Annotated in this window: 73 protein-coding genes and 1 pseudogene; 29 read left to right on the plus strand and 45 right to left on the minus strand. The window is 61.6% G+C overall.

The features are described 5' to 3' along the window. A pseudogene (locus tag M3I56_RS25700) lies at nt 1-193 on the minus strand (IS256 family transposase); the annotation flags it as partial. Nucleotides 194-712: 519 nt separating this feature from the next. Beyond that, nucleotides 713-1,858, minus strand: a complete 1,146-nt coding sequence (locus M3I56_RS25705; protein WP_254356323.1) for a hypothetical protein — start codon at nt 1,856-1,858, stop codon at nt 713-715. Nucleotides 1,859-2,413: 555 nt separating this feature from the next. Between M3I56_RS25705 and M3I56_RS25710 the strand changes: the two genes are divergently transcribed. Next, complete coding sequence (locus tag M3I56_RS25710) at nt 2,414-3,298, plus strand: bifunctional 2-polyprenyl-6-hydroxyphenol methylase/3-demethylubiquinol 3-O-methyltransferase UbiG (protein ID WP_254356324.1); 885 nt, start codon at nt 2,414-2,416, stop codon at nt 3,296-3,298. A 708-nt stretch (nt 3,299-4,006) separates the two neighbouring features. Here M3I56_RS25710 and M3I56_RS25715 read toward each other — a convergent pair. The 11 genes from M3I56_RS25715 to rfbB all read right to left on the minus strand — a co-directional run bounded on the left by M3I56_RS25715 (nt 4,007) and on the right by rfbB (nt 18,053). Continuing rightward, nucleotides 4,007-7,189 (minus strand): glycosyltransferase, encoded by a 3,183-nt coding sequence (locus M3I56_RS25715; RefSeq protein WP_254356325.1) that lies wholly within the window; start codon nt 7,187-7,189, stop codon nt 4,007-4,009. A gap of 244 nt (nt 7,190-7,433) precedes the next feature. Beyond that, entirely contained in the window at nt 7,434-8,468 is a 1,035-nt protein-coding gene (gene gmd / locus M3I56_RS25720; protein WP_254356326.1) for a GDP-mannose 4,6-dehydratase, read from the minus strand. A gap of 124 nt (nt 8,469-8,592) precedes the next feature. Next, the gene (locus M3I56_RS25725) at nt 8,593-10,032 is read right to left on the minus strand and encodes a mannose-1-phosphate guanylyltransferase/mannose-6-phosphate isomerase (RefSeq protein ID WP_309249185.1); all 1,440 of its coding nucleotides are present in this window, start codon (nt 10,030-10,032) and stop codon (nt 8,593-8,595) included. A gap of 25 nt (nt 10,033-10,057) precedes the next feature. Next, nucleotides 10,058-11,977, minus strand: a complete 1,920-nt coding sequence (locus M3I56_RS25730; protein ID WP_254356327.1) for a glycosyltransferase family 2 protein — start codon at nt 11,975-11,977, stop codon at nt 10,058-10,060. 183 nt (nt 11,978-12,160) lie between these two features. Continuing rightward, nucleotides 12,161-12,910 carry an ABC transporter ATP-binding protein gene (locus M3I56_RS25735; protein ID WP_254356328.1) on the minus strand — a complete coding sequence of 250 codons (750 nt, stop codon included), beginning with the start codon at nt 12,908-12,910 and terminating at the stop codon, nt 12,161-12,163. A 10-nt stretch (nt 12,911-12,920) separates the two neighbouring features. Further along, complete coding sequence (locus M3I56_RS25740) at nt 12,921-13,703, minus strand: ABC transporter permease (RefSeq protein ID WP_254356329.1); 783 nt, start codon at nt 13,701-13,703, stop codon at nt 12,921-12,923. 54 nt (nt 13,704-13,757) lie between these two features. Further along, nucleotides 13,758-14,657: a glycosyltransferase family 2 protein gene (locus tag M3I56_RS25745; protein ID WP_302056995.1), complete on the minus strand. Its 900-nt coding sequence runs from the start codon at nt 14,655-14,657 to the stop codon at nt 13,758-13,760. A 1-nt stretch (nt 14,658) separates the two neighbouring features. Continuing rightward, entirely contained in the window at nt 14,659-15,543 is an 885-nt protein-coding gene (gene rfbD, locus M3I56_RS25750; RefSeq protein ID WP_375541790.1) for a dTDP-4-dehydrorhamnose reductase, read from the minus strand. Nucleotides 15,544-15,550: 7 nt separating this feature from the next. Continuing rightward, on the minus strand, nt 15,551-16,102 hold the full coding sequence (gene rfbC / locus M3I56_RS25755) for a dTDP-4-dehydrorhamnose 3,5-epimerase (RefSeq protein WP_254356332.1): 552 nt from the start codon (nt 16,100-16,102) through the stop codon (nt 15,551-15,553). Further along, nucleotides 16,087-16,980: a glucose-1-phosphate thymidylyltransferase RfbA gene (gene rfbA, locus M3I56_RS25760; protein WP_254356333.1), complete on the minus strand. Its 894-nt coding sequence runs from the start codon at nt 16,978-16,980 to the stop codon at nt 16,087-16,089. Before rfbA ends, rfbC begins: the two co-directional genes overlap by 16 nt. Before the next feature lie 11 nt (nt 16,981-16,991). Continuing rightward, the gene (gene rfbB, locus M3I56_RS25765; RefSeq protein WP_254356334.1) at nt 16,992-18,053 is read right to left on the minus strand and encodes a dTDP-glucose 4,6-dehydratase; all 1,062 of its coding nucleotides are present in this window, start codon (nt 18,051-18,053) and stop codon (nt 16,992-16,994) included. A 508-nt stretch (nt 18,054-18,561) separates the two neighbouring features. On the opposite strand from rfbB, the gene M3I56_RS25770 reads away from it, so the two are divergent. Beyond that, the gene (locus M3I56_RS25770) at nt 18,562-19,413 is read left to right on the plus strand and encodes a symmetrical bis(5'-nucleosyl)-tetraphosphatase (protein WP_254356335.1); all 852 of its coding nucleotides are present in this window, start codon (nt 18,562-18,564) and stop codon (nt 19,411-19,413) included. A 44-nt stretch (nt 19,414-19,457) separates the two neighbouring features. On the opposite strand, the gene M3I56_RS25775 is transcribed toward M3I56_RS25770, so the two are convergent. The 8 genes from M3I56_RS25775 to M3I56_RS25810 all read right to left on the minus strand — a co-directional run bounded on the left by M3I56_RS25775 (nt 19,458) and on the right by M3I56_RS25810 (nt 26,383). Beyond that, nucleotides 19,458-20,231: a 1-acyl-sn-glycerol-3-phosphate acyltransferase gene (locus tag M3I56_RS25775; RefSeq protein WP_254356336.1), complete on the minus strand. Its 774-nt coding sequence runs from the start codon at nt 20,229-20,231 to the stop codon at nt 19,458-19,460. A gap of 55 nt (nt 20,232-20,286) precedes the next feature. Continuing rightward, a complete protein-coding gene (locus tag M3I56_RS25780; RefSeq protein WP_254356337.1) occupies nt 20,287-21,585 on the minus strand; it encodes a dihydroorotase in 1,299 nt (432 codons plus the stop codon). 25 nt (nt 21,586-21,610) lie between these two features. Beyond that, on the minus strand, nt 21,611-22,630 hold the full coding sequence (locus M3I56_RS25785; RefSeq protein ID WP_254356338.1) for an aspartate carbamoyltransferase catalytic subunit: 1,020 nt from the start codon (nt 22,628-22,630) through the stop codon (nt 21,611-21,613). Nucleotides 22,631-22,719: 89 nt separating this feature from the next. Beyond that, a complete protein-coding gene (pyrR, locus tag M3I56_RS25790; protein WP_254356339.1) occupies nt 22,720-23,241 on the minus strand; it encodes a bifunctional pyr operon transcriptional regulator/uracil phosphoribosyltransferase PyrR in 522 nt (173 codons plus the stop codon). A 19-nt stretch (nt 23,242-23,260) separates the two neighbouring features. Then, nucleotides 23,261-23,695, minus strand: coding sequence for a Holliday junction resolvase RuvX (gene ruvX, locus M3I56_RS25795; protein ID WP_028202128.1), 435 nt, complete (start codon nt 23,693-23,695; stop codon nt 23,261-23,263). Then, nucleotides 23,692-24,270, minus strand: a complete 579-nt coding sequence (locus tag M3I56_RS25800; protein WP_028202127.1) for a YqgE/AlgH family protein — start codon at nt 24,268-24,270, stop codon at nt 23,692-23,694. Before M3I56_RS25800 ends, ruvX begins: the two co-directional genes overlap by 4 nt. A 234-nt stretch (nt 24,271-24,504) precedes the next feature. Further along, nucleotides 24,505-26,016: a hypothetical protein gene (locus M3I56_RS25805; RefSeq protein WP_254356340.1), complete on the minus strand. Its 1,512-nt coding sequence runs from the start codon at nt 26,014-26,016 to the stop codon at nt 24,505-24,507. Between the two features lie 196 nt (nt 26,017-26,212). Next, nucleotides 26,213-26,383 (minus strand): rubredoxin, encoded by a 171-nt coding sequence (locus tag M3I56_RS25810; RefSeq protein WP_008342674.1) that lies wholly within the window; start codon nt 26,381-26,383, stop codon nt 26,213-26,215. Between the two features lie 284 nt (nt 26,384-26,667). Between M3I56_RS25810 and M3I56_RS25815 the strand changes: the two genes are divergently transcribed. Beyond that, on the plus strand, nt 26,668-27,513 hold the full coding sequence (locus tag M3I56_RS25815; RefSeq protein ID WP_254356341.1) for a hydroxymethylpyrimidine/phosphomethylpyrimidine kinase: 846 nt from the start codon (nt 26,668-26,670) through the stop codon (nt 27,511-27,513). A 155-nt stretch (nt 27,514-27,668) separates the two neighbouring features. On the opposite strand, the gene groL is transcribed toward M3I56_RS25815, so the two are convergent. Continuing rightward, a complete protein-coding gene (gene groL, locus M3I56_RS25820; protein ID WP_254356342.1) occupies nt 27,669-29,309 on the minus strand; it encodes a chaperonin GroEL in 1,641 nt (546 codons plus the stop codon). A 44-nt stretch (nt 29,310-29,353) separates the two neighbouring features. Further along, on the minus strand, nt 29,354-29,644 hold the full coding sequence (gene groES, locus M3I56_RS25825) for a co-chaperone GroES (RefSeq protein WP_028202123.1): 291 nt from the start codon (nt 29,642-29,644) through the stop codon (nt 29,354-29,356). A gap of 892 nt (nt 29,645-30,536) precedes the next feature. Between groES and M3I56_RS25830 the strand changes: the two genes are divergently transcribed. The 7 genes from M3I56_RS25830 to M3I56_RS25860 all read left to right on the plus strand — a co-directional run bounded on the left by M3I56_RS25830 (nt 30,537) and on the right by M3I56_RS25860 (nt 39,027). After that, nucleotides 30,537-31,625 (plus strand): hypothetical protein, encoded by a 1,089-nt coding sequence (locus tag M3I56_RS25830; protein ID WP_254356343.1) that lies wholly within the window; start codon nt 30,537-30,539, stop codon nt 31,623-31,625. 58 nt (nt 31,626-31,683) lie between these two features. Continuing rightward, complete coding sequence (locus M3I56_RS25835) at nt 31,684-32,775, plus strand: TAXI family TRAP transporter solute-binding subunit (RefSeq protein ID WP_254356344.1); 1,092 nt, start codon at nt 31,684-31,686, stop codon at nt 32,773-32,775. 535 nt (nt 32,776-33,310) lie between these two features. Beyond that, nucleotides 33,311-34,630: an FAD-binding oxidoreductase gene (locus M3I56_RS25840; protein WP_254356345.1), complete on the plus strand. Its 1,320-nt coding sequence runs from the start codon at nt 33,311-33,313 to the stop codon at nt 34,628-34,630. Next, on the plus strand, nt 34,630-35,373 hold the full coding sequence (locus M3I56_RS25845; RefSeq protein WP_254356346.1) for an SDR family oxidoreductase: 744 nt from the start codon (nt 34,630-34,632) through the stop codon (nt 35,371-35,373). The genes M3I56_RS25840 and M3I56_RS25845 overlap by 1 nt, the downstream gene beginning before the upstream one ends. Beyond that, nucleotides 35,370-35,795 carry a GtrA family protein gene (locus M3I56_RS25850; protein WP_254356347.1) on the plus strand — a complete coding sequence of 142 codons (426 nt, stop codon included), beginning with the start codon at nt 35,370-35,372 and terminating at the stop codon, nt 35,793-35,795. The genes M3I56_RS25845 and M3I56_RS25850 overlap by 4 nt, the downstream gene beginning before the upstream one ends. A gap of 150 nt (nt 35,796-35,945) precedes the next feature. Continuing rightward, nucleotides 35,946-37,376, plus strand: coding sequence for a UbiA family prenyltransferase (locus M3I56_RS25855; protein WP_254356348.1), 1,431 nt, complete (start codon nt 35,946-35,948; stop codon nt 37,374-37,376). A gap of 487 nt (nt 37,377-37,863) precedes the next feature. Beyond that, nucleotides 37,864-39,027 carry a hypothetical protein gene (locus M3I56_RS25860; RefSeq protein ID WP_254356349.1) on the plus strand — a complete coding sequence of 388 codons (1,164 nt, stop codon included), beginning with the start codon at nt 37,864-37,866 and terminating at the stop codon, nt 39,025-39,027. Nucleotides 39,028-39,701: 674 nt separating this feature from the next. Here M3I56_RS25860 and M3I56_RS25865 read toward each other — a convergent pair. Further along, on the minus strand, nt 39,702-41,573 hold the full coding sequence (locus M3I56_RS25865) for an HAD-IIIC family phosphatase (RefSeq protein WP_254356350.1): 1,872 nt from the start codon (nt 41,571-41,573) through the stop codon (nt 39,702-39,704). Between the two features lie 296 nt (nt 41,574-41,869). After that, nucleotides 41,870-42,808 (minus strand): glycosyltransferase family 2 protein, encoded by a 939-nt coding sequence (locus M3I56_RS25870; protein WP_254356351.1) that lies wholly within the window; start codon nt 42,806-42,808, stop codon nt 41,870-41,872. Nucleotides 42,809-43,448: 640 nt separating this feature from the next. Between M3I56_RS25870 and M3I56_RS25875 the strand changes: the two genes are divergently transcribed. The 7 genes from M3I56_RS25875 to M3I56_RS25905 all read left to right on the plus strand — a co-directional run bounded on the left by M3I56_RS25875 (nt 43,449) and on the right by M3I56_RS25905 (nt 60,638). Beyond that, nucleotides 43,449-44,159 carry a 4'-phosphopantetheinyl transferase superfamily protein gene (locus M3I56_RS25875; RefSeq protein WP_254356352.1) on the plus strand — a complete coding sequence of 237 codons (711 nt, stop codon included), beginning with the start codon at nt 43,449-43,451 and terminating at the stop codon, nt 44,157-44,159. A gap of 367 nt (nt 44,160-44,526) precedes the next feature. Continuing rightward, nucleotides 44,527-54,456 (plus strand): non-ribosomal peptide synthetase/type I polyketide synthase, encoded by a 9,930-nt coding sequence (locus tag M3I56_RS25880; RefSeq protein ID WP_254356353.1) that lies wholly within the window; start codon nt 44,527-44,529, stop codon nt 54,454-54,456. Nucleotides 54,457-54,459: 3 nt separating this feature from the next. Further along, nucleotides 54,460-56,763 carry a condensation domain-containing protein gene (locus M3I56_RS25885; RefSeq protein ID WP_254356354.1) on the plus strand — a complete coding sequence of 768 codons (2,304 nt, stop codon included), beginning with the start codon at nt 54,460-54,462 and terminating at the stop codon, nt 56,761-56,763. A 31-nt stretch (nt 56,764-56,794) separates the two neighbouring features. Further along, nucleotides 56,795-57,940 (plus strand): SGNH/GDSL hydrolase family protein, encoded by a 1,146-nt coding sequence (locus M3I56_RS25890; protein ID WP_254356355.1) that lies wholly within the window; start codon nt 56,795-56,797, stop codon nt 57,938-57,940. Nucleotides 57,941-58,055: 115 nt separating this feature from the next. After that, nucleotides 58,056-59,042, plus strand: coding sequence for a cupin-like domain-containing protein (locus M3I56_RS25895; RefSeq protein WP_254356356.1), 987 nt, complete (start codon nt 58,056-58,058; stop codon nt 59,040-59,042). A gap of 59 nt (nt 59,043-59,101) precedes the next feature. Further along, the gene (locus tag M3I56_RS25900; RefSeq protein ID WP_302056996.1) at nt 59,102-60,184 is read left to right on the plus strand and encodes a glycosyltransferase family 2 protein; all 1,083 of its coding nucleotides are present in this window, start codon (nt 59,102-59,104) and stop codon (nt 60,182-60,184) included. After that, nucleotides 60,156-60,638 carry a GtrA family protein gene (locus tag M3I56_RS25905; protein WP_254356357.1) on the plus strand — a complete coding sequence of 161 codons (483 nt, stop codon included), beginning with the start codon at nt 60,156-60,158 and terminating at the stop codon, nt 60,636-60,638. Before M3I56_RS25900 ends, M3I56_RS25905 begins: the two co-directional genes overlap by 29 nt. 235 nt (nt 60,639-60,873) lie before the next feature. Here M3I56_RS25905 and M3I56_RS25910 read toward each other — a convergent pair whose 3' ends face one another. Next, complete coding sequence (locus M3I56_RS25910; protein ID WP_254356358.1) at nt 60,874-61,995, minus strand: acyltransferase; 1,122 nt, start codon at nt 61,993-61,995, stop codon at nt 60,874-60,876. Nucleotides 61,996-62,662: 667 nt separating this feature from the next. Here M3I56_RS25910 and M3I56_RS25915 point away from each other — a divergent pair. Beyond that, entirely contained in the window at nt 62,663-64,429 is a 1,767-nt protein-coding gene (locus tag M3I56_RS25915) for a hypothetical protein (protein WP_254356359.1), read from the plus strand. A gap of 120 nt (nt 64,430-64,549) precedes the next feature. After that, nucleotides 64,550-65,464 (plus strand): transcriptional regulator, encoded by a 915-nt coding sequence (locus tag M3I56_RS25920; protein WP_254356360.1) that lies wholly within the window; start codon nt 64,550-64,552, stop codon nt 65,462-65,464. Between the two features lie 123 nt (nt 65,465-65,587). On the opposite strand, the gene M3I56_RS25925 is transcribed toward M3I56_RS25920, so the two are convergent. From M3I56_RS25925 to M3I56_RS25975, 11 genes are all read right to left on the minus strand, one after another. Then, nucleotides 65,588-66,664 carry a glycosyltransferase gene (locus M3I56_RS25925; protein WP_254356361.1) on the minus strand — a complete coding sequence of 359 codons (1,077 nt, stop codon included), beginning with the start codon at nt 66,662-66,664 and terminating at the stop codon, nt 65,588-65,590. Nucleotides 66,665-66,697: 33 nt separating this feature from the next. Next, nucleotides 66,698-67,804, minus strand: coding sequence for a glycosyltransferase family 1 protein (locus M3I56_RS25930; protein WP_254356362.1), 1,107 nt, complete (start codon nt 67,802-67,804; stop codon nt 66,698-66,700). A 253-nt stretch (nt 67,805-68,057) separates the two neighbouring features. Beyond that, nucleotides 68,058-69,152 (minus strand): acyltransferase, encoded by a 1,095-nt coding sequence (locus M3I56_RS25935; RefSeq protein ID WP_254356363.1) that lies wholly within the window; start codon nt 69,150-69,152, stop codon nt 68,058-68,060. A 220-nt stretch (nt 69,153-69,372) separates the two neighbouring features. Next, nucleotides 69,373-70,311 (minus strand): glycosyltransferase family 2 protein, encoded by a 939-nt coding sequence (locus M3I56_RS25940; RefSeq protein ID WP_254356364.1) that lies wholly within the window; start codon nt 70,309-70,311, stop codon nt 69,373-69,375. A gap of 142 nt (nt 70,312-70,453) precedes the next feature. Further along, nucleotides 70,454-71,752: an oligosaccharide flippase family protein gene (locus M3I56_RS25945; protein ID WP_254356365.1), complete on the minus strand. Its 1,299-nt coding sequence runs from the start codon at nt 71,750-71,752 to the stop codon at nt 70,454-70,456. Then, nucleotides 71,745-73,145, minus strand: a complete 1,401-nt coding sequence (locus M3I56_RS25950; RefSeq protein WP_254356366.1) for a hypothetical protein — start codon at nt 73,143-73,145, stop codon at nt 71,745-71,747. The genes M3I56_RS25945 and M3I56_RS25950 overlap by 8 nt, the downstream gene beginning before the upstream one ends. A gap of 63 nt (nt 73,146-73,208) precedes the next feature. Beyond that, nucleotides 73,209-74,426 carry a glycosyltransferase family 4 protein gene (locus tag M3I56_RS25955; RefSeq protein ID WP_254356367.1) on the minus strand — a complete coding sequence of 406 codons (1,218 nt, stop codon included), beginning with the start codon at nt 74,424-74,426 and terminating at the stop codon, nt 73,209-73,211. Further along, complete coding sequence (locus tag M3I56_RS25960) at nt 74,414-75,541, minus strand: glycosyltransferase family 1 protein (RefSeq protein ID WP_254356368.1); 1,128 nt, start codon at nt 75,539-75,541, stop codon at nt 74,414-74,416. Before M3I56_RS25960 ends, M3I56_RS25955 begins: the two co-directional genes overlap by 13 nt. 330 nt (nt 75,542-75,871) lie before the next feature. Further along, nucleotides 75,872-78,175, minus strand: coding sequence for a GNVR domain-containing protein (locus tag M3I56_RS25965; protein ID WP_254356369.1), 2,304 nt, complete (start codon nt 78,173-78,175; stop codon nt 75,872-75,874). Nucleotides 78,176-78,182: 7 nt separating this feature from the next. After that, the gene (locus tag M3I56_RS25970; RefSeq protein WP_254356370.1) at nt 78,183-79,424 is read right to left on the minus strand and encodes a polysaccharide biosynthesis/export family protein; all 1,242 of its coding nucleotides are present in this window, start codon (nt 79,422-79,424) and stop codon (nt 78,183-78,185) included. A 130-nt stretch (nt 79,425-79,554) separates the two neighbouring features. Beyond that, the gene (locus M3I56_RS25975) at nt 79,555-80,661 is read right to left on the minus strand and encodes a sugar transferase (protein ID WP_254356371.1); all 1,107 of its coding nucleotides are present in this window, start codon (nt 80,659-80,661) and stop codon (nt 79,555-79,557) included. Between the two features lie 581 nt (nt 80,662-81,242). On the opposite strand from M3I56_RS25975, the gene M3I56_RS25980 reads away from it, so the two are divergent. From M3I56_RS25980 to M3I56_RS25990, 3 genes are all read left to right on the plus strand, one after another. Beyond that, nucleotides 81,243-82,622, plus strand: coding sequence for a calcium-binding protein (locus tag M3I56_RS25980; protein WP_254356389.1), 1,380 nt, complete (start codon nt 81,243-81,245; stop codon nt 82,620-82,622). A 128-nt stretch (nt 82,623-82,750) separates the two neighbouring features. Beyond that, a complete protein-coding gene (locus tag M3I56_RS25985) occupies nt 82,751-83,854 on the plus strand; it encodes a glycosyltransferase (protein WP_254356372.1) in 1,104 nt (367 codons plus the stop codon). 159 nt (nt 83,855-84,013) lie between these two features. After that, on the plus strand, nt 84,014-84,148 hold the full coding sequence (locus M3I56_RS25990) for an entericidin A/B family lipoprotein (protein WP_028202094.1): 135 nt from the start codon (nt 84,014-84,016) through the stop codon (nt 84,146-84,148). 35 nt (nt 84,149-84,183) lie between these two features. On the opposite strand, the gene M3I56_RS25995 is transcribed toward M3I56_RS25990, so the two are convergent. Next, on the minus strand, nt 84,184-84,876 hold the full coding sequence (locus M3I56_RS25995) for a pyridoxamine 5'-phosphate oxidase family protein (protein WP_254356373.1): 693 nt from the start codon (nt 84,874-84,876) through the stop codon (nt 84,184-84,186). Nucleotides 84,877-85,182: 306 nt separating this feature from the next. On the opposite strand from M3I56_RS25995, the gene M3I56_RS26000 reads away from it, so the two are divergent. Next, nucleotides 85,183-85,638 (plus strand): host attachment protein, encoded by a 456-nt coding sequence (locus tag M3I56_RS26000; RefSeq protein WP_254356374.1) that lies wholly within the window; start codon nt 85,183-85,185, stop codon nt 85,636-85,638. A gap of 63 nt (nt 85,639-85,701) precedes the next feature. Here M3I56_RS26000 and M3I56_RS26005 read toward each other — a convergent pair whose 3' ends face one another. Next, nucleotides 85,702-85,878 carry a DUF1427 family protein gene (locus M3I56_RS26005; protein ID WP_035512139.1) on the minus strand — a complete coding sequence of 59 codons (177 nt, stop codon included), beginning with the start codon at nt 85,876-85,878 and terminating at the stop codon, nt 85,702-85,704. 28 nt (nt 85,879-85,906) lie between these two features. Beyond that, a complete protein-coding gene (locus tag M3I56_RS26010; protein ID WP_254356375.1) occupies nt 85,907-86,875 on the minus strand; it encodes a zinc-binding alcohol dehydrogenase family protein in 969 nt (322 codons plus the stop codon). A gap of 167 nt (nt 86,876-87,042) precedes the next feature. Between M3I56_RS26010 and M3I56_RS26015 the strand changes: the two genes are divergently transcribed. After that, nucleotides 87,043-88,236: an acyltransferase gene (locus M3I56_RS26015; RefSeq protein ID WP_254356376.1), complete on the plus strand. Its 1,194-nt coding sequence runs from the start codon at nt 87,043-87,045 to the stop codon at nt 88,234-88,236. An 84-nt stretch (nt 88,237-88,320) separates the two neighbouring features. Here the strand turns inward: M3I56_RS26015 and M3I56_RS26020 are convergent, their stop codons facing one another. Beyond that, nucleotides 88,321-89,220: an MBL fold metallo-hydrolase gene (locus M3I56_RS26020; protein WP_254356377.1), complete on the minus strand. Its 900-nt coding sequence runs from the start codon at nt 89,218-89,220 to the stop codon at nt 88,321-88,323. Nucleotides 89,221-89,336: 116 nt separating this feature from the next. Between M3I56_RS26020 and M3I56_RS26025 the strand changes: the two genes are divergently transcribed. The 4 genes from M3I56_RS26025 to M3I56_RS26040 are packed head-to-tail and all read left to right on the plus strand — an operon-like array spanning nt 89,337 to nt 92,213. Further along, the gene (locus M3I56_RS26025; protein WP_254356378.1) at nt 89,337-89,672 is read left to right on the plus strand and encodes a metalloregulator ArsR/SmtB family transcription factor; all 336 of its coding nucleotides are present in this window, start codon (nt 89,337-89,339) and stop codon (nt 89,670-89,672) included. Next, nucleotides 89,669-90,103: a YeeE/YedE family protein gene (locus M3I56_RS26030; protein ID WP_254356379.1), complete on the plus strand. Its 435-nt coding sequence runs from the start codon at nt 89,669-89,671 to the stop codon at nt 90,101-90,103. The genes M3I56_RS26025 and M3I56_RS26030 overlap by 4 nt, the downstream gene beginning before the upstream one ends. 1 nt (nt 90,104) lies before the next feature. Beyond that, entirely contained in the window at nt 90,105-90,557 is a 453-nt protein-coding gene (locus M3I56_RS26035; RefSeq protein ID WP_254356380.1) for a YeeE/YedE family protein, read from the plus strand. Between the two features lie 39 nt (nt 90,558-90,596). Beyond that, nucleotides 90,597-92,213 carry a bifunctional protein tyrosine phosphatase family protein/NAD(P)/FAD-dependent oxidoreductase gene (locus M3I56_RS26040; RefSeq protein ID WP_254356381.1) on the plus strand — a complete coding sequence of 539 codons (1,617 nt, stop codon included), beginning with the start codon at nt 90,597-90,599 and terminating at the stop codon, nt 92,211-92,213. 42 nt (nt 92,214-92,255) lie between these two features. On the opposite strand, the gene M3I56_RS26045 is transcribed toward M3I56_RS26040, so the two are convergent. Beyond that, the gene (locus M3I56_RS26045) at nt 92,256-92,636 is read right to left on the minus strand and encodes a DUF5594 family protein (RefSeq protein ID WP_254356382.1); all 381 of its coding nucleotides are present in this window, start codon (nt 92,634-92,636) and stop codon (nt 92,256-92,258) included. A gap of 183 nt (nt 92,637-92,819) precedes the next feature. Continuing rightward, a complete protein-coding gene (gene rarD / locus M3I56_RS26050) occupies nt 92,820-93,707 on the minus strand; it encodes an EamA family transporter RarD (protein ID WP_254356383.1) in 888 nt (295 codons plus the stop codon). Between the two features lie 322 nt (nt 93,708-94,029). On the opposite strand from rarD, the gene M3I56_RS26055 reads away from it, so the two are divergent. Beyond that, nucleotides 94,030-94,818, plus strand: a complete 789-nt coding sequence (locus M3I56_RS26055) for a sulfite exporter TauE/SafE family protein (protein WP_254356384.1) — start codon at nt 94,030-94,032, stop codon at nt 94,816-94,818. 39 nt (nt 94,819-94,857) lie between these two features. On the opposite strand, the gene M3I56_RS26060 is transcribed toward M3I56_RS26055, so the two are convergent. Beyond that, nucleotides 94,858-95,118 carry a hypothetical protein gene (locus tag M3I56_RS26060; RefSeq protein WP_254356385.1) on the minus strand — a complete coding sequence of 87 codons (261 nt, stop codon included), beginning with the start codon at nt 95,116-95,118 and terminating at the stop codon, nt 94,858-94,860. Nucleotides 95,119-95,455: 337 nt separating this feature from the next. Beyond that, complete coding sequence (locus M3I56_RS26065) at nt 95,456-95,809, minus strand: BON domain-containing protein (RefSeq protein WP_254356386.1); 354 nt, start codon at nt 95,807-95,809, stop codon at nt 95,456-95,458. Between the last annotated feature and the right edge of the window lie 509 nt (nt 95,810-96,318).

Genomic DNA, 96,318 nt, shown 5'->3' on the forward strand with positions numbered 1-96,318 from the left:
CGGCCGGATAGCCCAGATGGTGTCCGAGTTCGGCGCCCAGCGCCCGCTCGATCAGCGCCTTCTTGAACGCCGCTGAGGCGGCATGCACCGCTTCGGCCGTCATCGGCCCCTTCACGAACTGGTCGATCAGTTCCTTCGGAATGGACGGCAACGCCGTCAGGGCCTCGGCGGACGTCTTGGGTTTGCGTGGCATACATGCTCCTTGAGCTACATGTTATGCCTTACACACAAAATTTATGACAGGCCCGTCGGACTGACGATAGATTCAACTTCTGGCACTTGCGGCGCATAGACCTTGTTCTTGTCCTTCGGCTTCTGAGGCAGGAATCGCTTCATGCGCTCAATCAACTCCTGCTGTGTCAGGCGGTCTGAGCATGCTACCTTAGCGACCTGCCGCTCCAAGGACGCGTACGTAAAGCTCCCTCATACGCTCGTACCGCTTCACGTGTGCGTACGTTTCGCTCCATAAAGTCGCCCAGAGTACTCACCGCGGCCGGATGAGCGATTCTGTCGTTGGAGCAGTCTACCAGTCAGTGCAATCGCCTTCCCCCGTGGACGGGACTGCCGCGGACCATATAGAACACCGCCAAATTCCTCGTCGTTGATGCGCACTTTGGTGCTTCCATCACGCACACGCACAAAAACGGAAGCCGTGCGAACCTACATCGGCCCAAGGAACAAACGCACATAACTCGGCCTCGACGACTAGCTGTCAATAAGAATTTGACGCATTTACAGGCCGTCTTTTATGCCCCCGCTGTCCACGCACGAACGAAAAACGAGGTGGTTGATAATGGTATTCAGCAGTAAATGGCGTAGCAAATTTTCCTCCAGCCAGATCCTCTTTGACAAAGTATGAATTAACCCCCATTAAGTCGCAACCGACAAGAACCATGCCTTTCTTCTCACCCTCGATTTCGATTCGCTTGAGGCTCGCTCCAAACCAATTAGTGCCATCCCATACCTCGTCGGGCTTATACGGGACTTCATAATCGATCGTCGGCGGGAAATGTGCATTATATTCCACACACGCGACACGCGCAGGAGTTTTAATGGCTCGGAACAAATGCGATGTATGTTGATCGACATCTACAGAAAGGAAATCAATTTGTTCGCCAAGCTTCGCCGAATCAATCAAGGATTGAATAGAGTTCGGCGTAGCCATCGCATGAATAAGCTGTAATCTTCCACTGACAATTTCTCCGTGAAAATTATTACGAATCGATTCACAATGTATCGCGTCACATTCGATCCATAACCCTTTCCAACCAAGCATGAGAAGTAGCCTAGTTGTGTTTTCAGAGCCATCTCCAACACCGATTTCCAAGAAAGTTTTATGTTGCACTCCAATTCTTGAAAAAATTTCAGAAATGGTGGCGTCTTCGTAGGTCTGAGAGAAAAGGTGAGTGGAGTATTTTGCAATGTAGCGATCGCCGAATTTTTTCATTTGCAATGCAATTAAATAATCCTCGAAGGCCACGCTTTGAAATTCCTTGGATTGCCAAGTGTGAACATGAATATTATCTAAGTATTGAGCTGTTTTTTTAAAAATAACACCTTCCTCCTCTCCCCATAGCTTGATTTGTTGAGGAACACTTTCTCGGGCGCCATCCGCGAGCCACCTTCCTGCGAAACGGAAGCCTCGACGTAGTAATTGTTTGAGCATGGTTCTCGCGCTGGTGAGAGTCAGTGGGGGGCCAAGGATGAACAATACAACAAGCCGCCGCTTCTTGTTGAGCGGCGTAGCGGTCCGCTGCTGCAATTTCGATCGCAGAGTGATGCAAGCTATTTCGCACCAGCCAGGGTTCGCGACCGCATTCAAAAAAAAACGTGCCACGCTAGTATGCGCAGCGCCCATGATGAGTTCGCAACAACACAGCGGTTACTCCGTCACGGCGCTCGATTCCCTGTTCGCAGGGAGCGCTAGTACAACTTTGAACATCGTCACAGCGCGATCCACTGCAACGCAATGACCCGACCCGCAGCAAGCGCGAACTGTGCATCTGAGCCCGTGCCGCAGCGACACCAATCGGAACGTTTCATCGCGACGCAGTAACCATAAGTAGGGCCACCTGAATTTGCATTGTTTGTGGCGACAACTGCATTGAAAATTTCCGTGCTTGGTCCTGAGTAACAAGGTGAAAATGCCGGCGCTTTCTGCTGCACCTACGTGGCAATGGATCGGCGCCGAGTGTAAATCGCCCCCAGAAATCCACTGGTCAACCCCTACTGATGCCTCCGCTCGCATTTGATGCTATTGTTGCTTGACTATTGCTTGATTTTTCCGTAGGTTTCTGCGTGATGACGTGATGTAGTTGCCATATTTCGCCGTGGGAGATGTGCACAATCGAGCTCCGATGCCCCATTTCCCGATGAAAATCCGGTGCATGCATTCCGAAAAGGACAGTTACTTATGAGCAGGACATATCAGGTTATCGAAGCGAGCAACGCCGAATCTGATTCCGAGAAACTGCTTTCATTGATGGGGGAATTGCTCAATTATTCGGATGGAATGCCGAATCAGGCGGACGTCCCAGCGGCTATTTCTGTGCATCTCCCCCATGCACATTCATTGGTCGATGGAATTGCTGCAGAGATCGGTAATGCGAAGCACGGAGCTTACTTCGATGTGTCGCGAAATCGATATGCGCATTACTTTGCTGCAGGAATGGCTTATCTGAAATCGGAATCAGTCATACTCGATATCGGCAATGCACCTGGTCACGTCGGCATCGGATTCACCATGTTGGGACACACGGTTCGCGGACTGAACCTGAATGCCAATTGGCGCAGCACCTATCCGAACCAAACGTGGTTTGAGAAGTTTAATGTTATCGAGACAGATCTCGAATCATCTGGAATCCCGGTTGAGAGTGAATCGTTCGATGCGATCTTATTTACAGAAGTGCTCGAACATGTAGGGATAAAACATCCGCTCGACATCATCAGAGAGATGCACAGAATTTTAAAGCCGGGCGGAGTCGTTATTTTTTCGACGCCGAACGTATGCAATATTTCGAATATTTATGCGTTGCTGAGGGGAAAGAACATCTTCTGGGCGCCGGAAATATTTTATGGAAGTCTTGACCGCCATAACCGTGAATATACGCCGCAAGAAGTCGAAACGCTCATGCGAAATGCATGCTTGGATCCAGTGGTGACGTGGGGTCTCAACGATTACTCGAATTGGCGCGGAGATGGCGCGGATTTTGCTCAGCGATTTATTCAGAAGTTCGGCGCCGAGCATCCGCTTTGCAGAAATACGATCGCGGGTGTATATCGCAAGAAATCTGCGTAAGTACCGCGGCGCTTCTGAAGCGGCAGCTATAGCGAATGAAGCAAGGAACATCGTCGCACAGAATAATATGAAAAGCCGCCTTCTGGCGGCTTGTTCGCTTCCAAGCCTTGCATAGATTTCTCATCACTCATCCGGTCATCGGCACACGCGGACAAGTAGAATCTGGGGCAACCGGAGTGTCCGACTGGCGACTGGCCCGCGCTATTTTGAGATGAGAACTCAAAGCTACCAGAATAGCTTACGTGGAACAGTCACATGATCTCCAAGGCGAGCTATCCAATAAGGGGATGACAAGCCTGAGTAGTCCGTCCTGAATGGGTCACTTTGACCTGCGGCTGTATCACACCTCCGATAGCGCGAGTGCGAACGCAAAATCGAGGCGCGTGAATCATACTTTGCCTGAGGCGCTCGATTCACACAGACCTTTTCGCCTTCTGGGACGCGGTTGTCTTGGCACGCCGCGCTCGCGTGGAATGTTGGAGCAAGGACTTCATCGCCTCACGCAATGATCTGGACTTCGGACTTTCTCCTCAACGGATACGTGCGCAATAATCTGTGACGACGATGACGCGAAGCAAGCGCTTGCAGGTCAATTTGACAAACGGATAAGCACGACCATTGTCTGCAGCGCTTGATTGACGAGGTCATACCAATCAAGCTTGCCCCGAAAGCGAATAGATCACTTCAACCGTCATTGCAGATGCAGCGTCAATCGTGCGAAGCGTTGGGATCACTTTTCTTTAGAAGAACTTCTAGCCGTCCCCTCATAACCATTCCGACCACTTCCGGCTTGTAGGTTCGCTCAATTCGCTCGCGCGCGGTCCGTCGACGTGCCTCGCCCTCCGAGGGGTCTTTGACCACTCGCCGCATAATATTCGCTGCCTCATCCACATCCGGTTCTGCCCAAACCTGACCGGCGGACCACGGATATTCATGCTGCTGGACGGCACGCAATTGATAAGGGACGGGATAGCCCGTTTCCTCGGTCAAGAAATCGGTCGATCCCGAAAAATCCGTACCAATAATGATCCGCTCGAATGTCATGGCCTCCGCCATCCCAAGTCCGAAGCCTTCCGCACGATGCAGGGAGACATACGCATCAGACGAGCGAATCAATCCGAGCATCTCATCGCGAGGCATGTTCCTATCAAACAGGACAATTCGCGGATCGCTCTTCATCGCTTGTTCAATAGTTGCCTTGACGTCGGGAAAATGATTGGGTGCTCCGGTCGACTTAATTACCAGGCCGACGCGCTCGTCACCACGCGGGAAAGCTTGTTGAAATGCGCGCAGCACGCCGAGCGGATTCTTTCTGAAAGGCGACGAGTAGTAATCGAAGCTGAACATGAAGTAGAACCGCCCTTCTTCCATGCCAAAGTGTGCGCGACCCGGATGGTCGCCGCCAGTGTCTTCCATAGCGGGCGGGATCACGACTATGGGGCCATCGAAGATTTGCGCGAACGCTTCCGCGATGAACGTGTTGGGTGCCCAAATTTCCTGGATGTTCGTGAGATTGGCGCGCCATTCCTCAGGTGCCCGCGGCAGTTCCCAGTACGGGCAGAGGATGTTGTACGCTCCGTCCAGCAACTTCGGATTCAGCGACTTGACAACTACGGGCATCTGGTCGCACGCGACCTCGATGAAATTGACCTTGTACCGGTGCGCCATATCGTAGCGCTGCGGCATAAACGCCTCTAGCAACCGCGTTTCGATGCCCACGCGAAACGGATAGACCGCGAACGGCAGCCCAGCCGCCTCCGCCGCCTTCAGGTTCGCGCGAAACGCCTGGCCCAACCCGAGCGCGCCCTCCGCGTATCCGATGAAGAGCACGCCGTGGCGCTTTTCGTCGCTTGCGAGTGGAACCTGCGTGGCGGCCGCCACCTGTTGCGCACTCTTGCGCTGCGCGAGACGCTGCCTGAGCCATTGCTTGCGCGTCTTTAGATAGGGCGCGAGCAGCCGACTCGACGCAACTGACGACGCGTATCGCCAGCCATACGGCTCCAAGTTTTCGGCAAAAAACGACAGCAGGAAACCGGTGCGCCGCATGCCACGCGCGACAATGCCACGCACGCGGCTCGTGGTCTGGCCCGGTGGCGTGAGACCTAACGGTTGCGGCAGCGGCATGGCGCCACCGGTGCGGCCATCGGCCGTCAGCAGGCGGCCTTCGTCCTCCGCAATGAGCGCGCGGCGCATCGCAAGACTCGCCTCGCGCCATGAGAAGCCCGTGCGCACAGTGCGCACGCCAGACTCCGCAAGCGCTTGATAGGTCACCGCGTCCATCGTGCTGGCTTCAAAAAGTCGCGAAGTCAGTTGCTCGGTCGAAGGCTCCCACCAGTTGCCGACATCGCCGAATCCCTTGTCGGAGTAGTTCGCGACGATGGGTGTGCCGTCGAGCGTCAACGCCCCCGGAATTACGAAATCAGCGGTGGCGCCGAAGTTGCCAAAGATTGCTGGCGTGCCGCAGGCCATCGATTCCGCGACGCTGAACCCGAACCCTTCTGAGCGCGACGAGCACACCGTGAAGTCGACGCTTCGATAAATCGTCGCCAGCGCCTCGTTGTCCATGCCGGTCAGGTTCTCGTAGACGGAGATGCCCTCGTCCGGATACTCGGCGACCCGGAAGTTCTTCCACACGTAGGTGCTCGCGGGCGCTCGCATCGCACTAATGAGACCGGCACCCATCAGAATTAGCCTCGCACCGGGCTGTGCGCGATGGAAAGGCGCCCATGCCTTGAGCATGACGTCGAGGCCTTTGCGATACTGATTGTGCGAGAACCACAGAAAGGTCTTCCCATCTGTGAAACGCTGCGCCGCGCCCCAAGGCTGGAAGACATCGCTTTCGACACCGAGCGGCATGTAGTGCACGCGCTTGAAACCGGCCTGCCGGTACACGTCCACGTTCCAGCGGGACGGATTGAGCACGAGCTTGTAGCGATCGCGGAACGCGAGCCACGCCTCGGGTATGCGCGTCGTTTCCCAGACCGAGTAGAGGTAGCCGAACGGCTCAGTGCCCGGATGCGAGAAGATCAGCTCGGCCGCGTCCGGATGCACGAGGCCGTACTTGCGCAGGTACGGATGAAGGTGCTTGTTGATGATGTTCCAGGAGTTCGTGGCATCGGACTTGTGGTCCTGATGGGCCACGTAGTGCCCGAGGAACTTCTGCGCGAAAAGCTTCTTGTTCTTACGCAGATAATTGAGCTTGAACTCACTCGGCTTTGTCGAGAACGTCGAGCTCGTCCAGTGTTCGATCTGGGAATTCGGCAGATATGCGCAGGTATAGCCCGCATCGCGCAGACGGAAGCCGAAATCAGCGTCCTCATGATAGAAACCGTAGTCGTCGTCGAGAAAGCCGATCTTCTCGATCGCCGACATACGAACGCCCGCCAGCGTCAGTTCGCAGAAATCCGCCTCCAATCGAAGCGGATGGCCGCACGGAGGCATGAAATCGTGCGTGAATGAAAGCGTTTCGAGATCCCAGTAGACGCGATACGCGAGCCTTCGGATACCCGCGGCCTCGTCGACCAGCATCTGTGCCGGCGCGACGATGCCGAGGTTCGGATCAGCCTGCAATTCGGCGAGCAGCTCGCGAATGACGTCGGTCGTGAACGCGATGTCGTTGTTGCCCACGAACACGAACTCGCAACCGCGTTCGGCAGCCATTCTCGCACCGATGTTGCACGCTTCGGTATACGTGTGGGCACGGCCAAGCTGCACAAACCCGACCCCGGCCTTGCGGCACACCTCTTCGGTGTGATCGGTGCTACCCTGATCGAGCACCACGACCAGTTCCGCAGGAATCCGGAGCGTCGGCAACATCCTCTCGAGCAATCGCCCTCCGTTGATCGACGGAATAGCGAGGAGAGTTTTGCTGAGGGCGGCTTCGATTTGCATGATTTCAGGTGGAAGACGTCTGGGACAGGGATAAAGCGCAGCTCGCGCGCGGTCGCTGCGGCCGCGCTACGGGCACTTGCATGACGCAAACTTGCGAGAATGTCGCCGCGCCCTCGCAAGTCACAGGGCACGGCACCGGTGCCCCTTGCGCGAGGACACTTGGAATCGGGAGGCGACGCAAGACACCGGAAACCAGGCGACCGCATTGCGCGATTGCCCGTTGCCAGGCGCTCGCTCCCGGCACTTAGAACGAGAAGCCGATCCGGTTACGCTCGATATCGGTCTTGACCATCATCGCACAAAGTTCTTCGAGCGTAGTCTTCGCGCTCCAGCCGAGTACTTCCTTTGCGTGCGATGCGTCGCCGACCAGGAGATCGACTTCCGCGGGACGATAGAACTTCGGGCTCACGCTCACGAGCGTCTTGCCGCTCGAGCTGTCCACACCGTGCTCCTTCTCACCCTCCCCGCGCCACTCGATCGCAACGTCCGCGGCACGGAACGCCATCGACACGAAATCGCGCACCGTCTCGGTCCGGCCCGTGGCGAGCACGAATGTTCCCGGGGCGTCGGCCTGCAGCATGCGGTACATGCCTTCGACGTATTCCTTGGCAAAACCCCAGTCGCGCTTCGCGTCAAGGTTGCCGAGCTCGAAACGGTCGATCTTGCCTAGTTGGATCTTCGCAACTGAGTCGGTAATCTTGCGCGTCACGAACTCCTGGCCGCGCAGCGGCGACTCATGATTGAACAGGATGCCGCTCGAACCGAATATATCGTACGACTCGCGATAGTTGACCGTGATCCAGTGCGCGTAGAGCTTTGCGACACCATACGGACTGCGCGGATAGAACGGCGTGTCTTCCTTCTGCGGAATTGCCTGGACTTTACCGAACATTTCCGAGGTCGACGCTTGGTAAAAGCGGATGCTGCGATCGACAATGCGAATCGCCTCAAGCAGGTTCAGCGCGCCGACGCCCGTAATTTCCGCAGTCGTGGCAGGCTGTTCGAACGAGACGCCCACGAAGCTTTGCGCTGCGAGGTTGAACACCTGGCATGGCTTGGCCTTTTCGAGGATGCGGATCGTGGCGCCGAGGTCCGTGAGGTCGTGCTCGACGAGATGAAGCTTCGGGTGATCGAGCACGCCCAGCTCCTGCATGCGCCAGAAGTTGACAGAGCTGGTCCGTCGATACGTACCGTAGACATCGTAGCCCTTTTCAAGAAGCAGCTGCGTTAGGTACGCGCCATCCTGGCCGGTAATCCCGGTAATCACTGCACTAGTCAACTCTGATACCTCACAATTTTGGTTCGACTGCCGATGGCGGCTCGCTCACGAGCCGCGCCTGAGTGGACATGATGACCATGTCGATAAAAACTCTGCGCATCGCCGCGCATGCCCTGCGAACACCTCAAACCGGACGCGGCGAGGCCTCCCGGCCGTACACGTCCTGCAGGCGCACGATGTCGTCCTCGCCGAGATACGAGCCAGACTGCACTTCGATTAGCTCCAGCGGCAGCTTGCCCGGATTCTCGAGACGATGCGTGACGCCAAGCGGAATGTACGTCGACTGATTCTCCGCCAACAGAATTTCCTGCTCGCCGTTCACGACGCGAGCCGTGCCCTTCACCACTATCCAGTGCTCGGCGCGGTGAAAATGCATCTGCAGCGACAGCGACGCACCCGGATTCACGACGATGCGCTTGACCTGGAAACGCTCGCCCTGATCGATACCCTCATACGAACCCCACGGCCGGATCACCTTGCGATGCGTGACCGACTCGTGGCGGCCAAGCGCGGTCAGCCGCTCGACGATCTTCTTGACGCGCTCAGACTGATCGCGATGCGCAACGAGGATTGCATCCGCCGTTTCGACGATGACGAGATCCTTCACGCCGATGGCAGCGACCATGCGGTGTTCTCCGCGAATGTAGCTGTTGGACACGTCATCGATCATCACGTCCCCGTGCAGCGAGTTACCGTCCGCATCCTTTTCCGAGATCTCCGCGAGCGCCGACCAAGAGCCGATGTCGCTCCAGTTCAGACCGCACGCGGCCACCATGACTGCGCGGTCGGTCCTCTCCATCACTGCGTAGTCGATTGAAATGTTCGGGCTTGCCTCGAACGTCTGCGCCTCGAGGCGGATGAAGTCGTCGTCGCGTTTTGCGGCGGCCGTCGAAAGGCGGACCTGCTCGAACACCTTCGGCTCGTAGCGCCCCAGCTCGTCGAGGTAGACCGACGCTTTCACCATGAACATGCCGCTGTTCCAGAAGTATCCGCCTTCGGCCAGAAAGCGCGTGGCGGTCTGCGCGTCAGGCTTCTCTGTGAATGCGCGGACGTGCCAGGCGCCTTCGCTTCCCGCGAGAGGCTCGCCACTGCGAATATAACCATAGCCCGTGTGAGGCGTCGCCGGCTCGATACCGAAAGTGACCAAATTGCCTGTTGCCGCGATGTCGCGCGCTGTCGCTGCAATTTTTGCAAACACATCTTCGGCAAGAATTACATGGTCTGACGGCAGGATCAGTAGCAATGCGTCCGGATCCCGTTCCATCGCAATCAGCGCGGCGGCAGCCACCGCAGGAGCAGTGTTGCGCCCCACCGGCTCTAACACGATCGCTGACGGTGAGACGTCCATTTTCCGTAACTGATCAGCGACAAGGAAGCGCTGCTCGTTATTGGTGATCACGATCGGTGCCGCGACGTTTTCGACACCATGCAGCCGTCGCACCGTTTGCTGTACCAGCGTATCGCTCCCCGTGAGCTTCAGGTATTGCTTTGGATAGCCGCCACGCGACATCGGCCACAGGCGCGTACCGCTGCCACCGCACAGAACTACAGGGAATACGTTCACGTTCACTCCGTTAAATGTTCTTGCTTCAAACGACCATGTGCGCGGCCGCGCCACGTGCCACGGTGTGCGGCACCAGCGGCCCCACACGAGACGGCCAGGCCAGATCAAAATCGTCGCGCATCAGCGACAGGTTCGGGCTGTAGCAAGGATCGTCAGTAAGGCGCTCACCCCAACGCTGCAGCATATAGGCGGCTTCCCGCTCCAGGCGCGTGCGGCGCACCGGGTCGTTGTCCTGTCCGCGCGTGGCGGACTCATGGTGGTACAACTCTGCGAACGGGGTCCACACGCTACGGTAGCCTGCTGCGCCCAAGCGCAGACAAAAATCGACATCGTTGTAGGCAACAGCCAGATCTTGTTCGTTCAGGCCGCGCACCTCCTGATAAACGGACTTGCGCACGACGAGGCAGGCAGCCGTCACCGCGGAAAACGCGCCAACCAGCGCCATGCGCCCGCAGTAGCCGCGCGCCGCACGTGGAAAGTGCTTCCCGATGTTGCCAGCCACGCTACCCATGCCGAGCACAAGACCGGCATGCTGAACCGTATCGCCCGCATAAAGCAGCTTCGCGCCTACTGCCCCGATGTCGGGCTGCAAGGCGAGCGCAACCATCTCCGAAAGCCAGTCCGGCGTAATGACTTCGATGTCATTGTTGACGAGCGCGACGAGCGTTCCGGCCGCCTGTGCCACCGCGCCGTTGTTCAGCGCGGAATAGTTGAACGGCCCATCGTCGCGCAGCACCCGGATACGCGCACTCTCGGCAAGGCGCTCGAGATACTGGAGGGTCTGCGGTTCGTCCGAGCCATTGTCCACCACGATGATCTCGTAGTTCGAGTATGTCGTCTTCTGCAGGATGCTGTCGATGCACTGCTGCAACAACGCTTGCGCGTTGCGGGTCGGCACGATCAGGCTGACGAGCGGCGGCTGCGCGGGCAACGCGCGACGCACGCGATAGCCATAGCCAAGATATTCGGCCTGCCAGTCGAGATCGCGGCGCGCGAAGTGCTCGTTGAGCGCCCGCTCGCCGGCAATGGCGGCATAGGGCTTCGCTTCCGCGGTCGATGCCGTGCTCGCCGCGTGCACTCGCCAGTGATAAAGCACTCGCGGAATGTGCTGAATGGCGGCAGCATCCACGCGTTCAGCGCAGCGCAACGCCAGATCATAGTCCTGCGAACCTTCATAGCCCACGCGAAAACCGCCGACTTCGTCTAGCAACGTCTTCTCGAACACGCCGAGGTGGCTGAACATGTTTTGCGAAGCAAATAGCTCAGGATTCCACGAGCACTTGAAATACGGATCACGGCGCTCGCCGGCCGAGTCGATCTTGTCCTCGTCTGAGTAGATCATGCGCGCGTCCGGATGCCGGCCGATCGTCTCGGCCACGCAGTAAAGCGCGTGTTCGGGCAAAAGGTCATCGTGGTCGAGCAGCGCCACCCACTCGCCCGTGACAAGTTCGAGCGCGCTGTTCGAAGCAGCGGAGATATGGCCGTTCGTCTCGCGGAATATCACCTTGATCCGTTCGTCCTCGTGCGCATAACGCTCAAGCAGCGGACGGATGGCGGAGTCGGTCGACACATCGTCGGCAATGCACAACTCCCAGTGCGCGTAGAGCTGCGCACGCACCGACTCAATCGCCTGCGCGAGCCATTCGGGCTTCGGGTTGTACACTGGCATGATCACGGAAATGCGCGGAGCATGCGCTAACCCTGCAACGCGTGCACGAATAGCCTCGCGCGTGGCGTCGTCGATCTGGTCGTACAGGCGAACCCATTTCGCATAGCGATCCTGACTGATGCCCCCCGGTGCGCCTGCGCGCAACCAGACAAGTTTGTCCCGCACGCCCACGAAACCCTCGCGGCGATACACGCCGCACGCCTTGCGAACGGCGGCACTGAGGCCACCGCCACCGGTAACCCGACTCACAAGCGAACGAACATCCGATAACTTCACTTTGCTCCGCACCCTGTCGCGCCATGGCGATCACCGCCATGCTAGCGCCCGCCATAACGGGCTAGACTTCATTTTAGTCGTTGCCTGCTGCCCGCGAGACAACCGCTGAGTGCCGGCGATCCGCCGCCCGCACGCGTGCACGAAAACGAACGTTTGCGCATTTGTTGCCGCCCCACACCGTGATCAGCCCGTTGCCTCTTCATATTGCGATACGACATCCTCCACCGCCCCGAACGCTCGAACACGCCCGCGCTCCATCCAGAGCGCTTTGTTGCACACCCGGCGGATCTCGCTGTTTGAGTGCATTGCGAGCACGACGATTTCTGCGCGGCTGCGCAAATCGGCTAAGCGCGCTTCCGCTTTGTGCATGAACGAGGCGTCGCCAACGCCCATGACTTCGTCGAGCAGCAGGATTTCTGCATCAACAGCCGTCGACACAGCGAACGCGAGACGAACCTTCATCCCGCTCGAATACGTCCGGATCGGCAGGTCAAGGTAGTCTCCCAGCTCGCAGAACTCGGCGATTTCCTCCTGCTTCTCGCGGATCTCGGCATCGGTCATACCTAGCAGCAGCCCGCGCAGGCGGATGTTCTGCCGACCCGTCGAGTTTTCATCCATGCCGAGGCTGATGTCGAGCAGCGGCACAACGCGGCCTTCCCCCGTGATCTCGCCCGCCGTCGGAGGATAGATACCGGCCAGCGCGCGCAGCAGCGTCGATTTGCCCGCGCCGTTGGGTCCGATCAGCCCGATGCGGTCGCCGCGCTCGAAGCGCAGGTTCACGTGCTCGAGCGCCCGCACAATCACCACGCCATCGTTGTCCTCGGCGATACGGTTGCGCCGCCCCACGCGCAACACCTGCTTCTTGAGCGAACGCCCTTGCACGTCGAAGATCGGCAAGTGGAGGCTCACGTTGTTCAGTTCGATGAATGCCATGTCTTGCTCATCAGATCCAGTAAGGAATGCGCTTCAGGTAGCGGCCAGTCAGCAGCAGCGCGATCGGCCAGCCAATTGCCGCCATGCCGATCGTGATGCCCCAGGTCAGCGGGCTCGGCATCTGCCCGATCAGGGGACCGCGCACGACTTCGAGCAGATAGGCAAGCGGATTCCATTCGACGATGAACGAGAAACGATTCAACGCATTCGGGCGGAAAATGATCGGCGTGACGTAAAACGCGACCTGGAGCAGCGCGCTGATGATCTGCGGAAGATCGCGAAAGCGCGCCGAGAGCAGGCCCGCCACCATGGCGATCCAGAGGGCGTTCAGGATGAAGATCAGTAAGGCCGGAATGAAGAGCGGCAGGATCTCCCAGTCCCTCACACCGAAGATAAGCAGCAGGCCGATGATGATCACGAAGTTGTGCGCCGTCACGATGAGATTGCGCCACACCACCTGGAACATGTAAATCAGCTTGGGCGTGGACATCTGCCGGATATACGAGGCACTGTTGATGTACGCCAGGCTGCCCTCGTTGATCGTCTGCGAGAACAACCCCCACATCACGAGGCTCGCCGCGAGGAACGGCAGATAGTCGTGCATCGGCTGGCCAAAGAGCGTCCCATACACCACGCCCAGCGACCCGATCAGCACGCCCATGCTGATGGTCAGCCAGAACGGTCCGACGCGGGAGCGCGCGTAGCGTTGGCGGATTTCGATCCAGCCAAGCAAGGTCCATAAGCGCCACGAAGCGAGGCTTTGTTTTAGATCAGCAAGTGAAAGAGTCAACATGCAAGTTATCGAAAGTAATTTGACAACGAACCGCAAAAACCGCGCAGCAACGCCTTACAGCGCTCCGGCACGGCCAATCAGCCCATGCCACAGGCCCAGTAGCGACAGCCGTACGTGCGCGAGACGCGGCCGCATGAACAGGCCATAGATCGCGAGCCGCACCGGCATCTTGACGAGTTCCGTCGATTTCCAGCTCCAGGGCACATAGCCCCGCTTGATCAACGCCGTTGCGTTGCGAAACAGATAGTAGTGGCGCACCGCGCTATGCCCGGGATAGGTCCGCCCGAAAACACGAACGGGCTCGCCACCCAGTTCGTGCGCGAGCCGCAGCCCGGGCGCACCAAGAACGGCAAATCCCTTAGCTTTCGCCCTGACACACCACTCCAGATCCACGAAATCGATAAACAACCGATCTTCCATCGGGCCAATGTCGCGCCAGACCGCCAGGTTGACGCACGAGCCAGACGTAATCAAAAAATCGACATCGACCAGTTCCATTCCGACAGGCTTAATCCGCCGCAACTTTAGCGCACCAAAGCGGACAAATGGCGCAACGCCACCCAGGCGCAGGTCTTCGTAGGCCGGTCCTATCAGCGCGACCCGCGCGTTGTGCAGGCGCTCTTCCTCCATCGTCTGCGGCAGCGCTTCGAGTAGCTGCGCGGACGGCTCGCTGTCTTGATCGAACAGCAGCGCGCTGGTACATCCCGCCGCCACAAGCCTTTCCACTCCCTGGTTCAGCGCCGTCGCGATGCCGAGGTTCGCGCCGTTCGCCACATAGTCGACGCGCTCGTCGAGGCCCAACGCGCCCGGCGTCGACACCTGCTCCGTGTTGTCGATGACCACGCACGGCCAAGCCTGCGCCAGCCGGTTCGCACGGGCAACGCAAGCCTCATCGGGGCGATAGAAGACAACCACGATGCCCGCTTGCTCACTACGGGCAGGGGTTCCGCTCAAGCTAGTCACTTAGGCACAGGCGCAACGCATCGTCCCAGGCAGGCATATACAAGCCGAAGGTTTCGCTCAGCTTGTCGAGCATCAGCCGCGAGTTGGCGGGACGCTTTGCCGGAACAGGGTAGTCGGCAGCGGGAATCGGCACGGTCTTCGGCGCACGCTCACCGAGCGCGCTAGCAAAGATCACTTCGGCAAAGCCGTGCCACGACGTCGAGCCCGACGCCGTGAAGTGATAGATGCCCGAGCGCTGCGCCCACCAGCCGGCGTTGTTCGCCGCCAGGCCTTGCGTGACGATGTGCGAGGTCGCATCGGCAATCGTTCTCGACCAGGTCGGCGCACCGATCTGGTCGGCGACAATGCGCAACTCCGGCCGTTCCGCGCCGAGCTTGAGCATGGTCAGCAGGAAGTTCTTGCCACGCCGCCCATACACCCAGCTCGTGCGCAGGATCAGGTGAGCGCAGCCACTTGCCGCGATCGCCTGCTCGCCTGCCAGCTTCGTCTTGCCGTAGACGTTCTGCGGATTGACCGCATCGGTCTCAACGTAGGGCGTGTACTTCGTTCCGTCGAACACGTAGTCGGTCGAGTAATGAATCAGCGCCGCGCCGCAGCGCTTCGCCTCCTCGGCCAGCACGCCAGGCGCCTCGGCATTGAGCCGCTGCGCCGAAGCCTCGTCGGTTTCGGCCTTGTCGACCGCCGTATAGGCTGCAGGATTGACGATGATCGAGGGCTTCGCCGCACGCACAATTTCACGCACGCGATTGAGATCCGCCAAATCCAGCGCCGCACGGTCGAGTCCCACCACGCGTCCGAGCCCTTGCAGGCTGCGCAGCAGTTCGTAGCCCACCTGCCCATTCACGCCAGTCACGAGGATCGTCGGTTGCTCGTTCATCTCTCGCTCACGCATAGACTTCAGCTTCGGACAGACGCTTGCCAGCCGCATCCTTTGCCGCCAGCATGGGTTCGAAGTCAATTGGCCAATCGATGCCGATTTCCGGATCGTTCCACACGATGCTGCGTTCGTGCTCGGGGAACCAGTAGTCTGTCGTCTTGTAGAGGAACTGAGCAGACTCCGAAAGCACCACGAAGCCGTGCGCGAAGCCCGGCGGCACCCAGAGCTGGCGATGATTCTCCGTGGTGAGCGTCACGCCCACCCACTTGCCGAAGTTCGGCGAGCTTCGGCGGATGTCCACCGCGACGTCGAACACCTCGCCCTCGACCACGCGCACGAGCTTGCCCTGCGCATGCTCGATCTGATAGTGCAGCCCGCGCAACACCCCCTTCGCGGAACGCGAATGGTTGTCCTGGACGAGCTCGACGCCCGCCTCGACATGTTCCGCGAATTCGCGTCCGTTGAAGCTTTCGTAGAAAAAGCCGCGTGCGTCACCGAACACCTTCGGCTCGATGATCTTGACTTCGGGAAGGGCTGTAGCCGTTACCGTGATGGCCATGCGACTTGATCCGTAAGAATGTTTAACAGGTACTTGCCGTAACCGTTCTTCGCGAGCGGCGCAGCGAGTTTTTGGAGTTGCTCTGCGTCAATCCAGCGACGACGATAGGCAATCTCTTCGGGGCAGGCAACGACGAGCCCCTGGCGCTTTTGCAGCGTGGCGATGAACGTTGCCGCGTCGATCAGCGAATCGTGCGTGCCGGTATCCAGCCACGCGTAGCCGCGGCCCATGATTTCGACGTTGAGCGCGCCATCATTCAGATAGTGCGAGTTGACGTCGGTGATCTCGAGTTCGCCGCGCGCCGAAGGCTTGATGTCAGCCGCGATATCGCACACGCGGTTGTCGTAGAAGTAGAGGCCGGTAACCGCGTAGTTCGAGCGCGGCTTCGCGGGTTTTTCTTCGATCGAGAGCGCACGAAAGTCTTTGTCGAACTCGACCACACCGTAACGCTCGGGGTCTTGGACGTGATATGCGAACACCGTTGCACCCGCGCCCAGATCGTTGGCGCGATCGAGTTGCTTCGCGAGATCGTGGCCGTAAAAGATGTTGTCGCCGAGAATGAGTGCCGAGGGATCATTGCCCACGAAATCGCGGCCGATAATGAACGCCTGCGCGAGACCGTCTGGCGAAGGCTGTACCGCATACTGCAGGTTCATTCCCCACTGGCTGCCGTCGCCGAGCATCGCCTCGAAGCGCGGCGTGTCCTGCGGAGTCGAGATGATGAGCACATCGCGAATGCCCGCCACCATCAGCGTCGATAGCGGGTAATAGATCATCGGCTTGTCGTACACCGGCAGCAGCTGCTTCGACACCGCGTGCGTGATCGGATAGAGCCGGGTGCCGGAGCCCCCGGCCAGAATAATGCCCTTTCGCGCCATTGCTCCCGCCCTTACGCGCGCTGCGCGTAGTTCGTTTCGACCCACTTGCGATAGTCGCCCGAGGCGACATCGTCAACCCATTCCTGGTTGTCGAGATACCAGCGCACCGTCTTCGCAAGGCCTGTTTCGAAGGTTTCGGCGGGCGTCCAGCCGAGTTCGCGCTCGAGCTTGCGCGCATCGATCGCATAGCGGCGATCGTGGCCCGGGCGGTCAGTCACATAGGTGATCTGGTCGCGATAGGAGCCCGATGCCTTCGGACGCTGCGCGTCGAGCAGGTCGCACAGCGTGTGCACGACTTCGAGATTCTTCTTCTCGTTCCAGCCGCCCACGTTGTAGGTTTCGCCTGCCTGCCCACGCGCGAGCACTTCACGAATCGCGCTGCAGTGGTCGCCCACGTAGAGCCAGTCGCGCACGTTCTGGCCGTCGCCATAGACAGGCAACGGCTTGCCGGCGAGCGCATTGGCAATCATCAGCGGAATGAGCTTCTCGGGGAACTGGTACGGTCCGTAGTTGTTCGAGCAGTTCGTTGTGAGTGTAGGCAAGCCGTACGTGTGATGATATGCACGCACGAGGTGATCGGAGCCGGCCTTGGTCGCCGAATACGGGCTGTTTGGTGCGTAAGGCGTGGTTTCGGAGAACTGCGGATCGGTAGCCGAGAGCGAACCGAAGACTTCGTCGGTGGAGACGTGCAGAAAACGGAACGCGGCCTTATCTGCCTCACTAAGGGTGTTCCAGTGCTGACGCACTGCTTCGAGCAACGTGAAGGTGCCCACGACATTGGTCTGTACAAAATCGGCCGGACCGTGAATCGAACGGTCGACGTGGCTTTCCGCCGCGAAATGAAGCACCGCGCGCGGGCTATGTTGCGCGAACAGCGCATCGAGCGCGGCACGATCACAGATATCGACGCGCGCGAAGACGTGCTTGGAATTACCTTGCAGCGATTTCAGGGTGCCAAGATTGCCAGCGTAGGTCAACTTGTCGACGTTGAGGACGGCCTCATCGGAATGACACAACCAGTCAAGCACAAAGTTGGCGCCGATAAAGCCGGCACCGCCCGTAACCAGGATCATGAAGCCCCTTTAATCGCGCGAGTTAGGAGCAATTCTGGCGAAAATACCCACGCCAGACTGCCCGAAAATACTGTGGTAGAGATGGTTTTTTTGAGAAACGGACCAGCCGATCGTCCGGCGGACTCTGGCTCTGATTTTATCCATGGAGATTATAAAGATTGCCAGCGCGAACGCCACCCCCCTAACATCTTGAAACAGCTTGACAAAATCCAGTCCCGCACCCTTCGCGAGAATTAGCAGGTTGCTGAAATACCTTCCGGGAGGGCTTCACAAAAAATTCCCGACCTCATAGGAAGTCCTGCATGCCGCTCGCGCGACTCCGGTAAGGGGTAGTCACCCCTGAAAACTGCTTCTAAGCACCCTGCAAGACGGTATTTCAGCAACCTGTTAGGGTCCGAATTCATGCTTCAATGAATATCCACCATTTATGCAGCATCACGCGGCAATCGCAGTCCTATGATACCGTCATTGCCTCGCGCCACGCCGTACACCGCCAGCCATCAACCGAATGAAAGAGCAAGCGTCTCATCCATCCCCTCTCGCTTTCGGCGACCTCCAAGGTTGCCTCTCACCATTTCGCGAACTGCTCGCCAAAGCCGCCCCTTCCCCGGACACGCCGCTCTGGTTCGCGGGCGACCTGATCAATCGCGGTCCCGCGTCGCTCGAAACGTTGCGCGAGGTGATCGAACTCGGCGAGCGCGGCGTGGCGGTGCTGGGCAATCACGACCTGCATCTGCTGTCGGTTTCGGCTGGCATCCGCAAGTCAAAGAAAGACGACACCATCGACGACATCCTGAACGCGCCCGACGCCGAAGATCTGCTGCACTGGGTGCGCCACCGCCCGATCGCGCACTACGAGAACGGCATGTTGATGGTGCATGCAGGCGTGTTGCCACAGTGGGACGTCGATCTCACGATGGAACTCGCGCACGAACTCGAAAAAGCGTTGTGCCGCGACAACTGGCGGGAGACGCTTGCCGGCCTCTATGGCAACCAGCCGAACCGCTGGTCCAGTGACCTGAAGGGTATCGAGCGGCTGCGCGTGACCTGCAGCGCGCTCACGCGCGTGCGTTTTTGCGACAGCGACGGCGTGATGGACTTCTCGACCAGCGGCGGCCTCGACTCCGCGCCGCCGGGCTTCATGCCGTGGTTCGACGTACCCGGCCGCAAAACGGCTGACACCACCGTGGTGTTCGGCCATTGGGCAGCGCTTGGCCTCACCCTGCGCAAGAACCTGGTCGGGCTCGACTCGGGCTGCGTCTGGGGCGAGCAACTCTCGGCAATCCATCTCGTCGGCGATCCGGGCGAACGCATCCTCACGCAGGTACCCTGCGAGAGTTGCCGCGCGACGAACGGCTAACGCACTAACGCACCCGTAGGCGCGCAGGCGCACGCCTTCTGGCGTCAAGTCGCCTGCGCAACTCCATGCGGAAGCGCCGCCGCCTCACCACGCATCGTCTCCAGCGCCTGCCCCACCGCCTCCTGCGCACGCGCCGCCAGCTTGCGCCGGTCATCCCCGGCTTCGATCGCCTCGCCAACATAAACGTGAGCGGTCAGCGGCCCGGACTTGAGCATCGCGTCGAGCGAATCCTTGAGCGAGAGGTCGTCGATATACGCCGGCGCCACCGACTGCCGCCCCTGTGCATCCTCATACAAAATGCACAGCGGCTGCACGGGCCTCCCAGCCGACACCGCCGCCTGGAACATGTTCGAGTGAAACGGCTTGAGCGCGAGGCCATCCGAGGTCGTGCCTTCGGGAAACACACACATCAGTTCGCCGCGCTCGAGCCGCGCCGCCAGCTCATGCATGATGCGTTTCGCATCGCTGCGCTTCTCGCGCTCGACGAACACCGTGTCGAGATTCTGCGCGAACCAGCCAATGAGGGGCCAGTTGCGGATCTCCGCCTTCGAGACGAACGGCGTGGGCCGCCACGCGTTGATCACGTAGATGTCGATCCACGAGATATGGTTGCTCACGACGAGCGCGCCCGCGTCGAGCCGAGCCGCGTCGTTGTGCACGACGAGCTGCAGGCCGCACAGCTCGAGCATCTTGAGGGACCATGCACGGTTCATGGCGTGGCGCCGTTCGGCGCTTGCGCGCGGAAAACGCAACGCGACGGTCAAGGCGCCGCGCAGCAGATGCGCGAGCAGGCGGGTCTTGCGAATGAAGAGGCTCATGTTTGACGATAGGCTGAATCGCGAGATCCTAGCAGACCTACGTGACACAAATCTGTCATGCGCTTGCAACTCGATCGAACCCCCGCTCGAAGCCAACGCGCCCCGCCACGAGCGTTGCGCGCACCACGGCGGGCAATTCGTAGCCGAGGAACGGCGTGTTGTGTCCCTGACTCTTGAGCGCGCGCGGCTCGACGCGCCAGTGCGCATGGGGATCGAACACGCACAGGTCCGCGCTCGCGCCCACGGCGAGCCGCCCCGCGTCACGCTGCATCACGGCAGCGGGCGCCGATGTCACATGGGCGAGCGCCTTCGCGAGCGGCACGCGCGCGTCCTGCGCCCATTTCACGGTCAGCGAGAGGAACAGCTCGAGGCCCGTCGCACCCGGCGTCGCTTCGGCGAAGGGCAGCAGCTTTTCGTCGTCGTCCACGGGAGTGTGCTGCGAGCAGATCGCGTCGATCGTGCCGTCGGCGAGGCCCGCGCGAATCGCCTCGCGATCGCGTTGCTGGCGTAGCGGCGGGTCGAGCCGGAACTGCGCGTCGAAATAGCCGATGTCCATGTCGATCAGATGCAGATGGTTGGCCGTCACGTCGCAGGTCACGGGCAGGCCCTCGGCCTTCGCGGCGCGCATGAGCGCCACGCCCGCCGCCGACGAAAGATGCTGCACGTGCACGCGCGCACCCGTCACGCGCATCAGTTCGAAGAGCGTATGCAGCGCGATCGTCTCCGCGCTCACCGGCACGCCGGAGAGGCCGAGGCGCGAAGCCAGCGCACCGCTCGCGGCCACGCCGCCCTTCGAGAGATACGCATCCTGCGGCCGCAACCACACGGCGTAACCATAGGTGCTCGCGTACTGCAATGCGCGCAGCAGGACCTGGGTATCGGCGATCGGCGTGTCGGCCTGCGTGAAGCCGATGCAGCCCGCCTCGGTCAGCGACACCATCTCGGTGATCACCTGCCCTTTCAGGCCCACGGTGAGCGCGCCCAGCGGATGCACATGCGCACGCGCGAGCTTGCCCGCGCGGTGCTTGAGCATTTCGACGAGACCGGCTTCGTCGAGCACGGGGTCGGTGTCCGGCGGGCACACGAGGGTCGTCACGCCGCCCGCGAGCGCCGCGTTCATCTCCGAGTCGAGCGTGGCCTTGTGCTCGTAACCCGGCTCGCGCAGGCGCGCGCTCAAGTCGACGAGACCGGGCGCGACCATGAGGCCGCGCGCATCGAGCGTGCGGTCCGCCTGGAAGCCCGCAGGCGCCGCGCCAAGCGCCGCGATCTTGCCCGCCTCGATGTACACGTCCTGCTGCTGTTCGGTCCCGGCCGCCGGATCGATCAGCGTGCCACCTTGAATATGGATGTTCATCTGGTGCCTTGTCGTTCTCGCCGCTTCAGTCGTTATTTCCGGCGACAATGCCCATCACCGCCATGCGCACCGCAATCCCAAAGCTCACCTGGTCGAGGATCACCGACTGCGGACCGTCGGCAACCTGCGAGTCGATCTCCACGCCGCGATTCATCGGCCCCGGATGCATGACGATCGCGTCGGGCGCGGCGAGCGCGAGGCGCTCAGGCGTCAAGCCCCAGCTCTTGAAATACTCCTGCGCGGAGGGCAGCAGCGCGCCGCTCATGCGCTCGTTCTGCAGGCGCAGCATGATGATGACGTCGACGCCCTTCAGGCCTTCGTCGAGGTTATGAAACACGCGTACGCCCATCTGCTCGAGACCGCCCGGCAACAGCGTACGCGGGCCGATGGCGCGTACCTCGGGCACGCCGAGCGTGGTGAGCGCGTGGATGTCCGAGCGCGCCACACGCGAATGCAGGATGTCGCCGACGATCGCCACGCGCAGGTTCGTGAAATCGCGCTTGTAGTGGCGGATTGTGTACATGTCGAGCAGGCCTTGCGTCGGGTGTGCGTGGCGGCCGTCGCCGGCGTTGATCACGTGCACGTGCGGCGCGCAGTGCTCGGCGATCAGGTACGGCGCGCCGCTCGACGCATGGCGCACGACGAACATGTCGGCGTGCATCGCCGAAAGATTGCCGATGGTGTCGAGCAGCGACTCGCCCTTGCTCGTCGATGAAGCGTTGATGTTCAGGTTGAGCACGTCCGCGGAAAGACGCTTGGCGGCGATCTCGAACGTGGTGCGCGTGCGCGTGGAGTTCTCGAAGAACAGGTTGAACACCGATTTGCCGCGCAACAGCGGCACCTTCTTCACGTCGCGGTCGGTCACGCTCACGAACTGCGTGGCGGTATCGAGAACATGCGTGAGGATCGCGCGCGAGAGGCCCTCGATCGACAACAGGTGTTTAAGCTCGCCATTCTTCGTGAGCTGCGGATTGCCCTTGAGGAAGCCGTAGCGAAAACGCGTGTCGTCCGCTGGGGACGCGGCGGGCGTGGGCTGTGTGTTCATCGCGTGAATCCTGGGATGTGATGGGCGGCGTGCGTGCCTGCGCTTCTGCAGTCGCAGCCGCCGAATGTGTTCGATGCGCCCGATGCGTGTCAGGTGTCGCTGCCCGGTTCGACGTGAAAAGCGAAGCGGCCATCGGCGCTGTGGGCGAGCACGAGTGTCTCGCGCGCGTCGACGCTCACCGCGCCGCCGGTGAAACGCGCGGACACCGGCAACTCGCGCCCACCGCGCTCGGCGAGCACCGCGAGTTCGACGGAAGCCGGCCGACCGTAGTCGTAGAGTTCGTTGAGCGCGGCGCGCACGGTGCGGCCCGTATACAGCACATCGTCGACGAGCAGAATGTGGCGGCCGTCCACCGCGAAGGGCAGCGCCGTAGGGCTCGCCTTGCTGTGCAAGCCCTTTTTCGCGTAGTCGTCACGATGCAGCGCAACGTTGAGCACGCCCCATTCGAGCGCCCCGACGTCCTGCGCGAGCCGCTCGGCGATCCACGCGCCGCCGCTATGGATGCCGACGATCGCCACGCCGCCGGGCGCGCCGAACGCATCGGCGGGGTACGCCGCGCGGATCTCGTCGAGAAGGGCGCAATACAGCGCTTCAGCATCCGGAGTAATCATCGGTCAACTCGCGTGCTAGTCAGAGCGGGAGTTCGTCGAGGTACTGCTGGAGAATCACGGAGGCCGCTTCGGCGTCGACATGCTCGACGCGTTCGCCGCGCTCGCGCAGCCGCGCTTCGGCATCGACAGACGAATAGCGCTCGTCCACCCACACCACCCGCAGACCGAAGCGGCCGTTGAGCTGGTTGCCGAAGCGCTTCGCGTGCTGCGTCATGAAGTGCGGCGTGCCGTCCGGATGGCACGGCAAGCCAACCACGAGCAGGTCGGGCTGCCACTCGCGCAGCAACTCGCCTATCGCTTCGAAACGATAGTCGCGACTCTTGTTGGGAATGACGGTGAGCGCCCTGGCGCTGCGCGTGAGCGCATTGCCGAGCGCCACGCCGATGCGCTTTTCGCCGTAATCGAACGCAAGCAAGGTGGCCTCGCCGGCCCCTCGCCCAGCGGCCACGCTCATGCGTGGCCCGCCTCGCCCGACAGCATCGTCGACGAAATGCCGAGCAGCGCGAGCGCCGCCTCGAAACGCTCTTCGGCGGGCACGTCGAACACGATCTTCGGATCGGCCTCGACCGTGAGCCAGCCATTCTTCGAGATTTCGTCCTCGAGCTGACCCGCGCCCCAGCCGGCATGGCCGAGCGTGAGCAGGAAACGCTCGGGGCCGCTGCCGTTGGCAACGGCTTCGAGCACGTCCTTCGACGTGGTCATCTCGAGCCCGCCCGGCACCGACATCGAAGACGTATAGCTCGTGCCCTCGGCGGGCGCGTGCAGCACGAAGCCCCGCTCGGTCTGCACCGGGCCGCCGAAATAGACGGGCACGTGCAGGAGCGGCTCGATTTCGAGCTTCAGGTCGATGCGGGAAAAGAGTGCCTCGAGATCGATGTCGGTGGGCCGATTGATGACGAGACCGAGCGCGCCGCGCTCCGAATGATCGCAAAGGTAGACCACCGTTCCTGAAAACGTGGGGTCCGCCATGTTCGGCATGGCGATCAGGAACTGGTTGGTCAGATTGATGCGATCGGTACTCTTGGACATGGTTTGAATTCTAGCAAAGACGATGCGCAATGGCGGCGCGCTGCCAGGCCGGAGGTCGGGCGCCCGATGGCTGCCTCGCACTTTGCCTGCCGCTACGCGTTGCGCATTGCAGGGAATGGCTCACTCTAACACGCGCGCGCTGCGCCCTTGCAAGGCAATGGGCACGGGGCGCAAGGCCAATGCCCGGCGCCTGCGGGGCCAGGCGCACACCGCTGATCCACCCGCCCGGTACATTCAGTGCGCAATATTTTGCACTGCATTTTGCACCGCCCTTTGCGCCGCGCCGCTGACGATCGCCGCGCCTAGCGCGCGCACAGCGGGCGTCGCGTCAGGCTGCGCGACGCCCGCCGCGACCTTGTGCAGCATGGCGCGCAGCGCCTCGCTGGCGTGCTCGATCGCTTCGGCACCGGGCGCCTGAACCGACGGCGCGCCCCGCGCCTCGAGCGCCGCGAGCGTTGCCGCGTGCGCGGTGCGCCGCCAGGCGAGGCCCAGTGCATCCGCGAGCTGGCCGACGTGCCCGAGACCGAGCGCCCAGGCCGCGGCGCCGATGCGATACGCCGCCTCGGCCGCGACCAGCGCGTCGGCCGCCTCCGCGCCCGCGCCGCGCAACGTCAACGTGCGCGAGTGCGTGCCGAGCGCGATCATCGCCGCATCGGCGGTCTGCAGGAAATCTTCATACGCGCTGCTGTTCACAACCAGCGCGCCCAGCTCACGCGTGGGCGCCAGGCGCGCCGCGAGCGCGCCGGCCTGCGCGCTGCCGGCTTCCCAGAGCGCCTCCGAGGCTTGCGTCCCGGCAATGTGCCATTCCACGGTCAAGCCGTAGTCGTGTAGCAGATCGACGTCAGCAGTGTCTTCCGCGGCGGCCCCGAAGAGCGCGTAGTCGCGCCAGAGCAGCGCCAGCGTCGAGCGCACGAGCGTTTGCGGCGCGAAGCGCAGGCCGCGCGCGTGCTCGCCGATCAGCAGATTGCAGCGCGCGTAAAGCCGCCGCACGCCCTCGTCGCCCCACGACACCACGCCGCGCCGCAACGCGCGTCCGCACGCGGCGGCAAGTCGCCAGAAGTCGTAGGGATCGGGACTCGATAGCTCGGCCATGCAGGCGTCCATTTCGTCGAACGCCGCGAGCGCGAGCGCGTTGGCCGCACGGCTGCCGTTGCCGATTTGCGATTTCAGCGCATGCAGCAGCGCCTGCTCAAAGCGAGCCCGCACCTGGCCGAAGCGCTGCGCCGACTGCGGATGCAGCGAGGCGGGCGCGAGCGGCCGGCCCTGCAACGCCACGTCCTCGTAGGCGAGCGCAACGCCCGGCATGTACTGCGCGAGCGCAGCCACGAGCGCGTGCTGGCGCGCGAAAAGCGCGGGCGAGCACGCCAGCTCGCGCAGATTGCGGCGTTCGAGTGCGGCGGCGAGTTCCTTGAGCGCCTCGCTGAACAAGGCGCGGATTTCCGCGCCCTGCGCATCCTCGGGAGCATGGAGCGGCCGCGCGGGCAAGCCCGGCGGCGGTGCTACGGGCACCGGCGCGGCGAGCGCGAGCGGGGAAGCGAGGAGCAGCGTATCGGCAAAGCGCGCAGCGGCAAGCCAGCCGGCATCGTGCAGCGTGCGGGCAGCCTGGCGCAGCGGCCGGGCCACGTCACGCTGCTCTTCCAGCGCGGCGAGCGCCTGGGCGAGCGCGCCATGCGCGAACGGCACCGTGCCGCCGCGCGGATTCGGCAACGCTTCGAACCGCACATCAGAGCTTGAAGGATGACTCATAGGGCAGCGCCGAAAACATTAGCGGGCCGACCAGGCGGGCAATCTCGACAGCAGCGTCGACGTTAGCGTCGACAACCGCGACGGCAAGCGCAAATACGGTGCCCGCCGTCGCGACACCGCACTCCGCACCCGCCACACTTCTGGAATCTGCAGCCAGACTGCGCGCCGGCTATCGCCAGCTACCTGAGCAACGCGCTCAGATCTGGACCATCTCGAAGTCTTCCTTGCGCGCGCCGCACTCAGGACAGGTCCAGTTGATCGGGACATCCTCCCAGCGCGTGCCGGGGGCAATGCCTTCGTCTGGCAAACCGGCTTCTTCGTCGTAAATCCAGCCGCAGATCAGGCACATCCAGCTTCTATATTCCATTCTTATGCCGCGTCGAAAAGTCCGAAACCAGTCGGAAAAAAAATCGGGGAAACGAGAGCCATGATGGTACCTTGTTGCCGTTTCCATGCCTAGCAAGAGGAAATCTGGCCTGCACGGGATCAAACAGAATGCGTTGCCGCGAGCGGCTCGTGCAGCGCGGAAAAATCGTCGCACGCGCCGGCGTCATCCGTCCCCCGGATTCATCGATAAGCCGCATAATTGAAGCACTCTCTTATGACGGCGCGGTACGCCGCGCCCGAAGTCCAATCCATCTCGCCACGTTCATGCCCAGCGACACCCCTCCCATCGTCCTCACCTTCGGCCTTTCCGACCCGACCGGCGGCGGCGGACTGCAAGCCGACCTGCTCACGCTCGCCAGCATGGGTTGCCACGGCGTCACCGCGCTGACCGGCTACACGGTGCGCGACTCCGCGGGCTGCGATGAAGTGACCGGCCTCGATCCGGAAACCGTCGCCACCCAGGCGCGCATGCTGCTCGAGGACATGCCCATCGCGGCGTTCAAGGTCGGCGCGTGCGCGCGCGCCGAGGTCGTGAGCGCGATCGCCGAAGTGGTCGCCGACTACGACGACTTGCCGCTCATCCTCGCCCCCGACTTCACGCTCGACGACGAGCACGTGCTCGCAGCCGACGAGCTGCGCGAAGCCATGGCCGACCTGCTCGTGCCGCAAACCACGCTGCTCGTGGCTGACTCCGCCACGCTGATTGCGCTCGCGCAGCCGGATGGCGACGCCGAGGCGCCCAGCGTCGACGCGGCCATTGCACACCTGCTCGCCATGGGCTGCGAGTTCATCCTGGCGATGGAAACGGGCACGCATCGCGTGGTCAATACGCTGTATTGCGAAGATGGCCAGTTGCGCCAGGACCTGTGGGACCGCTCCACGCAGCCGATGATGGGCCTGACCGACACGCTCGGCGCCGCCATCGCCGCGCTGCTTGCCAATGGGCAGGAGCCGCCCGAGGCCGTGCGCGAGGCGCAGGAATATGTGTATCAGGCCGTGCAGAACGCGTTCAGGCCGGGCATGGGCGCGTGGCTGCCCGACCGGTTCTTCTGGGCGCGGAGCAACGACACGGACGCGGATGAAGCATCTCCGGGCGAAGCGAAGCAATAAAACTACGACTTGGCCTTCTACCCGGAGGCCAAGCGTGCAAACCGCCCGGACGAAAAAAAGCCCGCATCGCTGCGGGCTTTTTTCTTTTCGGGCGAGGGAAACACCCCTCACGGGGCGTTCCCTGCACGGCGATGTAATTTCGGCGCGAGCCGTAATCACATGTCCATGCCCATGCCGCCCATGCCGCCGGGCATGCCGCCGGCCATCGGAGCATCTTCCTTCGGCACTTCAGCAACAGCAGCGTCCGTCGTCAGGAGCAGGCCAGCAACCGAAGCTGCGTTTTGCAGTGCGGTGCGCGTGACCTTGGTCGGGTCGACCACGCCGGCTTCAACCAGGTCGCCGTACTCGCCGGTCGCTGCGTTGTAGCCGTAGTTGCCGTTGCCAGCTGCAACCGCTGCCACGACCACCGACGCTTCTTCGCCGCCGTTCGTGACGATCTGGCGCAGCGGCTCTTCCATCGCGCGCAGGACGATCTTGATACCGGCGTCCTGGTCTGCATTGGCGCCCTTCACGCTGGCGATTGCCGTGCGTGCACGGATCAGCGCAACGCCGCCGCCCGGGACGATGCCTTCTTCAACGGCAGCGCGGGTTGCGTGCAGCGCGTCTTCCACGCGTGCCTTCTTTTCCTTCATTTCGATTTCGGTCGCAGCGCCAACCTTGATCACTGCCACGCCGCCTGCCAGCTTGGCAACGCGTTCTTGCAGCTTTTCGCGGTCGTAGTCCGAGGTCGCTTCTTCGATTTGCGTGCGGATCTGCTTCACGCGTGCTTCGATGTTCGCGCCTTCGCCAGCGCCGTCGATGATCGTCGTGTTTTCCTTGCCCACTTCGATGCGCTTGGCTTGACCGAGTTCGGCCAGCGTTGCCTTTTCGAGCGTGAGGCCGGTTTCTTCCGCGATGACTTGACCGCCGGTCAGGATCGCGATGTCTTCCAGCATGGCCTTGCGACGGTCGCCGAAGCCCGGAGCCTTGACGGCGACGGTCTTCAGGATGCCGCGGATGTTGTTGACGACCAGCGTTGCGAGGGCTTCGCCTTCGACGTCTTCAGCGATGATCAGCAGCGGACGGCCAGCCTTCGCGACTTGTTCCAGAACCGGCAGCAGATCACGGATGTTCGAGATCTTCTTGTCGAACAGCAGGACGAACGGGCTTTCCAGCACGGCGACTTGCTTGTCCGGGTTGTTGATGAAGTACGGCGAGAGGTAGCCGCGGTCGAACTGCATACCTTCGACAACTTCCAGCTCGTCTTGCAGCGACTTGCCGTCTTCGACGGTGATGACGCCTTCCTTGCCGACCTTGTCCATCGCTTCAGCGATACGGTCGCCGATCGACGTGTCGCTGTTTGCCGAGATCGAGCCGACTTGCGCGATTTCCTTGTTGGTCGTGCAGGGCTTGCTGACCTTGCGCAGCTCTTCGATCGCTGCTGCGACGGCCTTGTCGATGCCGCGCTTCAGGTCCATCGGGTTCATGCCCGATGCGACGTACTTCATGCCTTCGCGGACGATCGACTGGGCCAGAACCGTAGCCGTCGTCGTGCCGTCACCGGCGTTGTCGCTGGTCTTGGAAGCCACTTCCTTGACCATTTGCGCGCCCATGTTCTGGAGCTTGTCCTTGAGCTCGATTTCCTTTGCGACCGAGACACCGTCCTTGGTGACCGTCGGGCCGCCGAACGAGCGCTCGAGCACCACGTTGCGGCCCTTCGGACCCAGCGTGACCTTCACTGCGTTGGCGAGAATGTTCACGCCTTCAACCATCTTGGAACGGGCGGAATCGCCGAACACGACGTCTTTAGCTGCCATCTTCTAACTCCTTGAATTCTTGAATAGTGAGCGGTGGAATGAACTTACTTGTTCACCACGGCCATGATGTCTTCTTCACGCATCACGAGCAGTTCGTTGCCATCGACCTTGACGGTCTGGCCAGCGTACTTGCCGAACAGGACGCGATCGCCGACCTTCACGTCGAGCGCGATCAGGGCGCCCTTGTCGTCGCGCTTGCCCGGGCCGATGGCCAGGACTTCGCCTTGATCCGGCTTTTCTGCCGCTGCGTCCGGGATCACGATGCCCGAAGCGGTCTTGGTTTCTTGATCCAGGCGCTTGACGATCACGCGATCATGCAAAGGACGAAGGTTCATGGATTTCCTCTGTTGATTGGGACTTGAAGAGACTCAAGAAAACCTGGCTGCCGGTAACCGCCAGCCAGAGATGTTGTTAGCACCAGAGTTGTTAGCACTCTCATGCGGTGAGTGCTAATTATATGGACGAGGAGTGACAAATTCAAGAAGGGCGGAATGGGAAGTCGCCGTTGAGGTGGGAACCACTCTTTGTCAATCCAATTTGAACTATCGGGCGCCCGGATTTGAGTGCCACGCCATAATATTTTCCAGTTAAAACAATGACATAGCATGCCATCCCACTTGGGAAGACAAGGGGGCGCCTGGGTCTGGAAGTAGAGGCGCGCTCTCGCGTGTCGAGCCATCTGAGACGCCTCTCGGGGAAATCCCCAACCCCGTGCCGAGGACTGGGCCAATCAACCAAAGGGAATTGTTACCACGCCAATGCGCGCACGCGCTCAACAATACGACGCATATTCATAGAGTGGAATTATCGATCCATGTTTTGTCATGCGCTAGCACTATTGACGGAGCACAAGCCGCGGGCGCGCGCATTCGCCAGTAGTCGGTCCGACCGGCCTCGTTGCCAAAACCACCGCGTGCCCAGTTTCTTAAGGTCGGTCGGATTCAGGGCTTCGCCGACTCCGTCGGGCGCCAGCTCACCCGTGCTTTTCGACGTGCGCCAGCGGCGCTGGCTTTGAGGCCAGCGGCAACGCATATGTGCGGTAAGCAACACTGGTAATTAGCGTATGAATGGACAATCCCTCATATGATCTTTCAAGCGGCTGCGTCCGGTCAGGCACCGCCGCTTTCCTGCGCATGCAGATCGTGGGTTCCGCGAGGCCTCGCCGATCGCTTCAACGACGATCCTGAACATGCCGAAATGGCGTCGCCATGACGGTGGAACGACAGCATGTCCGCTCAGATTGCTCGTGACCAGAGTTTCCCCACACCATGCAAGCTCTGTGGGGGAGTGCTCTACCAGCAGATCGATTCCTGCCCTTACTGCGGCGCGGATCGTCCGCTGGATACCGCTGCACGCGTGCATCCGAAAGCCGCGTCAAGAGCCCATGGCCCTATGGCAGTGCCTATGCCTGCCGTCGCGAAGCTATCGCCGGCCGGTGCGTCCGCATCCAATCGCCCATCGGTGCACGCCGACTATCTCCACCACTATGAGCTCGAGTATCGGCGGCTGCTCCGGCACACGGGTCGCCAGCGCTTCACGAAGGGGCTTTTACTCGTCTCGCTCATTCTCGCGATCGCGTGTGCCGCGTTTGTGCTGTTCGGCGAACGGCACAAGCAGGAGGGGCCCCTCGAAGCTCGTAGCACCACGTACTCGACGGACGGTTCAGTCCCGCCCTACTCGCCTCATCAACAGACTAACGTGATGCCCCCGGCTGCCGACACGGGGCCGCAGTTCGCCGCGCCGAAACCGGGCGCAATTCCGCACTTCAAAGACGCGCAGGACATTGCAGCACGCGCGCAACGCCGCGACGACACGCTGCAAAGCGCAGACCGATGCGCGACGCAACGTGCCTGGGCCTGCGTGCAGCAACAGGCATCGGAGGCGCTCGCGATTGATCCGGGCAGCCTGCACGCGCGATCGTTGATGGAGCGCGCCATTCTGGCGACGGGTTGGTCGCCGCTCCGTTCGCCGAGGGGCGCAGCGCAAATGGATGCGGCGGTGCCACTGCCGCACGATGCGCGCACCGTACCGCTGCCGTCGTCGCAAGACTGGGCCGCGGCCACCCCGTCAGCATCGAAAGACCCACCCGCATCCGCGCCGCCTCCCCCGCTGCCGGGCGCGACCAACTCTCCAGCGACCGTGAATCCAACGGACCTCGGCGATGCGAATGCGAGCGCCACGGCGTCCGCTGCGGACGAATCCGCCAGCACGGGCGCGCCGGGTCCGCCCAGCAACGACAACGGCGCCGATGCACAGGAACGCGCAATTCTCCAACTCGGTTGGAAGCACGCCGCCCCCTCCGAAGCCACACATTGAAAACGATTCCATGAAATAGGGAACCGCCGTTCATCACTTCCAACGTGGGCGAAAAATCATGCTGAAAATGACCCTCGCGGCACTGGCAGGACTGGTCGCCTTGCTTTTTGCGCCGCTCGCCGTCTCCGCCGCTGCAGACGCGAACTACAAAATCGTGACCGGCCCGGAGCGCGGGACGTACATTCAGATCGGCCAGGACCTGGCGAAATGGGTCGCGCAGCCGGCGGGCATCGACCTCGAAGTGATCCCATCGAAAGGCTCGGCGGAAAACGTGCAGCGCATGCGTTTCGAGCCCGGCGTGAAGCTCGCGCTCGTGCAGTCCGACGTCTACCAGGCCTACGTCGACATGGCCAATTCCGGCAACGAGGAGGCCGGCACGCTGATACGGCCGCTGCGACTCATCATGCCGCTCTATGACGAAGAGATTTACTTCGTGGTGCGTAGCGACTCACCGATGAAGACGATCAACGAGATCAAGGACAAGATGATCAGCGTCGGCCTGATCGGCAGCGGCACCGCGCAGTCGGCGACGACGCTGTACCGCCTCATGTTCGGCCAGCCGATTCCAGAGCAGAACGCGCAGCATCTGAGCAACGAAGATGCGCTGGCCGCACTCATCGTCAAGAAGATCGATGTGGCGATCATCGTCGCCGGGCAGCCCGCCAAGCTCTTTACCGACATGAACCCCGAGCTGCTGCAGCAGATCCGCTTCCTGCGCGTCGATCCGAACGCGCCAGAGACGGCTCGCGCTAAGCAGACCTACTATCCCGCGACGATCCACGTGTCGAGCTACCCGAACTGGCTCAAAGAAGACGTGCCGACGTGGACGGTCAAGGCCTTTCTCGTCACCTATGACTACAACCTGCGCGATACGGTCGGCAACCTGAGACGTTTTGCTGATTCGCTGTGCGAGAACTTCACCAACCTGCAGGAGCACGGCCATCCGAAGTGGAAGCAGGTGAAGCTCGAACTGCCGGGCCTCGGCAAAGGCTGGCAATACTATCCGCCCGTCGAGCGGCGTCTGAAGGCCTGTTTCGCGCATCGCACCGCGATGCAGGCGGCCGCGCCGCAACGCGCAGCCGCCGCGGAACAAGTCAATGCACGACCGTGCTCGGACCAGGAGCGCCTGCTGCTACTTTGCAGCAAGTGATTCGACACGAACGGGTATCCAGTAGCACGTGGCGAATCGCGCGACGAACATATGCCTGAAGTGCAATCGAGAGTGCCCTTGTGTCGGCACCCACCCGAGAAAAGACGCAAATGCACGCTTAACGCCGAATATCGGCCAGTTATGCGAATGACATAAACCAACCGCATGTTGGTGTACACGCCAGCAAATCCCCCGATGCTGGCCCCGGCCAAACATGATCGCAATCGTCTGTATCCCGACAAAGGGCAGGCTTGTTCCGCCATGTAAAGCAGCGCCGCTCACGGATGCGATAGAAATACACGGCTCGGACCACGAGGTCGCCCGGCAGTTCGCTCGCCTCGGATTCGGCGACGCTACGCGTCGCTTTTCCTGAGGGATGTATCCCGATCAAATGCAGAGCCTGTGATCCAGAATGCTGCCGGCAAGGCAGAGTTCGTGTGCCAGAAGGCGGACTTTGTGTTCCGGCGAACGGTAATCCCGGCGCAGCCTCCCTAATATGCGCCTACTGTTAATCATTAACCCGCGATCGCATGTCATGAGCGTCTCGAAGCTCAGTTCCTGGGGCCACTACCCGTACGCACCGCAAACCGGCCGCGAGCCCGGTTGGCGGGAAAACGCGCAGACTGCGCTCCGCGATGCCGGCAAGCGCTTCGGTACGACATTGCCGTTCGGCAATGGGCGCAGCTATGGCGACAGTTGTCTTGCCGCCACCGACCACGTCCTCATGCTTCGCGGTCTCGACCGCTTCATTGCCGCGGATTGGAAAGCCGGCGTCATTCGTGCTGAAGCGGGCGTCACGCTCGGCGACGTGCTGACGCTTGCGGTGCCGCGCGGCTGGATGTTGCCTGTCACGCCCGGTACGCAATTCGTAACGCTCGGCGGCGCGGTTGCCAACGACGTGCACGGTAAAAACCACCACGTGCGCGGCACCTTCGGACGACATGTGCGTCGCTTTTCGCTGCTGCGCTCCGATTGCGAGCCACTTGAATGCGCACCCGAAGAAAACGCGGAGTTCTATCGCGCAACGATCGGCGGCCTCGGCCTGACAGGAATCGTCGAATGGGTCGAGCTGCAACTGATGCCTGTCGAGTCGAGCCGCCTGGCCACCCACACGAGTCCCTTCGGCAATCTCGATGAGTTTCTTGCGCTGTCGAACGAGTACGACGCGAAGCACGAGTACGGCGTAGCGTGGATCGACTGTTTAGGGCGCGGCACCTCGCTTGGGCGCGGCATCTATGTCAGCGCCGACCATGCGACCGACCGCTGCTTCGACATGCCGCACCGGCCCGTGCGGCGCGTGCCGTTCGCCCCGCCGTGGTCCCCCGTGAACCGCTACACGCTGAAGCTCTTTAACGAGTTCTACTACCGCCGGGCGGCGAGCAAGGCAGGGCCCGCCGTGGTCAACTGCGCGAGTTACTTCTATCCACTCGACAGCATCGGGGAATGGAACCGCCTGTACGGACGACGCGGCTTTCAGCAGTATCAATTCGTTGTGCCCGATGACACGGCCCGTGACGCTTTACACGCGTTCCTCGACGCGATCGCCTCAAGCCACGCGGGCTCCTTCCTCGCGGTGCTCAAGCGCTGTGGTCCGCTCGTCTCTCCAGGGTTGCTCTCGTTCCCGATGCGGGGAATTTCACTCGCCCTCGACTTTCCCCAGCACGACACGCGCAACGCGACGCTTTTCGCGCGACTCGACGCGATCGTACGCGAAGCGGGCGGCCGCCAATATCCGGCCAAGGATGCCCACATGACTGGTGCGGATTTTCGTGCCGCCTATCCGGCATGGCAGGCCCTCGAACAACTGCGCGACCCGGCCTTGATGTCGCGCTTCTGGCAACGGACAACCCGGTAATGGACAAGAACATTCTGATCGTGGGCGGCTCCTCCGCCATCGCCGTGGCGTGTGCTCGAGAATGGATCAAAAGTGGGGCGAACTTCATGCTGGCTGGGCGCCACGCGACGCGTCTCGACGCGGTCGCTCAGGACCTGCGCGTACGCGGTGCTGGCCGAGTCGGCACGTTCGTGCTCGACGTGAACGATTTCGAACAGCACCGCCCCATGCTCGACGCCGCCATGACAGAGCTTGGCCGCATCGACATCGTTCTACTCGCGCACGGCACCCTCTCCGACCAGTCGGAGTGCGAACGCGACCCACAGGCTGCGGTGCGCGAGATCACCGTCAACGCCCTCTCGACGATCGCCCTGCTCACTCTGCTGGCCACCGTGTTCGAGGCACAGAAGAGCGGTTCGATCGCCGTCATCTCGTCGGTTGCAGGCGACCGCGGGCGCCCTTCGAACTACGTCTACGGCACCGCCAAAGCGGCGGTGACGACCTTCTGCGAAGGGCTGCGCGCGCGGCTCTTCAAGTCGAACGTGAAAGTCCTGACGATCAAGCCGGGTTTTGTGAACACCCCAATGACAGCGGGACTCGCGCTGCCGGGCCCGCTCGTCGCCTCGCCCGAACGCGTGGCGACAGACATCGTTCGCGCCGTGGAGCGCGGCAAGGATTCGATCTACACGCCGTGGTTCTGGGCAGAAATCATGCTCGTGATCCGCTCGCTGCCTGGTTTCGTATTCAAGAGGATTTCCCTGTGAGCAGCCCGGCTGCCAGCATGACGCTCAGCCGCTCGCGGCTCGTGTTCTGGTATGCGGTGTTCGCCGCCATTTCAATCGGCGCGAATTTAGGCAGCCAGAGCCTCGCGTTCCACCTGTACCAGGGCCTGTATGCAGTTCCAATTTCGGTCTGCATCGGAACAGGCGTCGGGCTGGTCGTCAAATACCTGCTCGACAAGGCCTGGATATTCCGCTACGAGCACCGCAGCGTTGCACACGGTGTGCGCACGTTCACGCTGTACGTTGCCATGGGACTCGGCACCACAGTCGTTTTCTGGGCGGTGGAATTCGCCGCGGATGCACTCTTTCACGAGGAAATCGCGCGCCTGGCTGGTGGCGCACTCGGTCTGGTGATCGGCTATGTCACGAAATACCACCTCGACAAACGCTTCGTTTTTTCCTGACCACGTGTGCGTTGCAGCACAGAGGCTCTACGCCGCCGTAGCTACGATGCGTTCCCGGATCGCGGACTGTGCGAGTGCCGCCCGCGCTGTACTCCGCACGACACGCCAACAACTGGTCCACCTGTTCCTGCCCCGGCACGGAGAATGAACATGGCCACGCCCGCAGCACACCCTGTCCCGCTGTGTGTGGACCTGGACGGAACGCTCACGCGCACCGACCTGTTGTTTGAAGCCTTCTTTGTGCTCGTCAAACAAAGTCCACTGTCGATCTTTCTATGCTTCGCCTGGGCGCTGCGCGGGCGTGCCTACCTGAAAGAGCAAATCGCACAGCGCGTGAACATCGACGTCGGCGTCCTGCCGTACAACACCGAACTGCTCGCCTGGCTGCGCGACGAGCGAGCGAGCGGGCGCGATCTGTATCTGTGCACGGCGACTAACCAGCGCCTCGCCTCCCAGATCGCCGCACACATTGGGCTCTTCACCGGCGTGCTCGCGAGCACGGTCAGCAACAACCTGCTCGGCAAGAACAAGGCGCGAGCGCTCGTTGAGCAGTTCGGCGACCACGGCTTCGACTACTGCGGCGATGCGCGCGCCGATTTGCCGGTATGGCGCCAGGCCCGCCAGGCAATCGTGGTGGGTGACAGACACATCGCTGCCGCGGCCCGCAAAACAAATGCCGCCATCATCTTTTTCGAGCAAAAGCGCCGGCTGATTCCGCTCGTCCTCAAAGAAATGCGCGTGCATCAATGGGTGAAGAACGTGCTGATCTTCGTGCCGCTTCTCACCGCACACCGTTTTACGGATCGTTCCGCACTCGCTGCCGCCTGCATCGCGTTTGTGTCGTTCAGCCTGGCCGCTTCGTCGGTGTACCTGCTTAACGACATGCTCGATCTCGACGCCGACCGCCGCCACGCACGCAAGCGCAGCCGGCCGTTCGCTTCGGGAAAGCTGTCGCTAAAATTCGGCATCGTGCTCACTGTTGCACTGCTCGCCGCCAGCGGCGGCCTTGCGGCACTCCTGCCGCGGGAGTTTGGCGCGGTACTGGCCGCCTATTTCGTGACCACTGTCGCCTACTCGTTCGCGCTCAAGCGCATGACGCTCGTCGATGTGTTCACGCTCGCGTGCCTCTACACAGTGCGCGTAATCGCTGGCGGCGCGGCGACCGGCATTCCGCTCTCGTATTGGCTGATCCTGTTCTGCGTGCCGATTTTCCTCTCGCTCGCAATGGTCAAGCGCTATGTCGAACTCGACGCGATCCTGCGCGAAGGCAAAACGGAAGCCGCGGGGCGCGGCTACATCACCCAGGACATCTCGATCCTGCGCTCGTTCGGCACGGCTTCCGCGTACCTCGCCGTGCTGGTGCTTGCGCTTTATCTGAACACACCGGAAATGAAGGCGCTATATCTCCATCCGCAGGCATTGTGGGCGACATTTGCGCTCACGCTCTTCTGGGTGAGCCGGATCTGGATGTGCGCGTTCCGCGGCACGATGCACGACGACCCGATCGTGTTTGCGTTCAAGGATCGCGCGAGCCTCGCTGTGATCGCGCTATCAGGCCTGAGCATGCTACTCGCGATCTGAATCGCGCCAGCGACAAAAAATTGGGCACGGTGCACTTCCCGTTACGACGGCAAGTTCAGGGCGAATACCCTCGGGCTGACGAACACATCGATGACACATGCGCACACGTGCTCGGCTACGGCGCGCACCACCGCAAGTCGAGCGGTGTTTCGGATTTGCCCGCTCGGGCGACGTACGCTGGCGCACAGACCCACTTACAACCATGCTCTACGGTTGACCACTGAATCCGGCAGAGTGCGTGTGCCGCCGTCCGAAGAGCCGAAGGGCAGTGGACGGCGCTCGCGTTTTCGCTCTATGGACTAAGTCGTAGTGGGTCCCTCACGTTTCCCCAACGAATACCCGAATATGCGATTGACTTCACGATCATTCTGCGCGAACTGCGCGGCGACCGGTTAGGGAATTCGCAGACGGGATTCATGTTCAGCGATTTTCCCGCCATAGAGTTTGACGGTCATTAACGGAGATGGGGGCGTACTTGAAGCTAGATATGGCGAGCGTTACCGAGGACAAAGCATGGCCCATTTGGAGCTTATCTGCCGCCGCCTGTTTCTTCTTAGTTCTCGCATTCAGCGGAACGAGCGGTTCGTTTTTCTGGGACTACCACGTCTATGAGAGAGGCTTGAGTTGCTACTCGCAGGGACCAACCCCCTATGCGTGCGCATCGGGCGCCTTTCCATTTGTTTACCCGCCCGCTTTCCTCAAGGTATTTTCCATTGTCGACTTCCCAACAGCATTTGCTTTCCTGGTACTGGCCTCGGCCGCAGGCATCGCCTGCGTTAGCCTGAGTCTCAAGTCTCAAATTCCCTACCATCGCCTGGCGCCTTGCCTAGTTCTCGGCTTCCTGATTGGCGGATCGGGCTTTGCTTCCATCCAGACGGGAAACATAAGCGTCTTCGCGCACCTGCTTCTCGTTTCGCTATCCTACTTTCTATACACGAAACGGTCGGTCTACACGTTGACGCCACATGCGATCGCCATCATATTATTTTCTGCTATAAAGCCCTACTTCCTTGCCTACGCCTTGCTCTACCTCTTTCTGCCCCGTCGCAGTTTGTTCGCATTCGTCGCGGTGCTGCTATCGGTTGCCGGCATCTACATTGTGCAACCTGCTCTTTATCCGCAACTGTGGGCGGGATTCCAGGGCGCCATCTACAATCAGATCATCCGGCATGGAGATGCCGGGCTGACAATTTTTGGCGTATTTTCCAAGTTCGGGATGGGGAAATTCGGCTTTGTTCTCCATCTTCTCCTGATGCTTCTCGTGGTACTGATATCGGCAGCTCTTCGATACAGGCATGGGCAACGCTCTGTGCAGATCAGCTCCGCGAGCGAGTTGTTTTATTTCCTCGCCATCCTCATTCTGCTCAACCCGAGGTTGATGTCGTATGATTTCAGCGTTTTTGCGGTTTGCCTCTATTTGTCCATGATCCTCTCGTCACGAGGTGATGGGTGGGTGGGCCTTTTTTTGAATACTTTCCCTTTCCTGACCATCCTGCCTCTATGCCTCGAAGGATTGTTTGATATTCGAGTGCATTCTCTAACCTACTACTTCCTCGCAACCTACGTCCTGCTGGTTGCGGCAGTGGCCTGCCATTGGCCCCTACGTAGCTCGTGGACAAAAGCATCTGGAAGCGCGGCGCACGAGAAATAATTGTGCACAAGAGGGAATTGGTCCGCGCTGGAATCAGTCCTCTGATCCAGCTGCAGGCCGATGTCCCCAGCAGATTCGAGCACTATGGCCTGCGGCTAGTTCGCGTGAAAGCGGAAGCTGCGCCAAGGCATTCAAAGCCACTCTTCCAAAGCGCCGCGCTTCGTAAACATTGCCTGGTGCACCCACTTGCTAACACTTTCGGTGCATTGCATGGCAGGCTTCTCGATCAAGCGGAAGGTTATATCGCTGACAAGAATCAAGACGGGAGTGGTCAGCAGGATCGTAAACCAGTGCTCCAGAGGGCTGAATATTGATGGGGGGAGTCAAACTGTGAGGTTTTGATGTAGAAGTACCATATGCAGGAATGGTGCATAAAAACGAAAAAAGCTAGGTATCCTCTCAATCCGTCAATCGTTGCAAAGCGTCCCGCAGCGTTGGGGGCGCCGAATCGCCAGATCAAAACTCAGGCAGTCGCGAGTGCAAGGAGCACCGCGGCAAACACTGGGAAGGGACTGGTCGGGCTTATCATTCTTTTTGACCTCTCTGTAGAACCAACGCTGCGCGAGCGCCACGTCAGCATACCGGCCCTTCCCATCCGGTTGCCTTCATGGGGCGCCGTGGGTGGCAATCGAGACGCTTGCGTTGCTTTGCAAACGCCTCAATCGAGCGCTGCACTAAATCCGGACAGGAGGAAACTCGGCCGCGCCCAGATTTTCGATCTCGATGTAGGACGGCAGTTCGTTCGCGGTTCGCGAGTACAAACCGGCGGCCGTTTGGGAGAACCCGAGGCGTTTGAAATAGTCGTGGCAGGTGGCATTCCGTCCTGTATCGACCAGCTCGGCGCGAACCTCAGAGTGCGATTTCAGCGCCAATCGTGTCGCGATCGCCCCGACGACCAGCTCCGCGCCAAGCCCAAAGACACGGCACGACAGGACGACCTGGACGATGTTCTCGCCACTGATCAGGCAAACCGAGATGATGCCGTTGTCAATCAACTTGTCGCGCAGAGAAGAGACCACACAATAGCCGCCATTGTTTATAAATTTCTCGAACTCCGAACGCTCCCACCGCTTCCCTGTCGTGTTGAATTGATTTGTCTTGTTGATCAACTCGAACGCGCGATCGAAGTGTCTCGATTGAGGAGTCTTGATCAAGAAGAATGACTGGCGAAGCTGTAACGAAGCTAGCCACTCTTCCCGCGAAACACCATTGTCGGCGTCGGCGCTGGCTTCGCGCTGCGAGATCGCGCGCACTAGCTCGGTGCGGCGCGATGACTCTTCGGTGACGATCGGGACCTGCGTTTCGGCCGATCGCAGAATGATTCGCCGCCAGTCGTAATGATTGCCGCCGAGGCAACGAATGGCCGGGATTGCCGCCTTCACCTCCGACAACTCACGGTCGTTGTCGTCGATAAAGACACAGTTACCTGGAAGCAGATTCACCTCCTTGAGGATTTCAAGGATGTTTTGCGACTTGGGCTTCCAGTTGATGCGCACGCACGCGAAGTCGTCCATGGTGATGGCGCCGCGCCAGATGGCGTTGAACCGTTCAATGGTTGGCGCTTCTTCATTCTTGCTACAGATCGCCAGCAATCCGCCACGCTTCTTGAAGAACAGCAAGGCTTCAGCGAGACCGATAGGCCAGCCTTCGATGCGCTGTTCCTGGCTCACGCTCTCGCCTTCCGCTGCCACACCGCGCCACATGGTGTCGTCGAGGTCGACGATAATCAGCTTCACTGGGTCTCGTTGCTCGATGACCTTGACTATCGCTTCAATCCGGGAAAGGAATGCGAGGGTAAATTCGCGGGACGCGACCTCATATGTCACGATATTCCCAATCGCTTTAGGCGCAATCAGACGATTCGCATCCAGTTTGAAGTCCCAATCGTTGATGAACGAGGCATGTGAACTGCTCAACAGAACGTCGTCCTGCAGGTGTCGGCGGCCGATAAAATTCAATATTTCATTGGCGTCGAGAAAGTAGCAATTATTCGTCTTGCGCACGGCGTCCGACAAAAGCCGGTTGATCTCTCGCACCAGATATCCAGGCGATGTCATACCGAATGGATCGATGAGATCGCCGTCGTAATTGAAGCTCGGCTCGAAAAACGACATGAAGACAATCGGAGCCGTCGTGATCTGCGCGGCGACCTGCGCCACCTTCCGAGCGAGATATTCCCCTGTTTTTTCCAGAAAAGCGCGAGCTTCGTCGTCGGAACACAGGCGAGAAAAAACCATGTCCACCACAGGTTCAGGCGTTTGCGTCACTTCGCCCAGAATGTGACGGAGCGTGAGATTCACGACGACGACGTCATCGGTAGGTGCGGCCTCCGGGATCGGGGCGTGGCGTCTCGAGCCCATCAGTATGTGCCGGATGTTGTGCCCGGAGTTTGCGCTTCGCTTGACGAGCATCTCCACTGAACACGTGCCCAGCAGCAAAATATTGAGCTTGCGCGAATGAATCGCGAGCGACGTCGGCGGCAGCGGTAAATTGACCTGTTTATCGGCGACGGACGAGTAAAACAAATCGCGGACAAATTGACGCATTTGGGACCTCGAAGTCGAAACGTTCTCCACACGCTGCCGGTAACGGCCTTGAGATTAGAGCAGAGCGCAGACGCACCATCTGTGCGCCGACATACACAACCCCAGCCGGATGCGGCGCGCCTGACGTTAATGAACGTCCTCGAGATAACGGTGCCGATCGGTGAGATATAAAGGGAAAGAACCCGGCCTTGACGAGAGCTTCGAACTTCAAGGGGATCAAACTGGAGGAGAGGAAACTGGATGTGCAAGCTTGCCGAGTCGCGGCTATGATTTTTATTTTTCGGGGCCGATGCGTCTCACGTCGAATAATCCTCCGCGTGGATTATCCGTCTCAACTGTTTGATTAAATTCACACCACCCCACCCGATAACCAGCCTCGCAAACAGCGACGCCCAATCCTTGCTGGGCATCTCGATCTCTCTCAACAAAACTCGCTCGACAATGGCAAGCCTCAAGGCAATACTCATTTTCTTGTAAATCAGGACATTAAATATAAATGAGGAAACATGCCCCTTTGACATCAGTTTGTTATATTTTTCAAAAAACTCGAGACTGGGTTCGCAACTGACCGCCTTCGATATTCTGGCGGAACTTTCACTCAGGGAATACTCCACCAGTGCATCATGCAAATAGACGAATACGCAGCCAGCCATTTCAGCTCGAATGGCGAAATCCCAGTCCTGATGACGGCGCAACGATCCGTCGAAGCTGATCAGCGGGTACTGATGACGCCACATCATGATTGACGAGGTCTGAATATAGCCCCCTTCCAGCAGGATGAAGTCGAGCATCGACTGGCCATCGTAGGGAGAGCGGTTGCCCAGGATACGCCGGCCTGCGTCCGTTAGCACGACGTTACTGAAGAGCACCTTTGCTTCGTTCCCAGCAGGCTTGGGGCCGAATGCGGCGATGCAGCATTCGAGCTTGTTCGGGAGCCATCGGTCGTCAGCATCCAGGAAAGCGATCAGATCACCGGTGGCCTCCTCGATGCCCCGGTTTCGACACCACGCCGCACCATGGTTCTCGCTTTCGCGAATCAGACGCAAAGCAATGTTGTCTCCGCAACGACTCGGCAATTCGAACTGCAACCCCGATGCGTCATCTATGACGATAATCTCCCGCGGAAGAACGGTTTGAGTCGAAATTGATTCTATTGCCACCCAGAGCAAATCAAGGCTGTTGTAGTGTGGAATGATCACACTCACGTTGTAGACATTGTCAAAATCACGCCCCATCCCACACCTCGAATCTGAATTTCGACAACTTCCTCGTGCAAAGAGTAAAACTATCGGTCTTGATCTGGTAGCACGTCAATCACACATATTCTTACCGTTCCTTACCGGAAACAGATCTCACGGTTGGAAATCCAGCAATATTTATTACATTAAAATTAAACATACTTTCAAATTCCAGACATAGACGATTGGCGAATCTTCCCCAACGGGTTTCGGACCGGTCTTTGCAAAGTCCATAGAGCTGACGCAATTCAATAAACGAACGCAACCGAAACGCGCTCTGGAAGCCAAAGCAATAGATGATTCGTCCGGCGCTGCATCGAGTCGCAACGGACCATGCAGCCCAGCTAGTTGCGGAGAGCCTCGCAGGTTTTGTGTCGACGCCTTGTTTCGGCAATTGCCGCGTCGACTCGTCGGTCCCCGCACGGATGCGCGCACGCGGTGCAGCGTAATTGCATCACGCTTGATGAATCGTAGGCCGTGGCGCAAGTGCCGTTCCGTGGGTTTCCCAACAAATCCGCAAGAGTTGTATCTGTACATTCTCTGGTGTGTGAGCCGCTCGTTGCGCGCCCAACCGGGTGGGGCGCGAAGCCCCGTGCTCCACCGACACTTCCCCACCGCACGTCGAACCGGGCCCGCAATGTCCTCGTCGCCACTCACGCCGCCAACCATGCGAGAGGTCCATGTCTGGCAATGGGACCTTGACGCCTGCGGGAGCGATTTTGATCGGTACTGGGAGATGCTATCCGCACAGGAGCACGAGCGGGCCGGCAACTTCCGCTTCGAGCTGCATCGCCGCCGTTACGTGACCGGACGGGGCAAACTCAGACAGATCCTTGGCCGCTACGCCGCGCTCCCTGCGCGGGCGGTCGCACTTGAGTATGGTCCGGAAGGCAAACCGTTTTGCACGAGCCAACCTGCTGGATGGAGGATCTGCTTCAACCTGAGCCATAGCGAGAATACGGCGGCGCTCGCCATTTCGAACGGCTTCGAAGTGGGCATCGATGTAGAACAGATTCGTCCAATCGAGGAGGGCATGCCGCTCGAAGTCTTCTCCGCTCGCGAGCGCGAACAATTCGACGCGCTCCCGGCATCAGAACGGCAGCCGGTTTTTTTTGAAACCTGGGCGCGCAAGGAGGCCAGCCTGAAAGCGCTCGGAACCGGCTTCATCCTGCCGCCGGAGCATTTCGAGTTCGATCTTGCCGTTCACGGCGACACGACACCGCGCTTCGTCGGCGGCGAAGCGCAGGAAGCCTCGCATTGGTGCATTCGCGCCCTGTCACCCGGTCCGAGCTGCGCGGCGGCGGTAGCGGCCCGCCACGCTGACTGGTCGATCGTCCCGATGGACTGACCTGACGGCGCCTTGGGCGCGCCGTCATCGCCGCGTCCGGCGACTCAACACGGTTGTGCCGTGCACAACTCCACACGCAGATCGCAGGCCTTCGCCTCCAAGCCATATGCGCTCCGTGCGCCCGCGCCGCCCCGGTGCGATGTGTTGCTGCAGCACATCGTGTGTGCGACGGCGAACGGATAGGCATCCCGCAGGAGTTTAACTTCCTCTTACAGCAAATTTCAGACGTGAGAGACAAGCCAGCCGCGCAGGACTGCGGCTGGCTTGCATATCCCGTGACCGGCAGCCGTTGTGCGCAAGCGCCGCATGCACATCGCCAGGCCTGGCTCAACCCAGGACCGTCGTCAAAATTGTGGGGGAGTAGCAAATGTCACACAGAGATGGACTTTCAGGCGTTTTGCCGGGTGGGACCGAACATGTGCCTGGCGTAGCAGCGCGCTTCGATGCCATATGTGCCGAGTTCGGCAATCATCTTGCTGTGATTGACGCCACGGGCGAGGAAGACTACGCCGCCCTCGGCGAACGTTCGGCGCGGCTCGCTACCGTCCTGCGCGAAATGGGACTGGAGCCGGGCGAGCGCTGCGCGATCATGGTTTCGCGCAGCCGCGACACGCTGGCCTTGATGCTGGCGATCCTGCGGCTGGGCGGCGTCTACGTGCCGCTGGACCGCGCCTATCCCAAGGCGCAACTCGATTTCATCGTTGCCGATTGCGCGCCCAGGCTCATCATCGCTGAAGCGGCGGCGCTCGCCAGCGTTGGCGAGCTGAACGGCGTCTCAGTCGATCTCGAGCATGTCGTGGCGGCGGCAGAAGCGGCGGAGCCCGCACCGCTGCACGCGTGCAGTCGTGACGACGCGGCCTACGTCATGTACACCTCCGGCTCGACCGGCAAGCCCAAGGGCGTGGTCGTGCCGCAGCGCGCGATTCTGCGCCTCGTGCGTGGCCAGACCTTCACCGAGCTTTCGCCCCACACGCGCTTTCTCAACCTCGCGCCGCTCGCCTTCGATGCGAGCACGCTTGAGATCTGGGGACCGCTCCTGAACGGCGGCTGTGCCGCCATCGTCAACGAGGTCCAGCCCTCTCTCGACACGATCGCGTCCGAGATAGCGCGACTTGGCGTCACCAGCGCCTGGTTCACGGCTGGCCTCTTCAATGCGCTCGCCGACTATCGGCTGGAAGCCTTTCTTCCGCTCAAGGAGGCGCTGACGGGCGGGGACGTGCTGTCCCCCGTCCATGTACGCAAGGTCATGGAGGCCCATCCGGGTCTGCAGATCATCAATGGCTACGGTCCGACCGAAAACACGACCTTTACGTGCTGCTTCCGCATTCCGCGCGACGGCGAGTCGCTCGCGAATGGCGAGGCCATTCCCATCGGCTACGCCATCGCGGGCACGAGCGCCTACATCGTGGACGACAAGCTCGCGCCTGTTGCCGATGGCGAAGTCGGCGAACTGGTCACGGGCGGTGACGGTGTCGCGCTCGGCTATCTGAACCGGCCAGAACTGACGGCCGAGAAGTTCGTCGACGACGTTTTCGCTCCCGGCGCCAGGCTCTACCGCACGGGCGACCTCGTGCGCCGCCGTGCGGACGGGGCAATCGAATTTCTGGGCCGCAACGACCGGCAGATCAAGATTGCGGGCAAACGCATCGAACTCGACGAAATCGAACATGCGCTGCGCGTCGCGCCCGGCGTGGCCGATGCGGCCGTGGCGGCATTCGATGGCCGCATGGGCAAGGCCATTGCAGGCTTCGTGAAGGCCGATGCGGCGGATGCGGCGGTCCTCCTGAACGAAATCCGCGCTTATCTCAAGTCGGCCCTGCCCGATTACATGATGCCGTCGGAACTGCGTGTCCTGCCGGACTTTCCGCTCACGCCAAACGGCAAGATCAACCGCAAAGCGCTGCTTGCGACAGTCGATACGCAATCCGAAGCATCAGCAGTACCTTCGCCCGTGGACGACGACATTGCCGACAAGCTCGCGTCCGTTTTCGAGGGGCTCCTCGGCAAACCCGTCGATCGCCGCTCGAACTTCTTCGATCTCGGCTTGCGCTCGCTCGATCTGATGCGCGCGCACGCCATCATCGCGCGCGACGTGGCGGCGAAGGTCGCACTGGTGGATCTGTTTCGCCATCCCAATGTCGAGGCGCTGGCTTCGCATCTGCGCACGACAATCCCGACAGCGCGCAAAGAGGCAATTCGTCAACGCCGGGACGTGCAAAGCGGCGCAATCGCAGTCGTCGGCATGTCGGGAAGGTTTCCCGGCGCCCGCAACGTCCCGGAATTCTGGGCCAACATCCTCGCGGGGCGCGACTGCATCACACATTTCGACGTGGCGGAACTCGAAGACAGTTTCGACGACAAGTCGCGACGCGACGCGAGTTATGTCAAGGCGCGGCCGATACTGGCGGATGTCGATCACTTCGATGCCGGCTTTTTTGGCATGCTCGCGCGCGAGTCCGCGCTCACCGACCCGCAGCAGCGGCTGTTCCTCCAGATCGCCTGGGAAGCGTTCGAAGATGCCGGATACGACCCGGCAACGATCGCCGGCGCCGTCGGGGTGTTCGCCGGCACCTCGATGAACACCTACTTCCTCAAGCACATCCTGACCGATCGCGCGGTCATCGACGAGTTTACGAGCCAGTTCCAGATCGGCGAATATCAAAAGCTCGTGGGCGCCGGTGATTTCGTCGCCACCCGCACGGCTTACAAGCTCGGGCTCACGGGGCCGGCTATCTCCGTGCAGACGGCATGCTCCACCTCGCTCACCGCGATCAGCCTCGCCGTCGAGAACCTTCGGGCGGGACGCTGCGACATGGCGCTGGCCGGCGGCGTCTCGATCACCTTCCCGCAGAAGCGCGGTTACTTCTACGAAGAAGGCGGCATGGGCGCGCCCGACGGCGTGTGCCGTCCGTTCGATGCCGATGCGAAGGGCACGGTGTTTGGCAGCGGTGCCGGCGTCGTCTTGCTCAAACGTCTCGAAGACGCCATCGCCGACGAAGATCCGATCTATGCCGTGATCCGCGGCGTGGGCATCAACAACGACGGCTCTGACAAGGTCGGTTTCACCGCGCCGAGCGTCGACGCCCAGGCCCGCGCGATTGCCATTGCGCACGCCGAGGCTGGCATCGATCCGGCCTCGATTGGCTATATCGAGGCCCATGGCACAGCAACGCCGCTTGGTGATCCGATTGAATTCGCGGGCCTCGTGCAGGCGTTTCGCCTGGGCGGCGCCGAGGGCGGCCAGTTCTGCGCGCTCGGCTCGGCGAAGGCCAATGTCGGACACCTCGACGCGGCCGCGGGCGTGACGGGCTTCATCGCCGCGTCGCTTGCATTGCGCCACCGCACCTTGCCGCCGCTCACGCATTTCCGTTCGCCCAACCCTGGCATCGACCTGGCCAACAGTCCGTTTTTCTTCAATGCGGCCGTGCGTCCCTGGGCTGACGGCGCCACGCCGCGCCGCGCCGGTGTGAGTTCGCTCGGCGTCGGCGGGACGAACGTCCATGTGGTGCTGGAGGAGGCGCCTTGCCGTACTGCCTCTGGCGACCAAAACGAAGGACTCCAGATCCTGCCGGTATCGGCCCGCAGCGCTGCCGCACTCGAGCGCGCGAAAGTGAATCTCGCCACGCATCTCGCAAGCCATACGGAGATCGCACTAGCCGACGTGGCCGCGACGCTGCAAACGGGACGCCGAGATTTCGCGCACCGCGCCGTTGTCGTCGCCGAGAGCGTGGAGCAGGCCCAGGCCAAGCTCCAGAAAGGCGCGATCGAAGCACAGGCGCCACAGACAGCGCCTGCAGTCGTTTTCATGTTCCCCGGCCAGGGCGCCCAGTATCCGGGCATGGGAGCCGCGCTCTATCGCACCGAGCCGGTCTATCGCGAGTGGATCGACAAGGGCGCAGAGGCGCTGGCTCCGCATCTCGGGCTGGACATCCGCACGCTGCTGTTGAGTGAAGCCCCGGAAGGCGACGACACCCCGCACCCCATCCGCTCGACGATCTACGCTCAGCCTGCGCTCTTCCTCCTTGAATATGCGCTGGCGCAGTTGTGGATTTCGCGTGGCGTCAAGCCGGCAGCCATGATTGGCCATAGCGTCGGCGAACTGGTCGCGGCCTGCGTGGCGGAGGCGATCGCCTTCGAGGATGCGCTGCGCCTCATCGCGCAACGCGGTGCGCTCATGCAGTCGGCCGAACCGGGCGCGATGCTGGTCGTGCGCCTGTCGGAGGCCGAACTCAGCCCCATGCTGCCCGGCGACGTCGATCTCGCCGCAATCAATGCGCCGACGCTCAGCGTCGTGGCAGGCCCCTTCGCAGCCATCGAGGCATTCGAGGCCACGCTCAAGGCACGCGATATCGAGCATCGCCGTCTGCACACGTCGCACGCGTTCCACTCGCGCATGATGTCCGGCGTCGTCGACGATCTTGCCAAGGTCGCGAACAGCCTTTCCTTCGCGAGGCCGAAGATCCCGTATGTGTCCTCCGTAACCGGGCAATGGGCGGCGATGGATCAGCCAGTGTCGGGAGCGTACTGGGCCAGCCATTGCCGCAATGTCGTGCGCTTTAGCGACGCGCTGGCCACGGTCACGGCAGAGGGCAAACCTCTCCTGCTCGAAATCGGCCCCGGCCGCACGCTCTCGACCTTTGTCCTGCAGGGCTTGCCCAAGGACCGGCATCAGGGTGCGATTGCCTCGCTGCCCGATTTCGCGACGCGCGATCGCGAGCTTGCCGTTCTCGGCGAGGCGACCGGGCGCCTGTGGTTGAACGGCGTCAAGCCGAACTGGAAAACGCTGCGGGCTGAAACTGGCCGCCGCGTTTCGCTGCCCACCTATCCCTTCGAGCCGGAACGGCACTGGATTGACGCCCCGGCAACCGCCTCTTCAAGTCAGCCAACGACCGTTGCCCCAGCGATTGCCGCGCAAGCCTCGTCCGAAGCCCTAAACGATATTCCTCAGACCGCCATGACCCAAACCGTCCAAATCGACCGCAAACCGCGTCTCATTGCCGAACTGGCGTCACTGCTTGCCGAAATGTCCGGCGAAGCACCGGATACGTCCAATCCGGACGTGACCTTCTGGGACCTCGGTTACGACTCGCTGTTCATGGGGCAAGTGTCCCGGCAGCTGCGCCGCCGCTACGACGTCACGATCAGCTTCCGGCAGATCATGAGCGACTATCCGACGCTGCCCGCCCTCGCGCAGTTCCTCGACGGCGCGATGCCGCCTGATCCGGAAGTGCCTGCTGAGGCCGCACCGGTCGCTGCGCCGGTCGCTGTTCAAGCAGCGGCCGCGCCGGTCGCCATTGCCGCTGCACAAGTGAGCGCGCCTGTGGCAGTGCAAATGGCCACTGCGCCGGCTACGGGCGACCTCCAGTCGGTGATCCGCGACCAGCTCGCCGCAATGCAGTCGGTGATCGCGCGTCAGCTTGAGGTACTGCAAGGCGCGCCTCTGGCCGTGCAGCAGCCCGCCGCGGCGTTCCAGATCCCTGCGCCTGCTGTCGCTGCGCCCGCACCTGTAGCCGTCGCAGCCCACGCGGCTGCCGCCGCGCCCGCGCACTCCGCTGGCCCCGAGATCAAGTTCGAGGAGAACCGCCCGTCGCGCTTCACCGCGTACAAGCCGGGCGCCACGCATTCGGCCCAGATGACCGACGCCCAGAAGTCGTTCATCACCGACCTCGCCGCGCGCTACTCGGCGAAAACCGCTACCTCGAAGGCTCGCACGCAATCCTACCGTGCCGTGCTCGCCGATCCGCGCACCGCCAGCGGCTTCCGCGAGGAATGGAAAGAACTCGTCTATCCGATCGTCGCCCAGCGCTCGAAGGGCTCGAAGATCTGGGACGTGGACGGCAATGAGTACATCGACGTGGTCAACGGCTACGGCCAGACCGCGTTCGGCCACACGCCCGATTTCGTGGTCGAGGCGGTCAACGCGCAATTGGCGGAAGGCTTCGCGATTGGACCGCAGTCGCCGCTCGCGGGCGAAGTTGCGCAGATGTTCTCCGAGATGACGGGCCACCAGCGCGTCACGTTCTGCAATACCGGCTCGGAAGCCGTGATGGCGGCGATGCGTCTCGCGCGCACGGTGACCGGCAAGGACAAGGTGGTCTGCTTCGACGGCGACTATCACGGCCAGTTCGACGAAGTGCTCGTGAAGCCGGGCAGCGAAGCGGGCGTGCCGCGCGCGTTCCCGCTCGCCCCCGGAATCCCGCAAGCCTCCGTGGGCAACATGGTCGTGCTGCCGTATGCCCGTCCTGAAAGCCTCGAGTGGATCAAGGCCAACATCGACGATATCGCAGCGGTCCTGATCGAGCCGGTGCAGTCGCGCCATCCGAACTTGCGTCCGAAGGAGTTCGTGCAGCAGTTGCGCGACGTCACGGCGGCCAATGAGTCGGCGCTGATCTTCGACGAGGTCGTGACGGGCTTTCGCGTCCATCCGGCCGGCATGCAAGGCCTGTGGGGCATCCAGGGCGACATGGCGACCTATGGCAAGGTGGTCGGCGGCGGCCTGCCCATTGGCGTGCTTGCGGGCACCACGCAGTACATGGATGCGCTCGACGGCGGTCAGTGGCAATTCGGCGATGCTTCGGTACCCGAAGTTCCGCCTACCTTCTTCGCGGGCACGTTCGTGCGCCACCCCGTGGTGCTGGCCGCAATGAAAGCCGTCCTTCTGCACCTCAAGGAAGCTGGCCCGGCGCTGCAGGAAGGGCTCGGCGCGCGCATGGCCGGCCTCGTGCAGCGTGTCAACGCGCATCTGGAGAAGGTCGGCATCGCCGCGCGCGCGGAATCCTTCTCGAGCTGGTTCTATGTGAATCTCGCGGGCGAAGATCGCCTCGGCAGCCTCTTCTATCCGTATATGCGCTATCTCGGCGTTCATATCATGGAAGGCTTCCCCTGCTTCCTGACGACGAGCCATTCTGACGAGGATATCCGCAAGATCGGCGACGCCTTCATCGCGAGCATCGACGCGCTCCAGCGTGTCGGCATTCTCGGCGGCGCGCAAGACGCTGCGGTGCTTACGCAGGTCGAACCGCAGCTCACGCAGTCTGCGCTCACCGAGCCGCAGAAGGAAATCTGGATGTCGGCCCAGCAGGGCCACGAGGCCTCGCTCGCGTTCAATGAGTCGTTCACGCTCGAACTCAATGGCAAGCTGAACGAGGCCGCTTTCGAACGCGCCTTCGCCGCGACTGTCGCCCGTCACGATGCGCTGCGCGTGCACTTCTCACGCGTGGGCGACACGATGTTCGCGGAACCGACGACGACCGTGCCGCTGGTCCCGATCGACCTTTCCAGCCACGCCGATCCAGCGGGCGAGCTCAAGGCCATCATCGACGCGGAAGCCCGCGAGGTCTTCGATCTGACCCGGGCACCGCTCGCGCGCGCCGCACTGGTACGCCTGGAAGCGCAGAAGTGGGCGTTCGTGTTCACGGCGCATCACATCGTCTGCGACGGATGGTCGATCAACATTATCCTGCGCGATCTGTCTGCGCTCTACGCAGCGGAAGTCTGGGGCACGCAGCCCGAACTCGACGAGGTGCAGAGCTTCCTCGCCTTCGCCAAGGCACAGGACGAAATCGGCGTCGAGAAAGACACGCGCGAGTTCTGGATGAACGTCCATCGCGACCCGGCGCCGCAACCCGATTTGCCCGGCGATCGCCCGCGCCCGGAGCGCAAGACCTTCAACGGCGCTTCGACGACCCGCCATCTGGGAGCCGACCTTCTCAAGCAGGTCAAGACGGCTTCCTCGAAGCAGGGCTGCTCGCTGTTCGCCACGCTGTTCGGCGCGGCTCAGGTGCTGTTCGGCCGTCTGTCCGGCAATGACGATGTCGTGATCGCCGCACCGATGGCTGGCCAGTCGCAAGCGGGCGAAGCGCTGCTGGTCGGGCACTGCGTCAACTTCCTGCCGTTGCGCGTGAAGTTCGACCGCGAGAAGCCTTTCGCCACGCACATGAAAGCGGTGCGCGATCACCTGTACGACGCAGGCGACCGGCAGAACTACACCTACGGCGCACTGGTCCGCGATCTCGGCATCAAGCGCGATCTCAACCGGCTGCCGCTGACCGATCTGCAGTTCAACCTGGAAAAGGTCGACGGCGAACTCGACATGGCAGGCGTCACCACGCACTTCGCACCGAACGCGAAGGCCTACAGCAACTTCGATCTGTTCCTGAACGTGATCGAATCGGCGCAAGGCCTGCGTCTCGATTGCGACTTCAACACCGACGTCTATGACGAAACGACGATCCAGCGCTGGCTCGGCTACTACGAAACCTTGCTGACGGCGATCGCACGCGATGCCGAAACGCCGGTCGCGGCACTGCCGCTGCTGAGCGATGTGGAAATCCACCATCTTCGTGACGAGCTGAACGCTTCCCAGCGTGACTACGATCTCTCGCAGACGACCCCGGCGCTGATCGCCGCGCAAGCCTGGCAGGCACCCGATACGACAGCCGTATCTGACGACTCCACGAGCCTGACCTATGGCGAACTCGACGCACGCGCAAGCCAGATCGCCCGCCGGCTCATGGCGGCAGGTATCGCGTCGGGCGAACGCGTCGCCCTTGCGATGGAACGCAGCGCCCTGATCGTGGCCGCCATGATCGGCGTGTGGCGCGCGGGCTGCGCCTACGTGCCGCTCGACATGACGATGCCGCCTGCACGCTTGCGCCAGATTCTGGATGGCGCCGGCATCGCCGCCGTCCTCAGCGATGAGGGAAGCCTCACGTTGCTGGAACCGGGCGCGCATCGCGTGCTGGACGTGGAGGCGCTCCTCGCGCAGGACGACGACGAAACTGTGGCGCTGCCCACCGTAACGGACGCGGATTCGGCCTACGTGATCTTCACGTCGGGCTCGACGGGTCAGCCCAAGGGCGTGGAGATTGGGCATCGCGCGCTGAGCAACTTCCTGCTCTCGATGGCGCACGCGCCGGGCTTTACGGTCAGGGACAGCATCGTCGCGGTGACGACGTTCTCCTTCGATATCTCGGGTCTTGAGCTGTTCCTGCCGCTCATCGCCGGCGGGCAGACCTTCATCGCGGGCCACGCGGAAGTGCGCACCGGTTTCGAGCTGGTGACCCGCCTAAAGGAAGAGGCCGCCACCGTTCTTCAGGCGACGCCTTCGCTGTGGCGCATGCTGCTAGAGGCCGGCTTCAAGGCGCCGAAGGGCTTCAAGATTCTGTGCGGCGGTGAGCCGTTGCCGCGCGATCTCGCCGACGACCTGCTCGCGACCGGCGCGGAGGTGTGGAACCTCTATGGCCCGACCGAGACGACGATCTGGTCTTCCGCCTCGCGTGTCGTTGCGAACGCACCGGTGGTGATCGGCGCGCCCCTCGCCAATACCGACCTGCACGTACTGACCGACGACCTGCATCTGGCGCCGGAGGGCGTGAGCGGCGAACTGTGGATTGGCGGTGAAGGCCTCGCGAAGGGCTATTTCAACCGCCCTGACCTGACCGATGCCGCTTTCAAGTCGGTTGCCATCGAAGGCGCTGCGCCACGCCGGCTCTACCGTACCGGCGATCTTGCGAAGCGGCTCGCCGACGGCTCGCTCCAGCACCTGGGCCGTCGCGATCAGCAGATCAAGCTGCGCGGCTTCCGCATCGAGATCGAGGATATCGAGGCCACCCTGCGCAAGGCGCCCGGCGTTGGCGCAGCCGCCGTCGCCCTGCATACCGTGGGCGACAGTCCGCGGCTCGTCGGCTACGTAGTCGGCGCCGGCTCCGGCAAGCCCGACCAGGGCGCGGTCGCGGCGCACGCAGCCGGACAACTGCCGTCCTACATGGTGCCGACGCTGTGGATGACGCTCGAAGCCCTGCCGCAGACTAGCAACGGCAAGCTCGACCGCAAGGCCCTGCCCGTACCGACAGCGGACATGGTGGCCGTGCCGGTGCGCCAGCCGCATGCTGCGCTCAAGGTCGTGCCGCAAGCACCAGTGCCGGTCGAATCGGCGGCCATCGAGCCGGAGACGAGCAAACCGGCGGAGATCATCGCCGTGGCCGAACCTGTCGCCATGACGCCGACCCAGACCACCATTGCCGCGATCTGGGGCGATGTGCTCGGCCTGCAGCAAGTCGGTATCGACCAGAAGTTCTTCAGCCTCGGCGCAGATAGCCTCCAGCTCTTTCGCATCGTCGCGCGAATGAACGAGCGTGGGCTGGGCGTGGATGCACGTCAGCTCATGAAGAACGTCACGATCGAGCAGTTGGCCGCGAGCCTGGACGGCGCAGTGGCTGAAGAGCTGGTTGAGGCTCCCCCCGTTGCGCGGCCGTCGATCCTCAACTTCAAGCGCCGGATTGCCGAAGGAGCCTGAGCGATGAACTCGATAGCCTTGAATATCGCACCTGTGCAGGCGGTCGAGGCGGGCCACGCCCTGTTCCCCGCGACCGCCTGCCAGGTACGCTACTGGCACGAGCAGAAGGCGTCGCCGAAGGCCTCCGCGCTCAACATCGCCTTCCGGCTGCAACTGTCGGGGCCGCTCACCGCTGCGAGCATCGAACAGGTGCTTGGCGAACTGGTCGCGCGGCACGAGATATTGCGCACCGGCTTCCTGATGACGGGCGCGGGGCTGCGCCAGCAAGTCTGGAGCAGAGCCCCCTTCCGGCTCGCGGTGGTGGATCTCAGCGGTTTGGACGACAAGGCCGCCCTTGCGGAGGCCCAGCGCGTGGGTCAAGAGCAGGCCCGCACGCCTTTCGAGCTGTCGTCCGCGTCCTTCTTCCGGGCTGTGTGGTTGCCGAGGTCGGCCACGCAAGGCGAATTGCAACTGACCTTCCATTCGCTCGTGATGGACGGCTGGTCCTTCGCGATCCTCGTGCGCGAACTCGTGGAAGGACTCGCGGCGCTGCACGCGGGCCATGATCCCGATTACCCCGACGTCGACCTGCACCATGGCGACTACGCGCTATGGAAGGGCGAGTTCCTGGCCAGCGGGGCGATCGATCGCGCCCGGGTCCATTGGCGCCAGGAGCTTAAAGGGTTCAGCCGTTTCGACGTTACGGGCGACCGCCCCCGACCACCGGAGCGGCGCTTCCAGGGCGTCATTCGCTCCATCCTGTTGTCGGGCGAGATGAGCGAGCGTCTGATCGCTGCCGCCAAGGCGCAAGGCGTGACGCTCTTCAGCGTGGCGGCCGCGGGCCTCGCGATGGCGCTGCAAAAGGCGACCGGCCAGGCCAAAGTCGCCATGGGAACGCAGATGTCGGTGCGCGATCAGCAGGAACTCGAGGGTGTAATCGGGCCGCTCATCAACACGGTAATCCTGCGCCTCGACGTGACCCAAGGCAGCACGCTTGCCGACGTTACCGCGCAGTGCGGCGCCAAGCTCAGCGACGCCATCGAGCATCTACACCTGCCGTTCGAAGAAATGATGGGAATGGCAGGCGAAGTGCCGGATATGAACCGGCCGCCACTATGCTCGGTCAACTTCGCTCTGCAGCAAAGCTTCGTCGGCATGGGCGACGAAGTTCGTCGCCAGGATTTCGCCGCGACGACTTCGCCCTCTTTCAACGCGGGCGCGCTCTACGACCTCAACTTCTTCATGGTGCGGCGCCCGGAGGGCTGGCGCATCTCCTGTGAGGGCGACACGGACCTCTACGACATCGAGACGATCGACCGGCATCTGGCCAGATGGCGCGAGGTGCTGGAAGCCGCCGAAGTCACGCCACAGCGAGCGCTCGCGCCCGCGGCCGGGAAAGACACGGTGCAAGTTGCGGGCGGCGTGGGCGTCAGTGGTTTCATCAGCCGGGCCGAGCTGGAGGCGAAAGCGCAGAATATCGTGCGATTCAACGAGGAGGGTTCGCAAACGCCCATCATCGTGCTCAACAATATCGCGGTCCTCTATGAGCTGGCCAAACAGGTCGGCGACGAGCGGCCCATCGTCGATGTTCCGATGGTGCCGAAGACGCCTCAGCCCAACCTCCCGTTGCGCGCCTTCGAGGACATCGCTGCGGACGCCGTGCGACTCATCAGACTGATCCAGCCAAAGGGCCCCTACATCCTCATGGGGTACTGCGTGCTGGGTGCGATGGCGTTGGAGGCGGCCCACCAGCTGCGCCGCGAAGGCGAAACCGTCGAACATGTCATCCTCACTGATTCCTGGTGCCCGGGTTACCGGGAGACGATGCCCTGGTACGATCGCCTGCTGCGCAAGGCGCAGGTGCGCATGGACGACATCCCGCGCGACTTCCGGCTCGCGAGACGTGGCGAGATGTCGATGATTGCGTTCCTCCAGCAGTTTCGGACCGTTCGCTGGCTCCGTCTCACGCAGCTTGCCGTGAAGTTCGGACTCTTGAAGAACGATAGTGCGAACAACATGATTGACGACAACCTCTGGTATGGCCGCAACATCGGTTATTTGCGCGAGCAGCAGGTGCGGTATCGTCCAAAGCCCTATGACGGCAATGTCCAGATCTTCCGCAGCGGTCAGGTGCTCAAGGGCCGCCTGTTCGCACACGACATGGGTTGGGGTGAAGTCGTCACTGGCAAACTGGTCGTCACCGACGTTCCCGGCATGCACAACCAGATGTTTCGCGCGGCCGGTGCTGCTGTCATGGGCAAGCAACTGCTTGGTCGCTTTGCCCAAGCCGCACATGACAGGCAGGAAGCCGCCCTTGAAGGGCCATGATCTCGAAGCGTCTCGATAGGGTAAATGGCCCATGTCCCATTCGCGTAGGGTTGTGCTGGTCGCGCTTTTGGGCGCACTGTCCGTCACCGGCCTTTTTGTCAGGCTAGCTGTTCCCGGCCTGTTTCGCCGTGTGCCGGTCGCCGTCGCCAACGCGTCGGAGCCGCCCTCTGGAAGGGTGCGCCTCGCCGTGCTTGGTGACTCCAACAGCCAGGCCTACCACGACACGGTCATGTTGAGCGATCCGCACGCGCGAGGAGGCCAGTGGCGCGCGACCACCTGGCAGTGGACCGAGGTGCTCGCCCAGTTGCGCGGAGACCAGATCGACCAGGGCAAATGGGGCGTTTGGGGAACCGGAAAGTATCAGGCCATTGCCAGCGAAGCTTTGGGGGCTCTCGCCCGCACGCCCCCCAAACAGGACTACCGCTATAACTTCGCGATTAGCGGGGCGACCTGCGGCCAGTTGATGGGGCAATCGCAGCGCCAGGCGATCCGTCTCGTCGATTTGATGGACACAGAACCACAAGCCTGGCGAGGGGGCATCGTGTTCATCCGGATCGGTGACAACGATCTCAGCAGCCACGAACTATTTGATGAGTTGTCGCGCGATCCAGCTGCATCGCACCCCTCGGCCGTGATCGACGCTTGCATCAAGTCAATTGGCGAAGCCGTCGCGCTGATCCGCAAATATCACCCGGATACCTATGTCGTACTCTCAACTGCGGCCAGCGGCGCGGATTGGCCGGGCGAGTTCGAAAGCTGGCAATCCGCCAGAGAGATAGCCAATATCGATTCCGGCATAGATCGCTTCAACAATGGCTTGCGCGCGCTCACCGCAGCAGATCGCCATGTCTATGTTCTCGAAGATGAAGCGTGGTTCAGAAGCATGTGGGGCCAGCGCGACGATCGAGGTCGTCCAGATTACAAGACGGTTCATCTGTCGCCTGGCTGGGCCATCACCAATACCTCCGGCGACGATCCGCACAATGTCTTCCTTTCAGACAGCCATGCCGGCGTAGTCTGGAACACGCTCTGGACCCAGTACTTTGTCACTTCGCTGAACGCTGCTTTCGGGCTGCATATCAAACCGGTCACGGACGCCGAGGTCGTCGATTTTCTCCGGCCAGGCTTCAGAGCCGCCGACACAACATCGGTGACTAGCCAGGAAGCTGTCAAGTAGAGCGCTCATCCCCGGGTAAACGCCAAAACCGGCTTGGATGTTCGTCAACGCACATCTGGCCCACGGGCGCGATAGTAGCCTGCAAGCACTACCCTCTAACCTGCGAAGGTGTGCCATGTCTGTGACTAGCAATGGTGCGACGTTGGCCGATGCATCACTCCAACTAACCTCAGACGGACTATTTCTGCACGCCCGCAATCAGGAATTCAAAAGCAACTTCAATCTGCATCCTTTCAAATTCAATCATATATTGCACGAGAGCGGCCTGTTCGAGATCCCCAGGATCGCCGAAGTCGCCGAACGGATGCTTGAAAAGAATGGCAATGTCCGCGCGATCAACTTCAAGAATAGCTCGCTGGAATCCAGGTTCAGCGCCATGCCGCATAGCACACGGCTGAAAGAAGCGTTTGCGAGCGTTCACGAAAACGACTCATGGATCAAGCTGACTCAGGCACACCTTTACGACGCGGATTACGCCCACGTCCTTGACTCGATTACAGCCGAGCTCGAGGAGTTGTCCGGTTACCCGCTGCGCAGCGACATCACCCTGGTGACGATGACATTGCTGGTCTCGTCGCCAAAGATCTCGACACCCTTCCATATCGATCACGAAACCAACTTCCTCTTCCAGCTGCAGGGCTCGAAGGATGTATGCCTCTTCCCCGCTACCGATCGCGAGGTGGTGCCGGACCAGGAAGTGGAGCGCTACTACGCCGGCAACTTCGAGGCTGCGCGCTATCGCCGTCAACTGCAGAACCGCGGAACGATCTTCCGGCTCAACCCGGGCGAAGTGGTGCATCACCCTCCATTGGCGCCGCATTGGGTCAAGAACGACGACAACGTTTCAGTGAGTATCAGCATCAACTACTGCATGAAGTCGCTCGAGCGACGCGCACGGGTTTATCAGGCTAACTACGTTCTGCGCATGATGGGGCTGAAGCCGATGCCGCCCGGAGTTTCGCCATTGCGTGACAGCTTGAAAAGAAAGGTCATCTCGACGCTCGAACACCGCCATCCCAAAACGTTCGCGGAAGTCGTTCACTCGCCAGTGACGCGATTGAAGTCGCCGCTGAACGCGGTTCGGCGCCTGGTCAAACGCTGAACGCTCGCGATTCAATCGTTACGCCAGTCGGACAACCGCGGCATCTGCGCGAGGTAATCATGGACTATATCGGCCGCCCTCACTTTCTGGCTCCTGAGCCTCTCTTGAGGGAAGCCTCAACCTCGCCGGCGGGCGCGCGCGAGACGACTGCGCGGTCCAATCCCGCGCTTGCGGAGGTTCCCTCGGTTGGTGAGCCCTGCCTGTTGTCGCTCGTCGTGCCGTTCTATAACGAGGAGGAAATGATCGGCGCGTTCTTCAGCGCGGTCATTCCCGTACTCGAATCGATCGACGGAACCGAGTTCGAAATCGTCTGTGTGAACGACGGCAGCCGCGATGACACGCTGCGCATGCTGATCGGCATGTCGACGGCAGACAGCCGCATCCGTGTCATCGACCTGACGCGCAACTTCGGCAAGGAGGCCGCGCTTTCGGCAGGTCTCGACGAAGCGCGCGGCGCCATTGTGATCCCTTTCGACGCGGATTTGCAGGACCCGCCGAAAATCATTCCGGCATTGGTCGAGAAGTGGCGCGAAGGCCACGATGTCGTCGTCGCCAAACGCGTGAGCCGGCTCACGGACTCCTTCCTGAAGCGCCAGACCGCGGCGATTTTTTATCGCATCCACAACGCGATGTGCGACACGAAGATCCCGGAGAACGTGGGTGACTTCCGTTTGATCACAAGGGAGGTCGTGGACGCGCTCAAACAGCTCCCCGAGACGCGCCGCTTCATGAAGGGGCTGTTCGCCTGGGTCGGCTACCGGACCGCAGTCGTCGAGTATGTGCGCGAGCCCCGCCTCGCCGGCAGGTCGAAGTTTTCTGGCTGGAAGCTGTGGAACTTCGCGCTGGAGGGCTTCACAAGTTTTAGCACGCTGCCGCTTCGCGTATGGACCTACGTCGGCAGCTTCGTGGCATGTATCGCCATACTGTATGCATCGTTCCTCATTGTGCGAACCCTGATTCAGGGAATCGCCGTACCAGGCTACGCGTCGCTGATCTCCGCCGTCCTTCTGCTCGGTGGGGTTCAATTGATCGGAATTGGCGTACTTGGCGAATACATCGGCCGTATCTACTATGAATCGAAGAACCGGCCGGTCTACCTGATTCGCAGACGCTATGAACCCGCAGGCCCCAACGATGCCTGATCTGCGCGCGGTACGAAGGTTTGTGGTCTATGCGGGCGTCGGTGCGATCGGCACCGGTGCGCAGTATGCGATTCTCGTTGCGATGGTTCGCTCCGGTCTTGGCTCCCCGGCAGTCAGTTCAATGGTTGGGGCGACCGTTGGCGCAATCATCAACTACGGCCTGAACCGCCAGATCACGTTTCGAAGCAACAGCAACCCTCTGTCGACCGCACCGAAGTTCGCCATCATCGCTTTGCTTGGCGTAGTGATGAACGGCGCGTGCATGAAGTTCTTCACTTCAATCCTCGCATTGAACTATCTGATGGCCCAACTGGTTACGACCGCGCTCGTTCTCGCCTTGACTTACCTGCTCAACTCGAAGTGGACGTTCAATGAGCACGAGCGCAGCACACAAGTGTCCCCAAAGCCCACGTTCAACAAGCTTCCATCCCCAGACGACGTAACGTCCCCCTGAGCACCGCCAACCGATTGCACGGCGGACCAATTCCCGCCGCAAGGCGCGGGATCGAGCCGCTAGCGCGCATTGGCAGTACTTCCAGTCCTCTGCATGCGGATGAGCCAGCTCGCGCACAACGCTACGCCTGAGTATGGACGCGGCGCAAGTGGCACGGCATGCGAACACAGTGGGGCTTCGCAGCGCCCCTTTCTTCCTGCTCTCGCAAGGTCTGTTGTCTGGCACCGACCCCGACCTATTCCGGCATCGTCGCGTCCGCTGCAGGAGCAGTGCGCACCGGACGCGCCGTGAGCCAGCCGCGCGAGCGTGCGAGCAACGCCCGACGCACCGGCGCGTCGTAGCACCTGTCGGCGCACCACGTAAGCAGCACAATACCGGGTAACAAGACCACTGCACTCACGGCAGAGGGATGCCGTAGAAAATGGACATGGACTGCGAGATCCTGAACGGCGAACGCGAATGGCACGTGCAGGACATAGATGCCATACGAGATTGCCCCCGAAAAAACGAAAAGCGGCAGCAGGCGCACAGGGGGCTCCACCCGGCATGCCGCCCAGACGATTGCCGGGAGGACGGCGAGCGCGATCACCAGATCAACCACGGGTTGATGAAGCGTCGACCATGGCATGAAAAGTAGGCCGAGCACCAAGGCGACGATGAGTACCGCCGAGAGCGATCCGCGCCTGCGCGCCGGTCGATGAAACCGGTAAAGCAAAAGACCGGCTGGAAAGGCGTAGCCGAGTCGGGCAAATCCTACATAGAACGTTGGCCAGGCGACGCCGTTGGCGAGGCCCGAAGTATATGCCGCTATCCCGAGGGAAACGCCCGATACACACATCACGAAAATGAGCAGCCTTGTCGTGAGATGGCGAAAGAACAGGCCATAGGCGAGGCTCGCGATCAGTTCAAAAAACAACGACCAGGCAGGAAAATCCAGCGGATAGATAAAGTCGTATTTTTCCGGAAAGGGAAAGAACGTCCGCAGAGGAGCATGCGAGGGCAACATCAGCAAACCGGCCGGGACCGTGGAGGCGATTTCGCGCCACTGCGCAGGCAGCCGATACGACAAGGAAATGAAGCCGAGTACCAGGCCAGCACAGTAGAGCGGGTACAGGCGGAACAGTCGTAGCGTGAAATATTGCTGCCAGCTCAATTCACCTGATGAAAGCCGCCTGTCGTACGCATTTGCAATGACGAAGCCGCTCATCGCAAAAAAAAGATCCACGGCCAGATAGCCGTGTTCGATGTCGGGCAGGTGGTACAGCGCGTGGAAGTGCACGAAAACAACGACTATTGCGGCCGCGCCGCGCAAGCCGTCCAGCGTCGCATATCTCGCGCTCGTAATCGATGGTCCCATTGCGCTTCCCAGCTGCATTTTTGAAGGCTTCCGCTGGAAACATAACCCTCGGGAGGATGTATGTTGGTGTGTTGACAGACATAACTGCCGAGTTCGGATGAAAGGATATTCCTTGTTCCCAACGGGTACGGATTTCCCGATACCTCTACGACATCGTACCCACAGCGCATTGCACCACGACTCGAGTCCTATGGCTTCAATTGGCCCTTGTTCAACAAGCTCCTATTCACGGCGCAAGGACGTGCTCGGGACTTGGACGACGACTGACAGCCCAGGATTTGTTCGCAAGCGCAGGATGGTGAACCTGTCTCATTCGATCGAAAGCCGCGTGGCCCAACGCACAGAGAGGTTCGAATCCACCGGCTAAATTCATCGCGTGACTTGCCTACACAAACGTACGCGAGACGCCCTGCTGTCATATGACGGCCGAGACGACATCGAGCGATGAACGAGGCGTGCAGAAACACGCCGTCGATTCCGAGGGTTCGCCACATAGTGCTGGATCGTTCCAGACCTTGGCGGAACTTGCGCGCCGACAAAGCAGGCACCGGCCCGTGCTCATACCTCGACTGATATTGGGCGTTAATAGCCCATTTTACTGATTGGACCACTGGGCGGTTAGCTCCCCTATCGATTGATCTTCTAGCTGCAAGCGTGGAGGTGCTACATGACAATAAAGTGGTCACGGGGGAATGTGCATTTGATCCTGTCCTGGATCGTCGTCGGCATACTCGGTATCGTCGAAGGACTCTACGGGCGGACGCAATACTATGGCGACTGGATCTCCTATCTCAATGTCAGCTGGGGCGTCACGCACCTCGATTGGCGCGAAATTTTTAACCCGTTCTGGAATCCCGGATATCCCGCACTAGTTGCCGGTGCTCGGGCGCTGGCCGCCCCCACTCCGGACGGTGAGTGGTATGCAATAACGGCAATCAACTGGGTGGTCTATCTGGTTGCTTATGCAGCCTGGCGCGGACTGGTCCGGAATGCTCTCGCGCTTTATTGGCCAGGTTCGCTTGCGCTGAGCAAGCACCCGTTTACGATCTGGATTGGAGTTTGCGTTTTTCTTGGCGCTTGCCTCGCGCTTGACTCCGTTTCGGCCGCGTGTCCGGACTTGCTTGTGACCACGGGCTTCCTCCTGGCTTCGGGCCTGCTCCTCTCCCTGATTCGTCGCCGGGACCTGCTGACTGCGACGTTGCTTGGTCTGGTCCTGGGTCTCGGTGTTTGGGTAAAAGGGGTGTTCACTCCGTTTGCCTGCCTGTTCATGTTGACGCTTTTCATCTATTGCTGCATGAGGGGCGGATTGTGGAAATCGTTCGGTGCGGTTGTGGGAACCTTCGGTGTTTTCTTTGCCGTCTACATCGCCGGGATTTCCTGGTCCTATGGGGAATTTACGCTTGGCGCCTCCGGTGCCTTGAATGTCCCCTGGCACGTGAACGAGCTACCTCACCTCACCAATTGGCAAGGCGGACCGGCGCAGTTCGGCCGGCCAATCCATCCGACCAGCCAACTTGTAGCGGGCTTGCCGGTTTTCGGCTTTGGAACACCTTTCCACACGACTTACCCTCCCTATAACGACGTCGCGTACTGGTACAAGGGCTTCAAGTCGTTCTTCAGTTTGAAAATGCAGTTGATCGCAATGGGCCGCTCGCTATGGAGCTTGCAACAGATACTCAAGCAACACCCAACGGTGCTCTCGGTCGCCGCGGCTTTCTTGTTTATCGTTGCCAGGCGGTCGTGGCGAGCATCGCTTGTCAAGACAATGATCCGGACTTGGCCATTGCTATTGCCGACCGTCGGAGGTTTTGCCACCTATTTTATTGTCCATGTTGAAGATCGCTATCTCAGTGCGTTCGTTATGGTCATTGCGCTTCTGACGTGGGCGCCATTGCTCGATGTAACGCTGCAATCACGCCGCCTGCTCGCCACAGCTCTCGTCATAATCTATAGCGCAGGTGCCGTCGGTGAACTTGTGATGACTGATGGGCCTTCGTTCGTGGCGGCGGTTCGCCAAGCGGACTTTCACGACGATCCGAAATGGCGGATTGCCAACGCTCTTACTGCCTCTGGCTTGCAGCCGGGGGACCCGGTCGCCGTGATCCGGGATAGCTATCCTACTGTCAGGGTCAGCTGGGCCTATGTGTCACGCTTGCGCATCGTCGCCGAGTTCGGCGGTCTCCCGTACCGTATCGAGCCCCAGGACCGTAACCGCCTCGATCGCAAAGACGAAGTCCTTTGGCCGAATTTTAGTGAAACATTTTGGACGAAGCTTACGGCGCAACAGCGTGAAGAGGTCATTCAGGCGTTCCATCAAACTGGAGCGCGAGCGGTCGTGTCGCTAGCGATGCCGGATATTCAGCCAGGTCCCGGCTGGGTAGCCCTGAAGGGGACGCCCGCGTGGCTGTACAAGTTCGCCGATGCGGCCAAATAGACCCAATATCGCAACTATCCTTAGGTAATTAGTTTTACGAATTTTGCATGTTCCACTCAATTGGGTTCGCAGGTTCCAGGGGTATTCCTTATCCCCCATTGGACTAAAAGGAGCGATCACATGGAGACTACCGCCGCCCCCCCCGTTCTCGAAGCGGCATTGCCTGACAAGTGGATCGACGCGGATACCTCAGTGTTTCGGGAGAATTTCGAGCGGAAGAGTTTCGACGTCTCCCACCACCTGGCGTCCCATCCGCTCTTTCAGCTTCCTCAATTGATGGAATTGGCGGAGCGAACCCTGAAAACGCGTCCCGCTGACCTCTACTACGACATGGGTGACGTCGCGCCTGGTCAGAAATGGAACGATACGAATCGCGCGTTCTCACCGCTAAATGCATTAAAGCAGCTGGAAGATTCCAACGCCTGGTTCATTTTCCGAGGCCCGCAACAAGATCCGGCCTACGGCGAGCTGTACAGGCACGCGATCGCGGAGATCAAGGGCATGGTTGGCGGCGACATCGAATCCGCGATCAAGAGGGAGGACCTCATCATTTTCGTGACGTCACCGAAGCGTGTGACGGCGTATCACATCGATCGGGAATGCAATTTCATTCTTCAAATCGACGGTCAAAAGGATTTGTACGTCTTTGATCGGGAAGACCGGGAGGTGCTTCCGGAGGAGGAACTCGAGCGATTCTGGACGATCGACCACAACGCGCCTAACTATAGACCCGAGTTGCAGGACAGGGCGAAGACGTACAGACTGGCACCCGGAAACGGCGTTCACGTTCCAGTCAACTGCCCCCATTGGTTGAAGAACGGCGACAATATCTCCGTAACGTTGAGCGTAAATTTTCAGTTTCTCAATACGCTGCGCGCGGACGTCTATCGGGCCAACTATTACCTCCGAAAGCTTGGAATCAACCCCACTCCGCCTGGACGAAGCACCGTGCGGGATCGCGCCAAGGCCGCGGCCTTCTCGGCGGTGAATACCGCCCGCCGCGTCGCGAAGTCCGTCCTGCAAGGAAGCGACTAGTCTTACGTATTGCCTTGGCCCGCCTCGGGCCGCCGAGGCGGGCCTTGTTGTTGTACGCACAAGCAATCGGGATCACTTGCTGCCCCGTTTGCTTGCTCATGGCGTCCAGCGCGATCCAGCGAATCATCCCACCTTCTCAACCAGCGCTCTCCAGCTTGCGAGTATAGGTTCGCGCGCAAAAATCTGGAGATGCGCGCGTGCCTGGGAAATTCGCCGAACACGCTCCTCGCCCGACATTTCGGCTAGCGAACGCATACCATACGCGATGGATTCGCGAGCAAGCGGATCGGCGCACAGCATCGCGTCGCCGCCGACTTCCGTCAAGATGCTCGCGCGGGAAACGAGGCATGGCAAATCGTGCTCTATCGCCTCGATCACCGGCATTCCGAATCCTTCCAGCAGACTCATCAGCACGAAACCGGATGCATTGCGGTAAAGCCAACGAAGCTCGTCATCTTTCGTATATCCCGGCATCACGACACCTGGTGATTGCATGGCGAGTTCAATAGCGGCGTCGGCACCAGGCTCGCGCCCTCCGACAATGACATACTGCCACCCTTTCTCCACTAGCCCGCTTGCCGAGAACGCCTCGATACAACGGGCCTGGTTCTTGCGATCTCCGATACTCCCCACCGTCAACAGAAACCGGCGCGAAACGCCGTCCAGCCGACGCCCCTCTCCTTCCTTGACCCCCAAACGGGTTGGAATATAGATGACGTTCGACGAGGCAAAGTCATCGCCGTACAGCGCGTGAAATTCTCGCTGAGACGTCTTGCTGACGAAAACCATATGGGGCTTCATTCGCCGGATCTCGTCATAAGCCCGAACGTACAATTCATTGACACCGGGCGCGAAATATTCAGGATGGGTGATCGGACCGACATCGTGGCAGAGCACAATGTCTCGTGCTTCCAGGCGATGGCGCACGACGCTGAGCGGGTCGAGATGCAGCGTAGGACGTGGATCGCGGATTACCGGAAAAAGTGAAACCAGGCGCGACCTGTTGACCCGCGCAATGGTTTCCTTGTGTGTCAATCGACCCACGAGCCGGCGCATCAGATCACTATGGGGAAATTCGTGAAATCGTCCGTAGTGGACCCTCGCCACTCTGGCGCCGAGCGTTGAAATGATGTCCTTCCCCAAAAAGAGTTTGCCGGTTCGATCATTGAGCGCCAATGAAAAGTCGACATCAATAGACATTACGTGCCCCCAACAACGCTTTCTATAAGGAATTCAGCCGCTCACGGCCTTCACGGTCTCGAACATGCTGCGTGCCGCCTGTCTCCAGGTGAAGCCGCCAGCCTGCCGGAGCCCAGCGGATATCAGGGACTGCCGCACGGGGTCATCGTTGAGTACGGTCAAGATATTCATCCGCCAGGCGTCCGGGTTGAACGGATCGGCATAAAGCACCGCCTTGCCGCAAACTTCCGGAAGCGCGCCAAACGGCGCGGCTACGACCGGGCAACCCAGCGCCATCGCCTCCAGCGGCGGCAGACCAAACCCTTCCGTAAGCGAGGGACAGGCAAGTGCGCCGGCATGGGTCATCAGTCCGACGAGCTCGGCATCGCTAATGCGGCCGGTAAATCGCACGTTGGAAGGCACGACATGCCCGAGATTTTCGAAGTCGGCCTGCGTCGCACCGCCGAACAGCACGAGTTCGACGTCGCTCAGCTGTGCGCTGGCGAAGGCCTTGAGCAAAATGCCGATGTTCTTGTGTTTCTGGGTGTTCGCGAGTGCGAGCACATAGCGCCGCGGCCTCAGGCTCAACGCAGCAAGCTGCCGCGCGTCGGGCTGGACCTGCAGAACATGGTCGCAGCCGTTATGCACAACGACAATCTTGTCGGCGTTGGCAATGCCATAGCGCACAAGCTCGCCTTTAGAGAACTCGGATACGGTAAAGATAATCTTGTGCCGCTTGCCGATGAAAAAGTAGAGCGATTTGTACCAAAGCCGAAAAGGAAGCGAATAGGATTCCGGGGCCGAGTACACTTGGGCGTCATGTATCATCGTCGCGGAATTCCGATGAATCAGTGGCCCGAGGTTACAGAGGTTAAGAATGAAGTCCTTTCTGCGGGCCAGCGGAAGATAGCATTGCTCCCACGCGATCCGGTGAATTTTGCGAACCCAGCGACTCTCTCGGACGCACGAAATGTTGCGGTAAGTCGGAATCTCGACGCGTTCTCTGACTACGAGGGCACAATCAACGCCGCTGCCGCCTTGCCCGGCAATCAACGCGTCGGCCGCAGCAACGAGTTGCTCGGCAACCTTGTGCACGCCCGTCGGCGCCGCCCCGAAGAACTTGCCGTTGAATGCTATCGTCTTCGACGCGATCGTTTTCATAGCCTACCCCACCTTCAAGCATCAATTCATTTCGCACAATGTGCTGGAACCGATCAGATCGCCGCTCTAACGGCCGCGACGATCGCCCCAGAGGTTCCGAACAGTACTCGCGCAACGCGATTTCCGTCCTTACACGGGACAATGCGCTTTTCTCCGACAGGTATGCTATCGACACGGCCAGCGCGGGACTGCTGGATACCGCACGCAAACGCATGCTTGTCCAGCCTGCACGCGGGGGGCGCCGCGTACCGGCTCAAACGCGTGTATCGGCCGCCCTGGTGTCGAGAACCGCTTTAGGCGTCGATCGGCCAAATCGGGAAACGAGCCAGGCGCGTATGGGCGTATCGATGAAGCGCATGATGAGATAACTGGCCAGCAGGATCGCGGGCAAGAACACGGCGGCCTCCAGAATCGGATCCTTTCTGTGCATCAACTGCTGATAGATGCCGTTGAGCCAGACGAACGTGGGGTAATGCAACGCGTACACCGGATATGACAGTTCGCCAAGAACGAGCGCGGCGGCCCGCACAGGCCCGGTGAGCGCAATCGAAGATCCGCCGAGGATCAGCAACGGCATCACGGCGGCAGCCCACAGCCACTGTACGAAGAAGGGGATCTGGCCATTCCACCCCATAATGACCATGGTCGCGATGCACGCTGGAAGAAATAGCGATTTCCAGATCGCCAACGAGAGCAGGCCGAATTTCACATGACCGTGATAAATCAGGACGCCTAGATAGTAAGCGCCAAATACACGTGGAAAGCCGGAAAGGAAAGTCTGCGGCGTATCGCCTCCCATTCCGAACACCGCGGTAAACGCATAGCCCGCGATCGCCACAACGAGCGCGAACTTCATTCCGTCGAATCGGCGGGTGAGCATCCAGAAAAGATTGACGACCAGCTCGAGGAAAAGCGTGTATTCGGGGCCATTGAGCGGAAACACCTGCGGCCCTCCAATTGCATGCGGAGCACCGAAAGTCGGAATGCACGATAGACCGAGGAGCGTGGCGGCCGCGAGCCAGCCTGGAGGAATGTCGGAATCGTGAAGCAGAACAGATCTCGCCGCCAGATACGACGCACTCAACAGGGTTCCGATCACTATCATCGGCATCAGCCGTATGAGTCTGATACGCGCGAAAAGCGCACCGCTCATCCCTCTTTCGAAGCGGCCACGGTACGCCACACACAGGACGTAACCCGATAGACCAAAGAAGAAGTCGACAGCAATGCCCGCGTTGGGGGCCAACCATGGGATCCCCAGCCAATGATTAAGGTGAAAGAGCAGGACCGATATGGCTGCGAGGCCGCGCAGGCAATCTGGCACCGCCAAATGGGAGTCTTTGTTCATCGCGTGCGACCAACACCGGCTTTTTAGACAACCTTCTCCGCTACTAACATGTTTCTGAATCGGAAGGACCTTCAGGGACTTGTGCATAGCGTACGGCGCAACCAGGCGCGCCCCTAGCGCTTGTTCATCGATTGCGTACGGTCAGGCACAATGCCGGCAGCTCCCGACGTGTTCTGCTCTGCCATCCCGGAATGACAGTCAGCCTCATGCCTGGCAATTGCTAAAAGCTCTCGGGTCGCTCAGGCGTCAGCTTTCCACGAAAAAAGTCCCACAATCCGATCAGATTCCCCATTAGACGCCCTCGCCGGTCGATCCATGGCTCCGGTGCAAAGCTTCGCACAACGTTACTCGCGATATTGCGTATGACATGATCGACCGCCGGGCGCAAAGGCATCGTCTTCTTTTTCACCAGATAGAACGGATTGATAACCTGCGAATAACCCAGTTTGCATCCGGACACCCTGCCGCGTTTGACTCCCAGGTGCACGCCGAGAGCCGTGTTGATACGCACGACGAGATAGCCCCGATTCCAGATCTGGCCTCCGAAATCGCGATCCTCCTGCCAGCCATACAGAACGAGGCGCTCATCAAAGCGCAGGCCAGCGATGCTGCTGGCGCGGAACGCCATGTTGCACCCGTAGGGGCCACCGGTCGGCGCTACGATCAATCTTTCCGGAAGATCGCCGATCCTGGCAACGATAGCGCGCCCTTCTTCGACGGAATAACCTGGCCCATGAATGCCATCCGCGATGACGGTTCCGGTGACACAGGCAATGGATGGATCGCTATCCAGCGCCTTGAGGACTTCCGCAATCCACCCGCTATGCATCAGAAAGTCATCGTCCAGAAAAATCACGACCTCGACGTCGTCCGGCACATGGTTCAATGCATGATTGCGTTGCGTCGTGAGCCCAGGTCGCCCCTTCAGCACGATCATTCCGGGTTGGTCTGACAGGTCGCCTACGTCCTCATCCGAGACGCAGGAGACGATAATCAGATCAGGCTTAACCGTTTGCAAGTCGACGAAGGCAACGACGTCCTTGAGAATGTCTGCGCGACCACGAGTGGCGAAGATCAGGCAGATTCTCGGATCCTTGCTGGATGAACAATGACTCATTGCTTCGGCCCTCGCGACTCGCGAACTGAATCTCGATTCCATTGTTGACCTCATCGACGATTTCCCGCAGAGATGCGGACGACGCGGCATCGGCACGCGAAGCATCCCACTCCTGCCCGCCGCAAGCACCCGCAGAGCTCACGCGTACACGAAAACGCAAGCGCGAGACGATTCGCAGACCTCGTTATTCGAGCCATCTTCCAAATCTCGCCGGCAAAGAGAAACCTTCGTTGATCCCGAGAATCTCCCGGAACAAACCTACTTTCCAGATCCCGAAAATCAGCATAACCAGCAATGATCCTTCCGCCAGTATTCGCGCGTACACCATACCTGCAGCTCCCAAGTGGCTGGCAAGGGGAATGGCCACCACCAGGTTCACCACTGCGCTGATCACACCGCTCCAGGCAAGCTGCTTCTCAAGTTTGCGGGGAATCAGGAAATAGATGCCTAGTACGCGTGTGCAAACGGTAAGCGGCAGAATGAACACCATAATATTAAGAACCGGGACGGCATGACGGAGTTCCGGTCCAAATACTAGCGGTATGAGCCATTCAGAGAGCAATCTTGTGAGGATCACTCCGGCTACCGCTCCGACAAAGAAAATGGCAAATGTTCGCCGGGCAAGCAGATTTGCTCTTGCCGGGTTACGGGTGACCAGATACATCACCTTCGGTGCCAGAATCTGCGCGGCGGGCGCCATGATACTCAATGCCGCACCCACCAGGCGCTCAGACAGACCAAAGGCACTCACTTCCTGGGCCGCGGCCAGCAGCGATAGAATGTAGGTCGATGCATCGAGCACCAATATCGCTGTTCCGCTGTAGATGAAGATCGTAGCCGACCGCTTGATCAGACCCACGGCTGCACTTACGGGTGAAATGAAGCCGCTGTATTCTTTTCGAACAAGCCAATAAGCTACCAGCGTCTGAATCATGCTGGAGGCAAAAATCACGGGGAACGCCCGGTCGACATCAGCCGGCTTCCGAATGAAGGTAAATATCAGTGCGAGCGAAAGCACGAGCCCCAGTACTTCGATCAGGACATTTGTCCGCGGACGTCCCGTGCTGGTGAAATACCAACCGATATTGAAGGCGCACAGCAGCCCTCCGGCGACGACGAAAAGGCCTGCAAGAGGCACATTCGCAATAATTTCCGACCTGCTAACCGCAATGCCGCCGACAATCGCAGCGGGAATGGACAATAGCAGCCGGGCCGTAAACTGATCCCGAAAAATCGTATCGCGTTCGCTCGCGATTTCGGTATGGACGATATCCCGTCCCCCGATGGTAGAAAACCCGAAGTTGACGACCAGCCAGAGAGCACTGGAAAGTGACAGCCCGGCCAACACCACGCCGTAACCACTCGCGCCCAGCACTCTTCCGTAATAAGGAATCAGGATGAGGGGGTACAGATAACGTACCGCGTACGAAAAGTAAACAGCTAGCAGTTCAAGCTTTGAAAGCGACGCGTGTACCTTATTCATGAGCCCCCCTGGCAACCCATCCGCCACGCGCGGGCACACGTCGCAGCACGCGCGACGGGAGTGCGCCCGCTGCGGCCGCAAATATGTAGAAACATGTACCTAACTCGAAGACGCTAAGCGAAGCCGAAGCCACGATCAACGTCGCAATCATGGCGTGCCGCGCCGCATAGCAGACGGCCCGCTCCGTGAAGGGGCAATGGGCAGGCACCGGCACCAGTAGAGTCTTGCCAAGGAACATCCCATAACACACCACACCCACGACACCAAGGCTTCCCACCAGCACCACCAGAAAGCTCGACGCACGAATGCTGCCCAGCCCAACGCCTATTCCATACGTTTCGAAGAAGTTGGTGATACCCTGGGCATTCCACCCCATCCGCTCAACGCCGGAGTCACTACCCGCCTTGCTCAGAATCGCGGCGTCGACGAAATCCCCCAGCACTTTGACCACCCCCGGCAAAAAGACGATCACGTAGAGCACGCCTAACAAACCGGCACATGCCGAGATAACCCACAGCCGTTGCTTGCGAACGGTAGCGAAACGCGAGATAACACCGGGCCGGCTGAGAAGCAGTACGAACTGATATGCCCCCAAACCGACATACGCGGTTCCCGACGTCGACAACAGAAGGAGGCACCCCGTTGCAATTGAAAGCGGACCGGAGCGTTTCGGACGATAGCCGACGAGCCAGAGATTCAGGCAAAAGATAAAGAGCGGCAGCGTAAAAGCCGCAAACCCCGAGGTTTCACTGAACGTGCCGCTGATGCGAACCAGTCCGGCCATTTCCTGCCCCGTCAAGTCGGCGAACTGCGCCGTCTTGACGACCGAGAGGATGTCGAGGCCCGCCGCGTGCGCAACGATATCGATCAGGCCAGCAAGCGCGTCAAGCGAGGCGAGCAGGAAGATGGCGTTTGCGAGCGTCCGGTACACCCCCCGATATTTCAGAAACGCAAACATGGAGCAATACACCACGACGTCGCTGATGCAATAGATCGTCTGAGACAGATTGCCGGAGACGGGGCCAAGCGGTTGCAATACGATGAACTGGCTGCTGCGGTCGACAGGGAACACCAGTGTCGCGCCGCTCAGCAAACGCGGCAGCAGGATGGCACCCGCGACACCCCACAGGCAGGTGCAGAGCAGCCAGAAGCCGGGCTTGCCCTGCGCGACCGCGTCAGCAAGCCCCTTTCCGCCCGCGAGATTGAACGCCCTGAGTGCGAAGAATGCGAGAAAGACTTGCGCGGGCAAAATGCCGATTCCGCCCAATGCGAGCGCGAGTGTGCATCCAAACAGCGAAAACGCCGCCATGCCGTAGATCACACCGCGAAAGGGCGCGTAGAGCGCCGCCAGTCCGGCGACGAACACGATGACTCCGAATATCGTCAGTTCCACTTGCCGAAACCCCCATCCGTTCACCCAGCATTCGTGCGTGAACGATCTCGTTATCGCGCCAACTCAGGCTGAATGCCAGCGCCGCACCACTGGCGGCGCATCAGCAAATCCCTTGTCGGCATCCATTGCGCGCTCCACGACGCTTAAAAACTCCTGCTTGAATCGCTCTTCCGTAAAGCGCATCGCATTACGACGGCAAACTTCCGCTTTGAGCGGTGGCTGCCGCTCGAAACGCTCCACCGCATCGACGATCGATTCCACGCTCTGCTCGCCGAAGAAGAGCCCCGTGCCGCGCTCGGGGTCCAGCGAATCCACCACGATCTCCCGCGACCCCCCACGACCCAAAGCGATGACCGGCGTGCCACAGGCCTGCGCCTCGACAACCGAAATGCCAAAGTCCTCTTCTGCGGCGACGACGAACGCCCGCGCACGCTGCATGTAGTCCACCAGGACCTCGTCGGGCTGATAGCCGAGCAACGTCACATTGGGCGTCGCGCACGCCTTGACGCGAGCAAAGTCGGCGCCGTCGCCGATCACCACGAGACGCCGCGACGGCATCGCGGCAAATGCCTCGACAATGAGCGGTATTCGCTTGTACGGCACCATGCGTGAGGCGATCAAATAGAAGTCTTCATGATGGTTACTCAATTCGAACCGGTCCACATCGACTGGCGGATAGACTACGGCGGCTTCGCTGCCGTAGGCCTTGCGAATGCGCCGCCCCACAAACGCAGAATTGGCGACGAAGGCGTCCACGCCATGCGCCGTGCGCTGGTCCCAGATACGCATGTAGTGAAGCAATGCGCGCACGATCCAGCTTTTCATGCCGCGCTGCAGCCCGGCCTCGCACAGATACTGATGCTGCAGATCCCACGCGTAGCGAATCGGCGAATGGACATAACTGACGTGCACCTGGTTCGGCCCCGTCAAGATGCCCTTCGCCACTGCATGGCTCGAAGAAATTACGAGATCGTACGACGAGAGATCGAACTGCTCGATGGCCAGCGGCATGAGCGGAAGGTAGCTGCGAAACGATTTGCGCGCCCGCGGCAAATGTTGAATAAACGAGGTCGTGGCATGTTTGCCACCCAGCACCCCACGCTGCGACTCGGGGAAGAAGTCGACGACGCTGTATAGATCCGCCTGTGGAAACAGCTGAAGAATCTGCGCGACGACCTTTTCAGATCCTGCGTAGGTGACGAGCCACTCATGCACGAGCGCGACACGGCCGAACCGGCGTGTATCGTTGGCAAGATTGGATGCAAGCGTTACGTTAGCCACGGCGAGATCTCCTCGATCAACCTGGTGGCAGTCGCTTGCCAGGTTAGTTCTGCAGTCCGGGCGCGGCCTCGCTCGCGCAGACTGTCACGCAACGCGGCATCGCTCGTGATTCGTTCAAGCAAGCTCGCGAGCTCCGCTGGATCGTCCGGTGAGGTGTAGAGCACGGCGTCGCTGCACGCTTCCTGGACAGCCGGCAGCCGCGAAGCGATGACGGGGCAGCCAAGCGCCAGCGCCTCGACTGGCGGCAGCCCGAAGCCCTCGTAACGCGACGGATACACGAAGCACGCTGCGCGCCGATAGAGCCCAGCGAGTTCGCCGTCACTCACGTACCCGAGATGCTTCACGAACCCGGGCAACGCGTCCTGGCCCGTTCCGTAGACTCGTGCATCGCCCCCACCCACGACAATGATGTCGAACTGCGCATCACGGATGAGCCGTGCGGCCTCGGCCACAAGCTGAAAATTCTTGTGACGGTTGAGGCTGCCCACCGCAAGCACAAATGGACGCTCGTCGAACGTGCTTTCCGCGTTGCTGCCATCCTGTTGCACACGCAACATGTGCTCGCCGCTCTCCGGCACAACGCCGATCTTGTCCGCAGGAATCCGGTATGCGTCGCACAGCTCACGCCGCGAAAATTCGGACACGGTAATCACTCGCCGCGATATGCGGCCAAGACGCGGCGCCATCAGGCGATACCAGGCAACAAAGGACCGGCTGTAGCTGTCAGGCACGCGCGCGGGCGCCGCGTCGTGCAGCACCGTGATTTGACGGCGATACCACAGGGGCCCGGAGTTGCAGAGATTGAGCAGCAACCGGCCGCGTGCGGCGTGCGGCAGCGACAATTGTTCCCAGCGCAGGCCACCGCCCTTTCCACTCGCGCGCAGCGCGACGTGCCGAAACGGATTTGGCATGGCGGCCAGCGCGTCGGGTACGATGATCTCGGTCCGCAATCCGGCGACGCGCGGGTCGCGCAACTCGATTAATTGATCGAGCGCCCGGATTGTCTCGAACGCAAAGCGATCGACACCCGTCGCGCGGCGACCCAGGAAGCGGCCGTTAATCATCAGATTGGGGGCAAGCACGTGTTTCATCCCAAGGTGGAAGGCATCGCTCACGGCTGGATTCGACGGGCCACGCGATGCAATTCATATGTCTTGAAGTGTCGCCGGTCTTCGCACCGGCGAATGTTCGCCGTCGCTCATGTCACGCCAACTCACGTATCCAGAGCCGGTCCTGGAGAGTCGGTTGCGAATTGCGATGGAACGTAGCCGCTAATGCGATTGGCGGATCCGGTCAAATGACGGATGACTGAAAGCATCCAGACCGCCGGTGAAGTAGGCTGAAGCAGGGTGACTCCGCTCCAGCCCAAGAGGCGCCGCTTGACGGGCAATTCGATGGACCGCGGCGCGGCCACCGAAGAGCACACGACTGCCGGCAGTAACCCGCTAATCCGCCCTTGCACTCCCCGTATCCTTGGCAAAGCCGTAGCTCGAATAGCCGTACGCGGCATATTCGTTGCCATAGCGTCCCGGACGCGACGTCATGTCGTTGAAGATCACGCCGCGAATTGGCACGCCAACCTGTTCAAAGCGACGCACGGACTCGCGCAGTTCGGCCACGCTCGTCGCGCCCTGGCGCGCGATCACGAACACTGTGCCCGCCAGTTTCCCGATGATCCCGGCGTCGGCCACCGGCAAAATCGGCGGCGCGTCGATCAACACGAGCTCATACGTCGAATTGGCCCATGCCACGAAGTTCCTGAAAGCGTCTTTTCGCAGCAGCTCGCTGGCATTGGTCACATAACCTCCGGTCGCAACGAAGTCGACGCCCGGCATCACATCGCGATTCACCACGTGGTCATAGCTTTGGCAGTGTTCGAAGATGTTAGTGACGCCCGGCATACTCGGCACCGCCATATGCTGGTTCAGCGAGCCCCGCCGCAGATCCGCGTCGACAAGAAGCACACGCTTGCCCGACGCACCGAATACAGCCGCCAGATTGACCGAGACGAACGACTTGCCGACCATGGGTGTCGGCCCTGCCAGCAGCACGACACGATTGTCTGCTTCCTCCAGCGAATGTTCGAGCGCGCTGCGGAAGCTGCGCAGGCTCTCGACCGCCGGGTCGAACACGGCCTTGTGCGCGAGCACCGTGTTCGCGCCCGGCGCGCCGTGCGGCAAACGACGCGCAAGCGAATGCTGAATGCGGCTGCGCGGTACGGCTGCGAAGACTGCCAGCCCGGTGCCCGCTTCGATCTCGTCCACGACGGAGACGCCGCGGTTGAGCCTCTGACGCAGCAGCACGAGCGCAGCGCCGGCAAACAATCCAGTAAAGACGGCCGCGACCACGATAATTGCGCGCTTCGGCCGAATCGGTCCTTCAGGCGGCACCGCGGCGTCGATCATGCGCACATTCGACACGCGCCCGGCCTTGATCAGACGCAGTTGCTCGCGGCTGTTCAAGAGATTTGTGTAGATGTTCGTATCGACGGTCACTTCCCGTTGCAGGCGCACGAGCTCTTGCTCCACCGGCGGCAGCGCGCGGGTCTGCCCCGCCAGGTGTTCCAGCGACTTCTGCGCTTCGGACAGTTGCCCGTTGATAGCGACGAGAGCCGGGTTGTCGTCGGTGAAACGGGCCATCGCCTGGGCGCGTTGCTGTTGCAGATCGGCGATACGCTGCTGCGCCAGCGCCGAACTCTGCAACAGCGCCGAAGCTTCGGCATCCAGATTGACTGCGCCGTGCTCCGAGCGAAACGAGTTGTACTCGTTCTCGGCCTTTTCGAGCTGGGCCTTGAGCAGAGGCAACTGCCGGTCGAGGAAGGCAATCTGCTTTTCCGCTTCTTCCTGCGTGCGCTGGGCGTTCTGCCGGATGTATTCGTTGCCGATCGCGTTAAGAATGTTGCTGGTGAGTACCGGGTCTTCGCCATCCAGCGCAACACCAATGACATCGGATTCCTTGCCCTTTTCCGTAATGGCGACCGCCGTCTGCAGCCCCTGGATCGCGCTCAGTTCGGACAGGCGCATCAAGTTGAAGACCGTGCCCGGTTGCCCATCGATCCGGCCCACGACGAGGTCGATTGAGCCGCCCACCGTCGGCGCTTGCAGCGCTTGTCCCACATGCCCTTCGAGCGTGATGCCGCCCCCCTCGAGCGTGTAGGCCCCGTTGCCCCGGTAGGTCAAGACGAACGGTCTGCCTTGCAGGCGCGTCGGCACGTCGAATTGCGTTACCTCGACCGCCTCGTCGCCCCATGCGTAACCGCCCCATCCCGACCAGCGGTCGAGGCTCAAATGTCGCGCAGCCCAGCGGCCCACCACAGGGAAATAGCGTGGCGTCGCCTTGATATAGAGCTTGGTCGCATCCACGGCGGACGATACGACCATCCGCGAACGCAATACCTCCATTTCCGCCGATGCCTGAGTCTTGAACGCGAACTGCGAGGAAAGATCGGCCAGCGCCGATTTTGCCGCGTTCGGGCTCTCCTCCACCTGAATGAGCATGTCCGATTGATAGACGGGGGACGCCAGCACCGCATAGAGGGTGCCGATCAGCGTAACGATCAGCGTAACGATCAGGATCGTCTTGCGGCCCGCGTAAAGGGTATCCAGCAGATTGCCCATATGTCCGCCGTCAGGGGCGATCGGCATGATCGTCTCCACAGGCCCTTCAAGCAGGTAGTCACGGTTATTCATCTTGTTCCCCCGAAAGCGAACAGGTCGACTGACGCGGTTCGTGTGGTTTGTATTGTTCATGCGGGCATCAGTATCCAATTGCACGGCCGGCCGCCGCGGCTTGGGTCGTCGGCAAAATCAGGCTGATGACACGACTCCACTTCACGAGAGCAGACGTATCGACGAACACGACGTCATTGGGCTTGAGCTCGAACGAGTCGGCTGTGGCCATTGCAGAAGCGCTGCTCGCGTCGAGATGGAACACGACCGGCTGGCTGGTATCGCGTCCACGCACGACATACACCTGCGAGGCATCGCCCGACGACTGGTTAATCCCTCCTGCGTTGCCAAGTGCCTCGTTGAGCGACATACGCCCGTTATTGAACATCACGCCGCCGGGACGCTCGACCTCGCCGACCACGAAAACCTTACTGTCCGTCTGTGCAAAGATCCGCACAAGGTCACCATCGTGCAGAATGATCCGGTCGGGATTGAACCCCTTGCGGATCATCGCCGGCATATCGATATCTACGGTGGCGTCTCCACGTGTCACAGACACATGCGAGCGGTCGGCATTGCTCGTGAAACCGCCGGCCCGGTTGATCGCCTCGGGCAACGTCATCGGTCGGTCGTTGAGCACCTGCACGCCCGGTGTCTTGACTTCGCCGTCGAGATACACGCGCTTGCTGCGATAGGTCTCGATGCGCACGGTGATCTGCGGCTGACGCACGTATTTCGCGAGCTTCTCCGCGAGGATGTCGCGCACGCCCATCTCCGAAAGACCGGCGACTTTCAGCGGACCAATATAGGCATACTGAATAAAGCCGTTGGTATCGACGGTATAGCCGGACGCAACCGAACTGGCGCCAGAAGGACCGTCGCCGCCGCCGCCGCCTGCGGGCAGGTTGAGTTCGGGGTGATCCCAGACGACGATGGTGAGAATATCGCCGGGGCCGATTTCATACGGAGTGGCCTTGGCAAACATCTTCTCCACGTCCGTGGGAATGCCCTTGGGTCGCGCCGCAGCTTCCTTGTCCACCAGGTCCCTCGTGATCTCGACGAGCTTACCGGATGGCGCACCCGCGATTCCCTTGGCCACCACACTATCGGGCACTGCCGCGCCAGGAGCCGCAGCGGCGCCCGGGTTCGCGCCGGCGCCGGCCGCGCCGGATGTGTAGGTCATGCCCGGCGCCAGAGCACAGCCGCTCAGCGCCGTGAGCGCCAGGCAAACGGCACACGCGGCCCCGCGGCGCAGCGCGCCCGCCAGTCCGAAATCCCGCACGACACGCGCGTGCGCAGTCCCGATCCAGTCCATCGCGTTCAGTCCCATCGCAACACCCCCAATCCGTTACACGCGTTCCGGGTCATGCCGTGTGGCCCGGATACCTGATATGTCAACCGCGACTCGCACTAACACGTATGCAGTCCGCTTTCCGTTCCGTTTGCGACTCGTTTGCAGCTCAATACGCGCCGTTCCCACGGATCACCACGGAAAACGTCTTGAACAGAATCCCGATGTCCTTCCGGAAGGTCCAGTTCTCCACATAGGAAACGTCGAGCAAAACGCGCGTTGCGTAGTCGATATCGTTGCGCCCGCTCACCTGCCACAGGCCCGTGATACCCGGCGTGGCCATCAGGTAGTACTTTCTCGCCTCGCCATAGCGCTCCAGTTCCTGGTCGATGATCGGGCGCGGGCCGACAAAACTCATCTGGCCGCGCAGGACGTTCCAGACCTGCGGCAGTTCATCGAGACTCGAGCGGCGCAGAAAGTGGCCGATCCGCGTGACGCGCACGTCGTTCTTCAGCTTAAATTCACGCTCCCATTCGGCGCGGGCTTCGGGATCACGCTCGAGCAGATCCTTGAGCACCTGCTCCGAGTTCACCACCATCGACCGGAACTTGAGACAGCGGAACTTCTTGCCATGGCGGCCCACGCGCGTATGGCCGTATAACGCCGGACCGCCATCGCGCTTGACCAGCAGCGCGAGCACGACGAGCAATGGCGAGAGCAAGACGATCGCACTAACCGCCGCCACGATGTCAAAGAGGCGTTTCAAGGCATGCCCGATGACGGCACTGCGAACCGTGTCGCGTACACCGACCTCAAGAGGCTCCCTGCGCCACCATGCACGCGTAACACGTAACACGCTCAATTCCGAAAAGAACAGTGTGTGCGACAGCAGCAGGGAAATACCCGTCGTCAATGTCCAGTACATGAACCAGGGCAGCGCCAGCAGATGATCGTGATGAATCGCATAAAGCAGCACGAGTCCGCAAAGCTGCACCGCGAGCCATGCGAACGCCGTGCGGCCCGCGACGCTGAAAAGCGACCGGCTGCCACGTGTGCCATAGGTCCCGCAGGCGGGAAAGACCGAGAGGGCGAGCGCCGCGCAAAACGCCACCAGCGTGGGATCGGGGTGATGCACCGCGGCCACCTGTGCGGAATTTAGATTCAGGTGTACGGCGCATATGGCGCCCACCACGATCAGCACGACATCGACCGTACGTTGCAGCACGATATCGACCGTACGTTGCGTAAGCTCTGACCGTTGCATAAGCTCTGACATGTCCCTGCCCCAATGCGTGTCGTGTTCGTCAGACGTTCATGGGCTGGCGCCGTCGCCCGCCACCGGCGAACGCACGGAAATCCCCGTCTCAGGCGATCCATACGTCCGTGCCGCCTGCCCCGATAACCCACGACAACACATTACGGCGCGAGCGACGCAGGAACCGTGCGCAATCCCACCAACAGTTTCTGATCGTCGATGCTTCATAATCCGAACCACGTGGGGGGCGCTCTGCAAGCCACAATGCGAGCGCTGCGTTATGTGCGCAAGCGCACATAACGCAGCGTCTCTCGCGACGCCTGGTTCGGCTAATTGATATGAAGGATTACTTAATGATTATTCTGGAAGTCGCGAAAATCGGCTCTATTTTCATTATTCGATCGCGACACCTGTGGTAGACGGAATCTAATCTCCTGCTGAATATCTATCCGTTCGCCGTCGCACACATGATGCGCCCAATGACACGGCAAAATGCTTTCTGGCTGCGCCTCCAGTGGCAAGCCAACTGAAATGCCGGCGTGGAGCAAGCAAGCGCGCGTAATCGGTAGCCGGCAACCGTTCCACGCGAGGAATACGCCGTGATGCATTCCGTAGCAACCAGCCATCGTCTGCTCACCGATACCGCCAGTTCGCGACACGCGAGCCACCCGAAACGGACCCCGCCGTTCGGCATGCGTACCATTGAAAGCTTCGCGGCAGGTATCTGCGCGCTCGCGTGCGCAACGGCGGTGCAAGCCAGCGACGCAGTGCATGCAATGCCAGCCGAGGCATTCCTCCAGACGCTCGCGGTCGTCACCCACGTCAGCTACACCGACGGCGCGTACGTCAATGTGCACAACGTCGCCGACGACATGGCATGGCTCGGCATCCAGCACGTGCGCGACTACGCGCCAGGCTCCTCCATTCCGTTCTCGAGCTACGTCTATCTCGCGCAGCGCGGCGTGAAATTCAACTTTTTGATGGGCGCGGACTTCGAGAAGCACATCGGGCAGGTTGCGAAGCTGAACACCGAGGTGCCCGGCAGCGTCGCGGCCATCGAAGGCCCCAACGAACTCAACAACTTTCCCGTCGCTTACCAGGGACTTACCGGCGCCTCGGCCGGGCTCGCCGTGCAGCGCGACCTCTACGCACGTGTACACGGCGTGCCGGAGCTTAAGGGGGTGCCCGTATACGACGCGACCGGCTTCGAGCCCAAGTCAGTCGAGACCCGTGCGGCTTCTGCCGACTACGCGAATCAGCATGTCTACCCCCAAAACGGCGAACAACCCCTCTGGAATGCGAACGGCGACAAGTGGATGCTGGCTGCTATTCACCTCGGCCAGAGATTTCAGTTGCCGCTCGTCATCACCGAGTTCGGCTACTTCTCTTTGCCGCAGGCGGGCTGGTACATGCTAGGCGTCGACGAGCCGACCCAGGCCAAGGGCGTTCTCAACGGTTATATGGATGCGGCAGCGGCGGGTGTGAAGCGGCTCTACGTCTATGAATTGCTCGACGAAAAGCCCGATCCGACGCGCAAGAACGACGAAATGCATTACGGACTCTTTCGCAACGACAACAGCCCCAAGCCGGTGGCCTACGCCATTCGCAATCTCACGTCGATCCTGAATGCCAACACCACGCGACGCACAAGCGCAGCGGCGCGCAGCACGCTCGCCTATACGCTTTCGGATATGCCGGAGTCGGCAAACAGCCTCCTGCTGCAGAAGAAGGACGGCCGCTTCGTGCTGGTGCTCTGGAACGAAACGCTCATCTGGAACCGGGCGACGGGTACGCCGCTCGCTAGCCCACCCGCGCGTGTCAATCTCGACTTTGGCGAAAAGGCCAGGCGTGTCGACCTTTACGATCCGCTCGCTTCGTCGGAGCCGCTCGAAAGCCATCGAGACCTGCGCCAACTCGCCGTGGACGTACCCGATCACGTCATCCTGCTCGAGATCACACCGGCGAACACGCCGGGAACCTGAGCGCACTGCCAGGCAACGCATTTCCTGACCGGAGCGGACACACCGCACCGACCGCAGGAGGTTCGGGCGTGCGCCGTGTCCGCCTTTGTATAATCGCGCATTCCTCCTTCCGGTCGCGGTTTCCTTTCATGCTCAGTTTTGCCCTCGGCTTTCTCGTTTCATTGCTGGTCACGCTGCTGATCGTGCGTTACGCGCATCTGCATGAAAGGTTCTCCGTCGACTCCGATCTCGTGGGCGTGCAGAAATTTCACGTGCGGCCGGTGCCGCGCATCGGCGGAACGGGCATCCTGGCGGGGCTCATCGTCGCGGCTGCGCAGTTGCACGGGGCATATCCGGCCGTCTCGGGCGGCATACTCGGCATCGTCGCGTGCGGGCTGCCCGCGTTCGCCTCGGGGCTCATCGAAGATCTGACCAAGCGCGTCTCGCCGCTTGCGCGCCTGCTCTGCACGATGGCCGCCGCCGCGCTCGCATTCTGGTTCCTCGGCATCGCGGTCACGCGCATCAGCGTGCCGCCGCTCGACTTCCTGCTTTCCTACGCAGCGATTTCCTTCGTCATCACCGTGCTCGCAGTCGCGGCGCTCGCCAACGCGATCAACATCATCGACGGCTTCAACGGCCTCGCCTCGATGGTCGCGTTCATGATGTTCGCCTCGCTCGCCTACGTGGCCTTCCAGGTGCACGACCCCGTGGTGCTCTCCGCGTCGTTCATCATGATGGGCGCGGTGCTGGGCTTTTTCATGTGGAATTTCCCGGCGGGCCTGATCTTCCTCGGCGACGGCGGCGCGTATTTCATCGGCTTCATGCTCGCCGAACTGTCGATCCTGCTCGTCATGCGCAACCGCGACGTGTCAGCGTGGTATCCGGTGCTGCTCTTCATGTATCCGATCTTCGAGACCTGCTTCTCGATTTACCGGAAGAAGTTCGTGCGCGGGATGTCGCCCGGCATTCCCGACGGCGTGCACCTGCACATGCTCGTCTACAAGCGCCTCATGCGCTGGGTCGTGGGCGCACACAACGCACGCGAACTCACGCGGCGCAATTCGCTCACGTCACCCTACCTGTGGCTGCTTTGCCTGATCGCCGTGATTCCGGCCACGCTGTTCTGGCGCCACACGGTGCACCTGTTCTGCTTCGTCGTGCTGTTCGCGCTCACCTACGTGTGGCTCTACGTGAGCATCGTGCGCTTTCGCTCACCCAAGTGGCTTGTCGTGCGCAGGACGCGCAAGCGCTGAAAACGGCTTGATGTTACGCATGCGCCAGCGCGCAGCCTCGGCGCATGTGTCCCCGCTTCGCGCGTAGAATTTAAACGAACGGCGGCGCGCATGCCTCATGCCCGCCGCCGCTTCCATTCGACGCTTATTTAACGTCTATTCGATTCAGGGAGAGCCCATATGAGCCGTTATCTCGCGTTTGCGCTTGCACTGTTCGCCGTGACGCTCGCCGCGTGCAACACCATTGCAGGGGCAGGCCAGGACATTTCGAAGGGCGGCCAGGCCATCACCAACACAGCGGACAAGGCAAAGTAAGCCGCTTGCGGGTGAGTCGCGGTGCGAGCGCCCGCTCACACCGCGGCGCCTTCGCGCAGCCGCGCGACCTCCGCTTCCAGTTCGCGTACACGGGCCTCGCGTTGCGCGGCGGCCTCCTCCAGTTCGCGAATGCGCGCGTCGCGCTCGTCTAGTGCCGACTTCACGTCCGCCGCCTCGAAGCGCTGCGGAATGTGCTGCGGACAGTTCATGTCCCACGCATGCACCGTGAAGACGATTACCCGCTCGGCGCGCGCCTTGTAGCCCGCGGGCATCAGTTCCGCGAGCAGCGTCGGGTCTTCGACCACGCGCGCGCGACCCCAGATTTTCACGCGCCGCCGGCGCGCATAATCAATCACGAACAGATGCGCCTTCGGGTTGTCGGCGAGGTTGCCGAGCGTGATGTATTGCTGGTTGCCGATGAAATCGGCGAAGGCAATGGTGTGCTCGTCCACCACGTGCAGAAAGCCAGCCGGGCCGCCGCGATGCTGAATGTACGGCTGCCCTTCGGTATTTGCGGTGCCGAGAAAAACGCTCGTCTGCGCGGAAATGAATTCCTTGATTTTGGGCGTGAGCGCCACGCCCCACGCGTGATCGCGCTCCACGCTCGCATAGAGCTCGCGCGAACCCAGGCGCTCCTGCATCGCCTTGACCGTCGGCGTGAAGGCGACGTCGCTCGGATAACGGAGGATGCGATCGGGGGTCGAGGCGGTCGAGTCGTTCGGGCTCATGTCGGACTCCAGTGCAGCGCGCTGCGGAGTCTAAAGGCTAGGCGCTTCCGCAGAAAAAGATAATCCACCGCCGACAAGAATCATCCTCCCGAATTCTGGAAGGGCAAGCCGCCAGCGGGCACGCGGCTCGCCGTTCCGACACTTTCGCGCCTCGCGCGAGCGCCAGCGGCGCGTCGACGAGCGCGGCGGCATTTCCCGCGCCGTGCGGCCCGAAGCGCGCTACCCTTGGTGTTCACGCCGCGTGGCGCGAGTCCACTCAACCGCCCGGCGGCCGCATGCGCCGGGCGCCATGACAGGGAGTCGAACATGTCGAAAACGATCTGGATTGTCGTCGCCAACCGTGTGACCGCGCGCATTTTCGCCGCCGAAAGCCCGCTGGGCGCCATCGACGAAGTCGAGACGCTGCTCCATCTGCAAGGCCGCATGTCGGACGAGAACCTCGTGACCGACAAGCCGGGACGCACCACCGACCGCGTCGGCTTCGGCCGCAGCGCGACCGATCCCGACACCAGCCAGCACGACCACGAAGCCACCGTGTTCGCGGCCGAGATCGCGACGACGCTCGCGAAGGCCCGCAACGATGCGCGCTACGGCACGCTCGTGCTCACGGCGCCGCCCGCGTTTCTCGGCGTGCTGCGCAAGGCCATCGACGCGCAAACGCGCAGCCTCGTCACGCTCGAACTCGACAAGGATCTCGCGGCGCTCGACGCACGCGAACTACGCACGCGTTTGCCCGAGCGGCTCGTGCGGGCCGGGGCGTGAGCCAGCCCGTCGGCAAAATCCGCGCGGGGCGATATCCGGCGCGGTGAGTGAGGCTTGCCCCGCTCACCCCGCGAGATGCGCGACGCATGCGCGCACGACGCCGATGACGTTCTCGCCCGCCAGCATGCCGAGCAGCCCGACGAGCGCGATGGTCGGCGGTGCGGGCGATTTCACCTGCAGCACGTTATAGAGCAGCCCCGCGAGCGCGCCGACCGCGAACGACACCAGATAGCCCTTCACCCTCTTCTCCCGTTCGTTCGAGCGGCGCTCACGCCATGTCAATCACGACGCGCCCAGCCGTGCCCGCGGCGACCGCCTCGTAGGCTTCGCGCGCCCGCGCGAGCGGAAAGTGCGCGGCCACGACGGGCGGCTCGAACTGGCCCGCGTCGAACGCTTCGGCAATAGTGCGCATGAGCGGCGCGGATTCGGCCACGCCGAGCTTCGCGCTATCGGCGCCGAGCAGCTGCGTCTCGTTGTGATAGAAGTCGATGAGATCGAACTCCACGCGCCGCTTGCCCGTTGCGCTGATTTCGACCACGCGGCCCCGCCGCTTCGCAAGCGAGAGCGCCAGTTCGAACGCCACGCCGCCCACGGCGTCGTAGACCACGTCCGCGCCGGCCCCCCCCGTCAGCTCGCGTACGCGTTCTGCCGTGTGCTCGTTCATGGGAACGAAGGCGTCGATGAGTCGCGCGGCCGGCGACCCGGCAAGCGGCGCCTCGCGACCCACGCCGATCACGCGCGCGCCGCGCGCCTTCGCGATCTGCGTAACCGCGCCGCCCACCCCGCCCGACACACCGATCACGGCGATCGTTTCGCCCTCGGCGAGACGCGCGTAGTCGACGGTGCCCAGCCACGCCACCACGAAGTTCACGCCGATCGACGCGGCCTGCGCGTGCGAGAGCGCCGCGGGCTTGCGCGCGAGCGCGGCCACGGGCACCTCGATGAACTCGGCGTGCGTGCCGTCGCGCGTGAAGCCGATGTCGCCGCCCGTTCCCCAGACCTCGGCGCCGAGCCACTCCTCGGGGCCCGCCACCACCACACCGCTGAAGTCGCGTCCGGGCACCCGCGGCGGCACCGTGTGCTCGAAATGGCCGGAGACGTTCTTCACGTCGCTCGGGTTGACCGAGGCGGCGCGCACCTGCACGAGTGCGCTGTCTGCATTGGGCGCGGGCGTCGGCAGATCGACGTACTCAAGCAGGTCGGGTTTGCCAAAGGTTTTGAACTGGATGGCTTTCATGGCTTCTCTCCGTGGGATTGGTTTTCGCGCGACTGCATACGCGTACGCAAGCCAATGTAGGTTGTTGCAGCCCGGTTGTGCGGACAGATGCTTTCGAATTCCGGACAAGGTAACTCTTTAGCTAATTGCTAGCTTGTGTACGGTCACACACAAAACTAGGCACACGCGTGCGTTTCGGCAATGTCAGAATAGCCGCGATCAAACGCAGAGCATCCGTCCCGGCCGCCATCGGCGAACGCGCAGACCGCGCACCCAACATGCAAAAGTTAAAGTCCCTTACCGTGCTGCGTGCTGTTGCAGCGATAACGGTTATCTTCTTTCACATCATGTCGCCGACCGGACACACGTTCGGCGAATTTGGCGTCGACATTTTCTTCGTGATAAGCGGGTTCGTCATCGCCCTCGTGCTGGACAATCCCAAATTGACCACACAGCGCTTTCTCGCGGACCGCATTGCCCGCATTGTGCCGCTGTACTGGGTGCTGACGTTTGGCGTATTCGTCGGAGCACTCGCCGCGCCTGCGTTGTTGAATTCGACGACCGCCGACCTCGGGAATCTGCTGAAATCGCTGTTTTTCATTCCCTATCGCAAGGAAAGTGGCCAGATATTCCCGATGTTGTTCGTCGGCTGGACGCTGAACTACGAAATGCTGTTCTACGTGGTCACGGCCGCCTCGTTGATGCTGGTGCGCCGTCACCGCCTGCTGTTCACTTCTGCGCTGATCCTTGCGATCTTTTGCGCGGCGAAGGCATGGAACTCGCACGGCGTGTTCACCGCGTTCTATTCGAATCCGCGGATATTCGAGTTTCCGCTCGGCTTCATGGCCTATCAGCTCTGGAAGTTCGGAGTCCGGATCAAGCTGCCGCTTGCCGGATGCATGGCAGTTGCAGCCTATGCATGGATGGCCTACATCAACTGGCACGACCTTTCCGACGCACCGTTGCTCTATTACGGCCTTCCGGCTTTCGTGCTGATCGCCAGCACACTGAGCCTGGAGTCGGCGATGGGCTCCGGCCCGTTGACTCGCGCAGCGATATTCATCGGCAACGCGAGTTATGCCATTTATCTGAGCCATCCATATTGTGTAGAAGCCGCGCGCAAACTACTGCCGAAAGCTCTCGACGGCTTTGACACGACTGCGCCGCTCGGAGTGGCGCTGACGATGATCGTCGCTACGGCGATGGGCGCCGCGCTCTACCAGTTCGTCGACTGGCCGCTGCACAGACACGCGCGTCGTCTGTTGCACGCTGTGCCGACCATACGGTTGCGCAGATCCCGCACTCCCGGCGCGAACGACACAGGCACGGGCGCCCAGGCGGAACCGGCCAGCGACGTGCCGGTCAACGAGGACGCGAACTGAACAGCGAAGTGCGCGGGCAGCGAGCGATCAAAGACGGATTCCCGCCCTCCCGGAAGCACATTGCGGAACTCATGCCGCAACGATTCAAAGCGCGTCAACCGGAATCTTCAGATAACGCACGCCGTTGGCTTCGGGCTCCGGCATGCGGCCCGCGCGGATGTTCACCTGGATCGACGGCAGGATCAGGTTCGGCATGGCGAGCGTGCGGTCGCGCGCGGTGCGCATCTGCACGAACGCCTCTTCGCTCACGGTCTCGTTCAGGTGGATGTTGCCGCTGCGCTGCGCGCTGACCGTGGTCTCGAAACAGGGGCCGCGCGAAGCCGGCGGATAGTCGTGGCACATGAAGAGCCGCGTGTCGCCCGGCAGGTCGAGCAGCTTGCGCGCCGAGCGGTAGAGCGTGTGCGCGTCGCCGCCCGGGAAGTCGCAGCGCGCCGAGCCCACGTCGGGCATGAAGAGCGTGTCGCCCACGAACACGGCGTTGCCGATCTGGTACGCGAGGTCGGCGGGCGTGTGGCCGGGCACGTGCAGCGCGCGCGCCTCCAAAGCGCCGACCTTGAACGTCTCGCCGTCCTGGAACAGCACGTCGAACTGGCTGCCGTCCGCGCTGAGCGTCTCGCCCAGATTGAACACCGCGCGAAACACGCCCTGCACGGCGCGAATGTGCTCGCCAATCGCAATGCGCCCGCCCAGTTGCGCCTTCAGATACGGCGCCCCCGAAAGATGATCGGCGTGCGCGTGCGTTTCGAGCAGCCACTCGACGCGAAGTCCGTATTCGCGCACGAATCCGATCACGCGATCGGCCGATTCCGTGGCGGTGCGGCCCGATTTGGGATCGTAGTCGAGCACCGGGTCGACGATCGCACAGTTGGTGCCGCGCCCGGCGTGCACGACGTAGGTGACCGTGGCCGTGACGGGGTCGAAAAAGGGCTCGACGCTCGGTTCGGGTTTTGATAGCTGCGCTGGGTTGGACACTGGATTGGACATCGAGGACTCCACACAAATGACCCTCTATTGAAACACATATTATAAATTTATATAATGTTTTTAGACAAAGTATAATCTGGATCATTGACTTGTAACCTCGTCCGACGGGCCGACCCATGAACTCCCCACTCACTCCCGAAGCGCTCGCGGCCCTGCGCGAATCCGCCGAAAAGTGCTGCGCGCTGCTCAAGGCGCTTGCCCACGAAGACCGTCTCCTGCTGCTTTGCCAGCTCACCGAAGGCGAGCGCAACGTCGGCGAACTCGAGGATCTGGTGGGCGTGCATCAGCCGAGCCTTTCGCAGCACCTCGGCAAGCTGCGCGACGAAGGCCTCGTCGATACGCGCCGCGAAGGCAAATACATCTACTACCGCCTCGCGAGCCCCGAAGTCGTCCAGGTCATGCAGACGCTCTCGAGCCTCTATTGCGGGCGGCTCAAGGTCCATCCGGCATGAGCCTCGACCTCGCTCACTTCACGCCCTACGCCTCGTTCGCGGGCGGCCTGATGATCGGCGCGGCTGCCGCGCTCTTCGTGCTCGTGAATGGGCGCATCGCCGGTATCAGCGGCTTGCTGGGCGGCTTGTTGCCGGGCGCGAGCGGCGAGCGCAGCGTGAATGCCGCGTTCGTCATTGGCCTCGTTGCCGCCCCATTGCTGTGGCGGCTGCGCGCGGCGCTTCCGGCCATGCAGATCGATGCGTCGATGCTCACGCTCGTCGTGGCGGGCCTGCTGGTCGGCGTCGGCACCCGTTACGGCTCGGGCTGCACGAGTGGCCACGGCGTGTGCGGGATCGCGCGCGGCTCGCGCCGCTCGTTCGTCGCCACGGGCGCGTTCATGGCGGCGGGCTTCGCCACCGTGTTTGCCGTGCGTCACCTGATCGGAGGCTGAGATGCGAAAACTCAGCGCATTCGCGTGCGGTCTGCTGTTCGGTATCGGCCTGCTCGTCTCGGGCATGGCCAATCCGGCCAAGGTGCTCGGCTTTCTCGATCTCGCCGGGAACTGGGACCCATCGCTTGCCTTCGTGATGGCTGGCGCAATCGCGCTCGCCGCACCCGCCTTCTGGCTCGCGCGCAGACGAACATTGAGCCTCGCTGGCGCGCCGATTCAGCTGCCCACGTCGCGGCGCATCGATGGCCGGTTGGTTGGCGGCGCCTTGCTGTTCGGCGCGGGCTGGGGGCTCGCGGGCTTCTGCCCCGGCCCCGCGCTCGTCGCCGCGGGCGGCGGTCAGCCGCGCGCCTGGCTCTTCGCCGCCGCCATGCTCGCGGGCATGGCGATTTACGCCGTGCTGGAGCGCCGCCGCCGCTCGCAAGAAGCCACAACAATCAGCACCAAACCGCAATAAAGCAGCACTACGCCGCACCAGCCTCGGGACCAAAACGACATGCAAATCACGCAACACGACGCGCGCTTCGCGAGCGCCGACCAGATCACGCCCGACGACCTCGCCGCCATCCAGGCGGCGGGCTATCGCTCGATCATCAGCAACCGGCCCGATGGTGAGGGCGGCGACGCGCAACCCACGTCGCAGGCGCTGCGCGCCACGGCCTCGCAGCTCGGTCTGCAGTTCGCGTATCTGCCGGTGAAGCCCGGCCAGATCACCGCCGACGACGCTGCGCGCTTCGCCCAGTTGCTGATCGACCTGCCCGGCCCCGTGCTCGCGTACTGCCGCAGCGGCAACCGCGCCACGAGCCTCTATCGGCTCGCGCAGCAAGGCGCACCCACCCAAGCCACGCAAGCCGCGAACGCCGCGCGCGCCGCGACGGCGGCCTGCGCGTGGGAAGGCGAAACCTGGGACGTCGTCGTGATCGGCGGCGGCACAGCGGGCATCGCCGTCAGCGCGAGCCTCTTGCGCCGCGAGCCGAGCCTGAAAATCGCCATTGTCGAGCCGAGCGATCACCATGACTATCAGCCCGCGTGGACGCTGGTCGGCGGCGGCGCGTACGACGTGACGAAAACGCGCCGGCCCATGGCGAGCGTCATGCCCGCGGGCGTGAAGTGGTTCCGCGCGGCCGCCACGCGCGTCGAGCCGGACGCGAACGTCGTGCAGCTCGACAGCGGCGTGCGCGTAGCCTACCGCCAGCTCATCGTGGCGCCGGGACTGCGGCTCGCGTGGGAGCGCATTGCGGGCCTCACGCAAACGCTCGGCAAGAACGGTGTGACCTCGAACTATCGCTATGACCTCGCGCCCTACACCTGGCAGCTCGTGCAGCAGATGAAGGGCGGCACGGCGCTCTTCAGCCAGCCCGGCATGCCGATCAAGTGCGCGGGCGCGCCGCAAAAGGCCATGTCCCTCGCGTGCGACCACTGGCAACGCCAGGATGTGCTCGGTAAGGTCAACGTGGAGTTCAATCTCGCGGGCGCCGTGCTGTTCGGCGTGGCGACCTTCGTGCCGCCGCTCATGGAGTACGTGAAGCGCTACCACGCGAACCTCGCGTTCTCGTCGAATCTCGTGGCCGTGGACGGCCCGGCGCGCATCGCCACCTTCGAAGTGAAGGATGCGAACGGCAACGTCACGCGTGTGGAGAAGCGCTTCGACATGCTGCACGCCGTGCCGCCGCAGGTTGCGCCCGACTTCATCCGCGACAGTCGGCTCGCCGACGAAGCCGGCTGGTGCGAAGTCGATCACGCCACGCTCCAGCATCCGCGCTATCCGAACGTGTTTTCGCTCGGCGACGTGTGCTCCGCGCCGAACGCCAAGACCGGCGCGGCCGCGCGCAAGCAGGCCGTGATCGTGGCCGAGAACCTGCTCGCCGCACGTGCGGGTGCACCGCTGGCGTATCGCTACGACGGTTACGGGTCGTGTCCGCTCACCGTGGAGAGGGGCAAGGTCGTGCTGGCCGAGTTCGGATATGGCGGGCGTCTCTTGCCGACCTTCCCGCTCGACCCCACGCGGCCACGCCGCCTCATGTGGCTGCTCAAGGCAAGCGTGCTGCCGAGCTTCTACTGGTGGGGCATGCTCAAGGGCCGCGAGTGGCTCACGCGGGCTGCGCGCGGCTGATGAAACTCGAGGGCTAAGGCGCTCGCGCACTTACTGTTCGAATTAGCCCTCGAAATCGAGCCCGCCTAGCAGCACCTCCGGCTCGCCTTGCGTGCGCGAAGCGAAATCGACAGAGCGCGCCGACTCCCATGACGCCAGCTTGCGCCCGGTCGCTTCGAGGTAGTGCTCGAAGCGCGCTTCGCCGCCGGGCTCCATGAGGCGCTCGACCTCCTCGGCGTCCCAGGTCAGTGCGACGTTCAGCGGATACACATACGGATGCCGGTGCTCGTTCGCGACGCCGCGCAGACGCACGCGCGTAGGGTGCCCGTGCCCGGCGTTGGGCACGACATCGACGTGCACCGAGGGGCCGAATTGTTTCGCCAGCTTCGCCGCAATGCGCGGTGCGAATTCTTCCTCGAACCGGCGAACGGCTTCGATACTCATGCGCGGGGCACTCCACTGAGGATTGACTGCGGGTTAAGGCACGGCGGGTTGCGACTGATTCGCGCAACTGCATCGCGCAACCCGCACGCGATTCGCCGCGACCGTGCAGCCCGTCGTCCCGGCATCCTACCGCGCCGCCGGCAGGTCAGCCAATGCCCGACAGCGCAGCGCCGCTTAGCCTCCTCACGCCGCGCGTCGCTCCCGCGCGGCCACGAGGCTGCGTACGCCTTCGAGCGAATACACGCCGAGCGCGACCCAGATCGCGCCGTAACCCACGGCGCGCACCGCGCCGAACGGCTCCCCGTAAACGAGCACGCCGGTGAGCAACTGCAGCGTGGGCGTGACGTACTGGATCAGACCGAGCATCGACAGCGGAATGCGCCGCGCGGCCGCGCCGAAGAGGAGCAACGGAATCGCCGTGATCGGGCCGGAGGCCGCGAGCAGCAGTTGCAGCCCGCGCGAGGCATGCGTGAAGTGGCTCGCGCCCGCGAGGCCCACGATCGTCAGATAAACGATCGCAACGGGAAAGAGAAGAACCGTTTCGAGCGCGAGGCCTTCGAGCGCGCCGAGCTGCGCGGTCTTGCGCAGGAGCGCATAGCCGCCGAAGGTCACGGCGAGCGCGAGACTGATCCAGGGTGGCGCGCCGTTCTGCCAGGTGAGCCACACGACGCCCGCGGTGGCCAGCGCCACGGCGGCCCATTGCAGCGGGCGCAGGCGCTCGCGCAGGAACGCATAGCCGAACAGCACGTTGATGAGCGGATTGATGAAATAGCCGAGGCTCGCCTCGACGATGTGCCCGGCGTTGACGGCCCAGATATAGGTGCCCCAGTTGGCCGAGAGCAGCACGGCGCTCGCCACGAAACGTCCGAGCAGGCGGCGGTCGCGCAGCGTGGGCCCAAACCAGCGCCAGTGGCGGCGCACGACGAGCACGGCGATCACGAACACGAGCGACCACGCCATGCGATGCGCGAGCATTTCGAGCGCGGGGATCTGGTGCAGCGTCTTGAAGTAGATGGGGAAGAGCCCCCAGAGAACGAATGCAGCGAACGCGTAGAGGATGCCGGGATTCATGTCGGATTCTGATTATGGTGGCGCCAGTCCTGCGCGGCGCTGTTCGGCACGCGCCTGCGCGAGAAGATACGCTGAAGGCACGTGAAGCTGCGAGCCGGCACCTGGCCCGCATCGCCCCTGGGTCCTTGCGAAGGCAATTGAAAGTCAGGCGGAATGCACCCGATTTCGCTTAACCCTGCGCCAAGCCGCCGGTTTTGCGACAATAGCGGATTTTCGCCGCCCCCCTTGGCCGTTGTCCAGCCTGACGCGCCGCTTACGGCGCGCGCTGTTCTCAACGCGGCAGGCGACGGCGTAGCCCCCTGAACCGGCCTCCTCGCGCGCGATGTCCTTCCCCCATATCGATCTGCTGTATTCGCTGTCCGGCCTGTTCGTCGGATTTCTGGTCGGCCTGACCGGCGTGGGTGGCGGCTCGCTGATGACGCCGATCCTGGTCCTCCTCTTCCACGTGCACCCGGCCACGGCAGTCGGCACCGACCTGCTTTATGCGGCCGCGACCAAGTCGGCGGGCACGCTCGTGCATGGGCTCAAGGGTTCGGTGGACTGGCGCGTGACGCTGCGGCTCGCGGCCGGCAGCGTGCCCGCCGCGACGATCACGCTGATCCTGCTGCACCGCTATGGCATGGACACGCCGCGCGCCGGGCATCTGATCCAGGCCGTGCTGGGCGCGGCGCTGCTCGTTACGGCCGTGGCGCTGATTTTTCGCCCGCAGCTCGCTGCGTTCGCCTCGCGCCACCGCCACGGGCCGGGCGAAGCGCGCACGCTCTTTTTCACGATTCTCACGGGTGCGGTGCTCGGCGTGCTCGTCTCGCTGACCTCGGTGGGCGCGGGCGCCATCGGCGTGACCGTGCTGCTGCTGCTCTACCCGGCGCTGCCCACCGTGCGCATCGTCGGCTCCGATGTCGCGCACGCCGTGCCGCTCACGCTCCTCGCGGGCGCCGGCCACTGGCTGCTCGGCTCGATCGACTGGCACATGCTGCTTTCGCTCTTGTGCGGCTCGCTGCCCGGCATCGCGATCGGCAGCCTGCTCTCCTCCAAGGCGCCCGAGAAGCTGCTGCGCGTGCTGCTCGCCGCGACGCTCACACTCGTGGGCGTGCGGCTCGTGCTCTCCTGAACGCGGCGCACGCCCCACTCGCCGCGCACCTCGTGCGCTTTAGGAGTGGGGCGCCTGGCGGAAAAACCGCCCGTTGAGATCGACCTCGAACTGGCGCAGCCATTGACCGCGGGCGTCGATGCGGTAAGCCTGCGCCCAGGCGCCGCGCCGCACGATCAGCATGTCGCCATGCTCCGGGTCGTTGGGGTCGGCTTCGCCTCGAATGTCGAACTGCATGGGCGCGAAGCCGTGCCGCGCACAGGCCAGCTCGAAGGCCGCGCGGTCGACGAGCGGCAAGTCGGTATAGGTATGAATGGTCATGGCGATTTCCAGCTTTCCAGCGATGAGGCCGCGCTCGACCTCGGGAAAGACGCGCGATACCCACGGTATACCCCCAACGGCGGGAAGACTGTGTGTCAAGCTACATTTTGGCGGCCGCAGTGCAACATAACGCAATCGCATGCCGCTTGCGTTTGCGGGCTGCGGGTTTACGCGCTAGGCGTACAAGCTGCCGGCTTCGAGCGATAACTGCCCCCAAGCCCACGCCAACCGTACGCCTGCCAGACCGATGCGCACAAAAAAAGCCCGGTCTGTAGCGGCCGGGCTTTTTGCTGTTGCTTGAGCACAGGCGCCCCGTTTCCAGGGCGCGCTGCTGCGTTTATTGCTCCACTCTGACCGTCAGCTTGTTCGACACCGACGTCACGCCAGGCACACCCTTCGCGACTTCTCCAGCCTTGTCGATCTGGCCCTGATCCGGCACCGTCCCGGTCAGCGTGACAGCGCCACCGTGCGAGCGCACGTTGAGCTTGGAAACGTCGAGGCCTTGGGTCTTCGAGAGCGCCTTGCGCACCGTGTAGCCCAGCTTGCGGTCGGCCTTCTTGGCCGAGGTGGCCGGAGCGGCCATGGCGGCGGCGGGAGCACTTGCCGACTCGTCCTGCGCGTACGACGCGCTGCAAGCCACCGACAGGCACAGTGCCGCGCCCAGCGTCTTCAGAATAGCGACCGATTTCATGTTTTCTCCTTGTGTCTTCGCGTTGTTGCGGGTGTTGCCTGGAATAGGACCGCCTGCCTTGCCAGCGGACGGCTCGAAGGCCGCCCGTCAGTCACGGTCTGACGGCTTCGTTACCACTACCGATGACAGCGCACGGCGCGCAATGCGCACGTACACGGCCAGGGTCTGGACGCGATGCGAGAGGCAAGGATGAAAGGACGTCGAACTACACGGCTTCGAATTACACGACTTCTTAAGCCCGCCCGGACAGGTCTGCGCCTGTTTCGTGTTTGTTATGCGAGGCGCGGCAGGCGAATCACAATTTAGCCTGGCCGCGCCACAAGCGCAAAGAGTTTAGCGCAGGCGCATGGAGCATGCGCTCAAGGTGTTTGGCGAGCCACGCGAGCATGCCGCCGCAACGCCGATTCTCATGTACCATCGGCTCCACAGAGCCCGCGCGGCGCGCGCGCCTGAGCCGACCCGGCGCCAGCGCCGGACCCGACGCGGACCCGACCCGCACTCCCCCGAAC

This window comes from Paraburkholderia sp. CNPSo 3281 (assembly GCF_024206515.1).
Classification (GTDB): Bacteria; Pseudomonadota; Gammaproteobacteria; order Burkholderiales; family Burkholderiaceae; genus Paraburkholderia; species Paraburkholderia nodosa.

Excerpts from the sequence above, each read along its gene's own strand:
- M3I56_RS25705 (WP_254356323.1), bottom strand. The coding sequence starts at position 1,858 with ATGGGCGCTGCGCATACTAGCGTGGCACGTTTTTTTTTGAATGCGGTC.
- M3I56_RS25710 (WP_254356324.1), top strand. The coding sequence starts at position 2,414 with ATGAGCAGGACATATCAGGTTATCGAAGCGAGCAACGCCGAATCTGAT.
- M3I56_RS25715 (WP_254356325.1), bottom strand. The coding sequence starts at position 7,189 with ATGCAAATCGAAGCCGCCCTCAGCAAAACTCTCCTCGCTATTCCGTCG.
- M3I56_RS25735 (WP_254356328.1), bottom strand. The coding sequence starts at position 12,910 with ATGGCATTCATCGAACTGAACAACGTGAGCCTCCACTTGCCGATCTTC.
- M3I56_RS25740 (WP_254356329.1), bottom strand. The coding sequence starts at position 13,703 with ATGTTGACTCTTTCACTTGCTGATCTAAAACAAAGCCTCGCTTCGTGG.
- rfbD (WP_375541790.1), bottom strand. The coding sequence starts at position 15,543 with ATGAACGAGCAACCGACGATCCTCGTGACTGGCGTGAATGGGCAGGTG.
- rfbC (WP_254356332.1), bottom strand. The coding sequence starts at position 16,102 with ATGGCCATCACGGTAACGGCTACAGCCCTTCCCGAAGTCAAGATCATC.
- rfbA (WP_254356333.1), bottom strand. The coding sequence starts at position 16,980 with ATGGCGCGAAAGGGCATTATTCTGGCCGGGGGCTCCGGCACCCGGCTC.
- rfbB (WP_254356334.1), bottom strand. The coding sequence starts at position 18,053 with ATGATCCTGGTTACGGGCGGTGCCGGCTTTATCGGCGCCAACTTTGTG.
- M3I56_RS25770 (WP_254356335.1), top strand. The coding sequence starts at position 18,562 with ATGAAAGAGCAAGCGTCTCATCCATCCCCTCTCGCTTTCGGCGACCTC.
- M3I56_RS25775 (WP_254356336.1), bottom strand. The coding sequence starts at position 20,231 with ATGAGCCTCTTCATTCGCAAGACCCGCCTGCTCGCGCATCTGCTGCGC.
- M3I56_RS25780 (WP_254356337.1), bottom strand. The coding sequence starts at position 21,585 with ATGAACATCCATATTCAAGGTGGCACGCTGATCGATCCGGCGGCCGGG.
- M3I56_RS25785 (WP_254356338.1), bottom strand. The coding sequence starts at position 22,630 with ATGAACACACAGCCCACGCCCGCCGCGTCCCCAGCGGACGACACGCGT.
- pyrR (WP_254356339.1), bottom strand. The coding sequence starts at position 23,241 with ATGATTACTCCGGATGCTGAAGCGCTGTATTGCGCCCTTCTCGACGAG.
- ruvX (WP_028202128.1), bottom strand. The coding sequence starts at position 23,695 with ATGAGCGTGGCCGCTGGGCGAGGGGCCGGCGAGGCCACCTTGCTTGCG.
- M3I56_RS25800 (WP_028202127.1), bottom strand. The coding sequence starts at position 24,270 with ATGTCCAAGAGTACCGATCGCATCAATCTGACCAACCAGTTCCTGATC.
- M3I56_RS25805 (WP_254356340.1), bottom strand. The coding sequence starts at position 26,016 with ATGAGTCATCCTTCAAGCTCTGATGTGCGGTTCGAAGCGTTGCCGAAT.
- M3I56_RS25810 (WP_008342674.1), bottom strand. The coding sequence starts at position 26,383 with ATGGAATATAGAAGCTGGATGTGCCTGATCTGCGGCTGGATTTACGAC.
- M3I56_RS25815 (WP_254356341.1), top strand. The coding sequence starts at position 26,668 with ATGCCCAGCGACACCCCTCCCATCGTCCTCACCTTCGGCCTTTCCGAC.
- groL (WP_254356342.1), bottom strand. The coding sequence starts at position 29,309 with ATGGCAGCTAAAGACGTCGTGTTCGGCGATTCCGCCCGTTCCAAGATG.
- groES (WP_028202123.1), bottom strand. The coding sequence starts at position 29,644 with ATGAACCTTCGTCCTTTGCATGATCGCGTGATCGTCAAGCGCCTGGAT.
- M3I56_RS25830 (WP_254356343.1), top strand. The coding sequence starts at position 30,537 with ATGTCCGCTCAGATTGCTCGTGACCAGAGTTTCCCCACACCATGCAAG.
- M3I56_RS25835 (WP_254356344.1), top strand. The coding sequence starts at position 31,684 with ATGCTGAAAATGACCCTCGCGGCACTGGCAGGACTGGTCGCCTTGCTT.
- M3I56_RS25840 (WP_254356345.1), top strand. The coding sequence starts at position 33,311 with ATGAGCGTCTCGAAGCTCAGTTCCTGGGGCCACTACCCGTACGCACCG.
- M3I56_RS25845 (WP_254356346.1), top strand. The coding sequence starts at position 34,630 with ATGGACAAGAACATTCTGATCGTGGGCGGCTCCTCCGCCATCGCCGTG.
- M3I56_RS25855 (WP_254356348.1), top strand. The coding sequence starts at position 35,946 with ATGGCCACGCCCGCAGCACACCCTGTCCCGCTGTGTGTGGACCTGGAC.
- M3I56_RS25860 (WP_254356349.1), top strand. The coding sequence starts at position 37,864 with ATGGCGAGCGTTACCGAGGACAAAGCATGGCCCATTTGGAGCTTATCT.
- M3I56_RS25865 (WP_254356350.1), bottom strand. The coding sequence starts at position 41,573 with ATGCGTCAATTTGTCCGCGATTTGTTTTACTCGTCCGTCGCCGATAAA.
- M3I56_RS25870 (WP_254356351.1), bottom strand. The coding sequence starts at position 42,808 with ATGGGGCGTGATTTTGACAATGTCTACAACGTGAGTGTGATCATTCCA.
- M3I56_RS25875 (WP_254356352.1), top strand. The coding sequence starts at position 43,449 with ATGTCCTCGTCGCCACTCACGCCGCCAACCATGCGAGAGGTCCATGTC.
- M3I56_RS25880 (WP_254356353.1), top strand. The coding sequence starts at position 44,527 with ATGTCACACAGAGATGGACTTTCAGGCGTTTTGCCGGGTGGGACCGAA.
- M3I56_RS25885 (WP_254356354.1), top strand. The coding sequence starts at position 54,460 with ATGAACTCGATAGCCTTGAATATCGCACCTGTGCAGGCGGTCGAGGCG.
- M3I56_RS25890 (WP_254356355.1), top strand. The coding sequence starts at position 56,795 with ATGTCCCATTCGCGTAGGGTTGTGCTGGTCGCGCTTTTGGGCGCACTG.
- M3I56_RS25895 (WP_254356356.1), top strand. The coding sequence starts at position 58,056 with ATGTCTGTGACTAGCAATGGTGCGACGTTGGCCGATGCATCACTCCAA.
- M3I56_RS25900 (WP_302056996.1), top strand. The coding sequence starts at position 59,102 with ATGGACTATATCGGCCGCCCTCACTTTCTGGCTCCTGAGCCTCTCTTG.
- M3I56_RS25905 (WP_254356357.1), top strand. The coding sequence starts at position 60,156 with ATGAACCCGCAGGCCCCAACGATGCCTGATCTGCGCGCGGTACGAAGG.
- M3I56_RS25910 (WP_254356358.1), bottom strand. The coding sequence starts at position 61,995 with ATGGGACCATCGATTACGAGCGCGAGATATGCGACGCTGGACGGCTTG.
- M3I56_RS25915 (WP_254356359.1), top strand. The coding sequence starts at position 62,663 with ATGACAATAAAGTGGTCACGGGGGAATGTGCATTTGATCCTGTCCTGG.
- M3I56_RS25920 (WP_254356360.1), top strand. The coding sequence starts at position 64,550 with ATGGAGACTACCGCCGCCCCCCCCGTTCTCGAAGCGGCATTGCCTGAC.
- M3I56_RS25925 (WP_254356361.1), bottom strand. The coding sequence starts at position 66,664 with ATGTCTATTGATGTCGACTTTTCATTGGCGCTCAATGATCGAACCGGC.
- M3I56_RS25930 (WP_254356362.1), bottom strand. The coding sequence starts at position 67,804 with ATGAAAACGATCGCGTCGAAGACGATAGCATTCAACGGCAAGTTCTTC.
- M3I56_RS25935 (WP_254356363.1), bottom strand. The coding sequence starts at position 69,152 with ATGAACAAAGACTCCCATTTGGCGGTGCCAGATTGCCTGCGCGGCCTC.
- M3I56_RS25940 (WP_254356364.1), bottom strand. The coding sequence starts at position 70,311 with ATGGAATCGAGATTCAGTTCGCGAGTCGCGAGGGCCGAAGCAATGAGT.
- M3I56_RS25945 (WP_254356365.1), bottom strand. The coding sequence starts at position 71,752 with ATGAATAAGGTACACGCGTCGCTTTCAAAGCTTGAACTGCTAGCTGTT.
- M3I56_RS25965 (WP_254356369.1), bottom strand. The coding sequence starts at position 78,175 with ATGAACAATACAAACCACACGAACCGCGTCAGTCGACCTGTTCGCTTT.
- M3I56_RS25970 (WP_254356370.1), bottom strand. The coding sequence starts at position 79,424 with ATGGGACTGAACGCGATGGACTGGATCGGGACTGCGCACGCGCGTGTC.
- M3I56_RS25975 (WP_254356371.1), bottom strand. The coding sequence starts at position 80,661 with ATGTCAGAGCTTATGCAACGGTCAGAGCTTACGCAACGTACGGTCGAT.
- M3I56_RS25980 (WP_254356389.1), top strand. The coding sequence starts at position 81,243 with ATGCATTCCGTAGCAACCAGCCATCGTCTGCTCACCGATACCGCCAGT.
- M3I56_RS25985 (WP_254356372.1), top strand. The coding sequence starts at position 82,751 with ATGCTCAGTTTTGCCCTCGGCTTTCTCGTTTCATTGCTGGTCACGCTG.
- M3I56_RS25990 (WP_028202094.1), top strand. The coding sequence starts at position 84,014 with ATGAGCCGTTATCTCGCGTTTGCGCTTGCACTGTTCGCCGTGACGCTC.
- M3I56_RS25995 (WP_254356373.1), bottom strand. The coding sequence starts at position 84,876 with ATGAGCCCGAACGACTCGACCGCCTCGACCCCCGATCGCATCCTCCGT.
- M3I56_RS26000 (WP_254356374.1), top strand. The coding sequence starts at position 85,183 with ATGTCGAAAACGATCTGGATTGTCGTCGCCAACCGTGTGACCGCGCGC.
- M3I56_RS26010 (WP_254356375.1), bottom strand. The coding sequence starts at position 86,875 with ATGAAAGCCATCCAGTTCAAAACCTTTGGCAAACCCGACCTGCTTGAG.
- M3I56_RS26020 (WP_254356377.1), bottom strand. The coding sequence starts at position 89,220 with ATGTCCAATCCAGTGTCCAACCCAGCGCAGCTATCAAAACCCGAACCG.
- M3I56_RS26025 (WP_254356378.1), top strand. The coding sequence starts at position 89,337 with ATGAACTCCCCACTCACTCCCGAAGCGCTCGCGGCCCTGCGCGAATCC.
- M3I56_RS26030 (WP_254356379.1), top strand. The coding sequence starts at position 89,669 with ATGAGCCTCGACCTCGCTCACTTCACGCCCTACGCCTCGTTCGCGGGC.
- M3I56_RS26035 (WP_254356380.1), top strand. The coding sequence starts at position 90,105 with ATGCGAAAACTCAGCGCATTCGCGTGCGGTCTGCTGTTCGGTATCGGC.
- M3I56_RS26040 (WP_254356381.1), top strand. The coding sequence starts at position 90,597 with ATGCAAATCACGCAACACGACGCGCGCTTCGCGAGCGCCGACCAGATC.
- M3I56_RS26045 (WP_254356382.1), bottom strand. The coding sequence starts at position 92,636 with ATGAGTATCGAAGCCGTTCGCCGGTTCGAGGAAGAATTCGCACCGCGC.
- rarD (WP_254356383.1), bottom strand. The coding sequence starts at position 93,707 with ATGAATCCCGGCATCCTCTACGCGTTCGCTGCATTCGTTCTCTGGGGG.
- M3I56_RS26055 (WP_254356384.1), top strand. The coding sequence starts at position 94,030 with ATGTCCTTCCCCCATATCGATCTGCTGTATTCGCTGTCCGGCCTGTTC.
- M3I56_RS26060 (WP_254356385.1), bottom strand. The coding sequence starts at position 95,118 with ATGACCATTCATACCTATACCGACTTGCCGCTCGTCGACCGCGCGGCC.
- M3I56_RS26065 (WP_254356386.1), bottom strand. The coding sequence starts at position 95,809 with ATGAAATCGGTCGCTATTCTGAAGACGCTGGGCGCGGCACTGTGCCTG.